This window comes from Stenotrophomonas sp. C9D9 (genome assembly GCF_056491205.1).
In genome coordinates this window covers 168,185-258,789 of sequence record NZ_JBSZIF010000007.1, presented here as the reverse complement: position 1 = coordinate 258,789, position 90,605 = coordinate 168,185, and the positions used below count along the sequence as shown (strand labels likewise).

Genomic DNA, 90,605 nt, shown 5'->3' with positions numbered 1-90,605 from the left:
TGGGCGATTCTGTCGCCACTCTTCATGAAGGCGGCGGTGGCGATGCCACCGACAGGCGGCGCCGCCGCTGCGACCAGGACAGTTGTAGTTGTGCTTTTCATGACCTGCTCCTTGCGGACCATCCGCAACGTTCTCGGACCAGATTGCAGCATGCGCTGCCTGAACGGAATCTCCACATTTCCTGCTCATTGCTGTAACCCATTCAGCATCGGGAAATGCTGGGCCCGTGGTAGCGTTTGCATATTCCCCACGAGGATTCCCGCCATGGCCAACCCGATGCTGTTCAGGTACTGCAATGGGCCCGCCGGCTGCGCTACCCGACCCTGTTCAAGCTCACCGCCGGCCTGTTCGTGCTGACGTTGTTCATCCCGGACCCGATTCCGTTCGTCGATGAGCTGGTGCTGGGCTTCGGCACCCTGCTGCTGGCCAACTGGAAGAGCCGCAACGCCATCACGCCCCCGCCGCTGGAACAGCGTTGAGCGTGCTGTTCGACAGCCACTGCCGATCTGGACGCCAACCGAGTCGATGTGACCGCACCGCCGTGGTCGAGCGTGCGCAGGCGGCTGGTGTGCGCCTGCAGGTGGTACCGGCGGTGACCGCAGCCAGCTGGCCGAAGCTGCGCGAGGTCTGCCGGCAGGCACCGGGTCTGTACCCGGCCTACGGCCTGCATCCGATGTTCCTGGCCGAGCACCAGCCTGGGCACCTGCCGCTGCTGCGCGAGTGGATCGAGCGCGAACGCCCCTGCGCGATCGGCGAATGCGGCCTGGACTTCTTCGTCGAAGGACTGGATGCCGAGGCTCAGCAGGTGTATTTCATCGGCCAGCTGGAACTGGCCCGTGAATTTGACTGCCGGTGATCGTGCACGGCCACGTGCGGTGGATGCGGTGATCGCCGCCATCCGCCGCATCGGCGGCCTGCGCGGCGTGGTGCACAGCTTTTCCGGCAGCCCCGAACAGGCCGCGCAACTGCACGGGGGCAGGGCTTCCTGCTCGGCCTCGGCGGCCCATTGACCTACGACCGCGCGCAACGACTGCAGCGGCTGGTACGTGAGATGCCGCTGGAACAGCTGCTGCTGGAAACCGACGCACCGAGGACCAGCCCGATGCCGGCATCCGCGGCCAGCGCAACGAACCGGCGCGGCTGGCGACCATTGCCCGCCATGTGGCCGCGCTGCGCGGGATGGCAGCTGGACTGCCGTGGCCCAGGCCACGACGGAGAATGCGCGGCGGCTGTTCACGCTGCCGGCGCTATAGCGGTAGTGCCGGCCGCTGGCCGGCATCTGCGCTGATTCAAGCATTCCGGCGTTGCCGGCCAGCGGCCGGCACTACCATCACGCGTCGGCGTGATCCTCGACCACTTCAGCCTTCACCTTCTTCGGCTCCAGCAGCATCTCCACGCCCCTTGCCCACCGCCGCGAAGGCGAACGCGCCGGTGATGTGGGTCGCCGCGCCCAGGCCGGCGCCACAGTCCAGCTTCAACGCCGCATCGGCGCCCAGGTTCGGGCGGAGGCCACACACACTGCCATCGGCCTGCGGGTACTTCACATTCTCCAGCGAATACACCGCCGGCACGCCGAAATAGCGCTTGGCGTTCTTCGGGAAGTTGAATTCGCTGCGCAGCTTCTTGCGGATCAGCGCCAGCATGGCGTCGTGCTCGGTGCGCGAGACATCGCGGATACGCACCAGGGTCGGGTCGGTACGGCCACCGGCTGCCCCCACGGTCAGCAACGGCAGTTTGCGGCGGCGGCACCAGGCGATCGTCTCGACCTTGACCCGGAAGCTGTCGCAGGCATCGATCACCAGATCGAACCCCCGGTCCAGCAGCTCGGCCATGTTGGACACGGTCAGGAACGCCTGCACGGCGTCGACCTCGATGTCCGGATTGATCGCACGGCAGCGCTCGGCCATTGCTTCGGCCTTGTTGCGGCCGTAGTTGCCTTCCATCGCCGGCAGCTGCCGGTTGGTGTTGGACACGCAGATATCGTCGGCATCGATCAGGGTCAGGTGGCCGACCGCCGAACGGGCCAGCGCCTCCACCACCCACGAGCCGACGCCGCCCATGCCCACCACCGCCACGCGGCTGCCCTGCAGGCGCTCGAGCGCGCCCACGCCATACAGCCGTTCGATGCCGGCGAAGCGTTGTTTGACCTGTTCGTTCATCGGGCTATTTTAACGTGCAGGTGCCGGCGCCCGCAGTACGCCGGCATCGAACCCACCGTTGCAAGCCCGGAGAGCCCGCAATGCCAGCCCGCCCCGCCGCCTGTCCACCGCCCATCGTTACCTGTTCGTGCTCTGCCTGGGCCTGCTGATCGGCCTGATCGCCACGGTGATGGTCAGCCGTGCCCTGCAGGCCCGCCGTGACCCGTTCCCGGACAGCCTCATGCAGGTGATGCAGCGGCAGTCGCAGCTGCTGCAGCAGGCCCAGCAGCAGAACCGCTGCAGCCTGGCCGCACAGCGTGCCGCGCCTGCAGGCCATACGCCTGTTGTCCAACGATCTGGATCTGGCCTTTCCCGGGCTGAAGGACAGTGTGCAGTTCCAGCAGCACGCCAGCCAGCTGCGCGGCAACCTCAACACGGCGCTGGCCTCACCGCCAGGCGACTGCAAAGCCCTCGCCCAGGTGGTGGAAACACTGCAGGCGGACTGCCGTGCCTGCCACCAAGACTTCCGCTGACGCGCATTCATCCTGCAGCCGGTCAGGGCACGCACGGTTGGCGCGTTGTTCACGTTCGAAAGGAGAGGATTCGTCCACCCTGCTGCATGACGCAGTACCACCCAACGCACCCGCCTTCACGGCCAGGAGACGCCTCATGAAGATCCAGCTCATCGCTGCCAGTGCCATCGCAACCCTCGCCCTGGCCGGCTGTGCCACCTCGCCCGGTTACGGCGGCGGTGGTTACAACAACGGCTACAACAACGGCGGCTACGGCAACAATGGCGGTTACAACCAGGGCCGCTGCGCCGACTGCGGCATCGTCACCCGCATCAACACCGTGCCCTCGGGCCGCACCGCGCCCAGCGCGACCGGTGCGATCCTCGGCGGCATCGTCGGCGCCGTGGCCGGCCATGAAATCTCCGACCACACCGGTGGCAGCCGTGGCAACAAGAACATCGCCGCCGCTGCAGGCGCGGTCGGTGGCGCCCTGGCCGGCAACCAGATCCAGAAGAACGTCACCAGCGATACCTATGACATCAGCGTGCGCATGGATGATGGCCGTACCATCGTGGTCAACCAGCGCGATCTCGGCGGCATCCGCGAGAACACCTACGTGCGCGTGGTCAATGGCAAGGTCATCCTGCGCTGACCTGCACCGGGCCAACGGCAAAGAAAAAGGCCCGCTTGCGCGGGCCTTTTTCATGCCGACGGGCGGCGGGTATTACACCGGCTGCACCTTGTCAGCCTGCAGGCCCTTCTGGCCCTGCACGACTTCAAAGGTCACCGACTGGCCTTCCTTGAGGCTCTTGAAGCCCTGGGTCTCGATGGCGCGGAAGTGCACGAACACGTCCTCGCCATTCTGCCGGCTGATGAAGCCGAAGCCCTTCGCATCATTGAACCACTTTACGGTACCGGTCTCGCGCTCAGCCATCTCACTAACTCCCTTTGACTCTCTCTTGTTGTTGGAAACGCCCGGTGGGCGGCTGACAAGCAAGGGGGAAGCGAGGTGCATCGATGCAGCGGATCGGAAAGATCTTGCTTCATCAGGCCACGATCCACGGTGACCTTGCCAAGCTCAGCGACTGCAACTTAACCCGCCCAAAACGAAAAAAGCAACTGGCAAAATCTTTCACTGTCAACCCCAAAACGGACACCATACGGGACAGCATGGGACTCTCATTCATCTTATATCTGCTAGCGGTCATTTTTGTCCTGATCGGCATCGCCGGCATTGTCCTGCCAGCCCTTCCGGGCATCCCGCTGGTATTCATCGGACTGCTGCTGGCGGCCTGGGCCGACGGCTTCGCCCATGTCGGCTGGCCCACCCTGGTCGCGCTGGGCGTACTGACCCTGCTTTCACTGCTGGTGGACGTGCTGGCCACCGTGGTTGGGGCACAGCGCGTCGGCGCCAGCCGCAAGGCCCTGTGGGGCACCTTCGTCGGCAGCATCGTCGGCCTGTTCTTCATGCCCATCGGCCTGTTTGCCGGCCCCCTGATCGGCGCCCTGCTCGGCGAGTACTGGCACACCCGCGAACTCGGCCGCTCGACCAAGGTCGGCCTGGCCACCTGGCTCGGCATCCTGCTCGGCCTGGCACTGAAACTGGCGGTGGTGATCGCGATGCTGGGCCTGTTCGCGTTCGCCTGGTTCTTCTGAGCCACCTGGCCTTCACGCCACGCGCACGCCGGGGCCGTGCATAAACCGTGGGGCTGGCCGCTATCCGTTGCAGCCGCCACACTGTGCGATTCCCGTATCCACCGAAGGGCCTGCTGCAATGACCCTCCCCACGCTGCTTCCCCGTCTGGCGCCGCTGGCGCTTGCCCTGGCCAGTGCACCGCTGGCCGCGCAGGAGTTCGTGCCCAGCACCGACACCTCGCCGGCCGCCTGCGCGGCGATCACCACCGACGCGGCGCGCCTGGCCTGCTATGACCGCCTGTTCGCGCACACCCCGCAGGCCACCGCCGCTGCCGACGCCGCTGCCGAGGCAGCCGCGCAGGCCCGCCGCGAAGAGCGCCAGACCGCACGTGTGAGCCAGGGCGAAGAGAAACTGCGCGAACGGGTCAGCGACCTGTTCCGCCCGGCGGCACCGGACAGCGCGCTGGCCAACGCCGGCCGCGGTTCGCTGCTGGACAGCCGCTGGGAGCTGGCCGAGGACTCCAAGCTGGGCCCGTTCCAGCTGCGCGCCTACAAGCCGGTGTACCTGCTGCCCGCGTTCTGGACCAGCGACCGCAACACCATGCCGCACTCGCCGAACCCGGCCAACAGCGTAACGACCCCGCAGGTGCTCGACAGTGCCGAACTGAAGTTCCAGATCAGCTTCAAGACCAAGATCGCCGAGAACCTGTTCGGCGACAACGGTGATATCTGGGCCGGCTACACCCAGAGTTCGCGCTGGCAGGCCTACAACAGCGAGGATTCGCGCCCGTTCCGCGAAACCAATTACGAACCGGAAGTGATGATGGTGTTCCGCAACGGCTACTCGATCGGTGGCTGGCGCGGGCGCATGACCGGCATCAGCCTCAACCACCAGTCCAACGGACGGGCCGATCCGCTCTCGCGCAGCTGGAACCGGGTCATGCTCAACATCGGCCTGGATCGCGAGAACTGGGCGCTGGTCCTCCGCCCGTGGTACCGCATCCCGGAAAGCCGCAGCGAAGACAACAATCCGGACATCGAGGACTACATGGGCCGCGGTGACGCGACCCTGATCTGGAACCGCAACGGGCATGAGGTCGCGCTGATGGCGCGCCATTCGCTGCGCACCGGCAGCCGCTCCCACGGTGCACTGCAGCTGGACTACGGCTTCCCGATCAGCAACCTGCTGCGTGGCCATGTGCAGATCTTCGACGGCTATGGCGAGAGCATGATCGACTACAACCACAAGGCCACCTATGTGGGCGTGGGCGTGTCGCTGCTGGAGTGGTTCTGATGGACGTGACGATCTGGCACAACCCGGCCTGCAGCAACTCGCGCGGCGCACTGAAGCTGATCCGCGATGCGGGCTTCGATCCGGTGGTCATCGAGTACCTGGGCAACCCACCCGACGCGGCCACGCTGCGCCAGGTGCTGGCCGAGTCGGCGCTGAACGCGCGCGATCTGGTGCGCAGCAAGGAAGCGCAGTTCGCCGAACTCGGGCTGGAAGATGCCGACGAGGCCACGCTGCTAGCCGCGATGGCCGAATACCCGCACTTGATCAACCGTCCGGTGGTGCGCACCCCCAAGGGCACGCGGCTGTGCCGCCCACCGGAAACGGTGCTGGAGATCCTCTAAGCCCGCCCTACTTTTGGTAGAGCCGAGCCATGCTCGGCTGCGGTTCGCGTGCTACCCATGAATGCAGCCGAGCATGGCTCGGCTCTACAGAACGGGTTACCGCCAGTCGGTGATGCCTTCGCGGCGGTACACCTCGGCGAACGCCGGGCGCGCCTTCATCGACGTGGCATGTGCCTTCAGCACCGGCCAGGTGTCGCTGGGCCTGGGCATGTTGCGCGACCAGCGCATCAGCATCACCAGCATGTAGTCGACCACGCAGGGCGTGGCACCCAGCAGGTACGGTCCGTGTGCCTGCAGGTGCGTGGCCACATGCTGCCAGGCCGCTTCCAGGCGCTGACGGGCCATCTCGCGAGTGGCCTCCACGTTTGCCTCGCCCGCCATCTCATACGGATAGAACCAGGCACGATAGGCCGGCTGCAGCGTATTGGCACACCAGAACATCCAGCGGTAGGCATCGGCGCGCTGCGGCGTACCCAGTGCCGGCAACAGGTTGGCTTCCGGATGGCGGTCAGCCAGATGCAGTGCGATCGCCGCCGCTTCGGTCAGTACCAATCCATCGATCAGCAGTGTCGGCACCACACCGGCCGGATTCAGCGCCAGGTATTCCGCCGACTTGTGCTCGCGCGTGTCGAAATCCAGCAGCACCAGTTCATGCTCGATGCCCAGCTCGATCAGCAGCCAGTGCACCACCAGCGCGGCGGTACTGGTTGAACCATACAGCGTGGTGCTCATGCGCGGCTCCTGTGTGAATGGATCCGCTGATTATGCGCCCGCGCGGGCGGTCGCTGCTCAGCCGCAGCGGCTCATGCAGGTATCGCGGCCTTCGCTACAGGACATGATCGGCGTGCGTATCGCGCAGTCGTGCGTCTTCAGTTCACAGGAACGGCGCAACTCGGGGTTGGCAACGTCCTTGCAGCGCTTGTCTGGCGCCGGCACCATCTGTTGTTCGCAGCTGAAGTCGTTGCTGCCGACACTGCCCCGCGCCATGCAGCTGCGATAGTCGGCCTGGCACTGCATGCGGCACTGCGAGGAGGCGGAGAAGTCCGCACATTCATAGGATGAGGTTGTACTGCAGCCGGCCAGGGCCAGCAGGATCGCAACGGCGATGAATCGATGCAGGCCCATGAACACGTCCTGTGTGAGGTCGCGCCGAGCCTAGCAGAGCAGATGCTGCAGGTTCGTTAACCCTCACCACACAACAACGGCGCCATACGGGCGCCGTTGCTTGAACCGGATGCGCGGCAGGGTTACTCCACCACCACCGGAATCTTGCCGATGCGGGCCTGCCACTCGCGCGGGCCGGTCTTGTGCACCGATTCGCCGGTGGAATCCACCGCCACGGTCACCGGCATGTCCTGCACGGTGAACTCGTAGATCGCCTCCATGCCCAGGTCGGCGAAACCGACCACCTTGGCCGCCTTGATCGCCTTGGAGCACCAGGTAGGCCGAACCACCGACGGCCATCAGGTAGGCCGACTTGTTGTCACGGATCGCTTCGATCGCCGCCGGACCGCGCTCGGCCTTGCCGACCATGCCCAGCAGGCCGGTCTGCTCCAGCACCTGGCGGGTGAACTTGTCCATGCGGGTCGCCGTGGTCGGGCCGGCCGGGCCCACTACTTCGTCACGCACCGGATCGACCGGTCCGACGTAGTAGATGAAGCGGCCCTTCAGATCGACCGGCAGCTGCTCGCCCTTGTTGAGCATGTCGACCATGCGCTTGTGCGCGGCGTCGCGGCCGGTCAGCAGCTTGCCGTTGAGCAGCAGGGTCTGGCCCGGCTTCCAGCTGGCCACGTCCTCCGGGGTGATCGTGTCCAGGTCCACGCGGGTGCCCTTGGACGAATCGTAGGTCAGCTTCGGCCAGTCCTCCAGCGACGGCGGGTCCAGCATCACCGGACCGCTGCCATCCAGGGTGAAGTGCGCATGGCGGGTGGCCGCGCAGTTCGGGATCATCGCCACCGGCAGGTTGGCCGCATGAGTCGGGTAATCGTTGATCTTGATGTCGAGCACAGTGGTCAGGCCACCCAGGCCCTGCGCGCCAATACCCAGTGCGTTGACCTTCTCGTACAGCTCCAGGCGCAGCTCTTCAATGCGGTTGGACGCACCACGGGCCTGCAGCTCGGTGATGTCGATCGGCTCCATCAGAGCTTCCTTGGCCAGCAGCATCGCCTTCTCGGCGGTGCCGCCGATGCCGATGCCGAGCATGCCCGGCGGGCACCAGCCGGCGCCCATGGTCGGCACGGTCTTCAGCACCCAGTCGACGATGGAATCGGACGGGTTGAGCATGGCGAACTTGGTCTTGGCTTCCGAACCACCACCCTTGGCGGCGACGATGACGTCGACGGTGTTGCCCGGCACCACCTTGACGTTGACCACGCCCGGGGTATTGTCCTTGGTGTTGATGCGCTTGCCGGCCGGATCAGCCAGCACCGAAGCGCGTAGCTTGTTGTCCGGGTGCATGTAGGCGCGGCGCACGCCTTCATTGGCCATGTCTTCCACGCCCATGGTGGCGTCGTCCCAACGCACGTCCATGCCGATTTCCAGGAACACGGTGACGATGCCTGTGTCCTGGCAGATCGGACGGTGGCCTTCGGCGCACATGCGCGAATTGATCAGGATCTGCGCCATCGCTTCCTTCGCGGCCGGCGACTCCTCGCGCTCGTAGGCGGCGGCAAGGTTCTTGATGTAGTCGACCGGGTGGTAGTACGAGATGTACTGCAGCGCGTCGGCGATGGACTGGATGAGGTCTTCCTGCTTGATCGATGTCACGACTTGCTCGCTTGCTGGAGGCTGGCGGGGGTAATCCCCCCATTTTACCCCCTCCCCCGGCCGCAGGATCACAATCTCGGGGTCGGATCCCCTGCAAGGGGCTCTGACCCCACACTCCCTGTCACGCGTGCTCCCTTCCCGGCGTCCTGGTCGACATGAACCCTGAAACCGCATTCCAGACCCACCGCCCGCGCCTGATGGCCCTGGCCTACCGCCTGCTCGGCAGCCGCGCCGACGCCGAAGACGTGGTCCAGGATGCCTGGCTGCGCTGGTCCGGCGCCGACCCGGCGGCCGTCCGCGACCCCGAAGCCTGGCTGGTCACCACCACCACCCGGCTCGGCCTGGACCGGCTGCGCGCGGCCAAGCGCGAGCGCGTGCACTACGTCGGCCCATGGCTGGCCGAACCGCTGGCGGTGACCCTGGAGCCCGACCCGGCACCCGGTCCGGCGCAGCTGCATGCGCTGGCCGACGATGTCTCGGTGGCCTTCCTGACCCTGCTCGAACAGCTCGGCCCTGAGGAACGCGCCGCGTTCCTGCTGAAGGAGGCCTTTGATCACGATTACCGCGAGATCGCCGACCTGCTCGGCCACAGCGAGGCCAACTGCCGGCAACTGGTGCACCGCGCGCGGCAGCGCCTGCAGGCCGGGCGGCCGCGCTTCAACGCCGATGCCAGCCAGCACCGGCAGCTGCTCGCACGCTTCATGGACGCTTCCCAGCGCGGCGACAGCGAAGCGATCCAGGCCCTGCTGCACGCCAACGCGGTACTGGTTTCCGACGGCGGTGGCGTGGTCACTGCGGCGGTGCGGCCCCTGCTCGGCGCCGAACGCATCGGCCGCCTGTTCTGGGCCATCGCCCGCCGCGGCGCGGTGCATCCGGCGCAATTGGGCTACGTCAATGGCGAACCGGCGATCCTGCGCTTCCAGGGCGATCGTCTGCACTCGGTCACCACCATCGAGGTGGTCGATGGCCGCATCGCCAACGTGTACAGCGTGTTGAACCCGGAAAAGCTGCCGGGAGTTGTCACGCGCGATGACGGTGCGGCGTCCTGGTAGTGAAAGGTGGCCATCGTGGCCGCCGTGGAGCCGAAAATGTCCGACCACGCCTCTCCCCGCGTTCCCTATACCCGCCTGGCCGCCGAGGCCTTCAAGGGCCTGCTGGCCACCAGCAAGGCGGTGCATGAAAGCTCGATTGATCCGACCCTGATGGAACTGCTGTTCCTGCGCGTGTCGCAGCTCAACGGCTGCGGCTACTGCATGGACATGCATGGCACCGCGCTGCGCAAGGGCGGCATCGAGCCGCGCAAGCTGGACACCCTGCCCGCGTGGCACGAAAGCCGCTTCTTCGATGCGCGCGAACGCGCGGCGCTGGGCTGGGCCGAGGCACTGACCCGGCTGACCGACGGTGCGCCGTCGCAGGCAGCGTTCGACGCACTGGCACCGCACTTCGATGAGAAGGGCATCAGTGACCTGAGCATGGGCATTGCGGTGATCAATGCCTGGAACCGGTTGGGCGCGGGTTTGCTGCCGCCGCTGCCGTAACGGGGTCTGGCTGGGCGGGTTCCTGCAACGGTTGGTAGGTGTCGATCTTGGTCGACACGGTAGATCCACGCCATGCGTGGATGCGGCAGGGTCGGATCCCTTCGCCACGCGAAGGGCTCTGACTCGATCTGACCCCGGCGCGGCCACACGGCTGCACTGACCCCATCTGCACGCGTCAGGCGCGCACAATACGCGCATGCCTGCTACCCCCACCGCCGGCGCTGCCGCCGCGAAGAAGCCCAGCCTGCGCCAGCGCTTCAAGGCGATGCGCAACCTGCCGCCGTTCCTGCGCATGGTCTGGCAGACCAGCCCCGCGCTCACCCTGGCCAGCCTGGGGCTGCGCCTGATCCGTGCGCTGCTGCCGGTGGCAATGCTGTACGTCGGCAAGCTGATCATCGACAGCGCCCTGCACCTGAGCCAGCACGACGCTGGCTTCCCGCCGCTGGGCGAAGCGCTGTCCAGCGGCGTGCTGAATCCGTTGCTGGGCCTGCTCGCGCTGGAATTCGGCCTGGCCATCGCCTCGGATCTGCTCGGCCGGCTGGTCAGCTACGCCGATGCCCTGCTCTCGGAACTGTTCGCCAACGTCACCAGCATCCGGCTGATGGAACACGCCGCAACGCTGGATCTGGAGGACTTCGAAGACCCGGACCTGCAGGACAAGCTGGACCGTGCGCGACGCCAGACCATGGGCCGGATGAACCTGATGAGCCAGCTGTTCGGCCAGGTGCAGGACGCGATCACCGTGGCCAGCCTCGCCGTCGGCCTGCTGGTCTACGCGCCGTGGCTGATCCTGCTGCTGGCGCTGGCACTGGTGCCGGCCTTCATCGGCGAATCGCACTTCAACGCGGCCGGCTACAGCCTCAACTTCCAGTGGACGCCCGAGCGCCGCCAGCTCGACTACCTGCGCCAGCTCGGTGCCAGCGTGGAAACGGCCAAGGAAGTGAAGATCTACAACCTGCACCGCTTCCTGGTGGAGCGCTATCGCAGGTTGTCTGTAGCACTCTTCCAGGCCAACCGTGCCCTGGCCCGGCGCCGCGCGTTCTGGGGCACGCTGCTGGCTGCGCTCGGCACGCTGGGCTACTACACCGCCTATGCCTACATCGCGTGGCGCACGGTGCGCGGCGACTTCTCGATCGGCGACCTGACCTTCCTCGCCGGCAGCTTCCTGCGCCTGCGCCAGCTGCTGGAGGGCCTGTTGATCGGGTTCTCGCAGGTGGCCAGCCAGGCACTTTATCTGGACGACCTGTTCTCGTTCTTCCAGATCCAGCCGGAAATCCACTCGCGCGAAGGTGCGGTGCGCGTGCCGCAGCCGATCCGCCAGGGCTTCGTGTTCGAGAACGTCGGCTTCCGCTACCCGGATGCCGAGCAATGGGCCGTGCGCCACCTCGATTTCCAGCTGCAGGCCGGCGAAGTGCTGGCCCTGGTCGGTGAGAACGGCGCCGGCAAGACCACGCTGGTGAAGCTGCTGGCGCGGCTGTACGAACCGGACGAGGGCCGCATCCTGCTCGATGGGCGCGACCTGCGCGACTACGACCTGGACGACCTGCGCGCCAACCTCGGGGTGATCTTCCAGGACTTCGTGCGCTACAACCTCAGCGCCGGCGAGAACATCGGCGTCGGCCAGGTCGAGGCGATGGACGACCAGGCGCGCATCGCCGACGCCGCACGGCGCGGCATGGCCGAGGAAGTGATCGACGACCTGCCCGGCGGCTACGACCAGCTGATCGGCCGCCGCTTCAAGCAGGGCGTGGACCTGTCCGGTGGCCAGTGGCAGAAGATCGCCATCGCCCGCGCATGGATGCGCAATGCGCAGGTGATGATCCTGGATGAGCCAACGGCGGCGCTGGATGCACGCAGTGAGTTCGAGGTGTTCCAGCGGTTCAGGGAACTGGCGGATAATCGCACCGCAGTGCTGATTTCCCACCGTTTCTCCTCGGTCCGCATGGCCGATCGCATCCTGGTGCTGGCCGATGGCCGGATCGAGGCCAGTGGCACCCATGAGCAGCTGATGGCCCAGGGAGGCCGCTACGCCGAGCTGTTCGAGCTGCAGGCGGCCGGTTACCGCTGAGAACGCCTCTCGTTCCGCCTAATGAGAACCTGTCTCATTTGAGATAGAATCACCCCCGACGACTTCCGATAGATACGCCCATGTCCTCCGCTTTTGGCGCCGAAACGGTGCTTGAGGTCCGTCACTGGACCGATGCCTACTTCAGCTTCACCCTCACCCGCGACAGCGGTTTCCGCTTCGAGAACGGCCAGTTCGTGATGATCGGCCTGGAAACCGAGGCGCGGCCGCTGCTGCGCGCGTACTCCATCGCCAGCGCCAACTGGGAAGAGCACCTGGAGTTCTTCAGCATCAAGGTGCAGGACGGCCCGCTGACCTCGCGCCTGCAGCACATCAAGCCGGGCGACAAGGTGCTGGTCGGCAAGAAGCCCACCGGCACCCTGCTGATCAGCGACCTGCACCCGGGCAAGAACCTGTACCTGTTGGGCACGGGCACCGGCATGGCGCCGTGGCTGTCGGTCATCAAGGACCCGGAAACCTACGAGCGCTTCGAGAAGGTGATCCTGTGCCACGGCGTGCGCTACGAGAAGGACCTGGCCTACCGCGATTACTTCGAGAAGGAACTGCGAGAGCACGAGTTCCTGGGCGAGATGATCGGCGACAAGCTGCTGTACTACCCGGCCGTCACCCGCGAGCCGTTCGCCAACCAGGGCCGCCTGACCTCGCTGATGGAAAGCGGCGAGATGCAGCGCACGCTCGGCCTGCCGGAGCTGAGCCCGGAAAACGACCGCGCGATGATCTGTGGCAGCCCGCAGATGCTGGCCGACCTGCGCGCTGTGCTCGATGCCCGCGGTTTCCAGGTTTCGCCGCGCATTGGCCAGCCGGGCCATTACGTGTTCGAGCGCGCGTTCGTCGAGAAATAAGCAGAAAGGGGACGGAGGGGATTAAGTCGTTTGTGCACAAACGACTTAATCCCCTCCGTCCCCTTTTTCGGTTCATCTCACAGCAGCGCTTCGATCTCGTCGCGCAGCTGCTCCGGCCTGGTGGTGGGCGCATGTCGCGACGCCACCCGCCCCTGGCGGTCGACCAGGAACTTGCTGAAATTCCACTTGATGCGGGCACTGCCGAGCAGGCCACGCTTCTCGCGCGCGAGCCACGCCCACAGCGGGTCGGCACCGTCGCCGTTGACCTCGATCTTTTCCGACAGCGGGAAGCTGACCGGATAGTCCAGCGAACAGAACTGGCGGATCTGCGCGGCATCACCCGGCTCCTGCGCGCCGAACTGGTTGCACGGGAAGCCGATCACCACCAGGCCGCGTTCGCGGTACTCCTGCCACAGCTGCTCCAGCCCGGTGTATTGAGGGGTGAAGCCACAACGGCTGGCGACGTTCACCAGCAGCAACGGATGGCCCTGGTACCGGGCCAGCGCCTGCGGCTGGCCGTCGAGGTCACGGAAGCTGAAATCGTAGGCGGTTGTCATGATGGCGGGCCGTGGGCGGTGAATGCATGGTACCCGCGCCCGGCCCAGGCAACATGCCTTTTGACACAAGTGCAGGCGCCGCCGGCCGGGTTACCCTCGGGCCCTTGTTTGCCTTACCGGAGCTTCTACCTTGACCACTCGACTTGCCCTTGCCGTGGCCATGTCCCTCGGCCTTGCCCTGCCCGCCTTCTCGGCCGGCGCCGCCACCCCGGCTGCCAGCACCAATGCCCAGCAGGCCAACCCGTTCTTCGCCGAAAGCCCGCTGCCGCTGCACTTCCCGCAGTTCGACAAGATCAAGGACAGCGACTTCGCCCCGGCCTTCGACGCCGGCATGGCGCAGCAGCTGAAGGAAGTGGAGGCGATCGCCAACAACAAGGCCAAGCCGACCTTCGACAACACCATCATCGCCCTGGAAAAGAGCGGTGACATCCTCGACCGTGCGACCACCGTGTTCTTCAGCCTGGTCGGCGCCGATACCAACGACACCCGCAAGAAGCTGCAGGCCGACTACTCGGCGAAGTTCGCCGCGCACAGCGATGCGATCGCGCTGAACGGCAAACTGTTCGCCCGCATCCAGGCGCTGTACGACACCCGCAGCCAGCTGGGCCTGGACGCCGAAGGCGTGCGCCTGGTCGAGAAGTACTACGACAACTACGTGCGCGCCGGCGCCAAGCTGTCCGAGGCCGACAAGGCCAAGCTGAAGGCGATGAACGCCGAGCTGGCCAACCTGGGCACCAAGTTCAGCCAGAACGTGCAGTCGGAAGTGAACGCTTCGGCGATCACCGTCGACGACGTCAAGGAGCTGGCCGGCCTGTCCAAGGAGCAGATCGCCGCCGCCGCCGAAGCCGCCAAGGCCCGTGGCCTGGAAGGCAAGTACGTGATCACCCTGCTCAACACCACCGGCCAGCCGCCGCTGACCAACCTGGCCAACCGCGCCCTGCGCCAGAAGATCTACGAAGCCTCGACCACCCGCGGCAGCCGCGGCGGTGAGTTCGACAACACCGCGCTGGTCTCGCGCATCATGCAGCTGCGTGCCGACAAGGCCAAGCTGATGGGCTTCCCGAACTTCGCCGCCTACAACCTGACCAACCAGACCGCCAAGACCCCGGAAGCGGTCAACGCGATGCTGGGCAAGCTGGCCCCGGCCGCGGTGGCCAATGCCAAGCGCGAAGCCGCCGACCTGCAGGCGATGATCGACAAGGAGCAGAAGGCCGCGCGCAAGCCGACCTTCCAGCTGGAACCGTGGGACTGGGCCTTCTACAGCGAGAAGGTGCGCCAGGCCAAGTACAACTTCGACGAGTCGCAGCTGAAGCCGTACTTCGAACTGAAGAACGTGCTGGAAAACGGCGTGTTCTACGCTGCCGGCCAGGAATTCGGCCTGACCTTCAAGCAGCGCACCGACCTGCCGGTCTACCACGATGACGTCACCGTCTACGACGTGTTCGACGCCGATGGCAGCCAGCTGGCGATCTTCATCTTCGATCCGTATGCGCGCGCCTCCAAGCGTGGCGGTGCGTGGATGAACTCCTACGTCTCGCAGTCCAAGCTGACCGGCTTCAAGCCGGTGGTCGCCAACCACCTGAACATCCCGAAGCCGCCGGCCGGCCAGCCGACCCTGCTGACCTGGGATGAGGTGAACACCACCTTCCACGAGTTCGGCCACGCCCTGCACGGCATGTTCTCCAACGTGAAGTACCCGTACTTCTCGGGCACCTCGGTGCCGCGTGACTTCGTCGAGTTCCCGTCGCAGGTCAACGAAATGTGGTCGGACAACCCGGTCATCCTGAAGAACTACGCCAAGCACTACCAGAACGGCTCGGCGATGCCGCAGGCGCTGCTGGACAAGGTGATTGCCGCATCGAAGTTCAACCAGGGCTTTGCCACCACCGAATACCTGGGTGCGGCGATGCTGGACCAGAACTGGCACCAGATCGGCCCGGACCAGGTGCCGGCGGCCAAGGACGTGATGGCCTTCGAGCGCGCCGCGCTGGAGAAGGACGGCATCTACTATGCGCCGGTTCCGCCGCGCTACAAGACTCCGTACTTCAGCCACATCATGGGCGGCTACTCGGCCGGCTACTACGCCTACATCTGGTCGGAAGTGCTCGACGCCAACACCCAGAAGTGGTTCAAGGACAACGGCGGCCTGAGCCGCAAGAACGGCGACCACTTCCGCGCCACCCTGCTGTCCAAGGGCGGCAGCGTCGACGCGATGCAGCTGTTCCGCGATTTCGCCGGCCACGAGCCGCAGATCGAACCGCTGCTGGAAAAGCGTGGCCTGACCGGCGCCGGCAACTGATCGCCAGCGCGGTAGCGTGAAACGAAAACCGCCCGGGAGACCGGGCGGTTTTTTGTTGTGATTGGGGTCAGAGCCCTTCTCTGCGAAAAGGGATCTGACCCCGGGGTCGGATCCCTTTCCACGGAAAGGGCTCCGACCCCGCTCTGGCTTCATCGCGGTGCCACGTACCCACCGGGCACGCCCTCCGGCGACAGCACCAGCTGCCACAGCTGCGCGTGCCGGCAGCGGAAGGTGGCCATCGACCCGGCCAGGTAGAAACGCCACATGCGCCGGAAGTGCTCGTCGTAGTGCGCATCCAGCTGCGGCCACGCCGCTTCCACGTTGCGTCGCCACGCCTGCAGGGTCAGGTCGTAGTCGGTGCCGAAGTTGTGCCAGTCCTCCAGCACGAAACGGCCTTCGAACGCCCTGGTGATCTGCACCGCCGATGGCAGCATCGAGTTGGGGAAGATGTAGCGCGCAATCCACGGATCGGTGCGATGCCGGGAGATGTTGGTGCCGATGCTGTGCAACAGCAGCAGGCCGCGCGGTGACAGGCAGCGCTTGGCCACCTCGAAGAAACTGCTGTAGTTCTTGTCACCGACGTGCTCGAACATGCCGATCGAGAAGATCGCATCGAACGGTTCGTCCAGCTCGCGGTAGTCCTGCAGGCGGATCTCGATCGGCAGGCCCGCACACAGTTCGCGGGCGAACTCGGCCTGCTCCTGCGAAATCGTCACGCCGACGCCACTGACACCGTAGCGCTCGGCGGCGAACTTCAGGGCTTCACCCCAACCACAGCCGATGTCCAGCACGCGCTGGCCCGGGCGCAGGCCCAGCTTGCGGCAGACCAGGTCGAGCTTGGCCTCCTGCGCTGCATCAAGGTCATCAGCGTTGCGCCAATAGCCGCAGCTGTAGACCAGGCGCTGGCCGAGCATGGCCTGGTAGAGATCATTGCCCAGGTCGTAATGGCGACGACCGACTTCGTAGCTGCCCTGCCCCACCTGCAGGTTGAACAGGCGCGCCTTCAGCGCGTCCGCCACTTCGCGCCAGCCGTGCACCCGCTCATCCAGATGCGCCTGCATCAGGTGGACGAGGAATTCATCCAGGACGTTGGCATCCCACCAACCTTCCATGTAGCTCTCGCCCAGGCCGAGCGAGCCGTGGCCCATGACCCGCGCGAAAAAACGCGGGTCATGCACCTGGATGTCCTGTGGCTGGGTGCCGCCGATGCGGACCCCGGCTTCGTGGAGCAGGCCGGCGACCCGCTCCTGCAACCCTGTATCCACGCCACCTCCTCGACTGCGGTCAACCGCGTGCGAACAGCTCCACGTAGTCCCTGGCCACGTGCGGCAACAGCACCGCCGCCGGTACATCGGCGGTCTGGGTGCCGTCCGAGTATGGACCCACCTGGTACGGCGGGAAAACAAAGCGCAGCGCGGTGATCTGCCCCTTGTCGTCGGTCAGCGGCTGGAACTGGCTGAAATTGTCGGCCTGCGGGCCGGTGCCGTCGGCGATCATGCGCGATGCGTTGCGCAGCGATTCCTGCAGCTGGGCCGGATCCATGTCCTCGCCGCTGAGGCGCGTGGCCACGCGTTCGCGCAGCTGGTCGGCGACGAAATCGCTGATCGCCTTCCAGCCCTTGGCATCAGCCACCAGCTTTTCGGCGCTGAGCATCTGCTGGTGCTGCGGCAGCCACACGAAGCGGGCCACCAGCGGCTCGCCGTGGGCGCCACCGGTGTAGCGGCTGCCATCGGCACTGATCACCACCAGCTGCGGGGTTTCCAGCAGCTTCTCGAAGCTCAGCGACAGCTCGTACGGCATGGTCGGCTTGTCGTTGCCCAGCCCGTCCAGCGCCTGCTGCAGGTCGCTGCGCGCACTCGTCGCATAGCTCTGCAGCGCGCGGGCCAGGCCCGGATAACGGTCGATACCGGCCGGGTAGCTGATGCCCACCACCTCGCGCTCGTTGTTCTCGATCACGTCGCGCAGGTCCAGCGGCGCTTCCGTGGCCGGCGTTTCGCCTGCGGCGGTGGCTTCGGCGGCGGGCGCCGCGTCGGTCGCCGGTGCCGGCTCGCTTTCACGCTGGCAACCGGCCAGCAACAGCACGCCCACCACGCCGGCCAGCACGCTGCCGTGCAGTGGCCGGTTGTTTCCAATCTTCATCGGGATCCCCTGTTCATGTTTGTACATCATCGCCTGCCATGGCTGAAGCGTGGCCCGCTGGCATTCAGCCAACGAGCAGGTCGTGGTACTCCTCGTGCCGCTGCAGGAAGGCCTCGGCGTAGGAACATGCCGGCACCACCTTGTACTTCTGCTCGCGGGCGAAACGCAGCGCCACACGGGTCAGCTCACCGGCGATGCCACGGCCCGCGATCGGCTCGGGTACCTCGGTGTGGGTGATGACCATGCGCTTGCGCTTGATCTGGTAGTCCAGCACCGCCAGCTGTCCTCGCACACGGGCGGTGAAGCGGTGGTTGGCCAGGTCGTGTTCGACCTCGTAGGCCAGACCGGGGGGCGTGACCGAAGCCATGGAACTGTCTCCTGCAGCGACTGCGTGGATGGTGCGCAGCCGGGCGCCATGATCGCGTGAAGCCTGAACAGGGGCAAGTCCAGTCCATTCACGTCAGTTTTCGCCCCTCAAGCTGGAGGCGGGCCGGCCGCTATCGCCTATGGAGGGGTACGGCCAGGCTGGCACGACCCTTGCGACCGTTGACCATGCGCACCACCGTGGAGGCCCCCATGCACGCCAGCAATTCCCATTCCGATACCGACCGCGCCCTGCTGGAGGGCCTGCTGCAACTGGCGGTGGAAGGGCAGACCGAGGATCAGGATTTCCAGCGCATCGGCGAGGAAGTGTTCGCCCGCCTGCTGGATACCTACGGCCAGCAGACCGCGGCCTGACCCGGCCGGGGCGGATCGGACCCGATCCGCCCCGCTACCTGCATCAACCGCCGCCGAGGCGGAAGGTCGGGTTGGAGAGCTCGCGCAGGAAGTGGTTGAAGATGCTCGGCTGCATGGCCAGCATGAAGATCACGCCAAACGCCGCGCCTGCCAGGTGCGCGCTGTGGTTGATGCGGTCGCCGCCGCGCTTGTCCATCCAGATGCTGTAGCCGACGTAGAACGCGGCATAGATGATCGCCGGTGCCGGAATGAAGAACACCAGGATGATCGACCACGGCTTGATCAGGATGAAGGCGAACAGCACCGCCGACACCGCCCCGGACGCCCCGAGGCTGAGGTAGTTCGGGTTCTTCTGGTTCTTCAGGTAGCTGGGCAGGATCGAGACCAGCAGCGCGCCGATATAGAACGCCGGGTAGGTCAGGTAGCTGCCGGTCAGCTGCACCATCACGCTCTCGATGAATCCCCCGAAGAAGAACAGGGTGATCATGTTGAAGATCAGGTGCGACCAGTCGGCATGGATGAAGCCATAGGTCACCAGCCGGTCGTACTGGCGGTGACGGTCGATGGCCGGCGGCCACAGGATCAGGCGGTCGGCCAGCTTGCGGTTGTTGAACGCCATCCACGACAGGATGGCGGTGATGGCGATCAACAGCAGATTGACGGGGGTCATGTCAGGCTCAGGCGCTACGGTAGTTGTCGACCATACGATAGCGTTTCGCGTACCAACCGAAGGCCAACGCCGCGACGAAGGCGAAGCCGGCGAAGAAGTAACATCGAGGAACGCCGCCTCGCTCAGGCCCGTGCCGGCGATCTGGTGGGTCACCGTGTCGTTGCGCACCGCCGCATTGGACAGCAGCACCCACAGGTTGCCGATGGTGGTGGTCAGGTTCCAGAAGCTCATCACCACGCCCTTCATCGCCTGCGGCGCCTGGCTGTAGGCGAACTCCAGGCCGGTGGCCGAGACCAGCACCTCACCGAAGGTCAGCAGCGCGTACGGCAGCATCTGCCAGAAGATCGACATGGCGTTGCCGCCGTCCATCACCACCTGGATGCCACCCACCACGATCCAGGCCAGGCCACTGAAGGCGATGCCGGCGGTCATGCGGCGCAGCGCGGTCGGCTCGAAGCCGAAGCGGCGCAGGGCCGGGTACAGCACCAGGTTGTTGAACGGAATCAGGATCATCACCAGCAGCGGGTTCAGCGCCTGCATCTGCGAGGCGGTGAACCAGCTCGGCATCTGCATCTGCTGGCCCTGCAGGACCCAGGTCGAGGCCTTCTGGTCGAACAGCGAGAAGAACGGCGTGGTCAGCGCGAAGATCACCAGCACGCGCAGTACCGAGCGCACGCCTTCCACGGCTTCGGCCGGATGCTGGCCACGGGCGCGGTCCAGCTGCAGCCAGGTGCCACCACCGATGCCGGCAAGGATGGCCACCAGCGCCAGGCACAGGCAGATCACGATGCCCAGCGAACCGACCAGGCCGAACGAGGCCACCGCCAGCACCAGGCCAAGCACGGCGATCACCAGGCCCGGACGGCCCTGGCCGGCCACGCGCGCGGTCAGCGCGGTGCGCACCACGTTGGCGAACGAGTGCGGATCCTTCGGCGGCAGCGGCACCAGCACGTAGCGCTTGCGGCCCAGCCAGAACACGAAGGTAGCGATGAACATCAGGATACCCGGGATGCCGAACGCCCACTGCGGGCCCCAGTTCTTCAGCACCAGCGGAATCAGCAGCGAGGCGAACAGCGAGCCGAAATTGATGATCCAGTAGAAGGCGTCGAAGACGATCTTGGCCAGGTGCTTGTTGCTCTGGTCGAACTGGTCGCCCATGAACGAGGCCACCAGCGGCTTGATGCCACCGGCGCCGAGCGCGATCAGGCCCAGGCCGAGGAAGAAGCCCTCGCGGCTGTTCTCGAACAGCGCCAGGCACAGGTGGCCGGCGCAGTAGACCAGGCTGAACCAGAGGATGGTGTGGTATTTGCCGAAGAACCTGTCGGCCAGCCAGCCACCGAGCAGCGGGAAGAAATACACGCCGATCATGAAGCTGTGCATGATGTCCTTGGCTTCACCGGCACGGCCTTCTGCAGTGATTTCCTGCAGCAGCAGCGAGGTGATCAGGAACTGCACCAGGATGTTGCGCATCCCGTAGAAACTGAACCGTTCGCAGGCCTCATTGCCGATGATGTACGGAATCTGGCGCGGCATCTTTCCTTGGCCGGCGATGGGGGCGACTGCGTCGTGGCTCATCCTGTAAGGCATTCCTGCAAAGCGAAAGGCGCAAGGTTACCGGAACCGGGGCTTGCGAAGCACGCTGCAGGGCTGCATGACAACGGTGCCAATCCGTGGCAGGCCATCCCGGCCGTGCCGGAAGTCACGGCACCTGCACGACAAAAGCGTAAACTTATCGTTATGCGCCCCCTCGCCCACGCCCGCCTCCTGCTCAGCTGTCTCTTGCTGCTGCTGGCGTTGCAGGCACAGGCCCGCCCGCAGGCGCCGACCGCCGCCGCCAGCGAGAGCGAGCCCCGGCAACTGACCGTGGCCGCGCTGGAACTGCCCAGCCGCGATGACGCGCAATGGAAGCAGCGCCGCGAGCAGGTCGCACAGCTGCTGACCGAGCTGCAACCGGACGTGATCTCGGTGCAGCAGGTGCTGCAGCAGCAGGGCCGCAACCCGGCCTGCTGGCTGGCCAGCCGGCTGCGCTACAGCTGCGACTTCGTTACCGCCGATCCGCCCAGCCAGCCGCTGCGGCATGGCAACGCCATGCTGACCCGGCTGCCGGTCAGCGAGGACGGCGTGACCCTGCTGCATCCTCCCGGCACCTTCAGCGCGGCCGGCATGATGCGGCTGAAGCTGGGCGAGGCGCTGGTCAACATCTATGCGGCGCGGCTGCGTCCGGACCCGGACGAGGCCACCGCCCGCCAGCACCAGACCAGCGACCTGATGACCTGGATCGGCGCCACCGCCGAAGGCATGCCCAGCCTGATTGCCGGCGATTTCTCGGCCAACACGGTGGAACTGGTGCGCAGCACGCCGGGTTTCCAGCCGGCCCGGCGCAATCCCGGCGGCCGCGCCGAAGCGCCGGCCGCCAGTGGGGGTGGCAGCAGCGGCCACGGCCTGGATGTGCTGTTCCAGGTCAAGCACTTCGGCGGCATCCGCCAGCAGCCGATCCTGCTGCCGGCCGACGGCGACCTGCCCGGCCTGCGCCTGGGCGTGTTGGCCACCCTTCGCCTGCAGGGCATCACGGCGACGGCCGAATAGCCCCGCCTTCGGCACCCACCAGGTCCTGCCCGGCGTCCAGACGCTGGCAAACAAAAAAGGCCGGGGTCTCCCCCGGCCTCTTCAGTTCATCCCGCTACCGCGATCAGGCGATCGCTTCCTGGTAACGGCGCTCGACTTCGTTCCAGTCGATGACGTTGAAGAACGCGCCGATGTATTCCGGGCGGCGGTTCTGGTACTTCAGGTAGTACGCGTGTTCCCACACGTCCAGGCCGAGGATGGGGCGTTGCCTTCCATCAGCGGGCTGTCCGGGCTGCCGGTGCTCGACCACGACCTTCTTGTCCGGGGTCACGCTAAGCCACGCCCAGCCGCTGCCGAAACGGGTCAGCGCTGCCTTGGTGAAGGCATCCTTGAACTTGTCGAAGCCGCCCAGGTCCTTGTCGATGGCCTTGGCCACGCCGCCCACCGGGTTGCCGCCGGCATTCGGGGCCATCACGGTCCAGAACAGCGAGTGGTTGGCATGGCCACCACCGTTGTTGCGCACCGGGCCCTGCAGGTTCTCCGGCAGCGACTTGAGCTTCTTCACCAGCTCTTTCGACCGGCAGGTCAGCGTAATCGGTGCCTTCCAGCGCCGCGTTGACGTTGTTGATGTAGGTCTGGTGATGCTTGGTGTGATGGATTTCCATCGTCGCCGCATCGATATGCGGTTCCAGCGCGTCGTAGGCGTAGGACAGCTTGGGCAGGGTGTAGGCCATGATGCATCTCCTGATTGCGAGGGCACCCGACGGTGTCGGGCGGTGCGCGGTGAATGATGGGGACAGACCGCCAGATTACCAAGGGGGATGTAAAGGAAATTGCGTCCTGCCAGTGAGCACGACGGCAATTGTTACGCAGCAGTGACGCAGCGCTCTCCTCATGCACCGTGCAGCGCACAGGCGCTACAGTGCGTGCACCACCCTCGCCCGCCCCTGCCCATGCGCAACCCCCGGCTGCTGATCACCGCCATCGCCCTGCTGCTGCTCGGCCTGGTCGCCAACCATTTCCTGCAGCGGCCGCCGGCGCCGCAGTTCGCGCCCGACCTGCAGGGCACGCCCGCCGCACGCGCGCCGGCCACCGCCTCGCCCGGCAAGGACAGCGGACTTCCCGCGTTCCTGCCCGCCGAAGCGCGCGCGACCATCGCCCTGATCCAGCGTGGCGGTCCGTTCCCGCACCGCCAGGACGGCAGCACCTTCGGCAACCGCGAGCAGCAACTGCCGCAGCGCGCACGCGGCTATTACCGCGAATACACCGTCGATACCCCCGGCGCGCGTACCCGCGGCACGCGCCGCATCGTCACCGGCGGCGATCCGCCGGAAGCGTGGTACTACACCGACGACCACTACGCGTCATTCCGCAGCTTCACCGTACCGGCCCAGGGAGCGCAGTGATGAGCCACGATGATTTCGGCCTCGGCCTGCACGACATCAACAATGCCGGCGTCTACGCGATCGACAGCGACGACATCGGCGCACTGGCCGCGGCGATGCGCGATGCCGGCCTGAAGGTGATCCGCATCGATCTGGAGGGCGTCGCGGACAAGCGCACCCTGCTCGCCCGGCTGGCCGCACAGCTGGATTTCCCGGCCGGCTTCGGCGGCAACTGGGATGCGCTGTCGGACAACCTGCGCGACCTGCAATGGCTGCCGGCCAATGGCTACGCGCTGTTTCTGGCCGACGTGGACGCGCTGCGCACCGGTGCGCAGAAGGACTTCGACACCCTGCTGGACGTGATGGACGAGACCAGCCGTGACTGGGTCGGCCGCGACGTACCGTTCTGGGTGTTCCTGTCGCAGAGCGCGTAAGAGCACTGCCCTGGTGGATGCCGACCCTGGTCGGCATGGGCGTGTCCCCGCATGGATCATCCACGCATGGCGTGGATCTACCCGGCGCAGCTGGATGCACAGTAGATCCACGCCATGCGTGGATGCGCCGTCCTAGCGGCTCCCGTTATCTTCCTGCAGCTCTTTCTTGAACGGGATGTCCGGCGGCGGTCGTGCCACGGCCGGCTGGTCCTGCATGTTGGGGTTGGTCAGGCCACAGCCGCCACCGGCCTGCAGGATCGAAATGACGCAGGAGATCCTCGTGTTGGTGCCCGGCAATGGAATCTCCATCGCCTTGACGCCCTTGCGCACCCATTCGGCCAGCAGCGATTCCTGCGGCACCCAGTATTTGTCGAACGAGGTCGGTGTGTAGTCGTACGGCGGGCGTTTCAGCCAGGTGCCGGACTGCGCGATGCGCTCCTTGCTCCAGCCATCGTTGGCACCACCGGGCGCACCGCGCTCGGCATGGCCATCTCCTTCCTGGCCCGGCACGCGCACGCTGCCATCGGCATTGAACAGGCCGCTGCCCTTGCCGGCAGTGCTGGCCTGGCGGGCACCACTGCTGGCACCGTCACGGTTGCGGCTGGAAGACCCCCAGTCATCGCCCTTGGCAGGTGTCGCCCAGTTGCCTGGATCGGGCGCCGGGCGCGCTCCTGCGTTCGCCGGTGTATTGCTGGACGCTGACGGACGCGTGCTGCTGCTCGCCTGCGTCGCGCTGCCCTGGGCCGCAGTTGCAGGCGCCGCCGTGGCACTGCCACTGGAAGATGCCGGTACTGCCACCGGTGCCGAGGCCACCTCCCGTTCGCGCACCTGCACGTCGCGGCCGGTGGGCGCGCGTACGGCGGGCTCACGTCCGGCCACCGCCGCCATCCGCACCTGCGGATCGGCCACGGCCTGCACTTCACGTTCGCGCACCTGCACGTCCTGCTGCGGCACGCGCACCTGCATTTCCGCGCTACGCAACGGTTGTGGCGCGACCGGCGCATCGACCGTACTGACTTCGCGTTCGCGCACCTGGATGTCACGCACCTGCGGCGTGCGCACGGCCAGTTCCGGGGTGCGCACCTGGCTTGGTGTCGGCGGCGCCTGCACCGGCTGCACGCTGCGCTCGCGCACAACGGGTGTGCTGTCACGCGGCACGACGCTCACTTCGGTACGCGGCACGCTGACCGGCGGCACCACGAAATCGGTGCTGGCCTGCGCCACTTCGGTGGCCTGGACAGGCGAAGGCGGCGGCGCGGCAACCGGCGCCGGCTCCGCTTCGGCCGGCGGTGGTGGAACGCTGACGGTCGGCGCGGATGCCGGGGATGAGGCGGCGGCTTCGGCAGCGACCGGACGTGGTGCAGGGGCCGTGGCAGCGCCCGCTTCCTGGCCCGTCGCAACCCGACCCGCCGCCGCAGCCGCAGCCGCTTCGGCGCCCGGTTGATCGCCACCGCCTTGCTGGGTGGCGCGGCCGACGAACTCCACCTGCACGCGCTCGCCCTCGGCGCCCTCTTCGTCCGGCGCGGTGGTACGGATCACCGCCACCCACAGCAGCAGCATGAAGAACAGCAGGTGCAGCAGTGCACTGACCAGTGCCGAGGTCCAGCGCATCCAGCGCTGGTCGCGCGGCGCGGCGTCCCAGTCCTGCCAGAACAAACGGCGCAGCGCCTGCCACGGCGACAACCGCGGCGACTGTCCGGGCGGGCCCGGCAGCGGGCGCGGCAGGAAAACTGCGATCACGTCGCGGGCATGGAACGGCCGCGGCAGCGGCCCCAGCGAGCGCAGCCACAGCGCCCAACCGTAGGGCAGGCGCGTGGACTTCTCGAGGACGGCGCGGGGCTGCTGGCGCGCCAGCAGCAGGTCAATGAGTTGCTCGGCCCGGGTCAGAGGCACGCGTCAGCGATCAGGCGACGTTGCCGCGCGGAATGTACGGCGCATGGCCGCTGTCGTGGTCGGTCGCGTCGCGCACGGCGGTCACGCCGGGCACGCGGCCCATCAGGGTCTTTTCGATGCCCTGCTTGAGCGTCACGTCGGCCATGCCGCAGCCCTGGCAGCCACCGCCGAAGCGCAGCAGCACCACGCCGTCGGACGAGACTTCCTGCACGGCCACCTTGCCGCCATGCGAGGCCAGCTGCGGATTGACTTCGTTCTCCACCACCCAGTGCACGCGCTCGACCAGCGAGGCGGCATCACCGGGCGCTTCACCCTTGATGCGCGGCGCCTTGATGGTCAGCTGCTGGGCACCGGCGGTGCCGGCGACGATGTCGATCTCGGCACCATCGAGCCAGCCAACGCTGCCGGCGTCGACATAGAGGGTGAAACCATCGCAGTCCACCGCCCACTCGTCACCGAGCAGGTCGGTCGGTTCGGCGAATTCCAGCCGGGCATCGGCGCGCGGGGTACCGGGGTCGACCGCGCTCAGGCGCACGCCCATGCCGGGCACGCCCTCGCGTTCGATCAACTTGCGGAAATGGGTCTGGGCAGTGTCGGAGATCTGGATCATCAGGCTATTCTAGCCAAGTAAGCGTCAGCCGCTCATTCGGTTTATACACCGTCCGGCGCATTGTTCAGTCAACACGAGGTGGAGATTCCCATGGCCGACCTGATTCCACTGGCCCAGGCCCGTTGCGTGCCACGCAAAGGCAGCGACCACAAGCTCGGCGAAGCCCGCTTGGCCGAACTGCTGCCGCAGATTCCCGGCTGGGAGCTGAGCGAGGGTGGCCAGGCCCTGTTGCGCACCTTCCGCTTCAAGGATTACTACGCCACCATGGCCTTCGTGAACGCGCTGGCCTGGATTGCCCACCGCGAGGACCACCATCCGGACCTGGGCGTGCACTACGACCGCGCGGTCGTGCGCTTCTCCACCCACGACGTGGGCGGCCTGAGCGAGAACGACTTCATCTGCGCGGCAAAGACTTCGGCCCTGACGGAGCAACTGCCATGAACGTACGCTTGCTGAGCCTGTCCCTGATCGCTGCGACCGGCCTGGCCGGCTGCGGCACGTCCGAACCGCCGGCACCGCCACCGCCGCCGCCGACCGAAGTGGCCGCGGTGAAGACGCCGCCGCCGCAGTATCCGCTGGAACTGGCCTGCATGGGCGTGGGTGGCACCAGCACCTTCAAGGTGACCATCGGCACCGACGGCAAGCCGAGCGAGGTCGCCCTGCTCACCGGCGCCGGCAACCCGCAGCTGGACGAGCTGGCCAAGACCGCCGTGCAGGGCTGGCAGTTCAATGCCGCCACCCGCAACGGCCAGCCGGTGCCGGCCACCATCCAGGTACCGGTCAGCTTCAACCCGCCACAGCCGAAGCCGGACCAGTGCTTCGCCATCGAAGAACGCCTGCGCCGCGGCGGCTGATCGCGCGCACCCCGACGAGGCCAGCCGACGCCCGCCTCGCCCTCGCCGCCCCGGCACTGCCCGGGGCGGTTGTCTGTTGACCAGGACTGCGTCGGTAGATGCTGCAGATTCCCCCCGAAAACATCTGGATCGCGCTGGCGGTCACCCTTGCGGCCGGCCTCGCCACCGCGATCGGCAGCCTGCTGGTGCTGTTCTCGCGCCGGCCCAATCCGCGCCTGCTGGCCTTTGGCCTGGCCTTCGCCGGCGGCGCGATGGTGTATGTGTCGCTGTCGGAGATCCTCAACAAGTCCATTGCGTCGTTCGCCCTGGCCTATGGCGAGCGCACCGGCTTCACCTACGGCACCCTGGCCTTCCTGCTGGGCGTGATCGTGATCGTGCTGATCGACCACTTCATTCCCAACCCGCATGACAGCCTGGACAAGCAGGACCCGGCATTCCGCGAGAACAGCCGCGAGTACCTGAAGCGCGTCGCCCTGCTGACCTCGATCGCAATCACCGCGCACAATTTCCCGGAAGGGCTGGCAACCTTCTTCGCGACGCTGGAGAGCCCGTCGGTGGGCATGCCGCTGGCCTTCGCCATCGCCATCCACAACATCCCCGAGGGCATCGCCATTGCGGTGCCGGTGTACTTCGCCACCCAGAACAAGTTCTACGCGTTCAGCGCCAGTCTGCTGTCGGGCCTGGCCGAACCGGTAGGCGCGGCGCTGGGCTACTGGCTGCTGTCCGGATCGCTGTCGCACGCCACGTTCGGCTGGGTGTTCGGGCTGATCGCCGGCGTGATGGTGTTCCTGGCGCTGGACGAGCTGCTGCCGGCGGCCAAGCGCTATGCGAAGGGCCACGAGACGGTTTATGGACTGGTCGCAGGCATGGGCACGCTGGCGATCAGCCTGGTGCTGTTCAAGTGGTGAGGGGTTTGCGGCCAGCGGGCTGAGCCCCCTCGCGGCTGGCTATCGAGGGCATCGGTCGAGGTCACGGGCGGGGCCGGCTTGCAGGGGACGCCGTGAACCCATCCATGGGGGCTTGTCCGCGGCATCCATGCCGCAGACACCCCTGCAAGCCGCCCCCGCCCGTGCCCCGTCATTTTTCCGTGCACGCCAGCCGCGCGATGAAAAGATTGAAGAGCGAAGCGCGCGCTGCGCGCGTGAGTCGAGCGTGGCTCGACTCTACAAGGGTTCCGTGTATGCCCCCTTTCGGGTTACTTCAAGCGGTCCAGCGCCTCGACCAGCTCGTCCGCCAGCGGCGCGTTCAGCACGTACGGGCTCTTGCCGTCGTCCAGCGCGAACTCCAGCGAGGCCGCGTGCAGGAACAGGCGCTTCAGCCCGATCTGCTCACGAAGCCGCTTGTTGACCGCAGGATCGCCGTATTTGTCGTCACCGGCCACCGGATGCCCCAGGTGCTGGGCATGCACGCGGATCTGGTGGGTACGGCCGGTCTCGATGCGCACCTCGCAGTAGGAATGACCACCGCGACGCTCCAGCACCCGGAAGTGGCTGATCGATTCCTTGCCGATCGCATTGACCTGCACATGGCGCTCGCCGCCCTGGCGCAGGCCCACGTGCAGCGGCGCGTCGACCGTCATCACACCGTCGGGCATGCGCCCGGCCAGCAGGGTCAGGTAGCGCTTGCGGATGCCGGCGCCATGGTCTTCACGTAGCAGCGCCTGTAGCTCGCTCAGCGCCGAGCGCTTCTTGGCGACGATCAGCAGACCCGACGTGTCGCGATCCAACCGGTGGACCAGCTCCAGGGTCTGGCCCGGGCGCAGGGCACGCAGGGTTTCGATGGCACCGAAACTGATGCCGCTGCCGCCGTGGCTGGCCACGCCGGTCGGCTTGTTCAGGGCCAGCAGGCGGGCATCCTCGAAGACGATGGCCTGCTCCAGGCGGCGCATGAACGCCTCCGGCGGACCGGCCTTGTCTCCCTCTTCGGTGAGACGAACCGGCGGCACACGCACCTCATCACCCGCCTCAAGCTTGCGTTCGGCCTTGGCGCGGCCACCATTCACCCGTACCTGGCCGCTGCGCACCAGCTTGTAGACCAGGCTGCGCGGGGCCCCCTTCAGCTGGCCGAGCAGGAAGTTGTCCAGGCGCTGGCCGGCGCGGTCGGCGGGAACGGTGATCATGCGCACGGAAGGCTTGTCGCCAGCGGGTTTGGTGGGGTCTTGGGCAGTCATCAGGCTGTTTATTCTGTTACACTCGGGGGGCGAGATAAGGGATTGATTTCGTTGGAAGTTACTCAGGGCCAGAAGCCCAGCTTCCGACGAATCCGGCACAGTGCGCGACCACCGCCCGCGGGGCGGCCATGTTAGCGGCTCACCGGCCTTCCCGGCCATCGCCGGATGCCTGACACGCAACCGTGCTGAACATGTCCCGCGTGGCGCTCCAGCCTGGCTGACAGCTGCCTGCGGCCTGTAACACCCCAAAACCCATAAGAGTGAAGCGCTCCCGCGGCCTGCCGTGGTGTCGTAGCGCTGGAAACCCAAGCCGCCCTCCCCGCGCTTGCGCGAATGGGCGGCGAACCGTGTCCAGAGGCGAAACCCCATGGCGTTCCGCGCGGTAGCCGCTTGCGAGGAACGCAACAATGAAGCGAATGCTGATCAACGCCACGCAGGCTGAAGAGCTGCGTGTTGCCATCGTGGATGGCCAGTCGTTGTATGACATCGACATCGAACAGCCGTCGAAGGAACAGAAGAAGTCCAACATCTACAAGGGCCGGATCTTCCGCATCGAGCCCTCGCTGGAAGCCGCCTTCGTCGAGTACGGCGGTGGCCGCCATGGCTTCCTGCCGCTGAAGGAAATCTCCCGCGACTACTTCCAGGCCGGTGTCGACCACAACAAGGCCGGCATCCGCGAGCTGCTGAAGGAAGGCCAGGAGATCGTCGTCCAGGTGGACAAGGAAGAGCGTGGCAACAAGGGCGCCGCCCTGACCACGTTCATCTCGCTGGCCGGCCGCTACATGGTGCTGATGCCGAACTCGCCCAGCGCCGGCGGTGTCTCCCGTCGCATCGAGGGCGAAGACCGGGCCGCGCTGAAGGACGCCCTGGACAAGCTGAACATCCCCGACGACATGGGCGTGATCATCCGTACCGCCGGCGTCGGCCGCGATGCGGAAGAGCTGCAGTGGGACCTGGACTACCTGCTCAACGTCTGGCGCGCCATCGCCGAAGCCGCGTTGAGCAAGCCGGCCCCGTTCCTGATCTACCAGGAATCGCGCCTGATCGTGCGCGCCCTGCGTGACTACCTGCGCGCCGACATCGGCGAGATCCTGGTGGACACCGAGGAGATGTACGAGCACGCCCGCGAGTTCATGCAGCAGGTGATGCCGCAGACCCTGCGCAAGCTCAAGCACTACAAGGACGACATCCCGCTGTTCAACCGCTTCCAGATCGAATCGCAGATCGAAGGTGCCTACGAGCGCAACGTGCGCCTGCCGTCGGGCGGCTCGATCGTGGTCGACCAGACCGAAGCGCTGACCGCGGTCGACGTGAACTCCTCGCGCGCCACCAAGGGCAGCGACATCGAGGACACCGCGTTCCAGACCAACCTGGAAGCGGCCGAGGAAGTGGCCCGCCAGCTGCGCCTGCGCGACCTGGGCGGCCTGGTGGTGATCGACTTCATCGACATGGCCTCCAACAAGCACCAGCGCGAAGTCGAGAACCGCCTCGCCAACGCGCTGAAGTACGACCGTGCCCGCGTCCAGGTCGGCCGCATCTCGCGCTTCGGTCTGCTGGAAATGAGCCGCCAGCGCCTGCGCCCGAGCCTGGGTGAATCCAGCCAGATCGTCTGCCCGCGCTGCGACGGCCACGGCCGCATGCGCAGCGTCGAGTCGCTGTCGCTGTCGATCATCCGCGTTGCCGAAGAGCATGCGATGAAGGAGAACACCGGGCAGGTGCTGGTGCAGGCCCCGGTGGAGATCGCCAATTACCTGCTGAACGAAAAGCGCAGCGCCCTGCGCGAGATCGAACAGCGCCACGAGGCGCCGATCGTGATCGTCGCCGACGAGCAGCTGCACACCCCGCACTACAACGTGACCCGCCTGCGCGAGAACGAGCTGGGTGAAGACAGCAACAAGCCGAGCTACCAGCGTGGCACCCCGCGCAAGCTGCCGGTGCACGCCCTGACCAAGGGCCAGCTGAACATCCCGCCGCCGGCCGTGACCCAGGTCAAGCACACTGCACCGGCCCCGGTGCGTGCCGAAGCCGAACCGGTGACCGCTCCGGCCCCGGCACCGGTCGCCGCTGCCCCGGCACCGGCCGCCAGTGGTGGCGTGGTCGGCTGGCTGAAGCGCATCTTCGGTGGCGAGCCGGCTCCGGCCCCCGCTCCGGCCCCGGCAGCCCGCCAGCCGCAGCAGGACGGCGGCCGCAAGGACCGTAACAAGGATCGCAACAAGGACCGCAAGGAGCGCCGCGACGACAACCGTGGCAACGGCGGCAACGGCAACGCGCAGCAGCAGAAGGATGGCGGCAACCGCAAGGAGCGCGGTGAGCAGCGCAAGGACGGCCGCAACGGCAACAACGGCAATGCCCAGCAGCAGCCGCAGCAGGGCAAGCAGAAGGAGCCGCAGCAGAAGGACGGCCAGCAGCCGCAGCAGCAGAACAAGCCGCGCAACGAGCAGCAGGGCCAGAACCAGAACCAGCAGCAGCCGAAGCTGAAGCAGCCCAAGCAGCCGCGCCAGCAGCAGGACGGTGACAAGCCGGCCGAGAAGCCGCAGCGCAGCGCCGCCGAGGCACCGGCCGAGGCCGTGACCGCGGCTGCCGCCGTGGCCGCCACGGCGATCGCCGCCAACGTGGTGACCGCTCAGGAAGCGACCGCGCCGGTGGCGCCGGTTGCACCGGTGGCTGCCGCTTCGCCTGAGGCCGCTGCACCGGCCGACACCACTGCCATCGCCGGCAACGAGGCCGAGGCGATTGCCGTGGCCGGTGAAGAGGCTGCCCTCGACGCCAACGGCGAGCAGGCCGGTGAAGGCGCGACCCGCCGCCGCCGTGGCCGTCGTGGTGGTCGTCGCCGTCGTCGCGGTGGCGCCGAGAACGCTGCCGGCAACGACGGCCTGGGCGATGACCAGGACGACGGTGACGAAGGCGATGACAATGACAGCGCCGACCAGGCTGCCGACACTGCCGCCGAGGCCGCTCCGGCCGCCGCCGCGCCGCCGTCGCGCTCGCAGCCGGAGTTCGATTTCGATGACGAAGTCGAGCCGGTGGCCGTGGAAGCTGAAAAGCCCGTCCGTGCACCGGTCGCTGTTGCCGCTGCCGCCCCGGTGGTTGCCGTGAGCAGCGCCGTGGTCGAAGCAGTCGCTCCGCAGGAAGCGGCGGCCCCGGCACCGGTCATCAAGGCCGAGCCGGCCCCGCAGCCGGTGCAGACCAGCATGCTGGACCAGATCGACGCCGCAACCCCGGCCCAGCCGGAAGCACCGGTCGCTCCGGCGGCTGAAGCCAAGCCGGTGGTCGAAGAGGCCGCCGTAGTGGCCGCGCCGGCACCGGTGGTCGTCGAAGCCGCTCCGGTGGTGGAAGTGGCTCCGGTCGTCGAAGCCAAGCCGGTGATTGCTGAAGCCGCCCCGGTGGTTGAAGCCGCTCCGGTCGTGGCCGATGTCGCTCCGGTGGTGGAAGCGAAGCCGGTCATCGAGGCCGCCCCGGTGGTCGAAACCGCACCGGTCGTCGAGCAGCCGGCAGCGCCGGTGGCCGTCGAAGCCGCGCCGATCGAAGCTGCCGCACCGGTGGCCGAAGCCGTGGTGACGCCGTCGATCGATCCGGTTGCCGATGGCCATGCCGATTCGGCCAGCCAGGCCGCGGATGCCCAGGCATCGGACGAAGACGAAGAAGCCGCCAAGCGCACGCCTCCGGCGAACTGATCGTTCTTTGATCGGGTAGAACGAAACGGCGGGGATCGATGATCCCCGCCGTTTTTGTTTGTGCGGACAGCGCGTGCAGCGCTCTGGTAGAGGCCAACCTTGATTGGCGCCGTTGATTCAATGCACGTGGACACGCCCGTGCCAACCAAGGTTGGCACCTACCAGAGCATGAGGCCCCGCAGCGTCAGCGCGCCGGGGCGAACTGCAGGCGGGTCCAGACCCCGTAATGATCCGACGCCCAGCGACCGCTGTCATCGGGCTGGTCGAACAGAAGCTTCGCTTCGCGCGCGACCATCCGGTCCTGCTGGAAGAAGATGTGGTCGATGCGCGAGGGCGCCTGGTAATAGTGCCGGTTCAAGGTGCTGACGCCGGCCAGGTCGGTGTTGACGTGCACGCTGCCGTAGCTGTCGCCGTAATGGCTGCGCAGCTCGCTCAGGTCGCCTGCGTCCACCAGCGCGTTGAAGTCGCCGGCGATCACGACCGGCGCGCCGGCCGAGGTAGCGGTGATGAAGCGCAGCAGGTCCTCGACCTGGCTGCGACGAATGCGCTGACCACTCTCGTCGTTGCGCTCGTTGAGATGCGTGGCGTAGACGTTCACCGGCGTGCCGTCGACGTCGATGCGCAGGTGGGCCACCGTGCGGTAATCATTCAATGGCTGCAGCAGATGATCCCCCTGGGCGAGGATCGGCCGCCGGGTCAGCAACGCATTGCCGTAGCGCTTCGGTGCGCCCACCGGATCGGTGGACACGAACACGTACTTGTAGCCGAGCTGGCTGGCCAGCCATTGCGCCTGGTTGCGCACGTTGCGACGCTGGATCACCTCCTGCAGGGCAACCGCATCCGGCTGCAGGCGCTTGAGCTCGGCCAGGATGGTGCGGCGCCGGCTCGGCCAGTCTTCGCGGTCATGATGCAGGTTGAAGGTCACCATGCTCATGCCTGGCGCGCTGGCGACGTCGGACGCCGCGGTCGTGGCAGCCGGTTCGGCCGCCATCATCACGCCCGGCAATGCCAATGCAATGGCCAGCCCCAGGGCGCGCACCGTCGCGCGCACCCCTGCCCCCTGTTGCTTCATCGTTACTGCCCCTTGCGTTCGGCGCGGCGCACCGCGCTCGGTACGTCGATCTCGACCCGCGCCGGCAGCTGGTGCACGTGCAGTTCCTTGTTGACCCACTCGGCCGCTTCGCCGTTGATGGTCGCCTCGCCCGGATCGCCCGCATACGGCCACGGCAGCACCACGCCACCGACCGGTGGCACCAGGCCCGGCTGCACCTCCAGCACCAGCTGCTTGTCGCTGCGCTGCAGGCGGTAGTTGAGCTGGCCCTGCGGCGTGCGCAGGCCCTGCACCGCGATGCCCTCGCCCTGAAGCCAGGCGGTCGGAATGCCGGCGGCCAGCACCAGTGCATCGTCCATGTCACGGCTGTAGGCGAACATGTCCAAGGCCGAGCGCACGAAGTCCGAGGCCACCCAGGCATGCGGCAGGTCACCGACGAAGAACGGCTTGCGTGGCGTGCGCGAAACCACTTCGGCCCACTGGTTCCAGGCCTGCGGCGCACGGTCCTTGAAGAAGAACTCGGTCGCCTGCCAGGCGCGATCACGCCAGCCCAGGCGGACGAAGGCGGCCACGTTGCGCCACTCATAGGGCGTGTAGTCCTTCCACTCGCGCTTGCCATCGCGACGGGCCACGAACTCCTTCCAGTAGCGCTCGAAGGTGGCATCGAGCGCCTGCTGCGGAAGGCGACCCTGTTCACCGCCCGGGGCCAGCGCGATGGTGGTCGACGTCGCATCGAAATCGCCCAGCTCGGCCGAGCCTGGCAGGTAATCGATGTTGTGCTGCTGCATCGCCGACAGCAGCGAAGCCTGCAGGTCATCACGGAACTGGTCACGCGATTCGGCGATCTGCATCGCCTCGACCTTGCCCAGCTGGGCCGCCAGCGATGCCGCGTCCTTGTAGCCGCGCAACGCCCAGAAATTATCCCAGTACGAATGCATCGGCTTGGCCGAATAGCCTTCGTGGCTGATCGAGGCCGGCATCATCCCGTAGAACGCCGGATTGCGCGCACGATTCTCGTCCGTGCGCTCGCTGGCGCGCAGCTGCTCCATGTAGCTGTAGGCGCCCTGCACATGCGGCCACATCAGCTCGGCGAAGGTGCTGTCACCGGTATAACGCCCATACTCGGCAATGCTGTAGATCAGCTCGCCATGGCTGTCGTTCTCCGGCACCGGGTCGCTGCCACGTGCATCGACACAGCACGGCACCTTGCCGTTCTCGAACTGGTACGGCGCATACCAGTTGATGTAGTCACGCACGGCATCGCTGCGCCCCATGCGCAGCAGGCCCTCGGAAATCATCGCGCCATCGCGGATCCAGCTGCGCGCGTACGAGCGCGTGCCCGGCTGCAGGCGCGGGCCAACCCGCGAGATCAGCATGTGCGCCACTGCGGTGCGCAGGGTGTCGACCAGTGCCTGGCCCGCCGCCGGCACCTGCAACGAGACCACGCCCAGCTTCTGCCGCCACTGCTCGGCCACCTGCGCCTGCGCCTTGGCCACGTCCAGCGCCTGTGGCGCCCAGCCGCCGGTCTGCGGCAGCACCACCGCCACTTCGCGGCTCTGGCCGGGTTCCAGCTTGATCGTATACAGCAGCGCGCCGGACGCCATGCCGGTGCTGTCCTTCACCGCCGTGCTGGCCGGGTACTTTCCGGACGCCAGATGCATCGCATCGAGCTTGCCATCGAACGTGCTGGCAAAGCGGGCATCCGGCACCTGCAGCGGGTAGATGCGCGGCTCGCCGTTGATGCGCACCAGCTGTTCGCCCACTTCCAGCGCATCGATGCGGCTGAAGCCGCCAACGGTGTTGAGGAACTGGGTCGGCGGGTTGACCTGCCACGGGCGGATCGCCAGCGCCAGGGTGTATTCGTGCGCCACCTTGTCCGGATTGCTCAGCCGGTAGCGGCCGATCAGCTGCGCGCGCTCCGGCGTGCCCTGCACGAAGCTGGTCACCGCCAGGCCGGCCTTCTCGTGCACCCAGTCGACGTTGGCGATCGGCAGGTAGTGATCCTGCAGCGACTGGGTGATGGCCACCTTCGACCAGTCCAGCAGCTTGCCGTCGAGGCGGATGAACGGCTCGATGCTGAAGCTGCCCTTGGCCGGCTCCAGCGCGCCATCCTCGCTGATCAGCGCCTGTTCCTGGCCGCCATCGAGGCCGAGCAGGGTCCAGTACGGCTGTTCGCCCACATAGGCACGCGGCAACGACCCGCGCGGCAGATCGGCCGCCACCGAAGACAGGAACGCATTCGGCGTGGCGGCGAAGGCCAGCGGCTTGAGCGCGATGTCACGGATGCCATAGCGCCAGTTCGGGCCATCGAGCAGGTCGAAGCGCACGTAGCGTGCATCGGTATCCGGCAGTGCCAGCCAGTCACGACCGCCCGCGCCGCCGGTCACCTCGCGCACAGTGCGCCAGTCCCGGCCATCCTCGGAGGTCCGCACGGTGTAACGGTTGGCTTCCAGGTTCGGCAGCCAGTCGATCACCGCACCACCGATCTCGCGGCTCTTGTGCAGATCCAGGCTGATGGTCTGCTGCTTGACCCCGCCACTGATCCAGAACGTGTCGCCCTTGCCATCGATCATGCGGTCCTGCAGCGCGGTGGCGGTGTCGGCGATCACCGATGGCACCAGCGCCGAATCATCCTGCGGCGGCAGGCCCTGCAGGGTCAGCTTGTCGAAGCACACCGTGCCGCGGCCACCGACCTTGCTGTAGATCGTGAACTCGACCGCGACGCTGCGTGCCATCTCCTTCTCGGGCGACGGCCCCCACGCCTTGTCGATCTGGCGACGCCGGTACTCGACCGGCGTCCACGCCTTGGGGAAGCTGTAGCCCGGGCGGTTGACCCACCAGACGTTGTCGCCGCTGGCGTCGATCAGCTTGAACTGCAGGTCGTTGGCCGGCGAATCACCGCGCAGCTGGAAGCCGAAACGGTAGTTGACCGGGTACTCGATGTTCAGCGCGCGGCGGATGCCGACGTAGCCGGAGACCTTGTGGAAATCGTAGTCCAGGCACAGCGCGCGGCCACCGCCGGCGCCGCTGACCGGCCGCAGCGAACCACTGACCTGGTCGGACAGCACCAGTTTCCAGGCGCCGATATCGTCGAAGTCGTCCAGCACTTTCGGCGCCGGCAGTGCCGGTGGTGCGGCGATCGCCAGGGAGGTCCACAACAGTCCCAGTCCAACGGCGATCGCTCGCTTCATCCCTTGACGCTCCCCAGCAACAGACCTTGGATGTAGTACCGCTGCAGCACCAGGAACAGCGCCAGCACCGGAACCACGGTGACCACCGCGCCGGCCATCATCATTTCCACGTCCATGATGTGTTCGCGCGAGAGGGTGGCCAGCGCCACCGGCAAAGTGTAGTGCTCCTGATCGGTCAACACGATCAGCGGCCACATGAAATCGTTCCATGCGCCCATGAAGGTGAAGATCGCCAGGGTCACCAGCACCGGCTTGAGCATCGGCAGCACGATCTGGAAGAAGATGCGCAGCTCCCCTGCCCCGTCGATGCGGGCCGCTTCAAGCAGTTCATCCGGGATCGAACGCGCGTACTGGCGTACCAGGAAGATGCCGAACACGCTGGCCAGCGCCGGCACGATCACGCCACCGAAGCTGTTGACCAGCCCCAGCTGCTTCATCAGCAGGAACAGCGGCAGCATCGCCACCTGCGCCGGAATCACCAGCGCCGCCATCAGTACCTGGAACAGGCGCTCGCGGCCGACGAAATTCAGCTTGGCGAACGCATAACCGGCCATGGTGTTGAGCAGCAACGAACCGATCGTGATGCCCAGCGACACCAGCAGGCTGTTGGCGAAGTTGCCGCCCATGCCGGTGCGCGCGAACAGCTCATGGTAGTTGTGCGTGGTGATGCTCGACGGCAGCAGCGGCGGCGGGAAATGACTGGCCTCGCCCTGCGGCATGAACGAGACCGAGAGCATCCACAGCAGCGGCGCCAGGCTGACCAGGGCCAGCACCAGCAACGCACCATTGATCAACCACGGGTACCAGCGCGACTGGCCGATTTCACGACTCATACCAACTGCCTCTTGCGGCCGAAACGCAGCATCACGGTGGTCACCGCCAGGATGATCAGGAACAGCAGGAACGCCACCGCGGAGGCGCGCCCCAGGTTCCACCACTTGAAGCCTTCCTCGAACATGAAATACAGCACGCTGACGGTGCTCTGCAGTGGGTCGCCGCGGGTCATCACGTAGGGTTCGGCGAACAGCTGGAAGTAGCCGGACACGGTAATCACGCCGACCACCAGCAGCACCGGGCCGAGCATCGGCAGGGTGATGTGCAGGAACTGCTTCCAGCGCGAGGCACCGTCGATGCGCGCCGCTTCGTACAGGTCATGCGGGATCGCCTGCAGGCCGGCCAGGAAGATCACCATGTTGTAGCCGAAGTTCTTCCACACCGCGAACAGCATGATGGTCGGCATCGCCCAGTTGGGATCACCCAGCCAGTCGATCGGGCTGATGCCCAGATGGCCCAGGCCGTAGTTCACCAGGCCATAGCTGGTATGGAACAGATAGCGCCAGATCACCGCCACCGCCACCAGCGTGGTCACCACCGGCGCAAACAGGGCCGTGCGGAACAGGGCCTTGAAGCGCGCGGCCGGCGCATTGAGCAGCATCGCCGCGCCCAGCGACACGCCGATCGACAACGGCACGCCGATCAGCACGAAGTAGGTGGTGTTCCACAGCGACTTCCAGAACATCGGCGTCTGCAGCAGGTCGATGTAGTTGCCCAGGCCGACGAAGCGCAGGTTGCTGCTGTCGGCCAGCGCATAGAGGTCGAAGTCGGTCACGCTCAGCGCGAGCGCCGAAGCGACCGGCAGGCCGAAGAACACGCCCAGCACGATCAGCGAGGGGCCGGCGAAGATCCAGCCGGCCAGCGAAGTACGTTTCATTGCGCGCTCCCGGCGGCCACGGCGCTGCTTGATTGCGGCGACGGCGCGCGCTCCTGCAGGCGTTGTTGTTCATGCATCCAGCGGCGCTTGGCCAGCACCTTGTCCACGCGCTGGTCCAGCTCTTCCACGGCCTTGTCCTGCGCCAGGCCACCACGCACCACCTTCTCGGTGACGATGCGCATTTCCTGCACGATGCGCTCCCATTCGAGCACCTTCGGCGTCGGCTTGACCCGCTCCAGCTGATCGCGGAACGCGGCCGCCAGCGGATCATTGGCCAGCGAAGGCGCGCTCCAGGCACTGCGGCGCGGCGGCAGGTCGCCGATGATGGAATGGAAGCGCGCCTGGATCTCTGGCCGCGACAGGAACTCGATCAGCTTCCAGGACGCCTCCTTCTGCTGCGACTTGCGGAAGATCACCAGGCTGGTACCACCAGCGATGCCCGCGCCCGGGCCGTCCGGCCCCGGCAGCGCGGCGGTGCCCCACTGTCCTTCCAGTTCCTTCGGCTGCAGTTTCTTGAACTCGCGGATGTTCCAGGGGCCGGAGATGTAGAACACGTTGAAGCCGCGGAAGAATTCGTCCCAGACGTTGGAGATCTGCGTTTCGGACATCTTCGGCGCCCAGCCCTGCTCGAACATGTTGGCGTAGAAGGCCAGCGTGCGGCGGAACCCCGGGCTGGCGAAATTGCCGCGGGTGTCGTCGTCGCGCAGCAGCGGGTCGGGCTGCTGCAATGCCAGCGACAGCTGCTGCTCGAATTCGTTGATCGGCATCAGCACCGCATAGCGGTTCGGGCCCTGCATGCGCTTGATCGCCGCCATCTGCTCCTCCCATTCCTGCCACGTACGCGGCGGGTGGTCGTAGCCGGCCTTGGCCAGCAGGTCCTTGCGGTAGTAGATCAGGCGCGTATCGACGTACCACGGCACGCCGACCAGCTCGCCGTGGATCACGTTGGTATCCCAGATGCCCTGGAAGTAGTCCTTCGGGTCGACCACGGCGGAGCGCTGCACGAACGGCTGCAGCGGGGTCAGCGCGTCGAGTTCGGCGAACTCCGGCACCCAGGTGTTGCCCAGCTGGCACACGTCCGGCAGGCCGTCGGCGGCGAACGCGGTCAGCAGCTTCTCGTGCGCGGCGGTCCACGGGATGTTCTGCACATCCACCTTGATGCCCGGGTTTTCGGCCTCGAATTCGTGGATCAGTTCGCTGACCACCTCGGCTTCGCGGCCCATCGCCCAGAAGCGCACGGTGGTGGTGCCCGGTTCGGTACGGGCGCAGCCGGCCACGGCCAGTGCGGCCAGGGCAGGCAGCGCCCAGCGGCGCAGGCGGTCGATCCAGTTCGGCATCGGGTTACTTGCCCTGGCCTGTGGTGCGGTTGGCATTGTTCTTCTGTTCCTGCGCGGCAGCCGCGCGTGATTCGGCGATACCCACCGCGCGTGCCGCCGCGGCCTTTGCGTCCTTCTGCAGTTCCAGCGGCTGGAACGAGCCTTCCGGCGCCAGCCAGCCACCGCTGAACCCGGCCCGCTCCAGGCCCTTGCGGATGTACGGGTTCTTCTTCATCACTTCCCAGACGAAGTCATCGCGGTAGTTGGCGATCATGGTCAGGATCGGCCCCTGGTCGATGGCGATGTAGTCGCTGGCGACCCAGCCGCGATCCGGAACCAGGCGCCCGGTCTTGATCGGGATGTCGTAGTTGAAGCTGGGGTTGAACGAATCCAGGAAGCCGTAGCTGGAATAGATGTAATCGCCAAAGCGCTTGTGCATCTCCAGCGTGGCCGGGATCACCTGCTCGGGGGCGAACACCACCGAGGCGATCGCGGCGGTAGGGGCAATGGTGCCGTCATCGAAGTTCTCGCGCAGGCCGGCGCCGCGCGAAGAGTAGTGGCGGAACTGGCGCTGCTCGCCACGGTAGTCCTGCGTGGTGTTCTGCGGACCATCGCTGGCGGTCAGGCCCCACACGTTCTCGCCATACTCCTTCCATTGCATCGGGTTGGCGATGGCGTACTCGCGCTGGGCCAGCGCGGCCGAGCGGCTGTTGAGGAAATAGGTGCTGCCGCGCTCGCGCATGTACGCGTCCTGGATGTCGCGGAAGTCGATCCAGACGTGGCTGTACTGGTGGCCGAACAGCGGGCCGAAGGACAGGTATTCCTGCCCCTGGTAGACGCCCCAGTCGTTGTCGTAGGTACGCGTCCACACCGTCCACGCATCCGGGCTGACCGGGTGCGTCGGCGAGCCCAGGGCGAGGATGTAGACCATCATCGCCTCGTTGTAGCCCATCCAGTCATGGTCGATGAAACCGCTCTCCGGGAACCAGCCCATCGAGATCAGCGGTGCACGCTGCTGCAGCCACGGCCAGTCGACCTTCTTGTACAACGTATCGGCGATCTGGCGGATTTCCTTCTCGCGCGGATCGTCACCGTCGTAGTAAGACTGCGCGAACAGCACGCCCATCATCAGCAGCGCGGTATCCACCGAGGACAGCTCGACCCAGCTGTCGTAGCGACGGCCTTCCTGCATGTCCAGGAAGTGGTAGTAGAAGCCCTTGTAACCGGCCTTGCCGGTGCGCTGCGGGCCCATCGGCACGTCGCGGAAGAACTTCAGCGTGGTCAGTGTGCGGTCGATCGCCTGGTTGCGGCTGACCCAGCCGTTCTCGATGCCGATCGGATAGGCGGTCAGCGCGAAGCCGACCGAGGCGATGCTGGCGAACGGCCGCGACGGATAGCGGTCCGGGGTCAGCCCATTGATCTCGTTGGTGGTATCCCAGAAGAACTGGAAGGTGCGGCGCTCGATGTCATCGAACAGCGGCGGCAGCTCCGGCTTCATCGGCCGCGGCGGTGCGTCGGCCTCGATCAGGATCACCGGCGGGCGAGGCTTGGCAGGCTCCTGCTGGGCCGGCTGGCAGGCAGCAACGGCCAGGCTCAACGCCGCGGCGGACAACAGATGGCGTGCCTGCATGGCGCGATTCCTCCGGTGGTCTGATCGATGGGAAAGCATAACGTCCAATGATCTGAAATCGTTTACAAGGTGCGTCCTGAAAAAACCACGAAAAACGTGGTTTGACACCGCGATCATTGCCCACGCCGCTGCCCCCTGCCCGGCAGCGGCGTGGGCAATGGACCGGCGCGGGGCCGGCCATTGCCGTTTTCACGCGCCCGATGCCGCCGGCGGACCGGCGGCATCGGGGTACTGCATCAGGCGGCTCCGCTTAGAAGCGGAAGCCCACCTCCGCCTTGACCTGGCGCGGCGTGCCGACGATGTCGCCGGTCTCGTTGTAGCTCGCGGTCAACTTGCCGTTCTTGTAGTAGTTGTAGTTCGAGAAGTTGTCGAAATTGAACACGTTGATGATGTCGATACGGGCATACAGCTCGGTATCACCCGGCATCTTGAACGTCTTCGTGGCCTGCAGGTCGACCGAGCGGTAACCGAAGATCTTGCCACCCAGCAGGAACCGGCCGTTGCCACCCGGAACCGCCGCCATCGGGGTCGGCAGATCGAAGCCGTTGGCCTGCGGCACACCGTACCAGTCGTTGATCGCAGTCGGGGTAGCCAGGGTGATCTTGCCGCCGAAGGTGATGCCCCAGAAGCCCGCGTACGAACCGGTCACCACCAGGCGGTGGCGCGGTGCGCCGTTGGAGCGGATGGTCGGGTAGTCACCGATCACGCCACGATCGAATGCGTAGTGCTCGTTGATGTCACGGTTGTGGCGGGCGGTGGTCCAGGTATAGGCGATCGAGGTGCCCCAACCGCTTTCCTGGGTGAACGGCTTCTGCGCCGACAGCAGGATCTGGGTCGCACGGGTCTTGATGCCCTGCTGGCCGATGATCAGGCTGCCGAAGCCCGGCACGTTGCAGCTCCAGGCCTGGCTCAGGCCGGCTTCGGTGCCGCCGCACAGGCGCGGGTCATCGAAGAAATTGCCGGTCGGGTAACGGTTGCCCAGGGTGAAGGCGAAGCCATCGTAGGTGAGCGTGCGCGAAATGGTGGCGTCGGTCAGCCAGTCGCCGATCTGGTTGCTCATGCCCAGGCTGAACTGGTCAGCATAGGGAACCTTCAGGTTGTTGTTCAGCAGGTCGACTTCCAGGCCGGCATTGCTGGTCGAACCGACCAGGCTCTGCAGGTTGCCGATGCCGTTGAGCAGGTTCGGGTTCCAGTCATAGCACGCGGCGTTGCCCTGGAAGCACTGGCCGGTGGCCGGATTGCGGAAGTAGATGGTCGGCTGCGGCAGGGCCAGCTTGGTGGTTTCCAGCTGCAGGTAGTCGAACAGGTCGCGGTCGTAGGAACGGCCGGCACCGCCGTGGATCACGTGCTGCTCGTCGGCGTTGATGTCATACGAGAAGCCCAGGCGCGGCTGCCAGGCATTCTTGAACGCCTTGCGGTTGTGGCCGTTGCTGATGTAGTCGTTGATATTCAGACCGCTCAACGCCAGCGTATCGGCGTAGCTCTGGCCAGCGGCGGCACGCGGATCCTGCGCGAACAGCGCATTGACCACTTCCGGCGGCGTCACGAAGTCCAGGTAGGACGGGTTCTTTTCGTAGTCCCAACGCAGGCCGAGGTTCAGCTCCAGGTGGTCGTTGACCTGCCAGTCGTCCTGGATGAACAGCCCGATCTGCTTCACCTTCGAGCGCACTTCACCGGACACGCCGGACACGCCGGTGACCGGCTTCACGAACTGTGCCTTGTACGGGATGCTGTCCGGGAAGGCCGGATTGTCGATGGTGTAGTAGAACTGCGGATTGATCTGCGCCGCGTCGGAAGCGTACAGATCGATCTGCTTGTACTTGGCACCCATCTTGATGGTGTGGTCACCCGCCCACTCGATGCCGTCCAGGGTCAGGTTGTCTTCGATCGACCAACCCTTCTGGCCCTTCACCTGCGACGACATCGCCGACGAGCCGCCGATCGAGACAATGGCGCGCTCCTCGCTCTTGCCGTCCGGTGCGGTGTAGTTGAAACCGTTACCCATGCTCAGCGGCTTGGGGTTGTTGAACGAATCCTCGTGGGTGACCATCAGCTCGTTGTAGTAACGCTCACCGCTGTGGTTCCAGCGCAGCGCGTAACGACGGTCAGTGTTCTTGGTTTCCTTGCCGTGCATCGGCGCGGTCTGGTCCGAGAACTGCTGCTGGGTTTCGTCACGATCCTGGAAGGTCAGCTCCAGGCGGTCGTTGTCGGTCGGCTCGAAGTCGACCTTGGCGAAAATCAGGTCCTGCTGGAACGGCTGGCTGGCCGGGCCCAGGCCGGCCTGCGCATCGGCCGGAACGCGGTCGGCCTTGCTGGTCACCGCGCCATGCGGGGCGATGGTCACCGGCAGGTCGAAGCGCTTGGCCTCATAGGTGACGAAGAAATGGGCCTTGTCCTGGATGATCGGACCACCCAGGGCGAAGCCGTATTCCTTCTCGGCCGAATCTTCCTTGCCCTTGCCCGGCTGGCGCTCGGCCGGGGTCATCGCGCGCATGCTGTCGTTGGTGTAACGGTAGAAGGTTTCACCCTTGAACTCGTTGGTACCCGACTTGGTCGCCGCGGTGACTGCAGCACTGGACACCTGGCCATACTCGGCCTTGTAGTTGCCGGTGATGACCTTGTACTCGCCGATGGCCAGCTGCGGGAACGGGTTGCCGGCGCTGCCGGACTGACCGGCCACGCCGCCTCCCTTGACGTAGCTCTTCTGGCCCACGCCGTCGATGTAGACGTTGGTACCGTCAGAGTTGGTGGCGCCGCCGCGCAGCGAAGTGTTGCCCTTGGCGTCGCGGGTGAAGATCATGCCCGGCACCGCGTCGGCGAACTCCAGGAAGTTGCGCGAGACCTGCGGGGTGGTCTGGATCTGCTGCAGGCTGACGGTCTTGCCGACTTCGGAGGTACGCACTTCCTGCAGCAGGGTCGGCGCGACGACGTTGACGGTGTCCAGGTTGGTCGCCGCGGTCGCACCCGGGGTGCTGCTGGCCGCGCCGGCGAAGTTCAGGGTCGCGGTCGAGGCCACGGTGACGGTGACTTTCTGCGACTGGCCGTTGGCGACCACGTCATAGGTGCCCGGGTCCAGGCCCATCAGCGAGTAGCTGCCATCGGCACGGACGGTGCCGCGACGGACGGTGCCGGTGGCCACGTTGGTGGCGGTGACTTCGGCGCCGGCCTGGGCGCCGGAAACCTGGCCGCGCAGGCTGGCATTGGCCGACTGCGCCATGACGTTCGGAGCAGCAGCCAGCATCAGGCAGCTGACCAGCGCGGTGCTCAGCAGCCGGCGTGCCGGCGTGCGGAAGGTGGTATGCATCATCAACTCAATCTCCGGGTGGCGGTAACCGCTTGCGCGGTCCCTGCGATCAATCAAAAAAGAAGGAACGCCTCTGGCTTCAACGGCCCGATGGCGGAGTGGTGGAATCGCGAACTATCAAGCGGGGAACCAGGGTCTGCTTGTCCCCTGTCCCATCCGTGGAGGTGCCGTCCATCAACTGCAGCAGGCGCGTCATGGCCCGGTCGCCGAGCTCGGCGATGCTGACCTGCATGGTGGTCAGCGACGGGTGGACGAAACGCGCCAGTGGAATGTCATCGAAACCCGCCAGGGCCACATCGGCCGGGACACGGACCCCTGCCTGCGTGAACGCATACAGGCAGCCAAGGGCCATCATGTCGTTGGCGGCGAACACGGCATCGGGCAGCGCTCCGGCTGCCAGCAACTCCTGACCGGCGCGATGGCCGGAAGCTTCGTCGAAATCACCGGGCAGCTCGATGCCCTCGGCGCCACTGCCAAACGCCACCAGCGCGTCACGGAAGCCGCGCAGGCGCTCGCGCGCGTCGAAGTTGAGGTCCGGGCCAGAAATGAAGGCAATGCGGCGATGGCCGGCGTCCAGCAGGTGGCGGGTCATCGCCATCGCACCGGCGTGGTCGTCGATGCTCAGCACCGGATGGTCCTGCCCGGGCAGATAGGTGTTGATCAACACCGTCGGCAACGACTGCGGCAGGTTGTCGGTCAGGAAGCCCGGGCTCTCGGCATAGGGCGAGAGCACCAGCAGGCCATCGACGCGGCCGCGCATGGCACGCAGGGCCGCGCCCTGCTGTTCCTGGTCACCGTGGTAGCTGGACACCAGCAGGTGCTGGCGGCGGTTGCGGGCCACCCCGTCGATGCCGCGCATCAGTTCGGAGAAGAATTCGCCGTACAGGTCAGGCAGCACCACGCCCACCGTATTGGTGCGGCGGCTGCTCAGGCTGCGGGCGGCGGCGTGCGGGGTGTAACGCAGCCGTGCGGCCACCTCCAGCACGAGCTGGCGGACCGGTTCGGCGACATTTTCATGCCCGTTGAGCGCGCGGGAAACCGTGGCCACGGAGACCCGGGCTTCGCGTGCGACGTCTTTGATTGTGATAGCTGCCTTGTTCACGAAGCCGCCCTCCACGGCTTGGACCTACCAGCATTGGCGCGGAATGTAAGCGTTTCCATCTGGGCTTGTAAACAGTCCGTTAGGCGAATGTCCCGAAATGGACATGAAAATCTGTCCGTGGCGAGGCCCGTGCGGACCGGCCAGGACAGTGCGGGACAAGGGCTCAGCCCTGTTCTGACGGGGTATGTGCGCGGATGGACAGCGCGTGGATATCGGTGTCCATCATCGACCCCAGCGCGGCATAGACCGCGCGATGCCGGGCCAGTGGAGCCAATCCGGCGAAGCGTTCACTCACCACATGCACGTTGAAATGGCCGCGCCCGTCGCGGGCACCGGCATGGCCGGCATGGCGATGGCTGTCATCCTCGATCTCCAGCACGCTGGGCGCCAGCGCCTGTTGCAGCGCATCACGGATCCGCTCGATCCGTTCCGCGTTCACGGCAGGACCTTGCGGAACGGGCGCACCTGAATGCGGGTGTAGACGCCGGCAGCCACGTACGGGTCGGCATCGGCCCAGGCCTGGGCCTGCGGCAGCGACTCGAACTGCGCGATCACCACCGAGCCGCTGAAACCGGCCGGGCCCGGGTCTTCACTGTCCACCGCCGGGCACGGCCCGGCCAGCAGCAGGCGTCCCTCGTCGCGCAGCGCGTGCAGCCGCGCCAGGTGTTCCGGCCGCGCCTGCAGCCGCTGCGCCAGCACATCCTGGCCGTCATACCCTTCGATCACATACCACACCGGCATTTCCTCGCTTGCGTTGTCGGGTCCGCAGATTCTAGCCAATGCCGACCCTGTCCCGGCCCCGGCTGGACACTGGCGCGGCAAAGGCTTACCCTAGACTCCATTGCACGTGGCTGGATGCAGCAGCCCGTCGGTTTTTGCGGCCAACGCAGCCCCCGACGACCGTCCCGCTGCTTCAAACCGGACCACCCGGCCGGGCCACGTAGACGACCTCCCCGTAGTTCTGTCGCTGCCGTTTACTGCGGCGCGTCCTGCTGTTTGATATGTGTGGAATCGCGCCGATCCCGGCGTGTCTGGTGCCCTGGGGCTCCGTGGCGTTGGCCCGGCGAACCCGGTGCCGCGACTGGTCCGTTGCAATCCTGATCTCCATTAGATGACTTCCGAACTCGCGCTCGACGCGAACCCGCCAACCCGGCCGCCCGCCCCCCAGCAGCAGGAAATGCCGCTGGCCGTGGTGCATGGGCAACCGGTCCTGCAGATTCCGCAGGACCTGTACATTCCGCCGGACGCGCTGGAAGTCATCCTGGATGCCTTCGAAGGCCCGCTGGACCTGCTGCTGTACCTGATCCGCCGCCAGAACCTGGATGTACTGGACATTCCCGTCGCCGAAATCACCCGGCAGTACGTGGAATACATCACCGTGATGCGTGAGCTGCGCTTCGAGCTGGCGGCCGAATACCTGGTGATGGCCGCGATCCTGGCCGAGGTGAAGTCGCGGATGCTGCTGCCGCGCCCGGTCAGCGAGGAAGGCGACGAGGCCGACCCGCGCGCCGAGCTGGTGCGCCGGCTGCAGGAGTACGAACGATTCAAGCAGGCCGCCGAGGACATCGACGCCCTGCCCCGCCAGGACCGCGATACCAGCCTGGCACACGCCTTCATGCCCGAACGCGCCACGGTGAAGCTGCCGCCGCCGGTGGACCTGAAGGAAATGCTGCTGGCCCTGCACGACGTGCTCAAGCGCGCCGAGCTGTTCAGCGGCCACGCCATCAAGCGTGAGGCACTGAGCGTGCGGCAACGCATGGGCGAAGTGCTGGGACGCCTGGAAGACGGCAAGTTCTATCGTTTTGAAGGTTTGTTCACGGCGGAAGAAGGCAAGCTGGGCGTGCTGGTCACGTTCCTGGCGGTGCTGGAACTGGCCAAGGAACAGCTGCTGGACATCGTCCAGGAAGAACCGCTGGCGCCGATCTACGTGAAGTCGCTGGCGGCCGGCAACACCAACGCCCCGCTGCAGTTCAGCAGCGAGTTCGACGACAACGACGCCGCCAATGCAGACGAGTGAGCGCTGACTGCCGATGGATCAATCGCTGATCAACCGCATTGTCGAGGGTGCCCTGCTGGCTTCCAGCCAGCCGCTCACTCTGGCCCAGCTGAAGGACCTGTTCCCGGAAGAGGAACCGGCACCGCCAGGCAGCATCGAACGCGCGCTGGAACGCCTGCGCGAAGCCTGCGAAGGCCGCGGCGTGGAACTGGTCGAGGTCGCCTCCGGCTTCCGCTACCAGGTCACCGGCGAAGTGCATGGCTGGATCAGCCGGCTGTGGACCGAGCGCAAGACCCGCTACACCCGTGCCACCCTGGAAACCCTGGCGCTGATCGCCTACCGGCAACCGATCACCCGCGGCGAGATCGAACAGGTGCGCGGCGTGGCGGTCAGCAGCAACATCATCCAGGCGCTGGAAGAACGCGAATGGATCCGCGTGGTCGGCCACCGCGACGTGCCTGGCAAGCCGGCGCTGTTCGGCACCACCAAGGGCTTCCTGGATTATTTCGGCCTGAAGCGATTGGATGAGCTGCCGCCACTGTCGGAACTGAAGGACCTGGGCGAGCTGGAACCGCAGCTGTCCCTGGACCGCGATGCACCGGCGGCCGCCAGTGCCGACGGTCCGGACATCTCGGCCGGCGCCGATGGCGCTGCCGCGAACGATGACGCCGGCCTGGCCGGCAGTGACACCCCCGATTCCGTCGATGCAGCCCCTGCGTCGGCCTCCGATGAGCAAGCACCTTCGCCCCTCGATGATGGGCACCCCGATTCCGCGCCGGGCGAGCGCGCGGTGCCAGTGAACGAACGCGAAGACAACGCCGTCGCGATGACGACCGTGGCTGTTGACCAAGCCGATTCCGAACCAGAGGCCGACCTCGAAACCGTCGGCCGGAGCAAAACTGATGAGTGACACCCCCCGTAACAAGCTCTCGCTGAAGCGCGAAGCCACCTCCGAACAGTTCAAGCTGGAAGAGCGCCTGCACAAGGTGCTGGCCCAGGCCGGCCTCGGCTCGCGCCGCGCGCTGGAACAGCGCATCGCCGAAGGCCTGGTCAAGGTCAACGGTGAAGTCGCGCAGACCGGCATGTCGGTCAAGAGCGGCGACAAGATCGAACTGGATGGCCGTGGCTTCGTCGCCACCGCCCTGGCCGAGCCGTCGCGCGTGCTGGTCTACAACAAGCCGGAAGGCGAAGTGACCACCCGCGATGATCCGGAAGGCCGCCCGACCGTGTTCGAGTCGCTGCCGCCGCTGAAGGGCGCGCGCTGGATCGCCATCGGCCGCCTGGACATCAACACCACCGGCCTGCTGCTGGCCACCACCGACGGTGAGCTGGCCAACGCCATGATGCACCCGTCGTTCGAGGTCGAGCGCGAGTACGTGGTGCGCGTGCGGGCGCCGGAAGGCGAGGAAAAGGTTTCCGACGCCATCGTCGACCGCCTCACCCGTGGCGTCGCGCTGGAAGACGGCCCGGCCAAGTTCGATGAGATCGAACGCATCGGCGGCACCGATTCGCACGACTGGTTCCGCGTCGTGGTGAAGGAAGGCCGCAACCGCGAAGTGCGCCGCCTGTGGGAATCGCAGGGCTGCCAGGTCAGCCGCCTGAAGCGCACCCGCTATGGCAAGGTGAGCCTGCCGCGCGAACTGGCCCGTGGCCATTCGGTGGAACTGGGCACCGCACAGGTTGAAGCCCTGCGCGCGCAGCTGAAGCTGGAAGAAGGCGCACCGTCGGCACTGACGCTGCAGCCGGTGATCGGCCAGCGCCGCGCCGCCAAGACCACCGTGCGCGTGCGCGAAGGTGGCCGTGGCAACGCCTACGTCAACGGCCACAACACCGCTGACGAAGGCCGCGAGCTGCGTCGTTTCGACAACGTCCGCGAAGACCGCGGCCGTGGTCGCGGCGGCAAGGGTGGCGGCTTCAAGGACGGCCTGACGGTCAGCGGTGAAGCGGCAGCCAAGCAGTCGCAGAAGCCGTTCAAGCAGCGCGCCCAGAAGAATGATCGCTCGCTGCCGGAAGGCAACCCGGCGGCGTTCCGCACCTGGTACGTGCCGGATGGCGTGAGCACCGGCCCGAGCGGCCATCGCAACGCCGGTCCGGGCGCACGCGGCCCCGGTGCCCGTGGTCCGGGTGCAGGCGGCCAGGGCCGTCCGTACGGCAAGCCAAAGGGTCCGGGCGCTGGCGCCGGTGGCGGCCAGGGCCGTGGCGGTTTCGGTGGTGAAGGCCGTGGCGGCGCAGGCGGCCAGGGCCGTCCGGCCGGTGCCGGCAACCGCTCGCAGGGCCAGGGCAACAAGCACCCGTACGGCCATCCGGGCAACGCCCCGAGCTTCCCGTCCGACCACGCCACGCCGGGCTTCAACCCGTATGGCAGCCCGAAGCCGGCACAGGGCGCCCGTCCGGGCGGTCGCGGCCCGGGCGGTGGCAACAACCGTGGCCCGGGCGGTAACCGTGGTCCCGGTGGTCCGGGTGGCAACCGTGGCCCAGGCGGCCCCGGTGGCAACCGCGGTCCGGGCGGCCCGCGCCGCAGCGGCCCGCGCGGCGGCTGATCGCTGGCCACGCTGAAATGAAAAACCCCGGCTCCGGCCGGGGTTTTTCTTTGGAAAAGGGGACGGAGGGGATTAAGTCGTTTTTGCCTCAAAGGGGCGAAAGCGACTTAATCCCCTCCGTCCCCTTTTGCATGGCGCTGGAAGGCGGCGGGCGTGGTGCCGGTCATGCTGCGGAAAAAGGCGATGAACGGGCTCTCGGCGGAAAAGCCGGTGTCCTGCGCCACATGCGCAACGCGATGGCCCAGCAGCAGCAACTCCATGGCCCGCATCAGTCGCCATTGCTGGCGCCAAGCCTGGTAGCCCATGCCGGTATCACGCTGCATCAACCGGCCAACGGTGCGCACGCTCAAGCCCGCACGCTCGGCCAGCTCGCCCAGTTCGGGCGGCAACTGCTCGGCCACTGGCAGGCAGCGCGCGATCCGTGGGTCGCGTGGCAGCGGCAGGTCCATCGGGGCCACCGGGGCGGCTGCGATCTCCAGCATGCACAACGCCAGTTGGTGGTGCGCACGCGGCACCCGCCAGTCATGGTCGAACGGCGCCTGCGCGATTGGCTCCAGCAATGCCTGCAGCAGGGGACCCACACCGACGATCGCCGGCTGCTGCGGCAACTGGGCCGACAGGGTGGCCTCGAAGTACAACGAACGGTAGTCGACCGCTTGGCGCATCTGCGCGCGATGGCGCAGCCCACCCGGAATCCACGCCGCGCGCGCGGGCGGCAGCAGGCTGATGCGGTCACCGTAGGTCAGGCGCGTACAGCCTTGCCGGGTGTACAGCAACTGCGCGCGTGCATGCTGGTGCCAACCCGAGTCGTGATCCGCCAGTGAGGCCGCGATCCCCAACACCGGCGCGCTCCAGGCATCGGCATCGAAGTGCGCATCCGGCTGCAACCAGGCCATGTCTGATTTCATCCATTCAATGACAGGATAGACAGGGTGCGCCATCAGGAACGCGACCACAATGCGCGGCCCTGTTCCTGGAGCGCCCGCATGTCGCGCCGCCTGTTGTTGCTCACCATCGCGCTGCTGATGTTCCCCCAGCTTGCGCAGACCCTGTACAGCCCTGCCCTGGCCGATCTGGCCGGGCGCTTCGCATTGCCCCCCAGCGCCGCCAGCCAGGCCATGAGCCTGTACCTGTTCGGTTTCGCCGCCGGTGTCCTGCTATGGGGGCGGCTGGCCGACCATATCGGCCGTCGCCCTGCCCTGCTCTGCGGCCTGGCCGTGTTCGCACTGGCGGCCTGCGGCGGGCTGCTGGCCAGCACGTTCGGCCAGGTCCTGCTGGCCCAGGCACTGGCCGCGCTGGGTGCAGCGACGGCCTCGGTGGTCACCCAGACCGTACTGCGCGACCACCTGAAGGGACCCGCGTTGGCGCAGGCGTTCTCGTGGATCGGCATGGCGTTGGCCCTGAGCCCGGCGATCGGGCTGGCACTGGGGGCATTGCTGGTTGCCAACCACGGCTATGCCGGCGTGCAGGCCGGCCTGCTGCTGATTGTCATCCTGCTGATGCTCGGATGCGCATCCGGCCTGCAGGAGAGCCGCCCTGCCGAAGTCGCGCACACGCCCCTGCTGCCACTGCTGCGACAACTGCTGCGTGATCGCTGGATCTGGTCACAAGCGCTGTTGGTGATGGCGTTCAACGTGGCCATGTACAGCTGGTACGCGCTGGGCCCGTTCGTGTTCGAACGCCTGCACTGGCCGCTGGCCTGGTTCGGCGCAAGCGGCGCGGTGCTGGCGTTGGGTTCGGCGCTGGGCGCATGGGGCAATGGTCGCCTGCTGCGCGCAGGCATTGCCTCCGCCACGCGCATCCGGCTCGCCGCAGGACTGGTGCTGGCCGGCGGGCTGTTGGCTGCATTGCTGCGCAATCAACCGGCACTGGTCGCGGCGATGGTACCGGTGGTGGCCGGGTTTGGCCTAGCCATCCCCAATGTGCTGGGCCAGGCCCTGCGCGGATATCCGCACTGCCTGGGCAGCGCGGGCGCCCTGTTCGGACTGCTCTACTACCTCTTGATCGGCGTGGCGATGGCGGTGGTCGGTACACTGCAACTGCTGGCACCGACACTCATCGTGTGCGGCCTGCTTGCATTGTGGTTGCAGCGGCCGCGCCCGGTTACGGTCTAGGAATTGCTGCAAAGACCGCGCACTGTGCGCTGCTTCCGGAATCAACGCCACTGCGCTGGCTATCGTGCGCGTTCTCCCCAACGAGGCAGATGCCCATGGTCACCATTACCGCCGAACAGGCGCGCGCCAACGCCGATGCCGCTACGCGTCCCATCGACCAGTACTACCGCGATCTCGACACGTCGATCCGGGCCGGCTCGGAGAATGGTCGCCGCTACATCGTGTTCGGCTTCAGCCAGGCACTGGCCAGCGAGCGGCTCGTCGAGGGCGTCGTCGCGCAGTTGCTGAACAATGGCTTCGAGGTCAAACAACTGCCCAGCGACGCCGAGCAGCATTACATCCGCATCAGCTGGGAAGGGACCCAGCCGGCCCCACTCAACGCCGGCTGATGGTGAAGGCGGCGCCATCCACGCCCAGGTCCCAGCCCTTGCCGGTGCCGGACAGGGCCAGCGAGATGTCGCCCTTGGTCATCACCTGCGCATTGCTGGACTTCACTGCGCCCGCATGTGCGCCCACCGAGGCATAGGTACCCAGCAGCTCGTTGACGCTCACGGCACCAGTGAAGCTGCCACGGCCATTGGTGATCTTCGACTTGCCCACGGTCAGGCCGCCGCCCTTCACTTCGATGCGCACCGGCAGGCTGGTGCCGTTGCTGCAGCTGACCGTGCCATTGCCGGAGGCGGTCTTGTAGATCAGTGACCAACCGGACAGGTTGTAGCGCAGCTGGCAATCGAGGTTGCCGGCAGCGTGCGCGGCCGGGGCCAGCGTTGCAGCGGACAGGGCCAGCAGCAGGGCGAAGGGCTTGTTCATGGCGGGACTTCCAGTTCGGTCGGACTGCCGGCGAATCTAGCAGCGCGCGCGTGCACGTTGGATGCAGGCGCGCGCGCTGGTGCGGCAGTGTTCAGGCCGTCGCTCAGGCCTGTTCGTCCAGGTGGAAGGCATCGGCATCGAGCATCGCCGGGAAACGCGCGCGGTGCGCGGCCAGCGCCTCGGCCGAGATGGTGGTGGTGACTACCTGTTCGCGCTCGCGGATCTCCACCTGCGGCTGGCCAAGGAAATCCAGCACTGCGCTGTCGCCGGCGTAGTGCAGCTGGTTGCCGTCCACGCCAATGCGGTTCACCGCCGCGACGAAGCACAGGTTCTCGATCGCCCGCGCACGCAGCAGGGTCTTCCACGCATAGGCGCGCGCCGACGGCCAGTTGGCGACGAAGATCTGCAGGTCGAAATCCAGCTGCTGCGGACGCTCCACGTTGTAGCGATTGCGGCAGAACACCGGGAAACGCAGGTCGTAGCAGACCTGCGGATTGATCCGCCAGCCCTTCCATTCCACGCTCAGGCGCTCACGGCCGGCGGCATAGCGTTCGTGCTCACCGCCGTAGCGGAACAGGTGGCGCTTGTCGTAGTACTGCAGGTCGCCATCGGGGGTGGCGAACAGCAGGCGGTTGTAGACGCCGTCGCCCTCGCGCAGCTGCACGCTGCCGATCACCGCCGCGTTCAAGCCCTTGGCCTGTTCACGCACCCAGGCCACGGTCGGACCGTCCATGCCTTCGGCCTGGGCGATGGCGTCGTTGGAGAAGCCACTGGTGAAGGTCTCCGGCAGGATCACCAGGTCGGTGGTGCCGGCCAGCGGTGCCAGCAACGCACCGTAGTAGGCGCGGTTGCCCGCCGGGTCATGCCAGCGGGTGTCGCCCTGGACGAGGGAAATGCGCAGGTCCTGCATGTCCGTGTCTCCGCTCACAGCAGACGCAGGCGTTCGATCGCCGCGTCCATGGTCGCTTCGTTCTTGGCAAAGCACAGCCGCACCAGGCGCTGGCCGGCCGGCGGGTTCTCGTAGAACGGCGACAGCGGAATGGCGGTGACGCCCTTCTCGATGGTCAGCCACTTCACGAACTCATGGTCCGGCAGGTCGCTGATGGCCGAGTAGTCGACCAGCTGGAAGTAACCGCCCGGCACCGGCAGTGCTTTCAGCCGGGTGCCGGTCAGCTGCTCGCGGAAGCGGTCGCGCTTGGCCTGGTAGAACGCGCCCAGCTCCAGGTGGTGTTCGGGCTCGTCGCGGATCATCGCGGCGAAGCCATACTGCGCCGGACCGAAGCTGGTGAAGGTGTTGTACTGGTGCACCTTGCGGAACTCGGCGGTCAGCGCCGGCGGGGCGATCGCATAGCCGATCTTCCAGCCGGTGCAGTGGTAGGTCTTGCCGAAGCTGGAGATGACGAACGCGCGCTCGCGCAGTTCCGGGTAGCGCAGCGCCGATTCGTGGCGGCGTCCGTCGTAGATGATGTGTTCGTACACCTCATCGGAGATCAGGTAGATCTGCGTGCCGCGCAGCAGCTCGGCCAGCGCCTGCATGTCCTGCGCGGACAGCATCGCGCCGGACGGGTTGTGCGGGGTGTTGACGATCAGCATGCGGGTGCGCGGGGTGATCGCTGCACGCACGCGATCCCAGTCGACCGCGAACGTCTGCGGATCGAGCGATACATGCACGGCCTTGGCGCCAGCCAGGTCGATCGCCGGTTCGTAGCAGTCATACGCCGGGTCGAGCACGATCACTTCCTCGCCGGCACGCACCACGGCATGGATGGCGTTGAAGATGGCCTCCGTGCCGCCGCTGGTGACGGTGATCTCGCTGTCCGCATCGACCTGTGCGCCGTAGCAGTCCAGCGCCTTCTGTGCGATGGCCTGGCGCAGCGGCGCCACGCCGGTCATCGGCGGGTACTGGTTCAGCCCGGCGGCCATCGCCCTGGCGGTCTCGTCGATCAGGCGCTGCGGCGCCGAGAAGTCGGGGAAACCCTGGCCCAGGTTGACCGCGCCGTGTTCGGCGGCGAGCTGGGACATCACGGTGAAGATCGTGGTACCGACCTTGGGCAGCTTGGTGGTGGGTTGCATCGGCCTGGGCTGTGGGGGAACAAGGGATCCGAGTTTACGCAATCCGCGCGACGGTGGTGCCGGCCGCTGGCCGGCAACGCCGGCCCACGCGACTGGCACCCTGGGGAATTGCCGGCCAGCGGCCGGCACTACCGCAGGCATTCACCGCTACAATTGCCGCCGCACTCCGGCATGAAGACCTTTGCCCCTTGAACACCCCTGCATTGCTGGCCGCCAGCGGCCTGAGCTTCTCCCGCAATGACGAGCCGGTGTTCGGCCCGCTGGACTTCCATGTGGACGCCGGCGAAGCCCTGCTGGTGCAGGGCGGCAATGGCGCTGGCAAGACCACCCTGCTGCGCGTGCTGGCCGGCCTGGCCCGGCCCGGTGCTGGCCAGGTGCGGATCGACGGCAAGCCGGCCAGCAATGCCGAGCGCGCGCGGTATGTCGCCTACCTCAGCCACCTGCCGGCCCTGAAACCAGACCTCGGCACGCTGGAAAACCTGCATTTCCTGTGTGGCCTGCACGGACGGCGTGCGCGGCAGATGCCCGGCAACGCGCTGGCCATCGTCGGCTTGGCCGGTTATGAGGACACCCTGGTACGGCATCTGTCGGCCGGACAGAAGCGGCGGCTGGCACTGGCGCGCATCTGGCTGTCGCCGGCGCCGCTGTGGCTGCTGGACGAACCCTATGCCAACCTCGACCTGGAGGGCATCACCCTGGTCAACCGGATGATTTCGGCACACCTGCGCGCCGGAGGCGCTGCGCTGGTCACCACCCATGGCGCCTATGCCGCACCGCCGGTGCGTACCCGCCAGCTCGACCTCGGCGGTGCCGCATGATCGCGCCGGGTACGGAGCCGGGCCTGTGGCAGACCGCGGGCGCCCTGCTCAAGCGCGACCTGCGCCTGCTCTGGCGCCGCCGCGGCGATGCGCTGCAGCCGCTGCTGTTCGCGGTGCTGGTGGTGGTGCTGTTCGCGTTGGCCCAGGGCCGCGAACCACAGCTGCTGGCCGCCACCGCCGGCGCGGTGCTGTGGCTGGCCGTGCTGCTGGCGGGGCAGCTGTCGCTGGATTCGCTGTTCCGTTCCGACGCCGAGGACGGCTCGCTGGAACAATGGCTGCTGGCGCCGGTACCGCTGGCCTGGCTGGTGCTGGTGCGCGTGCTGCTGCATTGGGCCACCACTGCGCTGCCGCTGATCGTGGTCAGCCCGCTGCTGGCCGAAATGCTGCATCTGCCGCATGACCAGCTGCCGATGTTGCTGGCATCGTTGCTGCTGGGAACACCATTGTTGAGCCTGATCGGTGGCGTGGTCGCCGCGCTGACCGTAGGCATCCGACGCTCTGGTATTCTCGTGGCGCTGCTGTCGTTGCCGCTGTACGTGCCGGTGCTGGTGTTCGGTGCAGGCAGCCTGGCGGCAGCCGGACGCGGGCAGGATCCGGTCGGTGCGCTGCTGATGCTGGGCGCTGGCCTGCTGGTCGCGCTGGTGCTGGCGCCGCTGGCCACTGCCGCTGCAATACGTATTTCTCTGAGTTGACCGAGCTGAGAGCCAATCCACCCCTGCTGGATAGCCGCCACGCATGAATCCGATTGTCCGCTGGTTCCACCAACTCGGTTCGCCCCCCACGTTCGACCGTTTCGCTGCCCGCTGGTCGCGGGTGTTCTACCTCGCGGCGGTGCCGGTGCTGCTGGTCGGCATGTGGCAGGCGCTGCTGGTGGTACCGCCGGAAGCCAAGCAGCTGGACAGCTTCCGCATCCTCTACATCCACGTGCCCAGTGCCTGGATGAGCCTGTTCGTGTTCGCGTTGATGGCGCTGTATGCGGCCATCGCGCTGATCTGGCGGATCAAGGTCTGCGAGATCCTGGCCATGGCCTGTGCGCCGATGGGCGCCGGCTTCACCCTGATCACCCTGTTGACCGGCAGCATCTGGGGCAAGGGCACCTGGGGCACCTGGTGGGACTGGGACCCGCGCATGACCAGCGAGCTGGTGCTGCTGTTCCTGTACTTGGGCGTGATCGGCCTGTACCACGCCATCGAGGACCGCCGCAGCGCCGCGCGCGCGGCCGGGCTGCTGGCCATCGTCGGCGTCAGCCTGCTGCCGGTGATCCGCTACTCGGTGGACTGGTGGGGCGGCCTGCACCAGCGCCAGTCGATCAGCGTGTTCGGTGAATCGGCGATCAGCAGCGCGATGATCGCGCCGCTGTGGTGGATGGTGATCGGCACCAAGTTCTGGTTCGCCGGTTCGGTGCTGGCCAAGGCCCGCGCCGACAATCTCGACCGCGAGGCCGGCAAGGCCTGGGTCGGTGGCCGCGTCGATGCCGAACGCCCGGCCCGGGAGGCCCAGCCATGACCCACCTGCCCTATGTGATCGGCGCCTACGCCGTGTTCGTGCTGGTGCTCAGTGCCGATGCCGTCGGTTCGTGGCTGCGCCTGCGCGTGGCGCGCCGGCTGGCACTGGCCCGGCAGCAACGGCAACAGACCCGCGCCGGCAGGCAGGACGCAGCGGCGCCGTTGTCGACGGAGCTGGAACGATGACCCCGGTACAGCGTCGCCGCCTGGTGTGGGTGCTGCTGGCCCTGCTCGCCTCCGGCCTGGCCACTGCGCTGGTGGCGATGGCACTGGAGCGCAACATCGCCTACCTGTACACGCCTTCGGAAGTGCTGCGCGGCGATGTCGATGCGCAATCGCGCTTCCGCCTCGGCGGCATGGTGGTGAAAGGCTCCTTCAACCGACCGGTCGGCTCGCTGGAGGCACGATTTGAAGTGACCGACGGCGACGCGCAACTGGCGGTGACCACGTCGCGGATCCTGCCGGACATGTTCGCCGAAGGCACGGCGGTGGTCGCCAGCGGCCGACTGCAGGACGGCACCTTCGTCGCCGACGAAGTGCTGGCCAAGCACGATGAGAAGTACGTGCCGAAGGAAGTGGCCGACAAGATGGGCGACGCCCATCGCAAGCACGACGTGCCGGTGACGGCACCCGAGGTGCGCTGAGTGCTGCCCGAACTGGGTCAGATCCTGCTGCTGTGCGCGTTGCTGGCCTCGCTGCTGCAGGCCGGCCTGCCGCTGGTCGGCGCGCAGCGCAACAACACGGCGTGGATGGCGGTGGCACGACCTGCCGCGTTCGCGCAGCTGCTGCTGGTCGCCGGCGCGTTCGCCGTGCTGACCGCCGCGTTCGTGCAGCAGGACTTCTCGGTGCGCTACGTGGCCGAGAACTCCAATTCGCTGCTGCCGATGGTCTACCGCTACTCGGCGGTCTGGGGCGCGCACGAGGGCTCGCTGCTGATGTGGGCGCTGGTGCTGGCGCTGTGGACCGGCGCGGTGGCGCTGTTCTCGCGGCACCTGCCCGCGCCGGTGCAGGCACGCGTACTGGCGGTGATGGGCGTGGTCAGCGTCGGCTTCCTCGCCTTCCTGATCTTCACCTCCAACCCGTTCCTGCGCCTGAACCCGGCGCCGCTGGAAGGCCGCGACCTCAATCCGCTGCTGCAGGACCCGGGGCTGATCATCCATCCGCCGATGCTGTACCTGGGCTATGTCGGCTTCGCGGTGCCATTCGCGTTCGCGGTGGCCGCACTGCTGGAAGGCCGCGTCGATGCACGCTGGCTGCGCTGGACGCGGCCATGGACCAACGTCGCCTGGGGCTTCCTGACCCTGGGTATCGCGCTGGGCAGCTGGTGGGCCTATTACGAGCTGGGCTGGGGCGGCTGGTGGTTCTGGGACCCGGTGGAGAACGCCAGCTTCATGCCATGGCTGGTCGGTGCGGCATTGATCCATTCGCAGGCCGCCACCGAAAAGCGTGGCACCTTCGGCAGCTGGACCCTGCTGCTGGCGATCGCCGCCTTCGCGCTGTCGCTGCTGGGGACGTTCCTGGTGCGCTCAGGCGTGCTGACCAGCGTGCATTCGTTCGCCGCGGATCCCTCGCGCGGCCTGTTCATCCTGGTGTTCCTGTCGGTGCTGGTGGGCGGCAGCCTGCTGCTGTATGCGCTGCGTGCCAGCCAGCTGAGCGTGGACGCCGACGATCCGCGCCGTGGCTTCACCGCCACCTCGCGCGAGACCCTGCTGCTGGCCAACAACCTGCTGCTGGCCACCGCCTGCGCGATGGTGCTGCTCGGCACGCTGTACCCGCTGCTGGCCGATGCGCTGTCGCTGGGCAAGATCTCGGTCGGCCCGCCCTACTTCGGCAGCCTGTTCCTGCTGCTGATGGCGCCGATGATCCTGCTGCTGCCGTTCGGCCCGCTGGTGAAGTGGCAACGCGACCAGCCCTCGCGCGCGTTCGCGCTGCTGGCACCGTGGCTGGGCCTGGCGCTGCTGCTGGGCGCGCTGGCGTGGTGGCAGGCGCCGCAGAACGGCTGGAAGGCCGGCATCGGCGTAGCCGCTGCGGCGTGGGTCGGGCTGGGTACCGCGCGCTTCGTCTGGCAGCGCCTGCGCGGCAATGGCCGCTTCACCGCCGAAATGCTCGGCATGATCGTCGCCCATGCCGGCATCGCCGTGTTCCTGGCCGGCGCACTGCTGGTGGAAGCGTTGAACGTGCAGCGCGAGGTGGCACTGGCACCGGGCCAGCAGCTGGTAGTCGGCCGCCATGAAGTGCGCTTCGAGGGCGTGGACCATCGCGAAGGGCCGAATTTCATCGCCGACCGTGGGCACCTGCGCGTGTTCCGCAACGGCCGCGAGCTGGCGCTGCTGCACCCGGAGAAGCGCCAGTACGCCAGCGGTGGCCAGGTGATGACCGAGGCCGGCATCGATGCACGCTTCGATGGTGATGTCTACGTGGCATTGGGCGAGCCGCTGGGCAACAATGCATGGGCGGTCCGGGTGCACATCAAGCCGTTCGTGCGCTGGATCTGGCTGGGCGCGCTGCTGATGGCCCTGGGCGGATTCATCACCGCCGCCGACCGCCGTTTCCGTCGTCCGTAGGAGTTCCCATGTCCGAGTCCCCCGCCCCGCGCCCCTCCCGCCCGCTGCCGCCGGTAGCCATCGTGATCGGCGTGCTGTTCTTCTTTGGCCTGCTCGGGCTGATGATCTACGGGGTGATGAAATCGGGTGATCCGCAGCGCGACGTACTGCCGTCGGCGCTGATCGACAAGCCGGCGCCGGCCTTCGCCCTGCCGGTGCTGCACGACCCGGAAATGATCGTGCACAGCGATGACCTGCGCGGCGCGCCCTACCTGCTGAACGTGTGGGGCAGCTGGTGCGCGGCCTGCCGCGAGGAACACCCGGTGCTGACCCGGTTCGCCGAGAGCAAGCGCGTGCGCGTGATCGGCTACAACTGGAAGGACGACCCGACCGACGCGCTGCACTGGCTGGAACAGCTGGGCAACCCGTTCATGGTGGTGCTCAGCGACGTTGAAGGCCGCACCGCGATCGACTGGGGCGTGACCGCAGCACCGGAGACCTTCCTGGTCGATGGCAGCGGCATCGTGCGCTGGAAGTACAGTGGCGCGATGACCCAGCGCGTGGTGGACGAGAAACTGATCCCGGCGCTGCAGAAGATCGAGAAGGCCCAGGCCAGTGCCGGCAACACCCTGCATACGGCGCCCTGAGCCCATGCGCTGGCTGCTGGCGCTGCTGCTCCTGATGCTGCCGCTGGCCGTGCTGGCCCAGCAGCCGCTGCACGATCCGCAGCCGCTGCAGTTCCGCGATGGCGCCGAAGAGCGCCGCTTCCATGACCTGGCTGCGCAGCTGCGCTGCGTGCAGTGCCAGAACCAGTCGTTGGCCGACTCGAACGCGCAGATCGCCCAGGACCTGCGCCGCGAGGTGCTGCAGCTGATGCAGCAGGGCCACGACGACGCGCAGATCAAGCAGTTCCTGGTCGCCCGCTACGGCGAGTTCGTGCTCTACCAGCCACCGTTGCAGCCGGGTACCTGGCTGCTGTGGGGTGGCCCGCTGCTGGTGCTCGGCGCCGGCGCACTGGTGGTGCTGGGCATCGTCCGCCGCCGTGGCCGCGCGGTCGCCGCCGTGCCGGCCAGCAAGGCCGATGAGGGAGATGGATGGTGAGCCATTGGCTGCCGATGCTGGCTGGGCTGGTGGCCGCGCTGATGGCGGCGCTGGTGCTGTGGCCACTGCGCCAGCAGGGGCGCCGCGGTTTCGTGGTGGGCGTGCTCGCGCTGGGGGTGGCCGGTGCCTGCCTGTATCTGCTGGTCGGTGATCCGCGTGCAGCACAGGTACAACCGACGCCATCGGTAGCCACCCTGCGCGATGGCGTGCAGGCCCTGCAGGATGCACTGAAGCGCGACCCGCAGCGGGCTGATGGCTGGGCGCTGCTGGGCCGATCACAGGCCGAGCTGGGCAATGTCTCGGCCGCGGCAGACGCCTTCGCGAGGGCCGCCGCATTGGCACCGGATGATCCGGGCGTGCTGGTGGAGGCCGCGCAGGCGCGCGCGCAGGCCGATGCCGGCAAGCAGTTCGATGACACCGCGATGGCCTGGTTGCACCAGGCCCGTGCACAGGCACCCGATGCCGAGCGCGCCAGCTGGTTGCTGGGCATCGCCCTGCGCCAGCGCGGAAAGAATGCCGAGGCCGCGGATGTGTGGAGTGGCCTGCTGCCACGGCTGGAACCCGTCGCCGCGCAGGCGCTGCAGGCGCAGATCGCCATCGCCCGTGAAGCCGCCGGCCAGGCGCCCGATGCTGCCGCTGCGGCGCCAGAGGCGCTGCTGCAGGTGCGTGTGCAGCTGCCTGCGCTGAACAACACCGAATGGCCCGCCAGCACCCAGGTGTTCGTACTGGCCCGCGCCGTAGGCGGACCGCCGATGCCGGTGGCCGCGCGCAAGCTGCCCCTGGCCGGTTTCCCGGCCATGGTCGGGCTGGGCGACGGTGACAGCCCGATGCCGACCGCACCGCTGTCGGCCCATCGTGAGGTGGAAGTGCTGGCACGCATCTCGCGCAGCGGCAGCGCCAACCGCAGCGAGGATGACCTGCAGAGCGTTCCGGTGAAGGTGAGCCTGCCGCATGAAGGCGTGGTGGAACTGCGGTTCCCTTGACGCTCCGCAGGTAGTGCCGGCCGCTGGCGGGCAGCCACGCGGGCGCATCACGGTTCATGAGGTTGCCGGCCAGCGGCCGGCACCACCGGGTGCATCGCCGATGGAAACCAGCGTGTCGCCAGCTCCACATGCGGCCCCGCTAGAATGACTGCATGACCGAATTCATCCCGCCCGGCACCCGCTTCCACGCGCTGCCCTCGCCATTCCCGTTCAAGCGCGGTGGCGCCCTGCATGGCGCACGCGTGGCCTATGAAACCTGGGGAACGCTGGCGGCGGACGCCAGCAATGCGATCCTGATCGTGACCGGCCTGTCGCCGGACGCGCATGCAGCGGCCAACGAGGCCAACCCGGCACCGGGCTGGTGGGAAGGCATGGTCGGCCCCGGCAAGCCGATCGATACCGATCGCTGGTTCGTGGTGTGCGTGAACTCGCTGGGCAGCTGCAAGGGCTCGACCGGCCCCGCTTCGCTCAACCCGGCGAGCGGTGAGCCCTATCGCCTGGACTTCCCCGAGCTGTCGATCGAAGACGGCGCACGCGCCGCGATCGAAGTCGTGCGTGCACTGCGCATCGAACAGCTGGCCTGCGTGGTCGGCAATTCAATGGGCGGCATGACCGCACTGGCGGTACTGATGCTGCACCCGGGCATCGCGCGCAGCCACGTCAACATTTCCGGCAGTGCGCAGGCACTGCCGTTCTCGATCGCGATCCGCTCGCTGCAGCGCGAGGCGATCCGTCTCGATCCGCGCTGGAATGGCGGTCGCTACGACGATGCCGAGTACCCGGAGTCCGGCATGCGCATGGCGCGCAAGCTGGGCGTGATCACCTACCGCTCGGCCCTGGAATGGGATGGCCGTTTCGGCCGAGTGCGGCTGGATTCGGACCAGGCCGACGACGATCCGTTCGGCCTCGAATTCCAGGTGGAAAGCTATCTGGAAGGCCACGCACGGCGCTTCGTGCGCTTCTTCGATCCGAACTGCTATCTGTACCTGAGCCGCTCGATGGACTGGTTCGACCTGGCCGAGTACGCCGACGGCGACGTGCTGGCCGGGCTGGCGAAGATCCGGGTGGAGAAGGCACTGGCGATCGGCGCCAACACCGACATCCTGTTCCCGGTGCAGCAGCAGCAACAGGTCGCCGACGGCCTGCGTGCCGGCGGTGCCGATGCGCGCTTCGTCGGACTGGAATCGCCGCAGGGCCATGACGCCTTCCTCGTCGATTTCGAGCGTTTCGGCCCGGCCGTGCGCGGCTTCCTCGACGCGCTGTAAGTGGCATGGCGGCGTAATCTCGCGTTGGCCGCATTCGGCGCGCTGGCCGCCTTGATGATCAGCGGAGTGCTGCCTCTGTGGCTGGGTGGCTGGTGCCTGCTGGCCAGCGCGGTGTCCTTCGGGCTGTATGGCCACGACAAGCGCGCGGCACAGCGAAAGCAATGGCGGATTCCCGAGCGCACCCTGCAGCTGCTGGCCTTCGCCGGCGGTTGGCCCGGCGCGCTGCTGGGCCAGGCGCTGTTCCGCCACAAGCACCGCAAAACCGGATTCCAGTGGGTGTTCTGGCTGTGCGTGCTGGCCAACGTCGCCTCGATCGCGGTGATGCTGCGCGAGTTCTCGCGGTAACCCTCGCAATCGGTAGTGCCGGCCGCTGGCCGGCAATCAGGTATCCGCGTGAAACGCCATGAGGTTGCCGGCCAGCGGCCGGCACTACCGGGATGTTTTCACGCTTCGCGCTCCAACACCCCATCACGCAACCGGTACTGCACATCGACCACGCCGTCGGGCAGGTCGTCGTGGGTGATCATCAGCAGGCTGCGCCCGTCCAGCAACCCGGAAAGGTCCTGCAACAGCGCGCGTGCGGTATCCACGTCCAGGCCTTCGGTCGGTTCGTCCAGCAGCAGGATCGGCGCATCGCGCAACAGCGCGCGCGCCAGCGCCAGCCGTCGCGCCTGGCCTGCCGACATCGTCGCGCCGTTCTCGCCGACCCAGGCCTGCAGGCCACCGTTGTGCTCGGCCCAGTCACCCAGGCGAACGCGGCGCAGCACCGCCCACAACGCGGCATCGCTGGCGTCGGGATCACCCAGCCGCAGGTTCTCGGCCACCGTGCCGGCAAACACCGGTGCGTTCTGCGGCAGCCAGGCCAGCTGGCGGTGCCACTCGGCCTGGGCGACGTCGCGCAGGTCGCGTCCACCATAGGTGATTCGCCCCTGCTGCGGATCCCACAGCCGCAGCAGCAGGCTGGACAGCGTGGTCTTGCCACTGCCGCTGTCGCCGCGAATCGCGATGCGTTCGCCCGGCGCCAGGGTCAGCTGCAGGCCGGACAGCACCGGCCGCGCGGCACCCGGCCACTGGAAATGCACGTCATCCCAATGCACGCGCGCCGCCTGCGGCACCGGCTGCGGCGCCTGCGGATCCTGCACCGTCGGCGGTTGTTCGACGATGGCCTGCAGGCGATCGGCCGCAATGCGCCCGGACTGCAGCGACTGCCAGGCCAGGCCCATGCCGGCCCACAGTTCGATCAGCGCCACGGTCAGGAACACGAGGCCCGCGGCCATTTCCGGCGCGATGTGCTGCTGTTCGGCGGCGTGCAGCGCCAACGCCAGCATCGCCACCAGCCCCAGCCCGGCGACCAGGCCGTGCAGGGTCGAGGCCGCGATCAGGCGCCAGCGCCGACGACGATCACGCGAGGCCAGCTGCTTGGCAGCCACGCGCACCTTCAGCTGCCAGGCCGCATCGGCATGCAGCGCGGCCAGATCACCGGCACCTTCCAGCCCTTCGAATGCGGCGGTACGCAATGCGGCACGATGCGCGGCACGATCGGCCTCTTCGTCGTCATGGCCACGCACGCCCAGCCACGGCACGCCGAAGGCGATCAGCAGCGCCAGCACCGCCAGCAGTACCGCTGCCGAGGGCAGGATCAGCGCTGCCGAGGCGACCGCCACCAGTGACAGCGCACCCAGCGCCACCAGCGGCCCGATCGCACGCACCAGCAGTCCATCCACTTCGCCGATGTCCCCCAGCAGCCGCGCCAGCAGCTCGCCGGTACGCGTGGCCCCCAACCGTGCCGGGGCAAGTGGCAGCGCGCGGCGGAAGAACCACACGCGCAGGTCGCGGGCGATGCGCAGCGTGGCATCGTGGCCGACCAGCTTTTCGAAGTAGCGCGACACGATGCGCGCCATGGTCAGGCCACGGATGCCGGCCGAGGGTGAGAAGAAATTGAAGCCCTGGCCGAGGCCGGCCGCACCGGCCAGCGCAGCCGCCGTGAGGAAACCACCGGACAGGCCGAGCAGCGCCGTGCCGGCCAGCATCGTGATCCACAGCAGCAGCATGGTCAGCAACAGGCGCGGCCGGTGGCGCAGGAACACCGCGCGCAGCGAATCAGGCGAACGGCTCATGCGCGCACCGCCTGTGCCGGTTCCACCAGGCGGCCTTCCGGCAACAGCAGGCAACGGTCAGCCCACGCGATCACCGCCGGGCTGTGGGTGGCGACCACCACGCTGCGCCCGCGTGCATACGCGGCCAAGCTGCGCAGCAGGGCCGCTTCGGTATCGGCATCGAGGAATGCGGTGGGCTCGTCCAGCAGCAGCACCTGCGGATCACGCAGCAACAGGCGGGCCAGGCCGATGCGGCGGGCTTCGCCACCGGAAAGTCCGAAGCCGCGCTCGCCGATCACCGTGTCCAGCCCCTGCGGCAGGCGTTGGGCAAACTGCAGGACCTGCGAGGCCTCGGCCACCGCGCGCAGCCGCGCATCGCTGGCACCGGGATCGGCCAGCCGCAGGTTGTCGGCGATGCTGCCGTGGAACAGGTACGGTCGCTGGCTGGCATAGGCCACCTGCACGCCGGGCCGCAACTGCAGCTTGCCGGCGCGCGGCGGCAACCAGCCGGCCAGCGCCTCCAGCAGCGTGCTTTTGCCGGACCCGCTGGGACCGACCAGGGCCAGGCGCTGGCCCGGCTCCAGCAGCAGGTCCAAATCCTGCAACACATCCTGCGGCGCGCCCAGCGGGCGCAACACCAGCCCCTGTGCCTGCAGCGGCGGCAAGGCGGCCTCGGCCGGCTCCACCGCCAGCGGTGCAACCTCGTTCTCGATCAGGCCCTGCTCGTCCGGCAGCGACTGCAGCAGGCGCTCCACTTCGGCGGCGGCGGCCAGTGCATTGGCGCGATCGTGGTAGTGCGCGGCCAGCCGTCGCAGCGGCGCATAGAACTCCGGCGCCAGCAACAGGCAGAACAGGCCCGCACCCAGCGTCGGCACCGCTGCATGCAGCGACATCATGCCCAGATAGCTCAGGCCCAGGTACAACGCGACCATCGCCACGCTGACCGAGGCGAAGAATTCCAGCACCGTGGACGACAGGAACGCGATGCGCAGCACCTTCAGCGTGCGCACGCGCACGCCTTCGGCGGCGGCCTCGATGCCCTCCAGCTCGGCGTCACCGCGGCCATACAGGCGCAGCAGGCCCAGGCCCTTGATCCGGTCGGCGAAATGGCCGCTCATGCGCGCCAGTTCACCCAGCTGCGCGCGCCCGGCGGCTTCGGCGCCCCAGCCCACCAGCATCATGAAGAACGGCACCAGCGGCGCGGTGAACAGCAGGATCAGCGCCACCACCCAGTCCACCCAGGCCACCGCGGCCAGGATCAGCAGCGGCACCACCACCACTTCGGTGCGCACCGGCAGGAAGCCGCTGTAATAGCTCTCGATCGCATCACCGTGATGCAGCATCAGTTCGCCCAGTTCACCGGTGCGGCGCTGCCGCAGCCACAGCGGGCCATGGCCCAGCAGGCGCGCGAACACGCGTTCGCGCAGTGCCAGGCGGGCGGCGTCGGCCACATCGCCGGCAGCGGCCTGGGTGGCGCTGCCCAGCAAGGTGCGCAGCACCAGGATCACCGCCAGTCCCGCCAGCACCGGCAGCCCCGAGGCCAGCGGCGCGTGCTCCACCAGCACCTGCTGCACCAGCCAGGCGATGGCGGCGGCCTGGCCGATCAACAGCGCGCCGGAGAGGCTGATGCACAGCGCGGCCAGACGCTGGCGGCCGCGGGCGGAGCGTGCCAGATCGGCCAGCCAGGCCGTGCGCACACGCCGCTGGCGGGCGGTTTCAGCTTCCGGGGACAGGCCGTCAGGGGTCGTTTCGGCAGCGCTCAAGAGGTCTTCACGGGCAACGGGGGAGACACGGCATTGTAGGCACAGGCAATAGCCGGCCCCTGCGGCCGGCGGTCGCAGTCTTCATCAGGTTCGCATACGATCCCTTCGCACACCTGTTCATACATTGATCTGGATCAAGGCTGTTTGAAGTAGTCGGTCACATCATTCACGTCGTAGACCACCCTTCCCGCCACCTGCAACGGCACTATCCACGAGGTAGCCAGGCCATGATTGATCAGACAGTCGTAGAACTGTCGCGGCTGCAATTCGCGCTGACCGCGATGTACCACTTCCTATTCGTACCGCTCACCCTCGGCCTGTCCTTCATGGTGGCCATCATGGAGAGCGTGTACGTGATGACCGGCAAGGAGATCTGGCGCAGGATGACCCTGTTCTGGGGCGTCCTGTTCGGCATCAACTTCGCCATGGGCGTCGCCACCGGCATCGTCATGGAATTCCAGTTCGGCATGAACTGGTCCTATTACAGCCACTACGTGGGTGACATCTTCGGTGCGCCGCTGGCCATCGAAGGCCTGATGGCGTTCTTCCTGGAAGCCACCTTCGTCGGCCTGTTCTTCTTCGGCTGGAACCGCCTGACCAAGGTCAAGCACCTGATGGTGACCTGGCTGATGGCGCTGGGCACCAACCTGTCGGCGATCTGGATCCTGATCGCCAACGGCTGGATGCAGAACCCGACGGGTGCGGTGTTCAACCCGGAAACCATGCGCATGGAAGTCGTCGACTTCATGGCCGTGGTGTTCAACCCGGTGGCGCAGGCCAAGTTCGTGCACACCGTCAGTGCCGGTTACGTGACCGGTGCGGTGTTCGTGATGGCGATCAGCGCCCTCTTCCTGCTGCGCAACAAGCACAAGGACCTGGCCCGCCGTTCGTTCGCGGTGGCCGCAGCCTTCGGCCTGCTGTCGTCGCTGTCGGTGGTGGTGCTGGGTGACGAGAGCGGTTACGCCGCCAGCGAACACCAGAAGATGAAGCTGGCCGCGATCGAAGCGATGTGGGAGACCGAGCGTGCACCGGCCGACTTCACCGCCTTCGGCATCCCGAACCAGGAAACCCACCAGAACGACTACGCGGTGAAGATCCCGTACCTGATGGGCCTGATCGCCACCCGTTCGTTGAACCAGCCGATCCCGGGCATCCTGGAACTGGTCGATCGTGCCGAGCACCGCGTGCGCGGTGGCCAGCTGGCCTACGGTGCACTGGAACGCCTGCGCGCCAACAAGAACGACGTTGAGGCGCGCGAGATGTTCGACCGCCATTGGCAGGACCTGGGCCATGGCCTGCTGCTCAAGCGCTACCGCGATGACATCCTCAACGCCACCCCGCAGGAAATCTCGCAGGCGGCGATGGACACCGTGCCGCGCGTGATGCCGCTGTTCTGGACCTTCCGCGTGATGGCCGGCCTGGGCTTCTACCTGATCGCCTTCTTCGCGCTGGCCTTCTACTACTCCTGCCGCAACAACTTCCAGGACAAGCGCTGGTTCCTCAAGCTGGCCCTGTGGACGCTGCCGGCACCGTGGATCGCGATCGAATGTGGCTGGTTCGTGGCCGAATACGGTCGCCAGCCGTGGGCGGTCGACGGCGTGCTGCCGACCTTCTATGCGGCATCGGGCCTGGCCCTGCATGAAATCGTGCTGACCCTGGCGGGCTTCACCGCGATCTACACCGCGCTGATCGTGGTCGAGATCAAGCTGATGCTCAAGGCGATCCGCAAGGGTCCGGACGAGGTGCTGCCGTCGCTGCAGTCGCCCCAGCCGCATGCTTCCCACAATGCCTCGGCGCCGGCCGCCGGCCAGGCCTGAGGCAGGAGAACCAAGATGGATTTCATTCTTCTGGACTACACCACGCTGCGCGTGATCTGGTGGCTGCTGCTCGGCATCCTGCTGATCGGTTTCGCCGTGATGGATGGTTTCGACCTGGGCGTGGGCACCCTGCTGCCCTTCGTCGCCCGCAACGATGCCGAGCGCCGGCTGGTGATCAACACCATCGGCCCGGTTTGGGAAGGCAACCAGGTATGGCTGGTGCTCGGTGGCGGTGCGATCTTCGCCGCCTGGCCGCCGCTGTATGCGGTCAGCTTCTCCGGGTTCTACCTGGCGATGTTCGTGATCCTGTTCGCCCTGATCCTGCGTCCGGTCGGCTTCAAGTTCCGCAGCAAGATGCCCAGCGAACGCTGGCGCAACACCTGGGACTGGGCGCTGTTCATCGGTGGCTTCATCCCGGCGCTGATCATGGGCGTGGCGGTGGGCAACGTGGTGCTGGGCGTGCCGTTCCACTTCGATGACAGCATGCGCATCTTCTACACCGGCTCATTCTTCGGCCTGCTGATGCCCTTCGCGCTGCTGGCCGGCCTGCTCAGCGTGTCGATGCTGGTCGCCCACGGTGCCGCCATGCTGGTGCTGAAGACCGATGGCCCGGTGGCCGAGCGTGCGGCCCGCTTCGGCAGCATCGCCGCGATCATCGCCTTCGTGCTGTTCGCGGTCGGTGGCGCCTGGGTGGCCTTCGGCCTGCCGGGTTACCAGATCACCTCGCAGGTGGTCACCGATGGCGCCACCAATCCGCTGCTGAAGACCGCCGAACTCGGCGCCGCCGGTGGCTGGATGCGCAACTACAGCACGATGCCGGCCACGATCCTGGCCCCGCTGCTCGGCCTGGCCGGCCTGCTGGCCAGTGCGGTGCTGCTGCGTGCCCGTCGCGGCGGCCTGGCCTTCATTGCCTCCGGTGCGGCCATCGCCGGCATCATCCTGACCGTCGGCTTCGCCATCTTCCCGTTCCTGCTGCCGTCCTCGAGCCAGCCCACCTCCAGCCTGACCGTGTGGGATGCCTCGTCCAGCCACCTGACCCTGTGGATCATGCTGCTGGCCACGGCGGTGTTCCTGCCGATCATCATCGGTTACACCACCTGGGTGTACCGCGTGCTGAAGGGCAAGACCACCACTGAAGAAATGGGCAACAACCCGAACGCGTATTGATCGCCTGCACGTGTGCCGACCAACGGTCGGCACCTACCCGGAATGAAGGAGACTGATCATGTGGTATTTCGCCTGGATTCTCGGCGCCGGCCTCGCCTCGACGGTGGCCATCCTCAACGGCATGTGGTTCGAAGCCCGCGAGCAGAACCGCATCGAGAAAGAAAATCGTCGCTGAGCTGTAAAAAAACCTTGCCGCCCTGGCCTTCACACGGTATCTTAGGCGGCTCCTTCGGGGTGTAGCTCAGTCTGGTAGAGCGCTACGTTCGGGACGTAGAGGTCGCAGGTTCGAATCCTGTCTCCCCGACCACTTCGGTGGTCGCATTGAAGCCTGGTGAAGTCGTCCAGGCTTTTTTGTTCCCTGAAGTGGCACTGCTTCGGTAGTGTGAAGAAAACGGCATTTACCCCTTGCCGCCATCGGGGTAAATCGCTAGAATAGGCGGCTCCCTTCGGGGTGTAGCTCAGTCTGGTAGAGCGCTACGTTCGGGACGTAGAGGTCGCAGGTTCGAATCCTGTCTCCCCGACCACTTCGGTGGTCACCAAGAAGCCTGGAAGACATCACTGTCCTCCGGGTTTTTTTGTATCAGGCACCCGGCCGCCCGCATGACGGGACCTTGCCGGAGCCCGCACGTACAATGGCCGCGCTGCCGGCCCGCCAGCAGCCCCTCCCCCACCTGCCGCTTCGGCGTAGACCGATGCCGGCGCTGCATGCCATTGCCCCGGCGTGCGACACCTGCAAGGACCACCGATGAGTTCCTCCACTTCCGATTCGCCGTCGCTGCTGCACGGGCGCGTCCTCGCGTTCGCTGCGATCCTGCTGGCAGCGATCAACCTGCGCACCGCGGTCACCTCGATCACCCCGCTGCTGGACGTGCTCGGCCAGCAGTTCGGCTTCGGCACCACCATGACCGGCGTGCTGGGCATGCTGCCGACCGCCTCGTTCGCGCTGTTCGGCGTCGCCACGCCGGCACTGGCGCGGCGCCTCGGGCTGGAGCGCACCACGCTGCTGGCGATGGTGATGGCGATGGCCGGCCTGCTGCTGCGCTCCAGCGCCGGCAACGTCGGCACGCTGCTGTTGGGTTCGGTGGTGGCACTGGCCGGCATGGGCATCGGCAACGTGGTGGTGCCACCGCTGGTGAAGCGCTATTTCGCCAACAAGGTCGGCACCATGAGCACGCTCTACATCAGCGTGCTGCAGCTGGGCACGATGCTGCCGGCGCTGCTGGCGGTGCCGGTGGCCAACGCCGCAGGCTGGCGCGTCTCGCTGGGCATGTGGGCGCTGCTGGCGCTGGCTGCCGCACTGCCGTGGCTGGTGCTGGCCACGCGCGCGCCGAAGCCGCAGACCGACGCGTCCGATCCGACCGCGCAGCCGCACGGCAAGGTCTGGCGCACGTCGCTGGGCTGGAGCATGACGCTGATGTTCGGCATGACCTCGCTGATGACCTACTCGATGTTCACCTGGCTGCCGCGCATCGTGGTCGAGGCCGGTGGCACGCCCGCGTTCGGTGGCGTGATGGTCGCCGTGTTCTCGGCGCTGGGCCTGCTGCCGTCGCTGGTCATTCCATCGATGGCGGTGCGTCTGCAGAACCCGTTCCCGCTGGTGCTGATCGGCTTCTTCTCGTTCGTGATCGCCTTCACCGGCCTGCTGCTGGCACCGATGAAGGCGCCACTGCTGTGGGCCTGCCTGCTCGGTGTCGGCCCGTCCACCTTCCCGCTGGCACTGACGCTGATCAACCTGCGCACGCGCACCCCGACCGGCTCGGCGGCGCTGTCCGGCTTCATGCAGGGCGTGGGCTACAGCTTCAGCTGCCTGGGCCCGTTCCTGGTGGGCTGGCTGCACACGGTCAGCGACGGCTGGACCCTCCCGTTCAGCTTCCTGTTCGGCTGCGCCACCCTGATGCTGTGCGCCTCGTGGGTGGCCTGCAAGCCGCGCAAGCTGGAAGATCTCTGGTAAGCGGCCGGGGCCGCCTGCCGGCCTCGTCGACCCGCCATCCGTCTTCACACGCATCTTGACGCTGGACTGACAATTCCGGGCGGATAGTGCCGGTGAATGCCCATCCTTGCCGCGTGCCGGCATCGGGCATGGGGGCGGCGTCGCCGCCCGGAACACCACTCGGTGTGCGGGGGACTTTCGTTTCAGACAAGACATTGCAGGTCGCTGTCCGGGTTGTACCCGCCCTTGCTGGGCGGCATGCACGAAGGGAGTGACGCAGGCCACGGCCATCCCAGAATCTGGCATGTGATGTGCGTCACATTTTCACAGGTTGTCTGGTTCGGAAGCCAAGGGGGTCCCCAATGGTTGTCCACCGCCGGCTGGCGCTCTGCGTCGGCCTTGCCTGCACCGCCCTGGCCTGGGCCAGCAGCGCTGCCCCGCCCGACCGCGACGCGGCGTTGGCCGAGATCGGCCGCTATCGAGACCAGGCGCGTTGGCTGGACGCCCTGGGCGCGATCGAGCGCGCCAGCCAGCAGCAACCCAACGACGACCTGCTGTTCAAGCTGCGCGTATTGACGCTGGGCGACATCGGCAACGCCTGGCGCGCGTGGGAGCTGTACCAGCAGCGCCCGCAACTCTTCGACGATGCACAGAAACAGCGCCTTGAAGGCGACTACCTGGCCAAGCTGGTGGTCTGGAGCCTGGCCTACAGCAGCAGCGAGGACAGCCGCCTGGAAGAGGCCGAATCGACCTTGGCCCGCATGCAGCGCTACCTTGGCGGCGAAGGCACGCCGCCCGCGCAGGCACCGCTGCGGATCCGCATGGACCGCCTGATCCTGCTCAACCGGCTGGGCCGCCATGCACAGGTCCGCGAGGAAGCCCGGGCACTGCAGGCCGAAGGCCACACCCTGCCCGACTACGTGCTGCCCGCAGTGGGCGATTCGTTGATGGGCACCCTGCACCCGGAGGAAGCCATTCCGGTGCTGCAGGCCGCCGTGGCCGGCGACCCGACACGCGACGCCTCGCATTCGGAGCTGGCCTACGCCTACCTGGAAAGCGAGCAGCAGGAAAAGGCCATCGACCTGCTGCAGGCATGGCGTGACAAGGAGCCGGCCTGGCGCTGGAGCAACGGCAAGTCGCCCTACGCGAACTGGTCGCGCTACGAGGCCGACCTCAACCTGGCGATGGTGCGCGCCTACAGCGGTGACCTGCACACCGCGCAGCACGACCTGGAGTCGATGGTCGAGATCGCACCCGGCAACGGCGGGCTGCAGAGTGCGCTGGGCAGCGTCTACATGATGCGCGGCTGGCCACGCAGGGCGCTGCAGCGCCAGCAGATGGCGCACGCGCTGGACCCGCGTGACATCGAACCGCGACTGGGCATGGAAGAAGCCTACGTTGCCCTGCAGCGCGACGACCTGGCGCGACCGCTGCACGATGACCTGGTCGCGCGCTATCCCACCCAGCCGGCGGTCGAACGCATGGACCAGGCCTGGCGTGCGCATCGCGGCTGGCAGCTGAAGGCATGGACCGACATCGGCCACAGCTCCGGGGGCGGTGGCACCTCGCCACTGGGCAACAACGATCGCCACTACGGCGTGGAAGTGGAGACGCCGATCCTTGATGACCGCTGGCGGTTGTTCGCCCTCGCCGACCGGCGTTCGACCGACTTCCAGGACCAGCGCATTGATCCGTTGTGGCTGGGCGCGGGCGTGCGTTACCGCTTCGGGCGGCTGGACGCAGAAGCAGCCGTACTGCGCGCCAACGACCACATCGGCGATACCGGCCTGCGCGCCGGTGTCGGCTGGCAGTTCAACGATTACTGGCATGCCGGCGTGGTGGCCGCGCGCAATGATCCGGACGCCTCGATGCAGGCGCGCGCGGCCGGCATCACCGCCGACAGCGTGAGCGCACAGGTGGACTACCGGCGCAGCGAGCTCACCCACTGGATGTTCGGCGCCAGCCGCTTCCGCTATGACGATGGCAACCATCGCGAGCTGTTCAGCACCAGCCTGGAACAGCGCCTGCTGACCCGCCCCCGCTGGCTGATCGATGGCCTGGCCAGCGCCTACACCAGTCGTGGCAGCCGCGACGATGCGCCCTACTTCAACCCGAAACGCGACCGCATGGTCGAGATCGGCCTGCGCATCGACCAGCAGCTGTGGCGGCATTACGAGCGCCACTTCCGGCACCGGCTGACCGTCTCGCTGGGCGACTACTGGCAGGACGGCTTCGGCAGCGCACTGGTGCCGTCGGTGTCCTACATGCATGAGTGGCAGCTGGGCCCCGGCCGCGTGTTCGAGTACGGCGTGCGCTGGTCACGGCCGGTCTACGACGGCCATCGCGAACGCCATATCGGCTTCGAAGCCGCATTGCGCTGGGGAGACTGACATGGCCCGCATCCTGCGACTGATCGTGCTCCTGCTGCTGGCCAGCGTGCCGCCGGCGTTCGCGCAGCAACCCCTGCATCTTGATGCGATCGACAACGGCCTGCTGATCCTCAGCTACCACGACATCCGCGACCAGGTGGCCGCCAAGGGCGATGCCGATACCTATGCGGTGAGCACGCAGAACTTCGCCGCGCACCTGGACTGGCTGGGCGCGCATGGCTATCACCCGGTCTCGCTGTCGCAGGTGATCGAAGCCTCGCAGGGCCGTGCCACGCTGCCGCCGAAACCGGTGCTGCTGACCTTCGACGATGGCCTGCGCAGCGTCTACGACAAGGCCTTCCCGCTGCTGCAGGCCTACCATTACCCGGCCCTGGTGGCGGTGATCACCGACTACGTGGACATGGCACCGGGCCGCACCATCGACTACGGCTACCGCCCGTTCGGCCACGATGATTTCGTCACCTGGGCGCAGCTGAAGCAGATGCACGACAGCGGCCTGATCGAAGTGGCCAGCCATACCGACGACCTGCACCACGGCGTGATTGCCAACCCACAGGGCAATTCCACGCCCGCCGTGGTCACCCGCATCTACACCCCCGCCACGCACAGCTACGAAAGCGAGGCGCAGTATGAGCAGCGCCTGCGCACCGACCTCACACGCAGCGCGCAGCGCATCGAACAGCATCTCGGCGTACGTCCGCGCGCGATCGTCTGGCCGTACGCGGCCTACAACCAGTTGAGCAACGACATCGCCGAGCAGCTGGGCATGCCGGTCTCGTTCGACCTGGAAGGCCGCAGCACCCCGGTGGCCAGCGACCTGCACGGGCTGGCGCGATTGCTGGTGAGCGACAACCCGACGGTGGAAGGCCTGGCCTATGAGCTGCGCCGTGATATCGCGCTCGATGGCATCCGCGCCCTGCAGATCGACCTGGACGATGTATATGACCCGGATCCGGCGCAGCAGGCACGCAATCTCGATGCATTGATCGAGCGGGTCAAGCGCATCGCGCCGACCCATGTCTATCTGCAGGCCTTCGCCGACCCGGACGGCAACAACACCGCCGATGCGCTGTATTTCCCGAACCGGCACATGCCGATGCGGGCGGACCTGTTCAGCCGCGTCGCCTGGCAGCTGAAATCCCGCGCCGGGGTGAAGGTCTACGCGTGGCTGCCGGTGCTCGGCTTCGAGCTGCCCGACCCGGTGCAGCGCAAGGCGCTGGCGATCCGAAATGGTGATGCCGACGGCATGTACCGGTTGGATTTCACCAACCCGAAGGCCAGGCAGATCATGCTCGACATCTACGAGGATCTGGCGGTCAATTCCTACTTCGAAGGCCTGCTGTTCCATGACGACGGTTACCTGCGCGACACCGAGCTGCCCGCGCTGGCGGCCGGCGAGGATGGCAGCGCACGTACCCAGGCACTGATCGACTTCACCCTGGCCCTGCGCGACAGCGCGCAGCGCTGGCGGCCGAAACTGGCAACGGTGCGCAACCTGTATGCCGAGCCGGTACTCCGCCCGCAGAGCGAAGCCTGGTTCGCGCAGCGCCTGGACCTGTTCAACAAGGCCTACGACCAGACGGCGCTGATGGCGATGCCGTGGATGGAAGGCAGCAAGCACCCCGAGCGCTGGCTCGATCAGTTGCTGGCCGCGGTACGCACACACGACCCGCAGCTTCAGCACACGCTGTTCGAGCTGCAGACCGTCGATTGGCGCAGCGGGCAGCCGATTCCCGCCGAGCGCCTGCGTGCGCAGATCCGCCAGCTGCAGGCGCAGGGCGTGCACCACTTCGCCTGGTACCCGGATGACTTCATCGCCGACCAGCCCTCCACCCGCGATGCCCGCGCGGCGATGTCCGCCGGCAACTTCCCGTACCCGGAGAAGTGACATGGACATGCATCCGCTGCTGCAGGTCCTGTTCCAGTTCGCCTTCTACTACCCGATGGTGATGGCGTTCTTCTGGATGTCCGGTGGCCTCTACTACTACTTCCGGCGCGAGCGGCATTCGCGGCCACGCAACGATCCACCGCTGATGATCGATCCACCGTTCGCCACCCTGCTGATTCCCTGCCACAACGAAGCGGAGAACCTGGGCGACACGCTTGGTGCGGCATTGGCACAGCGCTATCCGGCCGATTACGAGGTAATCGCCATCGACGATGGCAGCAGCGACGACACCGGTGCCCGCCTGGATGCGCTGGCCGCGAAGTACCCGCGGCTGCGCGTGCTGCACCTGGATCGCAACCTGGGCAAGGCCAACGCCCTGCGCATGGGCGCGCTGGCGGCACGCTCGGAATATCTTGTGTGCATCGACGGCGATGCAATGCTGGAAGAACACGCGCTGCACTGGATGATCTGGCACCTGGTCAGTGGCAACCGGGTCGGCGCGGTCACCGGCAACCCGCGCATCCGCAACCGCTCCACCCTGCTCGGGCGCCTGCAGGTGGCCGAGTTCTCCTCGATCATCGGCATGATCAAGCGGGCGCAGCGGGTGTACGGGCGCATCTTCACCATCTCCGGCGTGATCGCCGGTTTCCGCCGCACCGCCCTGCACCAGGTCGGCTGGTGGTCGGATGACATGGTGACCGAGGACATCGACATCAGCTGGCGCCTGCAGCGCGCGCACTGGGATATCCGCTACGAACCCAACGCGCTGTGCTTCATCCTGATGCCGGAAACGCTCAAGGGGCTGTGGCGGCAGCGCCTGCGCTGGGCCCAGGGTGGCGTGGAGGTGATGCTGCGCCACGCGCGCTCGCTGCTGCACTGGAAAGAGCGCCGCATGTGGGGCGTGTTGCTGGAGTACGTGCTGAGCGTGGTGTGGGCCTACACCATGCTGTTCATCGTGCTGCTGTGGGCACTCGGCAAGTTCATCGAGCTGCCGCCGCAGCTGCATATCGCCAGCCTGCTGCCGGAGTGGCATGGCGTGATCCTGGCACTGGTCTGCCTGCTGCAGTTCGCCAGCAGCCTGATCATCGACCGGCGTTACGAGACACAGATTGGACGCAATTACTTCTGGGTCATCTGGTACCCGATGGCGTACTGGCTGATCAGCCTTTCCACCACCCTGGTGGCGCTGCCGAAGACGCTGCTGCGCCGTCGCAGCAAGCGGGCCACCTGGACCAGCCCTGACCGGGGGATCCGATGAACGCGCAACGCCCGTCCAACCGTTTCGACTCGCGGATGATCCGCAAGCCGCACCGCCAGCCACGCTTCCAGCGCACTGCCTGGGGCTTCGTCACCCTGGCGTTCTGGGGCTTCTACTTCTACCTGTGGGCGCCCCTGGTGACCCTGCTCTCGTGGCTGATCGGTGGCCAGCTGGCCTGGCGGCAACTGTACGAACGGCAGAACCAGTTCGACCCGTACGTGCTGGTCGCGCTGCCATTGATGCTGCTGTGCGCCAGCGTGCTGCTGATCGGCTGGGCCGAGTACAACCGCGCCCGTTTCCGTGGCCGCGAGCGCCGCCTGCCGCGGCCGCTGGCCAGCCTCAACGAGGTGGCCGCCGACCTGGGCGCCAGCACCGGGCTGGCCGAACGCCTGCTGGGCTGCAAGGCCGCAACGCTGCACATGGACGATCACGCGCGGCCGATCGGCATCCGCCGCGAGGTGGTGTAGACCGATGCCAACTTTGGTCGGCGTTCTCTCTGGTGGGTGCCGACCTTGGTCGGCACCGGGGTCTACCGCGAAGAGCATCCACGCATGGCGTGGATCTACTTGCGCGTCTGCCCTTCCCCGCGCACGACAAATCGTTCGACGGTGAGCGCTTCCAGCCCCATCGGGCCGTAGGCGTGCAGGCGCGTGGTGGAAATGCCGATCTCGCTGCCCAGGCCCAGCTGGCCACCGTCGGAGAAACGCGACGAAGCGTTGACCATCACCACCGCCGAGCGCAGTGCAGTGACGAAGCGCTCGGCGTTGCCCGCGTCTTCGGTGGCGATCACTTCGGTATGGTCGGAGGTGTAGGTACGGATGTGCGCGATGGCAGCGTCGAGATCGTCAACCACGCGCACCGCCAGCACAAGATCAAGGAACTCGGCGGCATAGTCGTCTTCGGTGGCCAATATGCTGCCCGGCAGTAGCGGCTGCGCCAGTGCATCGGCACGCAGCTGCACGCCGCGCTCGCCGAGCGCCTGCGCCACGCGCGGCAGGAACGCTTCGGCCACATCACGATGCACCAGCAGCGTCTCCAGTGAATTGCAGGCCGCAGGACGGCTGCACTTGCCGTCCACCAGCAGGTCGATGGCCTTGCCGAGGTTGGCACTGGCATCCACGAACAGGTGACAGACGCCCTTGTAATGCTTGATCACCGGCACGCGTGCATGCTCGGCAACGAAGCGGATCAGTCCTTCGCCACCGCGCGGAATGGCCAGGTCGATCAGCTCATGCAGCTGCAGCAGTTCGAGCATCGCTTCACGGCGCAGGTCGGTCAGCACGGTCACCGCCGCCGGCGGTACGCCGTTGGCCTTCAATGCACCGGCCAGCGCCTGGGCGATGGCGGTGTTGGAGTGGATCGCTTCGGAACCACCGCGCAGGATCACGCCATTGCCCGCCTTCAGGCACAGCGCGGCCGCTTCGGCGGTCACGTTCGGGCGGGCTTCGTAGATCATCGCGATCACCCCCAGCGGAACGCGTACCTTCTGCACCCGGATGCCGTTCGGACGTACCTCGTCGCGGGTGACCTGGCCGACCGGATCGGGCAGTGCCGCCACTTCGCGTACCGCTTCGGCCATCGCGAACAGGCGCGCCGGGTCCAACGCCAGGCGATCGAGCATGGCACTGCCAACGCCCTTGTCACGCGCGGCGGCGAGGTCCCGCGCGTTGCCGGCCAGGATCAGCCCTGCATTCACTTCCAGTGCCTGCGCCATCGCCAGCAGCAGCGTGCGCCGCGCCGCGCTGTCCAGGCCGGCAACGATCTGCGCCGCATCGCGGCAGGCGCGCACCTGCGCTTCGATTTCGCTCATCGGGGTGTCCTTCAAACCGTTCATGGCAGCACCAGGTCGTCGCGATGGACGACGCTGCCGCCGTAGTTGTAGCCGAGCACGGCCTGGATGTCGCGCGAATGGTGGCCGGCGATCCGGCGCACGTCATCGGCGGCGTACTGGCTGACGCCGCGGGCGACACAGACACGCCCCTGCGGCGCGATCCAGCACACCTGCACCATGTCACCGCGGCGGAACGCGCCCTCAGCACCGGTGATGCCACCGGGCAGCAGCGAGGCGCCCTTCTCGCGCATCGCCTGTGCCGCACCGGTATCGATGATGATCGCGCCCTCGGCCAGCGGCGCGTGCCGCAACCAGTGCTTGCGGGCGGCCTCGCGGCTGCGTGCGGCATGGATGCGGGTGCCGAACAGGCGGTCCTGCGCCAGCGCGCGCACCACGTCGCTGCTGCGGCCGTTGAACAGGTAGGTCTCGATGCCAAGACGGCCCGCCTTGGCCGCCGCCTCCAGCTTGGTCCGCATGCCGCCGGTACCGGCGCGCGAGCCAGCGCCACCGGCCATCGCCAGCACATCGTCACTCAGTTCCGGTACGTCGTGCAGGGGCCGCGCGTCGGCCACGGTGCGCGGGTCGGCGCTGTACAGGCCGTCGATGTCGGTGGCGATGAACAGCGCATCGGCATCGACCAGTGCGGCCACGGTCGCGGCAAGGTTGTCGTTGTCGCCGAGCTTGAGTTCGTCCACCGACACGGTGTCGTTCTCGTTGACCACCGGCAGCGCACCCAGGCGCAGCAGTTCGCTCAGCGTAGCGCGTGCGTTGAGGTAGCGGCGGCGGTTGCGCAGGTCGTCGTGGGTCAGCAGCACCTGCGCCACCGGGCGCTCGAAGAATCGCTGCCAGAGCCCGATCAGCTGCGCCTGGCCGAGCGCGGCCAGGGCCTGCCGCGCCGCCATCGCCGCACCGGGTTCATCGGCCCGCGGCAGGATCGCGCGCCCCGCCGCAACCGCACCGGAGGAGACGATCACCACCTCGCGCCCGGCCAGTACGTTGGCGGAAACAAACTGGGCCAGGCCCAGCGCGTGGCGTGGCGACAGGCCGCCACCATCGGCCGCCAGCAGGCTGCTGCCGACCTTCAGCACTGCACGCCGCCACGGCGGCAGCGCCTGTTGCGGGAACGGCGAGGCGACGTTGGCGGCGTGCAGGGTCATCGGTCAGGGCCTCAGCGGGTATTCCATTCGTGCACGGTCAGCTCGGAAGCGTGCATCGTCACCAGCGGATCGGTAGCGACGATGGCCTGCGCCTGTTCCAGGCTCTCGACGTTGCACAGCACATAGGCACCACCGCTGCCATCGGCGAAACCACCGGTCAGCTGCAGCTTGCCCTGTGCCTGCAACGCATCGAGGAAATCACGGTGCGGCTGCACCGCCGCGGCGTTGAAGTCGGGGCGGCGCATCGCCAGCACCAGATACACCGTGGCCGCCATCAGGACAACGCCTGCCAGCGTGCACGCAGTTCATCCAGGCGCAGATCAGCGGCCGAACCCGGCGACACGCGTGCGACCAGGCTGCCTTCCGGCGTGCGTCCCTGCCCTGCGCTGTCGGCGCCCGCCGCGGCGGCCTTGTAGGCCTCGCGGAACGGCACGCCGGCCACGGCCGCTTCCACGGCCACGTCGGTGGCATACATGCCCGAATCGATCGCCGCACGCAGCCTGTCGTCGCGCCATTCCAGGTTGGCCAGCAGCGCCGGCAGCAGCTCCAGCGCGGCCAGGCCACGGCCGAAGCCGTGGAAGATGGCACCCTTGGACGACTGCAGGTCACGGTGATAGCCGGACGGCAGCGACAGCAGCTGCTCGATCTCGGTGCGTGCGGCGGCGACGCTGGCGTGGGTCGCACGCATCAGTTCGATCACGTCCGGGTTGCGCTTGTTGGGCATGATCGAGCTGCCGGTGGTGTACTGCGCCGGCAATGCCACGAAACCAAATTCGGCGCTGGTGAACAGCGACAGGTCCCACGCGATGCGGCGCAGGTCCAGCGTGGCGCCTCCCAGCGCTTCCAGCGCGGCCAGCTCGAACTTGCCGCGCGACAGCTGCGCGTAGATCGGCGAGACCTGCATGCGCGCGAAGCCCAGCGCCGCCGTGGTGTGCTCGCGGTCCAGCGGCAGGTTCACACCGTAACCGGCGGCGGTGCCAAGCGGATTGGCATCCACCAGCGCATGCGTGTCGCGGGCGCGGATGGCGTTGTCGATGAAGGCCTCGGCCCAGCCGGCCCACCACATGCCGGCCGAGGAGACCACGGCGCGCTGGATGTGGGTATAGCCAGGAATCGGCAGGTCCTTCTCGGCCTGCGCACGGTCCAGCGCGACCTTGGCCACGTCGGCGCTGAGCTGGGCCACGCGCAGCAGCTTCTCCTTCAGCCACAGGCGGGTGGCGACCAGGATCTGGTCATTGCGGCTGCGGCCGGTGTGGATCTTGCGGCCGGCATCGCCGAGGCGTTCGGTCAAACGCGCTTCGATCGCCGAGTGACCGTCTTCGTACTGCGTGTCCAGCACGAAGCGGCCTTCACGGAAATCCTGCGCCAGCACGTCGAGCTCGCGCAGCAGGCCGGCCAGCTCGTCGGCGCTGAGGATGCCGATGTGCTGCAGGCCCTGTGCATGCGCGGCGCTGGCGGCGATGTCATGCAGGAAGAACTCGCGGTCGAGGATCACGTCGTCGCCGGCGAGGAAGGTCTGGATCTGGGCGTCGACAGCGACGCCGGGCTTCTGCCAAAGAAGGTCTGCCATGGGGGCTCCGGAATGCGTGTTCAGTGCGGGATCGACGTCAGTTCGTCGATGCCCAGCGCGAGGTTGAGGTTCTGCATGGCCTGGGTGGCCGCGCCCTTGAGCAGGTTGTCCAGGGTCGCCACCACCACCACCCGCTTGCCGCCCGGGGCCAGGGTGAAGCCGCCGACCTGGGCACCGTGGCGGCCGGCAATGCGGCTGACCCACGGCGCTTCATCCACCACCTCGATCAGCGGTTCGCCGGCATAGGCCTGCTGGAAGCGCTCGACGATCTGCTCGCGGGTCTGCACGCGGTTCAGCCACAGGTTGGCGGTGAGCGTGATGCCACGGAAATGCGGCGCGACGTGCGGCATGAACTCGACCGCCACGCCCAGCTGCACCGACACCTCGCGCTCGTGCACGTGGTTGGTCAGCGCATACGGCATCAGGTTGTCGGCCAGCAGTTCGACGTTGTTCTTGTCCGACGGCGTGGTGCCGGCACCGGAGTAGCCTGACACACCGAAGCACTGCGGCGGGCCGGCCAGCAGGTCCAGCAGCGGATGCACCGCCAGCTGCATCGCCGTGGCATAGCAGCCCGGGTTGCTGATGTGCTTCTGGCCGTTGTAACGGCCGCGGGTCAGCTCCGGCAGGCCGTAGTACCAGCTGTTGTCGAAACGGTAGTCGGCCGACAGGTCGACGATGACAGTGTCCGGCTTCACCGCTTCCAGTGCCGCCACGAATGGAGCGGCCAGGCCGTTGGGCAGGGCCAGGATCACCGCGTCCACGCCCTTGGCGGCCACCGCGTCGGCGTCCAGGTTCTCGTATTGCAGCTCACCCTGGAATTCCGGGTGATGGTCGGACAGGCGCTGCCCGGCACGCTCGCGCGAGGAGACGAAGGCCAGTTTCAGGCGCGGATGCGCGGCCACCAGCTTGATCAGCTCGGCGCCGGTATGGCCACGGGCCCCGACGATGCCCAGGGTGAAAGTCGAATCGTTCATGCGTGACTGTCCAGGCGGTACTGCAGGTGGCGCTTCACGCCCTGCCATTCCGCATCGATGATGGAGAAGATGACGGTGTCGCGCGGCGTGCCGTCGGCGTGCCGCTTGTGGTTGCGCAGCACGCCATCCTGCTTGGCGCCGAGGCGGGCGATGGCGGTGCGCGAGGTGAAGTTGAACCAGCTGGTTTCCAGCACCAGGCTGATGCAGCCCATGGTTTCGAAGGCGTGCTGCAGCAGCAACAGCTTGGTTTCGGTGTTGACGCCGGTACGCTGCACGCGCGGTGCATACCAGGTGTAGCCCAGGCTGAGCTTGGGCACGCCGGCATCCAGGTCGTAGAAGCGGGTGGTACCCACGATGTCACCCGCCGCATCAAGGATCACGAACGGCAACACCTTGCCTTCCGCCTGCGCCTGCAGCGCGGCCTGCACATAGTGTTCGACCCGCTCCGGCGAAGGCACCTGGGTGTACCAGAGCTGGTCCAGGCCGCTGCCCTCCACGGCGGCGCGCAGGCCAGGCACATGCTCGGGCTGCAGCGGCTGCAGTGTCACGTGTTGGCCGCGCAGAGTGGGAATCGTAGTCCAGTGATCGGAATGGTCCATCATTCAGTCCTGCAGGCTCGGTGCGCGCTGGGCGCAATGGTCGACATAGGTGCTGATCCGGTCGATGCCATCGGCACCGAACCAGAACACTTTCCAGTGGTCCTGCTTGTAGCAGCCGTCGGATTCAGCGTAATAGAAGTGGTTGATCGGGTTGCCGTGGCGCGAACGCCAGAACAGCTGCGGTGTTTCCTCCAGCATCACGTTCCAGACCGCGCGGCCCAGGCCCTCGCCCTGCGCATCGTCGAGCACGGCGAACTTGTCCAGGTACACGCCCTCCGCCTCGTCGGTGAGGATCACCGCGGTGCGGTAGTTCTCGCTGACATAGGCACGCAGCAGCTTCGTCTTTTCGAAGTACTTCGGCACCAGGGTGCGGCCGAAGCTGGATTCGATCAGGCCCTTCAGGCGCGGCAGGTCCAGCTCGCTCCAGGCAGTGGCGCGCAGCACCTTTTCGCCCTTGCGCACCAGCGTGCCCGAGCCCTTGTGGGTGAACAGTTCCTTGGCCAGGTCGGCCGGGCGCGTGATCGACACCGACGACTCCAGCGGCAGGCGGTCGAGCAGATCCTTGATCTGTTCAATCTTCACCTTCATGCCGCCGTGGATCCACGGCTGCGCGATCAGGTGGTCGTACTCGGTGGACAGGTTGATCGAATCGATCACGTTGCCCTGCTCGTCCAGCAGGCCGCCGGTGCCGGTCAGGAAGATGATCTTGTACGGTTGCAGCTCCTGTACGAGCTCGTTGGCGGCGAAGTCGGCGTTGACGTTGAGGATCTGGCCGCCCGCGGTTTCGCCCAGGCTGGTGATGACCGGGATCGACCCGGCACGCAGGCTGGCCTCGATCGGTGCCAGGTTGACCTTCTTCACCTCGCCGACCAGGCCGTAGGTGTCCACGTCCAGGTACTCGGCCTCGAACACGCCGCCGGTGATCGAGGTGGCGCGCGCGCCGTTCTGCTGCAGCGCCTCGACCAGGCGCAGGTTGGACTGCTGGAACACCCGGCGCACGATCGCCAGCGCTTCCGGCGAAGTCACGCGCAGGCCGTTGACGGTCTGCTTCTCGATGCCGGCGGCGGACAGTTCGGCATCCAGCTGCGGGCCGGCGCCGTGCAGCACGATCGGGGTCAGCCCGACTTCCTGCAGGAACGACAGCGAGGAGGTCAGCGCGTCGAGGTCGTCGCGCAGCACCGCGCCGCCAACCTTGACCACGGCGAAACGCTTGGCGTCCAGCTGCGAGAAGCGCTTGAGGTACTGGCTGATCTCCTTCGCGCTGGCCATGCTGGAAAGCAGGCGCACGATGGTCTGGCGGGTCTGGCGGTGGGGCTGGAGGGCAGGAGACATTTCGGTTTCGTCACAGGCGGCGGTCGCCGCGTTGCAGTTCCACCCGGCAGGGCCGGGCGGCGTTGTGGGGTCGATCAGGCGCCGGCGGCGATGATGCGATGCACGGCGTCGGTGTAGCGCTGCAGCTGCTCCAGCGTCACGAACTCATCGGCGGTGTGGGCCTGGGCGATGTCGCCCGGACCGAACACCAGCGTGGTGTAGCCACCGGCCGAGAACAACGAAGCCTCGGTCCAGAAATCCACCGCGTTGCCGATCGGCAGCTCCAGCGCATCGGCCACATCGCGCGCCAGCAGGCGGCGGTTCTCGGCCTCGGCGATGTCACCGGCCGGCAGGCTGGGGCCACGGAAGGTTTCAGTGAACAATGCGGCTTCCGGCTCGGCGAAACCGGCGAAGGTTGCCAGCAACCCGTCGATGTCCATCGACGGCAGCGGCCGGAACCCGAAGCGCACCTCGGCAGCCGGCGCGATCATGTTGGCCTTGATCCCGCCTTCGACGCGGCCGATGTTGAAACGCAGGCCGGTCAGTCCGCCAAAGCGGGCCGAGGCCAGCGATTCCACATGGTCCAGCGCGCGGTTGCCCCAGCGCATGGCCTGGTGCAGCGCACTGGCGGCCGCATCCTGCTTGCCGGACGCATGGCCGGCGCGGCCGGCGAACTGCATCAGCACCGAACTGATGCCACGATGCGCCAGCACCGCTTCGCTCATGGTCGGCTCGGCCACCAGCACCGCTTCATACGGCAGGCCACGCGCCAGGAACGCGGCGATGCAGCGCGGATCGTTGGCTTCCTCGTCGCTGGAGAACAGGAAGGCGGCATCGCCATCGCTGGCGTTGGCCGCCGCCACCAGTGCAGCGGCGGCGCCCTTGATGTCACACACGCCCAGGCCGACCACGCGGTCGTCCAGGCGCCGCATCACGTGCGGGTCGGCACTCCAGTGCGGCGAATCCGGCACGGTGTCCAGATGCACGTTGAACAGGTACTTCGGCGTGCCGCGCACGGCGTACAGGCTGACCGCACCGGCGCCATGGTCGATCACCTCGACGTTGAAGCCGGGCAGGTTCGCGCGCAGGTAATCGAAGATGCCACCGGTGGTGATCGCACGCGGCGGGTTGCGGGTGTCGAAGGACACCAGCGCCTGCAGATGCGAGATCGTCTGTTCAAGCATGAATCAAAGATCCTGTGGAATTCCGCCGGGCATGGCCCGGCGCTACCGTAATGCGTCTGGTGGAGAGCCCCCTTCTTGTTGAAGGGGGCGCGCCGAAGGCGCAGGGTTAAGGTGAAATGCGCGGGCTCGTGCTCAAGTCAACCACGGTTGACTTGAGCAAAGAGCGTCGAGCTCATGCCGAACAGCTTGATGAAGCCCTCAGCCTCCTCCACGCCCCAGTCGGCCGACTGCGCGTAGGTGGCGCCCTTGGCGTTGAGCAGGTGCGGCGACTTCACCGCCACTGCATCGACGCGGCCGCCGCGGGTTTCCAGCACCACTTCACCATTGACCTTGGCCTGCGAGGACTTCAGGAATGCCTCGATGTCGGTCTTCAGCGGGTCGTGGTAGAAGCCTTCGTACACCAGCTCCACCCACTTGCGTGCGACGTCCGGCTTGAAGCGGTTCTGCTGCTTGGTCAGCACGGCATCTTCCAGCGCGCGGTGCGCGGCCAGCAGCGAGACCAGGCCCGGGGCCTCGAACACGATGCGGCCCTTCAGGCCGATCACGGTGTCGCCGGTGTAGACGCCGCGGCCAACGCCGTACGGGGCGAACAGCTTGTTGAGCTGGGCCAGGATCTGGTCGCCCGGCAGCGCCTTGCCGTCCAGTTCGACGGCTTCGCCTTCAACGAACTTCAGGGTCACGGTCAGCGCCTGTTCCGGCCATTCGCTGCGCGGCGAGCACCAGCCACGCGCGCCTTCACCCGGGGCTTCCCAACGGTCGATCTCGCCGCCGGACATGGTCACACCCAGCAGGTTCTCGTTGATGGTGTAGGCCTGCTGCTTGGCGCGCACGCCGAAGCCGCGCTCTTCCAGGTACTTCTGCTCGTAGGCGCGGGTCTGGGTGTGTTCCTTCTGGATCTCGCGGATCGGCGCGATGATCTGGTAGTCGCCCAGTGCCTTCACGGCCAGGTCGAAGCGGACCTGATCGTTGCCCATGCCGGTGCAGCCATGGGCAATGATGTTGGTGCCCAGCTCGGCAGCACGCTTCAGCGCGGCATCGACGATCAGGTAGCGATCCGAGACCAGCAGCGGGTACTGGCCCTGGTAGCCCTCACCGGCCCACACGAACGGCTTGACGAAGCCTTCCCAGATGGCCGGGCCACCGTTGACGGTGACGTGACTGGTCACGCCCAGCTCGGCGGCGCGCTTCTCGATGAAATCACGCTCTTCATCATCCACGCCGCCGGTGTCGGCGAACACGGTGTGCACGTTGTAGCCGCGCTCCTGCAGGTACGGCACGCAGAAGCTGGTATCCAGGCCGCCGGAGAAGGCGAGAACGACGTCTTTGTTGCTCATGGGGATCAGGTCCACTTGGGGGATGGGAATTCGGTAGAGCCGACCGCTGGTCGGCTGAAATGTTGGATGCGCCGCTGCGGGAGCAGCCGACCAACGGTCGGCTCTACCCCTTGTTTGATTCAGCGCCCGGCAACCGCGGCCATGATCGCCTTCTGCACGTGCAGGCGGTTCTCGGCTTCGTTGATGGCGATGCACTGCGGCGAATCCATCACCGCATCGGTGGCCTTCACGTTGCGGCGCAGCGGCAGGCAGTGGCTGAACACACCGTTGTTGGTCAGCGCCATCTTCCGTTCGTCGACGATGAAGTGCTTGAACTGGTCGCGGATCGGCTTTTCCGGTTCCCAGTTGCCGAAGAACGGCAGCGCGCCCCAGCTCTTGGCGTAGACCACGTCGGCGCCGGCGTAGGCGCTGTCGATGTCATGGCTGATCTTCAGCGAGCCACCGCTCTCGGCCACGTTCTGCTCGGCCCAGCCCATGTAGCGGTCGTCGAGGATGTAGTCGGCGGTCGGGCACAGCAGGGTCACGTCCATGCCCATGCGGGTGGCGATGGTCAGCGCCGAATTGGCAACGGCGGTGTTCAGCGGCTTGGGGTGGTAGGTCCAGGTCAGCACGTACTTCTTGCCGCGCAGGTCCTGGGTGCCGAAGTGCTCCTGCAGGGCCATGATGTGGGCCAGCTCCTGGCACGGATGGGTGATGGTCTCCATGTTGATGACCGGCACCGGCGAGTACTTGGCGAAGCTGTTGAGGACGATGTCCTGGCGGTCGTAGGCCCAGTCGATGAACTTGGGGAACGCGCGCACGGCGATGATGTCGCAGTAACGGCCCAGCACCTTGGCCACTTCAGCGATGTGCTCTTCGGTATCGCCGTCCATCACCGTGCCGAGGTTGAACTCGATCGGCCACGCATCCTTGCCCGGCTGCAGCACCACCGCGTGGGCGCCGAGCTGGAACGCGCCCAGTTCGAAGCTGGTGCGGGTGCGCATGGACGGGTTGAAGAACACCAGCGCGATCGACTTGCCCTTGAGCTGGTCGCCGAGCTTGTTGCGCTTGAACAGCGCGGCCTGGGTCAGCAGCGCGTCGAGATCGCTGCGGCTCCAGTCCTGGGTGTTCAGGAAGTGCTTGGGGGACATCATCTTTCCTTGCGTGGCGGCGCCGGGTTCGACGCAGTGGAAGGGAAAAGCAGGAACCAAAGGTGGAGCGAAAAGGTTGCAGTTGCAGCTTTCAGAACGCAGAAACGAAAAAACCCAGCCGGCGGGCTGGGTTTTTTTCGGACGAACAGCAAAAAGCTCCGGTTACCCAGCGAGGATGTGGGGTTCCGGTCGACGCGCACGCGAGGTCATGCCAGACGCCTGTCGGGCTGCGCTGCTGTCGTGCTGGAAGTCGGTGAGCTTCATGGTCAAATATCTTTGCATGCGCCCGGGGCCGGCGCAAGGGGCCGGGGTCGCAGAATCAGGGATTGCTGGCAGTACCCTGCTCGGGGCCGACCCAGGGAGTGATCGACACCCGGATCTTGAGCCGGTTGCCGGGGTCTTCCGGCAGCCGCGAGCGGTACTTGGTGCCCTTGTAGACGTAATCCACGTCGTAGGCGATGGGCCGGCGGAATTCACGCCCCACCGGCACAATGCGGCAGTCGCGGGTCAGCATCGGGCCCGTGTTGGCCGGCGCCGGGGCCGGCGTCTCGGCTCCGGTCTCCTCAACGGCTTCCTCGTCGCTGCGCTTGAACATCGAGCGCACCGAGTCCCAGAAGCGGCTGATCCGGCCCTTGTCCTCGACCGGCTCCTCGCCCGTCACGTTGACCGGGGCCAGGGTCCGGGTCGACACCGGCTCGCAGTGCTCTTCGGTGCGGGTCGCACGCAGGGTCTGGAACACCGGCACGACGTTCAGGACCTGGGCATAGTCGAACTTCACGTTCTCCACGATCACCACCCGGTTGCGGGGCTCGGCCTCCTGCGCCAGCACCACGGCGGGCAGCGCCGACAGGCAGGCCAGGGTCAGCAACGCGGTGGATTTCATTGGCGACGGGAGCAAGGACACGGCAATAGTGTAGGCAGTGGCGAGCGCAAGGGGCTGAACATTACCCGTCCACGCCGCTCCTGCCCACCCCACCCTGGGTGACCCCGGCGTCCACCGGTGGCAACGGGTG

Annotated in this window: 80 protein-coding genes, 2 tRNA genes and 7 pseudogenes; 46 read left to right on the top strand and 43 right to left on the bottom strand. The window is 67.0% G+C overall.

Translation table 11 applies throughout. The annotated features are described in order from the left end of the window. Positions 1-264: 264 nt before the first annotated feature. Positions 265-479, top strand: a pseudogene (locus ACXI0D_RS22170) (DUF6116 family protein). 2 nt (positions 480-481) lie between these two features. Beyond that, positions 482-1,288, top strand: a pseudogene (locus ACXI0D_RS22165) (TatD family hydrolase). 42 nt (positions 1,289-1,330) lie between these two features. On the opposite strand, the pseudogene ACXI0D_RS22160 reads toward ACXI0D_RS22165, so the two are convergent. Continuing rightward, positions 1,331-2,159, bottom strand: a pseudogene (locus ACXI0D_RS22160) (tRNA threonylcarbamoyladenosine dehydratase). 127 nt (positions 2,160-2,286) lie between these two features. Here ACXI0D_RS22160 and ACXI0D_RS22155 point away from each other — a divergent pair. Next, positions 2,287-2,671, top strand: a pseudogene (locus ACXI0D_RS22155) (hypothetical protein). Between the two features lie 136 nt (positions 2,672-2,807). Next, on the top strand, positions 2,808-3,302 hold the full coding sequence (locus tag ACXI0D_RS22150; protein WP_005410289.1) for a glycine zipper 2TM domain-containing protein: 495 nt from the start codon (positions 2,808-2,810) through the stop codon (positions 3,300-3,302). 72 nt (positions 3,303-3,374) lie between these two features. Here ACXI0D_RS22150 and ACXI0D_RS22145 read toward each other — a convergent pair whose 3' ends face one another. Next, on the bottom strand, positions 3,375-3,584 hold the full coding sequence (locus tag ACXI0D_RS22145; protein WP_014037792.1) for a cold-shock protein: 210 nt from the start codon (positions 3,582-3,584) through the stop codon (positions 3,375-3,377). Positions 3,585-3,820: 236 nt separating this feature from the next. Here ACXI0D_RS22145 and ACXI0D_RS22140 point away from each other — a divergent pair, with 236 nt between their 5' ends. The 3 genes from ACXI0D_RS22140 (at position 3,821) to arsC (ending at position 5,920) form a co-directional block, all read left to right on the top strand. Beyond that, complete coding sequence (locus ACXI0D_RS22140) at positions 3,821-4,306, top strand: DUF456 domain-containing protein (RefSeq protein ID WP_014037793.1); 486 nt, start codon at positions 3,821-3,823, stop codon at positions 4,304-4,306. A 118-nt stretch (positions 4,307-4,424) separates the two neighbouring features. Beyond that, the gene (locus tag ACXI0D_RS22135) at positions 4,425-5,579 is read left to right on the top strand and encodes a phospholipase A (protein ID WP_014037794.1); all 1,155 of its coding nucleotides are present in this window, start codon (positions 4,425-4,427) and stop codon (positions 5,577-5,579) included. Further along, positions 5,579-5,920: an arsenate reductase (glutaredoxin) gene (gene arsC / locus ACXI0D_RS22130; protein ID WP_049444769.1), complete on the top strand. Its 342-nt coding sequence runs from the start codon at positions 5,579-5,581 to the stop codon at positions 5,918-5,920. Before ACXI0D_RS22135 ends, arsC begins: the two co-directional genes overlap by 1 nt. A 96-nt stretch (positions 5,921-6,016) precedes the next feature. Here the strand turns inward: arsC and ACXI0D_RS22125 are convergent, their stop codons facing one another. From ACXI0D_RS22125 to ACXI0D_RS22115, 3 genes and pseudogenes are all read right to left on the bottom strand, one after another. Beyond that, entirely contained in the window at positions 6,017-6,652 is a 636-nt protein-coding gene (locus ACXI0D_RS22125) for a glutathione S-transferase family protein (RefSeq protein ID WP_119006517.1), read from the bottom strand. A gap of 57 nt (positions 6,653-6,709) precedes the next feature. After that, on the bottom strand, positions 6,710-7,045 hold the full coding sequence (locus tag ACXI0D_RS22120; protein ID WP_119006518.1) for a hypothetical protein: 336 nt from the start codon (positions 7,043-7,045) through the stop codon (positions 6,710-6,712). Between the two features lie 122 nt (positions 7,046-7,167). Then, positions 7,168-8,686, bottom strand: a pseudogene (locus ACXI0D_RS22115) (fumarate hydratase). Between the two features lie 155 nt (positions 8,687-8,841). Here ACXI0D_RS22115 and ACXI0D_RS22110 point away from each other — a divergent pair. The 4 genes from ACXI0D_RS22110 to ACXI0D_RS22095 all read left to right on the top strand — a co-directional run bounded on the left by ACXI0D_RS22110 (position 8,842) and on the right by ACXI0D_RS22095 (position 13,152). Continuing rightward, positions 8,842-9,738, top strand: a complete 897-nt coding sequence (locus ACXI0D_RS22110; RefSeq protein WP_119006519.1) for an RNA polymerase sigma-70 factor — start codon at positions 8,842-8,844, stop codon at positions 9,736-9,738. Positions 9,739-9,774: 36 nt separating this feature from the next. Then, the gene (locus ACXI0D_RS22105; protein ID WP_014037799.1) at positions 9,775-10,224 is read left to right on the top strand and encodes a carboxymuconolactone decarboxylase family protein; all 450 of its coding nucleotides are present in this window, start codon (positions 9,775-9,777) and stop codon (positions 10,222-10,224) included. Positions 10,225-10,420: 196 nt separating this feature from the next. Next, positions 10,421-12,292 carry an ABC transporter ATP-binding protein gene (locus tag ACXI0D_RS22100; RefSeq protein WP_119006520.1) on the top strand — a complete coding sequence of 624 codons (1,872 nt, stop codon included), beginning with the start codon at positions 10,421-10,423 and terminating at the stop codon, positions 12,290-12,292. 80 nt (positions 12,293-12,372) lie between these two features. Beyond that, a complete protein-coding gene (locus tag ACXI0D_RS22095; RefSeq protein ID WP_014037801.1) occupies positions 12,373-13,152 on the top strand; it encodes a ferredoxin--NADP reductase in 780 nt (259 codons plus the stop codon). A 77-nt stretch (positions 13,153-13,229) separates the two neighbouring features. On the opposite strand, the gene ACXI0D_RS22090 is transcribed toward ACXI0D_RS22095, so the two are convergent. Further along, positions 13,230-13,709 carry a glutathione peroxidase gene (locus ACXI0D_RS22090; protein WP_119006521.1) on the bottom strand — a complete coding sequence of 160 codons (480 nt, stop codon included), beginning with the start codon at positions 13,707-13,709 and terminating at the stop codon, positions 13,230-13,232. A gap of 130 nt (positions 13,710-13,839) precedes the next feature. Between ACXI0D_RS22090 and ACXI0D_RS22085 the strand changes: the two genes are divergently transcribed. Continuing rightward, positions 13,840-16,008 carry a M3 family metallopeptidase gene (locus ACXI0D_RS22085; protein ID WP_119006522.1) on the top strand — a complete coding sequence of 723 codons (2,169 nt, stop codon included), beginning with the start codon at positions 13,840-13,842 and terminating at the stop codon, positions 16,006-16,008. A gap of 149 nt (positions 16,009-16,157) precedes the next feature. On the opposite strand, the gene cfa is transcribed toward ACXI0D_RS22085, so the two are convergent. From cfa to ACXI0D_RS22070, 3 genes are read right to left on the bottom strand one after another with little or no spacing between them, the layout of a single operon-like run. Continuing rightward, the gene (gene cfa, locus ACXI0D_RS22080; RefSeq protein ID WP_119006523.1) at positions 16,158-17,273 is read right to left on the bottom strand and encodes a cyclopropane fatty acyl phospholipid synthase; all 1,116 of its coding nucleotides are present in this window, start codon (positions 17,271-17,273) and stop codon (positions 16,158-16,160) included. A gap of 19 nt (positions 17,274-17,292) precedes the next feature. Then, the gene (locus ACXI0D_RS22075) at positions 17,293-18,174 is read right to left on the bottom strand and encodes a DUF3298 and DUF4163 domain-containing protein (RefSeq protein ID WP_049444810.1); all 882 of its coding nucleotides are present in this window, start codon (positions 18,172-18,174) and stop codon (positions 17,293-17,295) included. A gap of 37 nt (positions 18,175-18,211) precedes the next feature. Next, positions 18,212-18,514, bottom strand: a complete 303-nt coding sequence (locus tag ACXI0D_RS22070) for a GNAT family N-acetyltransferase (RefSeq protein WP_005417588.1) — start codon at positions 18,512-18,514, stop codon at positions 18,212-18,214. A gap of 209 nt (positions 18,515-18,723) precedes the next feature. Here ACXI0D_RS22070 and ACXI0D_RS22065 point away from each other — a divergent pair, with 209 nt between their 5' ends. After that, positions 18,724-18,885, top strand: coding sequence for a hypothetical protein (locus ACXI0D_RS22065; protein WP_014037806.1), 162 nt, complete (start codon positions 18,724-18,726; stop codon positions 18,883-18,885). 43 nt (positions 18,886-18,928) lie between these two features. Here ACXI0D_RS22065 and ACXI0D_RS22060 read toward each other — a convergent pair whose 3' ends face one another. Beyond that, positions 18,929-19,555 carry a rhomboid family intramembrane serine protease gene (locus ACXI0D_RS22060; RefSeq protein ID WP_014037807.1) on the bottom strand — a complete coding sequence of 209 codons (627 nt, stop codon included), beginning with the start codon at positions 19,553-19,555 and terminating at the stop codon, positions 18,929-18,931. A 7-nt stretch (positions 19,556-19,562) separates the two neighbouring features. Then, a pseudogene (locus ACXI0D_RS22055) lies at positions 19,563-21,130 on the bottom strand (POT-type proton-dependent oligopeptide transporter). A gap of 162 nt (positions 21,131-21,292) precedes the next feature. Here ACXI0D_RS22055 and ACXI0D_RS22050 point away from each other — a divergent pair. Continuing rightward, a complete protein-coding gene (locus ACXI0D_RS22050; RefSeq protein ID WP_479643153.1) occupies positions 21,293-22,141 on the top strand; it encodes an endonuclease/exonuclease/phosphatase family protein in 849 nt (282 codons plus the stop codon). A gap of 103 nt (positions 22,142-22,244) precedes the next feature. On the opposite strand, the gene ACXI0D_RS22045 is transcribed toward ACXI0D_RS22050, so the two are convergent. Both ACXI0D_RS22045 and ACXI0D_RS22040 read right to left on the bottom strand, forming a co-directional pair. Next, positions 22,245-22,685 (bottom strand): superoxide dismutase, encoded by a 441-nt coding sequence (locus tag ACXI0D_RS22045; protein ID WP_479643152.1) that lies wholly within the window; start codon positions 22,683-22,685, stop codon positions 22,245-22,247. Positions 22,686-22,746: 61 nt separating this feature from the next. Further along, positions 22,747-22,854: pseudogene (locus ACXI0D_RS22040) on the bottom strand (superoxide dismutase [Mn]); the annotation flags it as partial. A 219-nt stretch (positions 22,855-23,073) separates the two neighbouring features. Between ACXI0D_RS22040 and ACXI0D_RS22035 the strand changes: the two are divergent. Next, positions 23,074-23,526 (top strand): guanyl-specific ribonuclease, encoded by a 453-nt coding sequence (locus ACXI0D_RS22035; protein ID WP_014037810.1) that lies wholly within the window; start codon positions 23,074-23,076, stop codon positions 23,524-23,526. Then, the gene (locus ACXI0D_RS22030; protein WP_049444791.1) at positions 23,526-23,939 is read left to right on the top strand and encodes a barstar family protein; all 414 of its coding nucleotides are present in this window, start codon (positions 23,526-23,528) and stop codon (positions 23,937-23,939) included. Before ACXI0D_RS22035 ends, ACXI0D_RS22030 begins: the two co-directional genes overlap by 1 nt. 132 nt (positions 23,940-24,071) lie before the next feature. Here ACXI0D_RS22030 and ACXI0D_RS22025 read toward each other — a convergent pair whose 3' ends face one another. After that, positions 24,072-25,832, bottom strand: a complete 1,761-nt coding sequence (locus ACXI0D_RS22025; RefSeq protein WP_479643151.1) for a hypothetical protein — start codon at positions 25,830-25,832, stop codon at positions 24,072-24,074. 10 nt (positions 25,833-25,842) lie between these two features. After that, complete coding sequence (locus tag ACXI0D_RS22020; protein ID WP_014037813.1) at positions 25,843-26,442, bottom strand: NfuA family Fe-S biogenesis protein; 600 nt, start codon at positions 26,440-26,442, stop codon at positions 25,843-25,845. A gap of 90 nt (positions 26,443-26,532) precedes the next feature. Here ACXI0D_RS22020 and ACXI0D_RS22015 point away from each other — a divergent pair, with 90 nt between their 5' ends. The 3 genes from ACXI0D_RS22015 to zupT all read left to right on the top strand — a co-directional run bounded on the left by ACXI0D_RS22015 (position 26,533) and on the right by zupT (position 28,204). Next, on the top strand, positions 26,533-26,883 hold the full coding sequence (locus ACXI0D_RS22015; RefSeq protein WP_100440645.1) for a 4a-hydroxytetrahydrobiopterin dehydratase: 351 nt from the start codon (positions 26,533-26,535) through the stop codon (positions 26,881-26,883). Then, positions 26,880-27,296: an energy transducer TonB gene (locus ACXI0D_RS22010; protein ID WP_014037814.1), complete on the top strand. Its 417-nt coding sequence runs from the start codon at positions 26,880-26,882 to the stop codon at positions 27,294-27,296. The genes ACXI0D_RS22015 and ACXI0D_RS22010 overlap by 4 nt, the downstream gene beginning before the upstream one ends. Positions 27,297-27,394: 98 nt before the next feature. Further along, entirely contained in the window at positions 27,395-28,204 is an 810-nt protein-coding gene (gene zupT / locus ACXI0D_RS22005; protein WP_014037815.1) for a zinc transporter ZupT, read from the top strand. A gap of 287 nt (positions 28,205-28,491) precedes the next feature. Here zupT and ACXI0D_RS22000 read toward each other — a convergent pair whose 3' ends face one another. Then, positions 28,492-29,466 (bottom strand): RluA family pseudouridine synthase, encoded by a 975-nt coding sequence (locus tag ACXI0D_RS22000; RefSeq protein WP_049403782.1) that lies wholly within the window; start codon positions 29,464-29,466, stop codon positions 28,492-28,494. 407 nt (positions 29,467-29,873) lie between these two features. Between ACXI0D_RS22000 and ACXI0D_RS21995 the strand changes: the two genes are divergently transcribed. Then, the gene (locus ACXI0D_RS21995; protein WP_479643150.1) at positions 29,874-33,140 is read left to right on the top strand and encodes an Rne/Rng family ribonuclease; all 3,267 of its coding nucleotides are present in this window, start codon (positions 29,874-29,876) and stop codon (positions 33,138-33,140) included. Between the two features lie 184 nt (positions 33,141-33,324). On the opposite strand, the gene ACXI0D_RS21990 is transcribed toward ACXI0D_RS21995, so the two are convergent. The 10 genes from ACXI0D_RS21990 to ACXI0D_RS21945 form a co-directional block, all read right to left on the bottom strand. Next, entirely contained in the window at positions 33,325-34,212 is an 888-nt protein-coding gene (locus ACXI0D_RS21990) for an endonuclease/exonuclease/phosphatase family protein (RefSeq protein WP_119006526.1), read from the bottom strand. Between the two features lie 2 nt (positions 34,213-34,214). Further along, on the bottom strand, positions 34,215-37,382 hold the full coding sequence (locus ACXI0D_RS21985) for a discoidin domain-containing protein (protein ID WP_479643149.1): 3,168 nt from the start codon (positions 37,380-37,382) through the stop codon (positions 34,215-34,217). Continuing rightward, positions 37,379-38,215: a carbohydrate ABC transporter permease gene (locus tag ACXI0D_RS21980; protein ID WP_049442666.1), complete on the bottom strand. Its 837-nt coding sequence runs from the start codon at positions 38,213-38,215 to the stop codon at positions 37,379-37,381. Before ACXI0D_RS21980 ends, ACXI0D_RS21985 begins: the two co-directional genes overlap by 4 nt. Then, on the bottom strand, positions 38,212-39,093 hold the full coding sequence (locus ACXI0D_RS21975; protein WP_005410323.1) for a carbohydrate ABC transporter permease: 882 nt from the start codon (positions 39,091-39,093) through the stop codon (positions 38,212-38,214). The genes ACXI0D_RS21980 and ACXI0D_RS21975 overlap by 4 nt, the downstream gene beginning before the upstream one ends. Next, positions 39,090-40,430, bottom strand: coding sequence for a sugar ABC transporter substrate-binding protein (locus tag ACXI0D_RS21970; protein WP_049442665.1), 1,341 nt, complete (start codon positions 40,428-40,430; stop codon positions 39,090-39,092). The genes ACXI0D_RS21975 and ACXI0D_RS21970 overlap by 4 nt, the downstream gene beginning before the upstream one ends. A gap of 4 nt (positions 40,431-40,434) precedes the next feature. Next, a complete protein-coding gene (locus tag ACXI0D_RS21965; protein WP_119006528.1) occupies positions 40,435-42,039 on the bottom strand; it encodes a glucoamylase family protein in 1,605 nt (534 codons plus the stop codon). 250 nt (positions 42,040-42,289) lie between these two features. Further along, positions 42,290-45,346 (bottom strand): TonB-dependent receptor, encoded by a 3,057-nt coding sequence (locus tag ACXI0D_RS21960; RefSeq protein WP_479643148.1) that lies wholly within the window; start codon positions 45,344-45,346, stop codon positions 42,290-42,292. A 76-nt stretch (positions 45,347-45,422) separates the two neighbouring features. After that, complete coding sequence (locus ACXI0D_RS21955; RefSeq protein ID WP_042358849.1) at positions 45,423-46,460, bottom strand: LacI family DNA-binding transcriptional regulator; 1,038 nt, start codon at positions 46,458-46,460, stop codon at positions 45,423-45,425. Between the two features lie 148 nt (positions 46,461-46,608). Further along, positions 46,609-46,884, bottom strand: a complete 276-nt coding sequence (locus ACXI0D_RS21950) for a BolA family protein (RefSeq protein WP_014647753.1) — start codon at positions 46,882-46,884, stop codon at positions 46,609-46,611. After that, positions 46,881-47,180, bottom strand: a complete 300-nt coding sequence (locus tag ACXI0D_RS21945; protein ID WP_049442759.1) for a YciI family protein — start codon at positions 47,178-47,180, stop codon at positions 46,881-46,883. The genes ACXI0D_RS21950 and ACXI0D_RS21945 overlap by 4 nt, the downstream gene beginning before the upstream one ends. Positions 47,181-47,556: 376 nt before the next feature. Between ACXI0D_RS21945 and ACXI0D_RS21940 the strand changes: the two genes are divergently transcribed. Genes ACXI0D_RS21940 through ACXI0D_RS21930 form a run of 3 tightly spaced genes read left to right on the top strand, consistent with a single transcriptional unit; the run spans position 47,557 to position 50,981 of the window. After that, positions 47,557-48,462, top strand: a complete 906-nt coding sequence (locus ACXI0D_RS21940; protein ID WP_006456456.1) for a segregation and condensation protein A — start codon at positions 47,557-47,559, stop codon at positions 48,460-48,462. A 13-nt stretch (positions 48,463-48,475) separates the two neighbouring features. Continuing rightward, the gene (gene scpB, locus ACXI0D_RS21935; protein ID WP_101765803.1) at positions 48,476-49,351 is read left to right on the top strand and encodes an SMC-Scp complex subunit ScpB; all 876 of its coding nucleotides are present in this window, start codon (positions 48,476-48,478) and stop codon (positions 49,349-49,351) included. Then, positions 49,344-50,981 (top strand): pseudouridine synthase, encoded by a 1,638-nt coding sequence (locus tag ACXI0D_RS21930; protein WP_119006529.1) that lies wholly within the window; start codon positions 49,344-49,346, stop codon positions 50,979-50,981. Before scpB ends, ACXI0D_RS21930 begins: the two co-directional genes overlap by 8 nt. A gap of 107 nt (positions 50,982-51,088) precedes the next feature. Here ACXI0D_RS21930 and ACXI0D_RS21925 read toward each other — a convergent pair whose 3' ends face one another. Then, a complete protein-coding gene (locus ACXI0D_RS21925) occupies positions 51,089-51,877 on the bottom strand; it encodes an AraC family transcriptional regulator (RefSeq protein WP_049442661.1) in 789 nt (262 codons plus the stop codon). A 90-nt stretch (positions 51,878-51,967) separates the two neighbouring features. Here ACXI0D_RS21925 and ACXI0D_RS21920 point away from each other — a divergent pair, with 90 nt between their 5' ends. Together ACXI0D_RS21920 and ACXI0D_RS21915 are read left to right on the top strand one after the other, a co-directional pair. Next, a complete protein-coding gene (locus ACXI0D_RS21920) occupies positions 51,968-53,095 on the top strand; it encodes an MFS transporter (protein ID WP_049442660.1) in 1,128 nt (375 codons plus the stop codon). A gap of 95 nt (positions 53,096-53,190) precedes the next feature. Next, the gene (locus ACXI0D_RS21915; protein WP_014037830.1) at positions 53,191-53,484 is read left to right on the top strand and encodes a hypothetical protein; all 294 of its coding nucleotides are present in this window, start codon (positions 53,191-53,193) and stop codon (positions 53,482-53,484) included. Here ACXI0D_RS21915 and ACXI0D_RS21910 read toward each other — a convergent pair. From ACXI0D_RS21910 to ACXI0D_RS21900, 3 genes are all read right to left on the bottom strand, one after another. Next, positions 53,471-53,905, bottom strand: a complete 435-nt coding sequence (locus tag ACXI0D_RS21910) for a hypothetical protein (protein ID WP_014037831.1) — start codon at positions 53,903-53,905, stop codon at positions 53,471-53,473. The two genes, ACXI0D_RS21915 and ACXI0D_RS21910, sit on opposite strands and share 14 nt — an antisense overlap. Positions 53,906-54,008: 103 nt before the next feature. Continuing rightward, a complete protein-coding gene (locus tag ACXI0D_RS21905) occupies positions 54,009-54,815 on the bottom strand; it encodes an amidohydrolase (protein ID WP_119006530.1) in 807 nt (268 codons plus the stop codon). A 14-nt stretch (positions 54,816-54,829) separates the two neighbouring features. Continuing rightward, positions 54,830-55,978: a pyridoxal phosphate-dependent aminotransferase gene (locus tag ACXI0D_RS21900; protein WP_119006531.1), complete on the bottom strand. Its 1,149-nt coding sequence runs from the start codon at positions 55,976-55,978 to the stop codon at positions 54,830-54,832. Positions 55,979-55,989: 11 nt separating this feature from the next. On the opposite strand from ACXI0D_RS21900, the gene ccmA reads away from it, so the two are divergent. From ccmA to ACXI0D_RS21845, 11 genes are all read left to right on the top strand, one after another. After that, positions 55,990-56,796 (top strand): heme ABC exporter ATP-binding protein CcmA, encoded by an 807-nt coding sequence (gene ccmA / locus ACXI0D_RS21895; RefSeq protein WP_479643147.1) that lies wholly within the window; start codon positions 55,990-55,992, stop codon positions 56,794-56,796. Beyond that, positions 56,793-57,488 (top strand): heme exporter protein CcmB, encoded by a 696-nt coding sequence (gene ccmB / locus ACXI0D_RS21890; protein ID WP_006456616.1) that lies wholly within the window; start codon positions 56,793-56,795, stop codon positions 57,486-57,488. The genes ccmA and ccmB overlap by 4 nt, the downstream gene beginning before the upstream one ends. Positions 57,489-57,531: 43 nt before the next feature. Further along, the gene (ccmC, locus tag ACXI0D_RS21885; RefSeq protein ID WP_049442658.1) at positions 57,532-58,302 is read left to right on the top strand and encodes a heme ABC transporter permease CcmC; all 771 of its coding nucleotides are present in this window, start codon (positions 57,532-57,534) and stop codon (positions 58,300-58,302) included. Then, positions 58,299-58,487, top strand: a complete 189-nt coding sequence (locus tag ACXI0D_RS21880) for a heme exporter protein CcmD (RefSeq protein ID WP_049442657.1) — start codon at positions 58,299-58,301, stop codon at positions 58,485-58,487. The genes ccmC and ACXI0D_RS21880 overlap by 4 nt, the downstream gene beginning before the upstream one ends. Then, positions 58,484-58,945, top strand: coding sequence for a cytochrome c maturation protein CcmE (gene ccmE / locus ACXI0D_RS21875; RefSeq protein WP_014647764.1), 462 nt, complete (start codon positions 58,484-58,486; stop codon positions 58,943-58,945). Before ACXI0D_RS21880 ends, ccmE begins: the two co-directional genes overlap by 4 nt. After that, complete coding sequence (locus ACXI0D_RS21870; protein WP_458219958.1) at positions 58,946-60,865, top strand: heme lyase CcmF/NrfE family subunit; 1,920 nt, start codon at positions 58,946-58,948, stop codon at positions 60,863-60,865. 8 nt (positions 60,866-60,873) lie between these two features. Beyond that, complete coding sequence (locus ACXI0D_RS21865; protein WP_014037838.1) at positions 60,874-61,491, top strand: DsbE family thiol:disulfide interchange protein; 618 nt, start codon at positions 60,874-60,876, stop codon at positions 61,489-61,491. A gap of 4 nt (positions 61,492-61,495) precedes the next feature. Further along, complete coding sequence (locus ACXI0D_RS21860) at positions 61,496-61,945, top strand: cytochrome c-type biogenesis protein (RefSeq protein WP_014037839.1); 450 nt, start codon at positions 61,496-61,498, stop codon at positions 61,943-61,945. After that, positions 61,939-62,928 carry a tetratricopeptide repeat protein gene (locus tag ACXI0D_RS21855; protein ID WP_119006533.1) on the top strand — a complete coding sequence of 330 codons (990 nt, stop codon included), beginning with the start codon at positions 61,939-61,941 and terminating at the stop codon, positions 62,926-62,928. The genes ACXI0D_RS21860 and ACXI0D_RS21855 overlap by 7 nt, the downstream gene beginning before the upstream one ends. Positions 62,929-63,080: 152 nt before the next feature. Continuing rightward, entirely contained in the window at positions 63,081-64,193 is a 1,113-nt protein-coding gene (metX, locus tag ACXI0D_RS21850) for a homoserine O-acetyltransferase MetX (protein WP_119006534.1), read from the top strand. Next, positions 64,194-64,538 carry a DUF1294 domain-containing protein gene (locus tag ACXI0D_RS21845; RefSeq protein WP_101765807.1) on the top strand — a complete coding sequence of 115 codons (345 nt, stop codon included), beginning with the start codon at positions 64,194-64,196 and terminating at the stop codon, positions 64,536-64,538. A gap of 98 nt (positions 64,539-64,636) precedes the next feature. Here ACXI0D_RS21845 and cydC read toward each other — a convergent pair whose 3' ends face one another. Next, positions 64,637-66,310, bottom strand: a complete 1,674-nt coding sequence (gene cydC, locus ACXI0D_RS21840) for a thiol reductant ABC exporter subunit CydC (RefSeq protein ID WP_119006535.1) — start codon at positions 66,308-66,310, stop codon at positions 64,637-64,639. Then, positions 66,307-68,052 carry a thiol reductant ABC exporter subunit CydD gene (gene cydD, locus ACXI0D_RS21835; RefSeq protein ID WP_049442790.1) on the bottom strand — a complete coding sequence of 582 codons (1,746 nt, stop codon included), beginning with the start codon at positions 68,050-68,052 and terminating at the stop codon, positions 66,307-66,309. The genes cydC and cydD overlap by 4 nt, the downstream gene beginning before the upstream one ends. A 227-nt stretch (positions 68,053-68,279) precedes the next feature. Here cydD and ACXI0D_RS21830 point away from each other — a divergent pair, with 227 nt between their 5' ends. The 10 genes from ACXI0D_RS21830 (at position 68,280) to pgaD (ending at position 78,969) form a co-directional block, all read left to right on the top strand. Beyond that, positions 68,280-69,869, top strand: coding sequence for a cytochrome ubiquinol oxidase subunit I (locus ACXI0D_RS21830; RefSeq protein ID WP_014037845.1), 1,590 nt, complete (start codon positions 68,280-68,282; stop codon positions 69,867-69,869). A 15-nt stretch (positions 69,870-69,884) separates the two neighbouring features. After that, the gene (gene cydB, locus ACXI0D_RS21825; protein ID WP_014037846.1) at positions 69,885-71,036 is read left to right on the top strand and encodes a cytochrome d ubiquinol oxidase subunit II; all 1,152 of its coding nucleotides are present in this window, start codon (positions 69,885-69,887) and stop codon (positions 71,034-71,036) included. Between the two features lie 58 nt (positions 71,037-71,094). Continuing rightward, positions 71,095-71,211 (top strand): cytochrome bd-I oxidase subunit CydX, encoded by a 117-nt coding sequence (gene cydX / locus ACXI0D_RS21820; protein WP_005410354.1) that lies wholly within the window; start codon positions 71,095-71,097, stop codon positions 71,209-71,211. A 55-nt stretch (positions 71,212-71,266) separates the two neighbouring features. Further along, a tRNA-Pro gene (locus ACXI0D_RS21815) sits at positions 71,267-71,343 on the top strand. A gap of 140 nt (positions 71,344-71,483) precedes the next feature. Further along, positions 71,484-71,560 (top strand) — tRNA-Pro (locus tag ACXI0D_RS21810). A gap of 221 nt (positions 71,561-71,781) precedes the next feature. After that, positions 71,782-72,987: a CynX/NimT family MFS transporter gene (locus tag ACXI0D_RS21805; RefSeq protein WP_014037847.1), complete on the top strand. Its 1,206-nt coding sequence runs from the start codon at positions 71,782-71,784 to the stop codon at positions 72,985-72,987. Between the two features lie 341 nt (positions 72,988-73,328). Next, positions 73,329-75,356: a poly-beta-1,6 N-acetyl-D-glucosamine export porin PgaA gene (gene pgaA / locus ACXI0D_RS21800; protein WP_049442789.1), complete on the top strand. Its 2,028-nt coding sequence runs from the start codon at positions 73,329-73,331 to the stop codon at positions 75,354-75,356. Between the two features lies 1 nt (position 75,357). Beyond that, positions 75,358-77,244 carry a poly-beta-1,6-N-acetyl-D-glucosamine N-deacetylase PgaB gene (pgaB, locus tag ACXI0D_RS21795; protein WP_049442788.1) on the top strand — a complete coding sequence of 629 codons (1,887 nt, stop codon included), beginning with the start codon at positions 75,358-75,360 and terminating at the stop codon, positions 77,242-77,244. Between the two features lies 1 nt (position 77,245). Beyond that, the gene (pgaC, locus tag ACXI0D_RS21790; protein ID WP_049442787.1) at positions 77,246-78,502 is read left to right on the top strand and encodes a poly-beta-1,6-N-acetyl-D-glucosamine synthase; all 1,257 of its coding nucleotides are present in this window, start codon (positions 77,246-77,248) and stop codon (positions 78,500-78,502) included. After that, positions 78,499-78,969 carry a poly-beta-1,6-N-acetyl-D-glucosamine biosynthesis protein PgaD gene (gene pgaD, locus ACXI0D_RS21785; RefSeq protein ID WP_049442786.1) on the top strand — a complete coding sequence of 157 codons (471 nt, stop codon included), beginning with the start codon at positions 78,499-78,501 and terminating at the stop codon, positions 78,967-78,969. The genes pgaC and pgaD overlap by 4 nt, the downstream gene beginning before the upstream one ends. A 95-nt stretch (positions 78,970-79,064) precedes the next feature. On the opposite strand, the gene ACXI0D_RS21780 is transcribed toward pgaD, so the two are convergent. The 11 genes from ACXI0D_RS21780 to ACXI0D_RS21730 form a co-directional block, all read right to left on the bottom strand. Next, on the bottom strand, positions 79,065-80,336 hold the full coding sequence (locus ACXI0D_RS21780; protein WP_049442785.1) for a glutamate-5-semialdehyde dehydrogenase: 1,272 nt from the start codon (positions 80,334-80,336) through the stop codon (positions 79,065-79,067). Continuing rightward, entirely contained in the window at positions 80,333-81,490 is a 1,158-nt protein-coding gene (proB, locus tag ACXI0D_RS21775; protein ID WP_049442784.1) for a glutamate 5-kinase, read from the bottom strand. The genes ACXI0D_RS21780 and proB overlap by 4 nt, the downstream gene beginning before the upstream one ends. An 11-nt stretch (positions 81,491-81,501) precedes the next feature. Then, positions 81,502-81,765, bottom strand: a complete 264-nt coding sequence (locus ACXI0D_RS21770) for a YciI family protein (protein ID WP_049442783.1) — start codon at positions 81,763-81,765, stop codon at positions 81,502-81,504. Next, a complete protein-coding gene (gene argH / locus ACXI0D_RS21765) occupies positions 81,765-83,060 on the bottom strand; it encodes an argininosuccinate lyase (protein WP_049442782.1) in 1,296 nt (431 codons plus the stop codon). The genes ACXI0D_RS21770 and argH overlap by 1 nt, the downstream gene beginning before the upstream one ends. A 20-nt stretch (positions 83,061-83,080) precedes the next feature. After that, positions 83,081-84,034 carry an N-acetyl-gamma-glutamyl-phosphate reductase gene (gene argC / locus ACXI0D_RS21760; RefSeq protein WP_049442781.1) on the bottom strand — a complete coding sequence of 318 codons (954 nt, stop codon included), beginning with the start codon at positions 84,032-84,034 and terminating at the stop codon, positions 83,081-83,083. After that, positions 84,031-84,633: a GNAT family N-acetyltransferase gene (locus ACXI0D_RS21755; protein ID WP_049442822.1), complete on the bottom strand. Its 603-nt coding sequence runs from the start codon at positions 84,631-84,633 to the stop codon at positions 84,031-84,033. The genes argC and ACXI0D_RS21755 overlap by 4 nt, the downstream gene beginning before the upstream one ends. A gap of 3 nt (positions 84,634-84,636) precedes the next feature. Further along, the gene (locus ACXI0D_RS21750; protein ID WP_049442780.1) at positions 84,637-85,965 is read right to left on the bottom strand and encodes an acetylglutamate kinase; all 1,329 of its coding nucleotides are present in this window, start codon (positions 85,963-85,965) and stop codon (positions 84,637-84,639) included. Between the two features lie 74 nt (positions 85,966-86,039). Then, positions 86,040-87,128, bottom strand: coding sequence for an acetylornithine deacetylase (locus ACXI0D_RS21745; protein WP_049442779.1), 1,089 nt, complete (start codon positions 87,126-87,128; stop codon positions 86,040-86,042). Between the two features lie 137 nt (positions 87,129-87,265). After that, positions 87,266-88,462: an argininosuccinate synthase gene (locus ACXI0D_RS21740; RefSeq protein WP_049442778.1), complete on the bottom strand. Its 1,197-nt coding sequence runs from the start codon at positions 88,460-88,462 to the stop codon at positions 87,266-87,268. Between the two features lie 119 nt (positions 88,463-88,581). Next, positions 88,582-89,592 (bottom strand): N-acetylornithine carbamoyltransferase, encoded by a 1,011-nt coding sequence (locus tag ACXI0D_RS21735; protein WP_014037861.1) that lies wholly within the window; start codon positions 89,590-89,592, stop codon positions 88,582-88,584. Between the two features lie 319 nt (positions 89,593-89,911). Continuing rightward, positions 89,912-90,475 carry a hypothetical protein gene (locus ACXI0D_RS21730; RefSeq protein WP_479643154.1) on the bottom strand — a complete coding sequence of 188 codons (564 nt, stop codon included), beginning with the start codon at positions 90,473-90,475 and terminating at the stop codon, positions 89,912-89,914. Between the last annotated feature and the right edge of the window lie 130 nt (positions 90,476-90,605).

Coding starts and splice junctions, on each gene's coding strand:
- ACXI0D_RS22150 (WP_005410289.1), top strand. CDS start 2,808: ATGAAGATCCAGCTCATCGCTGCCAGTGCCATCGCAACCCTCGCCCTG.
- ACXI0D_RS22145 (WP_014037792.1), bottom strand. CDS start 3,584: ATGGCTGAGCGCGAGACCGGTACCGTAAAGTGGTTCAATGATGCGAAG.
- ACXI0D_RS22140 (WP_014037793.1), top strand. CDS start 3,821: ATGGGACTCTCATTCATCTTATATCTGCTAGCGGTCATTTTTGTCCTG.
- ACXI0D_RS22135 (WP_014037794.1), top strand. CDS start 4,425: ATGACCCTCCCCACGCTGCTTCCCCGTCTGGCGCCGCTGGCGCTTGCC.
- arsC (WP_049444769.1), top strand. CDS start 5,579: ATGGACGTGACGATCTGGCACAACCCGGCCTGCAGCAACTCGCGCGGC.
- ACXI0D_RS22125 (WP_119006517.1), bottom strand. CDS start 6,652: ATGAGCACCACGCTGTATGGTTCAACCAGTACCGCCGCGCTGGTGGTG.
- ACXI0D_RS22120 (WP_119006518.1), bottom strand. CDS start 7,045: ATGGGCCTGCATCGATTCATCGCCGTTGCGATCCTGCTGGCCCTGGCC.
- ACXI0D_RS22110 (WP_119006519.1), top strand. CDS start 8,842: ATGAACCCTGAAACCGCATTCCAGACCCACCGCCCGCGCCTGATGGCC.
- ACXI0D_RS22105 (WP_014037799.1), top strand. CDS start 9,775: ATGTCCGACCACGCCTCTCCCCGCGTTCCCTATACCCGCCTGGCCGCC.
- ACXI0D_RS22100 (WP_119006520.1), top strand. CDS start 10,421: ATGCCTGCTACCCCCACCGCCGGCGCTGCCGCCGCGAAGAAGCCCAGC.
- ACXI0D_RS22095 (WP_014037801.1), top strand. CDS start 12,373: ATGTCCTCCGCTTTTGGCGCCGAAACGGTGCTTGAGGTCCGTCACTGG.
- ACXI0D_RS22090 (WP_119006521.1), bottom strand. CDS start 13,709: ATGACAACCGCCTACGATTTCAGCTTCCGTGACCTCGACGGCCAGCCG.
- ACXI0D_RS22075 (WP_049444810.1), bottom strand. CDS start 18,174: ATGTACAAACATGAACAGGGGATCCCGATGAAGATTGGAAACAACCGG.
- ACXI0D_RS22070 (WP_005417588.1), bottom strand. CDS start 18,514: ATGGCTTCGGTCACGCCCCCCGGTCTGGCCTACGAGGTCGAACACGAC.
- ACXI0D_RS22065 (WP_014037806.1), top strand. CDS start 18,724: ATGCACGCCAGCAATTCCCATTCCGATACCGACCGCGCCCTGCTGGAG.
- ACXI0D_RS22060 (WP_014037807.1), bottom strand. CDS start 19,555: ATGACCCCCGTCAATCTGCTGTTGATCGCCATCACCGCCATCCTGTCG.
- ACXI0D_RS22050 (WP_479643153.1), top strand. CDS start 21,293: ATGCGCCCCCTCGCCCACGCCCGCCTCCTGCTCAGCTGTCTCTTGCTG.
- ACXI0D_RS22035 (WP_014037810.1), top strand. CDS start 23,074: ATGCGCAACCCCCGGCTGCTGATCACCGCCATCGCCCTGCTGCTGCTC.
- ACXI0D_RS22030 (WP_049444791.1), top strand. CDS start 23,526: ATGAGCCACGATGATTTCGGCCTCGGCCTGCACGACATCAACAATGCC.
- ACXI0D_RS22020 (WP_014037813.1), bottom strand. CDS start 26,442: ATGATCCAGATCTCCGACACTGCCCAGACCCATTTCCGCAAGTTGATC.
- ACXI0D_RS22015 (WP_100440645.1), top strand. CDS start 26,533: ATGGCCGACCTGATTCCACTGGCCCAGGCCCGTTGCGTGCCACGCAAA.
- ACXI0D_RS22010 (WP_014037814.1), top strand. CDS start 26,880: ATGAACGTACGCTTGCTGAGCCTGTCCCTGATCGCTGCGACCGGCCTG.
- zupT (WP_014037815.1), top strand. CDS start 27,395: ATGCTGCAGATTCCCCCCGAAAACATCTGGATCGCGCTGGCGGTCACC.
- ACXI0D_RS22000 (WP_049403782.1), bottom strand. CDS start 29,466: ATGACTGCCCAAGACCCCACCAAACCCGCTGGCGACAAGCCTTCCGTG.
- ACXI0D_RS21995 (WP_479643150.1), top strand. CDS start 29,874: ATGAAGCGAATGCTGATCAACGCCACGCAGGCTGAAGAGCTGCGTGTT.
- ACXI0D_RS21990 (WP_119006526.1), bottom strand. CDS start 34,212: ATGAAGCAACAGGGGGCAGGGGTGCGCGCGACGGTGCGCGCCCTGGGG.
- ACXI0D_RS21985 (WP_479643149.1), bottom strand. CDS start 37,382: ATGAAGCGAGCGATCGCCGTTGGACTGGGACTGTTGTGGACCTCCCTG.
- ACXI0D_RS21980 (WP_049442666.1), bottom strand. CDS start 38,215: ATGAGTCGTGAAATCGGCCAGTCGCGCTGGTACCCGTGGTTGATCAAT.
- ACXI0D_RS21975 (WP_005410323.1), bottom strand. CDS start 39,093: ATGAAACGTACTTCGCTGGCCGGCTGGATCTTCGCCGGCCCCTCGCTG.
- ACXI0D_RS21970 (WP_049442665.1), bottom strand. CDS start 40,430: ATGCCGAACTGGATCGACCGCCTGCGCCGCTGGGCGCTGCCTGCCCTG.
- ACXI0D_RS21965 (WP_119006528.1), bottom strand. CDS start 42,039: ATGCAGGCACGCCATCTGTTGTCCGCCGCGGCGTTGAGCCTGGCCGTT.
- ACXI0D_RS21960 (WP_479643148.1), bottom strand. CDS start 45,346: ATGATGCATACCACCTTCCGCACGCCGGCACGCCGGCTGCTGAGCACC.
- ACXI0D_RS21940 (WP_006456456.1), top strand. CDS start 47,557: ATGACTTCCGAACTCGCGCTCGACGCGAACCCGCCAACCCGGCCGCCC.
- scpB (WP_101765803.1), top strand. CDS start 48,476: ATGGATCAATCGCTGATCAACCGCATTGTCGAGGGTGCCCTGCTGGCT.
- ACXI0D_RS21930 (WP_119006529.1), top strand. CDS start 49,344: ATGAGTGACACCCCCCGTAACAAGCTCTCGCTGAAGCGCGAAGCCACC.
- ACXI0D_RS21925 (WP_049442661.1), bottom strand. CDS start 51,877: ATGGCCTGGTTGCAGCCGGATGCGCACTTCGATGCCGATGCCTGGAGC.
- ACXI0D_RS21920 (WP_049442660.1), top strand. CDS start 51,968: ATGTCGCGCCGCCTGTTGTTGCTCACCATCGCGCTGCTGATGTTCCCC.
- ACXI0D_RS21915 (WP_014037830.1), top strand. CDS start 53,191: ATGGTCACCATTACCGCCGAACAGGCGCGCGCCAACGCCGATGCCGCT.
- ACXI0D_RS21910 (WP_014037831.1), bottom strand. CDS start 53,905: ATGAACAAGCCCTTCGCCCTGCTGCTGGCCCTGTCCGCTGCAACGCTG.
- ACXI0D_RS21905 (WP_119006530.1), bottom strand. CDS start 54,815: ATGCAGGACCTGCGCATTTCCCTCGTCCAGGGCGACACCCGCTGGCAT.
- ACXI0D_RS21900 (WP_119006531.1), bottom strand. CDS start 55,978: ATGCAACCCACCACCAAGCTGCCCAAGGTCGGTACCACGATCTTCACC.
- ccmB (WP_006456616.1), top strand. CDS start 56,793: ATGATCGCGCCGGGTACGGAGCCGGGCCTGTGGCAGACCGCGGGCGCC.
- ccmC (WP_049442658.1), top strand. CDS start 57,532: ATGAATCCGATTGTCCGCTGGTTCCACCAACTCGGTTCGCCCCCCACG.
- ACXI0D_RS21880 (WP_049442657.1), top strand. CDS start 58,299: ATGACCCACCTGCCCTATGTGATCGGCGCCTACGCCGTGTTCGTGCTG.
- ccmE (WP_014647764.1), top strand. CDS start 58,484: ATGACCCCGGTACAGCGTCGCCGCCTGGTGTGGGTGCTGCTGGCCCTG.
- ACXI0D_RS21865 (WP_014037838.1), top strand. CDS start 60,874: ATGTCCGAGTCCCCCGCCCCGCGCCCCTCCCGCCCGCTGCCGCCGGTA.
- ACXI0D_RS21860 (WP_014037839.1), top strand. CDS start 61,496: ATGCGCTGGCTGCTGGCGCTGCTGCTCCTGATGCTGCCGCTGGCCGTG.
- ACXI0D_RS21855 (WP_119006533.1), top strand. CDS start 61,939: ATGGTGAGCCATTGGCTGCCGATGCTGGCTGGGCTGGTGGCCGCGCTG.
- metX (WP_119006534.1), top strand. CDS start 63,081: ATGACCGAATTCATCCCGCCCGGCACCCGCTTCCACGCGCTGCCCTCG.
- cydC (WP_119006535.1), bottom strand. CDS start 66,310: ATGAGCCGTTCGCCTGATTCGCTGCGCGCGGTGTTCCTGCGCCACCGG.
- ACXI0D_RS21830 (WP_014037845.1), top strand. CDS start 68,280: ATGATTGATCAGACAGTCGTAGAACTGTCGCGGCTGCAATTCGCGCTG.
- cydB (WP_014037846.1), top strand. CDS start 69,885: ATGGATTTCATTCTTCTGGACTACACCACGCTGCGCGTGATCTGGTGG.
- cydX (WP_005410354.1), top strand. CDS start 71,095: ATGTGGTATTTCGCCTGGATTCTCGGCGCCGGCCTCGCCTCGACGGTG.
- ACXI0D_RS21805 (WP_014037847.1), top strand. CDS start 71,782: ATGAGTTCCTCCACTTCCGATTCGCCGTCGCTGCTGCACGGGCGCGTC.
- pgaA (WP_049442789.1), top strand. CDS start 73,329: ATGGTTGTCCACCGCCGGCTGGCGCTCTGCGTCGGCCTTGCCTGCACC.
- pgaB (WP_049442788.1), top strand. CDS start 75,358: ATGGCCCGCATCCTGCGACTGATCGTGCTCCTGCTGCTGGCCAGCGTG.
- pgaC (WP_049442787.1), top strand. CDS start 77,246: ATGGACATGCATCCGCTGCTGCAGGTCCTGTTCCAGTTCGCCTTCTAC.
- pgaD (WP_049442786.1), top strand. CDS start 78,499: ATGAACGCGCAACGCCCGTCCAACCGTTTCGACTCGCGGATGATCCGC.
- ACXI0D_RS21780 (WP_049442785.1), bottom strand. CDS start 80,336: ATGAACGGTTTGAAGGACACCCCGATGAGCGAAATCGAAGCGCAGGTG.
- proB (WP_049442784.1), bottom strand. CDS start 81,490: ATGACCCTGCACGCCGCCAACGTCGCCTCGCCGTTCCCGCAACAGGCG.
- ACXI0D_RS21770 (WP_049442783.1), bottom strand. CDS start 81,765: ATGGCGGCCACGGTGTATCTGGTGCTGGCGATGCGCCGCCCCGACTTC.
- argH (WP_049442782.1), bottom strand. CDS start 83,060: ATGGCAGACCTTCTTTGGCAGAAGCCCGGCGTCGCTGTCGACGCCCAG.
- argC (WP_049442781.1), bottom strand. CDS start 84,034: ATGAACGATTCGACTTTCACCCTGGGCATCGTCGGGGCCCGTGGCCAT.
- ACXI0D_RS21755 (WP_049442822.1), bottom strand. CDS start 84,633: ATGGACCATTCCGATCACTGGACTACGATTCCCACTCTGCGCGGCCAA.
- ACXI0D_RS21750 (WP_049442780.1), bottom strand. CDS start 85,965: ATGTCTCCTGCCCTCCAGCCCCACCGCCAGACCCGCCAGACCATCGTG.
- ACXI0D_RS21745 (WP_049442779.1), bottom strand. CDS start 87,128: ATGCTTGAACAGACGATCTCGCATCTGCAGGCGCTGGTGTCCTTCGAC.
- ACXI0D_RS21740 (WP_049442778.1), bottom strand. CDS start 88,462: ATGAGCAACAAAGACGTCGTTCTCGCCTTCTCCGGCGGCCTGGATACC.
- ACXI0D_RS21735 (WP_014037861.1), bottom strand. CDS start 89,592: ATGTCCCCCAAGCACTTCCTGAACACCCAGGACTGGAGCCGCAGCGAT.
- ACXI0D_RS21730 (WP_479643154.1), bottom strand. CDS start 90,475: ATGAAATCCACCGCGTTGCTGACCCTGGCCTGCCTGTCGGCGCTGCCC.